Annotated in this window: 67 protein-coding genes and 1 riboswitch; of the genes, 36 read left to right on the top strand and 31 right to left on the bottom strand. The window is 68.9% G+C overall.

Annotated features, from left to right (window positions below):
• Positions 1-78: 78 nt before the first annotated feature.
• Positions 79-3,039, top strand: a complete 2,961-nt coding sequence (locus GZ998_RS11535; RefSeq protein WP_162678419.1) for a leucine--tRNA ligase — start codon at positions 79-81, stop codon at positions 3,037-3,039.
• Between the two features lie 118 nt (positions 3,040-3,157).
• On the opposite strand, the gene GZ998_RS11530 is transcribed toward GZ998_RS11535, so the two are convergent.
• On the bottom strand, positions 3,158-5,152 hold the full coding sequence (locus GZ998_RS11530) for a helicase HerA-like domain-containing protein (protein WP_161924308.1): 1,995 nt from the start codon (positions 5,150-5,152) through the stop codon (positions 3,158-3,160).
• A 229-nt stretch (positions 5,153-5,381) separates the two neighbouring features.
• Here GZ998_RS11530 and GZ998_RS11525 point away from each other — a divergent pair, with 229 nt between their 5' ends.
• From GZ998_RS11525 to holA, 4 genes are all read left to right on the top strand, one after another.
• On the top strand, positions 5,382-6,212 hold the full coding sequence (locus GZ998_RS11525; RefSeq protein WP_162678418.1) for a DegV family protein: 831 nt from the start codon (positions 5,382-5,384) through the stop codon (positions 6,210-6,212).
• A gap of 99 nt (positions 6,213-6,311) precedes the next feature.
• Positions 6,312-7,103: a ComEA family DNA-binding protein gene (locus GZ998_RS11520; protein WP_203233828.1), complete on the top strand. Its 792-nt coding sequence runs from the start codon at positions 6,312-6,314 to the stop codon at positions 7,101-7,103.
• Positions 7,100-8,836, top strand: coding sequence for a ComEC/Rec2 family competence protein (locus tag GZ998_RS11515; protein WP_161924307.1), 1,737 nt, complete (start codon positions 7,100-7,102; stop codon positions 8,834-8,836). Before GZ998_RS11520 ends, GZ998_RS11515 begins: the two co-directional genes overlap by 4 nt.
• A gap of 3 nt (positions 8,837-8,839) precedes the next feature.
• A complete protein-coding gene (gene holA, locus GZ998_RS11510; protein WP_162678417.1) occupies positions 8,840-9,874 on the top strand; it encodes a DNA polymerase III subunit delta in 1,035 nt (344 codons plus the stop codon).
• A 41-nt stretch (positions 9,875-9,915) separates the two neighbouring features.
• Here holA and ribH read toward each other — a convergent pair whose 3' ends face one another.
• The 8 genes from ribH to GZ998_RS11470 all read right to left on the bottom strand — a co-directional run bounded on the left by ribH (position 9,916) and on the right by GZ998_RS11470 (position 17,203).
• Positions 9,916-10,392 carry a 6,7-dimethyl-8-ribityllumazine synthase gene (ribH, locus tag GZ998_RS11505; RefSeq protein ID WP_162678416.1) on the bottom strand — a complete coding sequence of 159 codons (477 nt, stop codon included), beginning with the start codon at positions 10,390-10,392 and terminating at the stop codon, positions 9,916-9,918.
• Entirely contained in the window at positions 10,389-11,645 is a 1,257-nt protein-coding gene (locus GZ998_RS11500) for a bifunctional 3,4-dihydroxy-2-butanone-4-phosphate synthase/GTP cyclohydrolase II (RefSeq protein ID WP_237564389.1), read from the bottom strand. Before GZ998_RS11500 ends, ribH begins: the two co-directional genes overlap by 4 nt.
• 134 nt (positions 11,646-11,779) lie before the next feature.
• Positions 11,780-12,418, bottom strand: coding sequence for a riboflavin synthase (locus GZ998_RS11495; RefSeq protein WP_219109902.1), 639 nt, complete (start codon positions 12,416-12,418; stop codon positions 11,780-11,782).
• Entirely contained in the window at positions 12,418-13,524 is a 1,107-nt protein-coding gene (gene ribD, locus GZ998_RS11490) for a bifunctional diaminohydroxyphosphoribosylaminopyrimidine deaminase/5-amino-6-(5-phosphoribosylamino)uracil reductase RibD (protein WP_161924302.1), read from the bottom strand. Before ribD ends, GZ998_RS11495 begins: the two co-directional genes overlap by 1 nt.
• Before the next feature lie 86 nt (positions 13,525-13,610).
• Positions 13,611-13,739, bottom strand: a riboswitch (FMN riboswitch).
• A 68-nt stretch (positions 13,740-13,807) separates the two neighbouring features.
• A complete protein-coding gene (locus GZ998_RS11485; RefSeq protein ID WP_161924301.1) occupies positions 13,808-15,295 on the bottom strand; it encodes a DUF1846 domain-containing protein in 1,488 nt (495 codons plus the stop codon).
• Positions 15,296-15,542: 247 nt separating this feature from the next.
• Positions 15,543-15,803: a 30S ribosomal protein S20 gene (gene rpsT / locus GZ998_RS11480; protein WP_161924300.1), complete on the bottom strand. Its 261-nt coding sequence runs from the start codon at positions 15,801-15,803 to the stop codon at positions 15,543-15,545.
• A gap of 229 nt (positions 15,804-16,032) precedes the next feature.
• Positions 16,033-16,665: a type II toxin-antitoxin system PemK/MazF family toxin gene (locus tag GZ998_RS11475; RefSeq protein ID WP_219109901.1), complete on the bottom strand. Its 633-nt coding sequence runs from the start codon at positions 16,663-16,665 to the stop codon at positions 16,033-16,035.
• Between the two features lie 127 nt (positions 16,666-16,792).
• Positions 16,793-17,203, bottom strand: a complete 411-nt coding sequence (locus tag GZ998_RS11470; protein ID WP_219109900.1) for an ABC transporter permease — start codon at positions 17,201-17,203, stop codon at positions 16,793-16,795.
• 404 nt (positions 17,204-17,607) lie between these two features.
• Here GZ998_RS11470 and GZ998_RS11465 point away from each other — a divergent pair, with 404 nt between their 5' ends.
• A complete protein-coding gene (locus GZ998_RS11465; protein WP_219109899.1) occupies positions 17,608-18,405 on the top strand; it encodes a hypothetical protein in 798 nt (265 codons plus the stop codon).
• Positions 18,406-18,774: 369 nt separating this feature from the next.
• On the opposite strand, the gene GZ998_RS11460 is transcribed toward GZ998_RS11465, so the two are convergent.
• The 7 genes from GZ998_RS11460 to GZ998_RS11430 all read right to left on the bottom strand — a co-directional run bounded on the left by GZ998_RS11460 (position 18,775) and on the right by GZ998_RS11430 (position 27,197).
• Positions 18,775-19,965, bottom strand: coding sequence for a YeiH family protein (locus GZ998_RS11460; RefSeq protein ID WP_219109898.1), 1,191 nt, complete (start codon positions 19,963-19,965; stop codon positions 18,775-18,777).
• Positions 19,962-20,174, bottom strand: a complete 213-nt coding sequence (locus GZ998_RS11455) for a hypothetical protein (RefSeq protein ID WP_219109897.1) — start codon at positions 20,172-20,174, stop codon at positions 19,962-19,964. Before GZ998_RS11455 ends, GZ998_RS11460 begins: the two co-directional genes overlap by 4 nt.
• 363 nt (positions 20,175-20,537) lie before the next feature.
• Positions 20,538-21,413: a tryptophan synthase subunit alpha gene (gene trpA, locus GZ998_RS11450; protein WP_162678411.1), complete on the bottom strand. Its 876-nt coding sequence runs from the start codon at positions 21,411-21,413 to the stop codon at positions 20,538-20,540.
• Position 21,414: 1 nt separating this feature from the next.
• Positions 21,415-23,697 (bottom strand): tryptophan synthase subunit beta, encoded by a 2,283-nt coding sequence (gene trpB, locus GZ998_RS11445; protein ID WP_161924294.1) that lies wholly within the window; start codon positions 23,695-23,697, stop codon positions 21,415-21,417.
• Positions 23,694-24,821 carry an anthranilate phosphoribosyltransferase gene (gene trpD / locus GZ998_RS11440; RefSeq protein ID WP_162678410.1) on the bottom strand — a complete coding sequence of 376 codons (1,128 nt, stop codon included), beginning with the start codon at positions 24,819-24,821 and terminating at the stop codon, positions 23,694-23,696. Before trpD ends, trpB (GZ998_RS11445) begins: the two co-directional genes overlap by 4 nt.
• A 53-nt stretch (positions 24,822-24,874) precedes the next feature.
• Entirely contained in the window at positions 24,875-25,510 is a 636-nt protein-coding gene (locus GZ998_RS11435) for an aminodeoxychorismate/anthranilate synthase component II (protein ID WP_161924293.1), read from the bottom strand.
• A gap of 1 nt (position 25,511) precedes the next feature.
• Entirely contained in the window at positions 25,512-27,197 is a 1,686-nt protein-coding gene (locus GZ998_RS11430; protein ID WP_219109896.1) for an anthranilate synthase component 1, read from the bottom strand.
• A gap of 422 nt (positions 27,198-27,619) precedes the next feature.
• On the opposite strand from GZ998_RS11430, the gene GZ998_RS11425 reads away from it, so the two are divergent.
• Positions 27,620-30,664: a glycoside hydrolase family 3 protein gene (locus GZ998_RS11425; protein WP_219109895.1), complete on the top strand. Its 3,045-nt coding sequence runs from the start codon at positions 27,620-27,622 to the stop codon at positions 30,662-30,664.
• Positions 30,665-30,704: 40 nt separating this feature from the next.
• On the opposite strand, the gene trpB (GZ998_RS11420) is transcribed toward GZ998_RS11425, so the two are convergent.
• Positions 30,705-32,036 carry a tryptophan synthase subunit beta gene (gene trpB / locus GZ998_RS11420; protein ID WP_162678408.1) on the bottom strand — a complete coding sequence of 444 codons (1,332 nt, stop codon included), beginning with the start codon at positions 32,034-32,036 and terminating at the stop codon, positions 30,705-30,707.
• Between the two features lie 247 nt (positions 32,037-32,283).
• Here trpB (GZ998_RS11420) and GZ998_RS11415 point away from each other — a divergent pair, with 247 nt between their 5' ends.
• The gene (locus GZ998_RS11415; protein WP_219109894.1) at positions 32,284-34,689 is read left to right on the top strand and encodes a glycoside hydrolase family 3 N-terminal domain-containing protein; all 2,406 of its coding nucleotides are present in this window, start codon (positions 32,284-32,286) and stop codon (positions 34,687-34,689) included.
• A 72-nt stretch (positions 34,690-34,761) separates the two neighbouring features.
• Here the strand turns inward: GZ998_RS11415 and GZ998_RS11410 are convergent, their stop codons facing one another.
• The gene (locus GZ998_RS11410) at positions 34,762-35,547 is read right to left on the bottom strand and encodes a hypothetical protein (protein WP_162678406.1); all 786 of its coding nucleotides are present in this window, start codon (positions 35,545-35,547) and stop codon (positions 34,762-34,764) included.
• 234 nt (positions 35,548-35,781) lie between these two features.
• Here GZ998_RS11410 and GZ998_RS11405 point away from each other — a divergent pair, with 234 nt between their 5' ends.
• The 4 genes from GZ998_RS11405 to GZ998_RS11390 all read left to right on the top strand — a co-directional run bounded on the left by GZ998_RS11405 (position 35,782) and on the right by GZ998_RS11390 (position 43,181).
• Entirely contained in the window at positions 35,782-38,706 is a 2,925-nt protein-coding gene (locus tag GZ998_RS11405; RefSeq protein ID WP_308807241.1) for a glycoside hydrolase family 3 C-terminal domain-containing protein, read from the top strand.
• A gap of 126 nt (positions 38,707-38,832) precedes the next feature.
• Positions 38,833-41,250, top strand: coding sequence for a glycoside hydrolase family 3 C-terminal domain-containing protein (locus GZ998_RS11400; RefSeq protein WP_308807240.1), 2,418 nt, complete (start codon positions 38,833-38,835; stop codon positions 41,248-41,250).
• Between the two features lie 78 nt (positions 41,251-41,328).
• Positions 41,329-41,970 (top strand): hypothetical protein, encoded by a 642-nt coding sequence (locus GZ998_RS11395; protein ID WP_161924287.1) that lies wholly within the window; start codon positions 41,329-41,331, stop codon positions 41,968-41,970.
• Positions 41,971-42,092: 122 nt separating this feature from the next.
• A complete protein-coding gene (locus GZ998_RS11390; protein ID WP_161924286.1) occupies positions 42,093-43,181 on the top strand; it encodes a glycosyltransferase family 2 protein in 1,089 nt (362 codons plus the stop codon).
• 560 nt (positions 43,182-43,741) lie between these two features.
• On the opposite strand, the gene GZ998_RS13425 is transcribed toward GZ998_RS11390, so the two are convergent.
• Both GZ998_RS13425 and GZ998_RS11380 read right to left on the bottom strand, forming a co-directional pair.
• Entirely contained in the window at positions 43,742-45,076 is a 1,335-nt protein-coding gene (locus GZ998_RS13425; protein WP_161924285.1) for a GHKL domain-containing protein, read from the bottom strand.
• Positions 45,073-45,813 carry a LytTR family DNA-binding domain-containing protein gene (locus GZ998_RS11380; RefSeq protein ID WP_161924284.1) on the bottom strand — a complete coding sequence of 247 codons (741 nt, stop codon included), beginning with the start codon at positions 45,811-45,813 and terminating at the stop codon, positions 45,073-45,075. The genes GZ998_RS13425 and GZ998_RS11380 overlap by 4 nt, the downstream gene beginning before the upstream one ends.
• A 262-nt stretch (positions 45,814-46,075) precedes the next feature.
• Between GZ998_RS11380 and glf the strand changes: the two genes are divergently transcribed.
• The 6 genes from glf (at position 46,076) to GZ998_RS11350 (ending at position 54,221) form a co-directional block, all read left to right on the top strand.
• Positions 46,076-47,230 (top strand): UDP-galactopyranose mutase, encoded by a 1,155-nt coding sequence (gene glf / locus GZ998_RS11375; protein ID WP_161924283.1) that lies wholly within the window; start codon positions 46,076-46,078, stop codon positions 47,228-47,230.
• A 230-nt stretch (positions 47,231-47,460) separates the two neighbouring features.
• Positions 47,461-49,332, top strand: coding sequence for a translation elongation factor 4 (lepA, locus tag GZ998_RS11370; protein ID WP_161924282.1), 1,872 nt, complete (start codon positions 47,461-47,463; stop codon positions 49,330-49,332).
• A gap of 94 nt (positions 49,333-49,426) precedes the next feature.
• Positions 49,427-50,296 carry an MOSC domain-containing protein gene (locus GZ998_RS11365; protein ID WP_162678403.1) on the top strand — a complete coding sequence of 290 codons (870 nt, stop codon included), beginning with the start codon at positions 49,427-49,429 and terminating at the stop codon, positions 50,294-50,296.
• A gap of 88 nt (positions 50,297-50,384) precedes the next feature.
• On the top strand, positions 50,385-51,293 hold the full coding sequence (gene trmB, locus GZ998_RS11360; protein ID WP_219109893.1) for a tRNA (guanosine(46)-N7)-methyltransferase TrmB: 909 nt from the start codon (positions 50,385-50,387) through the stop codon (positions 51,291-51,293).
• Positions 51,290-52,558 (top strand): radical SAM family heme chaperone HemW, encoded by a 1,269-nt coding sequence (gene hemW / locus GZ998_RS11355; RefSeq protein ID WP_219109892.1) that lies wholly within the window; start codon positions 51,290-51,292, stop codon positions 52,556-52,558. The genes trmB and hemW overlap by 4 nt, the downstream gene beginning before the upstream one ends.
• Positions 52,559-52,817: 259 nt before the next feature.
• A complete protein-coding gene (locus GZ998_RS11350; protein WP_219109891.1) occupies positions 52,818-54,221 on the top strand; it encodes a sodium:proton antiporter in 1,404 nt (467 codons plus the stop codon).
• A gap of 69 nt (positions 54,222-54,290) precedes the next feature.
• Here the strand turns inward: GZ998_RS11350 and GZ998_RS11345 are convergent, their stop codons facing one another.
• Together GZ998_RS11345 and GZ998_RS11340 are read right to left on the bottom strand one after the other, a co-directional pair.
• Complete coding sequence (locus GZ998_RS11345; protein ID WP_219109890.1) at positions 54,291-56,228, bottom strand: subtype A tannase; 1,938 nt, start codon at positions 56,226-56,228, stop codon at positions 54,291-54,293.
• A gap of 194 nt (positions 56,229-56,422) precedes the next feature.
• Entirely contained in the window at positions 56,423-57,529 is a 1,107-nt protein-coding gene (locus GZ998_RS11340) for a DUF3097 domain-containing protein (protein WP_219109889.1), read from the bottom strand.
• Positions 57,530-57,718: 189 nt separating this feature from the next.
• Between GZ998_RS11340 and hrcA the strand changes: the two genes are divergently transcribed.
• Together hrcA and dnaJ are read left to right on the top strand one after the other, a co-directional pair.
• Positions 57,719-58,780, top strand: a complete 1,062-nt coding sequence (gene hrcA, locus GZ998_RS11335; RefSeq protein WP_161924276.1) for a heat-inducible transcriptional repressor HrcA — start codon at positions 57,719-57,721, stop codon at positions 58,778-58,780.
• A gap of 44 nt (positions 58,781-58,824) precedes the next feature.
• Positions 58,825-59,946 carry a molecular chaperone DnaJ gene (gene dnaJ / locus GZ998_RS11330; RefSeq protein ID WP_161924275.1) on the top strand — a complete coding sequence of 374 codons (1,122 nt, stop codon included), beginning with the start codon at positions 58,825-58,827 and terminating at the stop codon, positions 59,944-59,946.
• A gap of 50 nt (positions 59,947-59,996) precedes the next feature.
• Here dnaJ and GZ998_RS11325 read toward each other — a convergent pair whose 3' ends face one another.
• The gene (locus GZ998_RS11325) at positions 59,997-60,845 is read right to left on the bottom strand and encodes a YggS family pyridoxal phosphate-dependent enzyme (RefSeq protein WP_219109888.1); all 849 of its coding nucleotides are present in this window, start codon (positions 60,843-60,845) and stop codon (positions 59,997-59,999) included.
• 55 nt (positions 60,846-60,900) lie between these two features.
• Between GZ998_RS11325 and GZ998_RS11320 the strand changes: the two genes are divergently transcribed.
• From GZ998_RS11320 to GZ998_RS11265, 12 genes are all read left to right on the top strand, one after another.
• A complete protein-coding gene (locus tag GZ998_RS11320; protein ID WP_219109907.1) occupies positions 60,901-61,773 on the top strand; it encodes a 16S rRNA (uracil(1498)-N(3))-methyltransferase in 873 nt (290 codons plus the stop codon).
• Positions 61,774-61,859: 86 nt separating this feature from the next.
• Complete coding sequence (locus tag GZ998_RS13220; RefSeq protein ID WP_257505926.1) at positions 61,860-62,123, top strand: zinc-binding dehydrogenase; 264 nt, start codon at positions 61,860-61,862, stop codon at positions 62,121-62,123.
• 272 nt (positions 62,124-62,395) lie between these two features.
• Positions 62,396-63,049, top strand: a complete 654-nt coding sequence (locus GZ998_RS11310; protein WP_161924271.1) for a TetR family transcriptional regulator — start codon at positions 62,396-62,398, stop codon at positions 63,047-63,049.
• Positions 63,050-63,196: 147 nt separating this feature from the next.
• On the top strand, positions 63,197-63,982 hold the full coding sequence (locus tag GZ998_RS11305) for an ABC transporter ATP-binding protein (RefSeq protein ID WP_257505924.1): 786 nt from the start codon (positions 63,197-63,199) through the stop codon (positions 63,980-63,982).
• The gene (locus GZ998_RS11300) at positions 63,979-64,725 is read left to right on the top strand and encodes an ABC transporter permease (protein WP_219109887.1); all 747 of its coding nucleotides are present in this window, start codon (positions 63,979-63,981) and stop codon (positions 64,723-64,725) included. Before GZ998_RS11305 ends, GZ998_RS11300 begins: the two co-directional genes overlap by 4 nt.
• Before the next feature lie 555 nt (positions 64,726-65,280).
• Positions 65,281-66,441: a PhoH family protein gene (locus GZ998_RS11295; RefSeq protein WP_161924269.1), complete on the top strand. Its 1,161-nt coding sequence runs from the start codon at positions 65,281-65,283 to the stop codon at positions 66,439-66,441.
• Positions 66,438-66,896, top strand: a complete 459-nt coding sequence (gene ybeY / locus GZ998_RS11290) for an rRNA maturation RNase YbeY (protein WP_162678396.1) — start codon at positions 66,438-66,440, stop codon at positions 66,894-66,896. The genes GZ998_RS11295 and ybeY overlap by 4 nt, the downstream gene beginning before the upstream one ends.
• Complete coding sequence (locus GZ998_RS11285) at positions 66,893-68,233, top strand: hemolysin family protein (RefSeq protein ID WP_162678395.1); 1,341 nt, start codon at positions 66,893-66,895, stop codon at positions 68,231-68,233. The genes ybeY and GZ998_RS11285 overlap by 4 nt, the downstream gene beginning before the upstream one ends.
• A 5-nt stretch (positions 68,234-68,238) precedes the next feature.
• On the top strand, positions 68,239-69,255 hold the full coding sequence (gene era, locus GZ998_RS11280; RefSeq protein ID WP_219109886.1) for a GTPase Era: 1,017 nt from the start codon (positions 68,239-68,241) through the stop codon (positions 69,253-69,255).
• A gap of 12 nt (positions 69,256-69,267) precedes the next feature.
• Positions 69,268-71,145, top strand: coding sequence for a S9 family peptidase (locus GZ998_RS11275; protein ID WP_257505920.1), 1,878 nt, complete (start codon positions 69,268-69,270; stop codon positions 71,143-71,145).
• Positions 71,146-71,170: 25 nt separating this feature from the next.
• On the top strand, positions 71,171-72,223 hold the full coding sequence (locus tag GZ998_RS11270) for a hypothetical protein (protein WP_219109885.1): 1,053 nt from the start codon (positions 71,171-71,173) through the stop codon (positions 72,221-72,223).
• Positions 72,216-72,899 (top strand): ABC transporter ATP-binding protein, encoded by a 684-nt coding sequence (locus GZ998_RS11265; RefSeq protein WP_219109884.1) that lies wholly within the window; start codon positions 72,216-72,218, stop codon positions 72,897-72,899. Before GZ998_RS11270 ends, GZ998_RS11265 begins: the two co-directional genes overlap by 8 nt.
• A gap of 36 nt (positions 72,900-72,935) precedes the next feature.
• On the opposite strand, the gene GZ998_RS11260 is transcribed toward GZ998_RS11265, so the two are convergent.
• The 4 genes from GZ998_RS11260 to GZ998_RS11245 form a co-directional block, all read right to left on the bottom strand.
• A complete protein-coding gene (locus tag GZ998_RS11260) occupies positions 72,936-73,283 on the bottom strand; it encodes a type II toxin-antitoxin system PemK/MazF family toxin (protein WP_162678424.1) in 348 nt (115 codons plus the stop codon).
• Positions 73,284-73,569: 286 nt separating this feature from the next.
• Positions 73,570-73,794 carry a helix-turn-helix transcriptional regulator gene (locus GZ998_RS11255; protein ID WP_162678392.1) on the bottom strand — a complete coding sequence of 75 codons (225 nt, stop codon included), beginning with the start codon at positions 73,792-73,794 and terminating at the stop codon, positions 73,570-73,572.
• A 1-nt stretch (position 73,795) separates the two neighbouring features.
• On the bottom strand, positions 73,796-74,647 hold the full coding sequence (locus GZ998_RS11250) for an ABC transporter permease (protein WP_162678391.1): 852 nt from the start codon (positions 74,645-74,647) through the stop codon (positions 73,796-73,798).
• Positions 74,644-75,579 (bottom strand): ABC transporter ATP-binding protein, encoded by a 936-nt coding sequence (locus tag GZ998_RS11245; protein ID WP_219109883.1) that lies wholly within the window; start codon positions 75,577-75,579, stop codon positions 74,644-74,646. The genes GZ998_RS11250 and GZ998_RS11245 overlap by 4 nt, the downstream gene beginning before the upstream one ends.
• A 332-nt stretch (positions 75,580-75,911) precedes the next feature.
• Here GZ998_RS11245 and leuA point away from each other — a divergent pair, with 332 nt between their 5' ends.
• Genes leuA through uppS form a run of 3 tightly spaced genes read left to right on the top strand, consistent with a single transcriptional unit; the run spans position 75,912 to position 79,283 of the window.
• Entirely contained in the window at positions 75,912-77,690 is a 1,779-nt protein-coding gene (leuA, locus tag GZ998_RS11240) for a 2-isopropylmalate synthase (RefSeq protein WP_162678389.1), read from the top strand.
• Positions 77,691-77,701: 11 nt separating this feature from the next.
• Entirely contained in the window at positions 77,702-78,451 is a 750-nt protein-coding gene (recO, locus tag GZ998_RS11235; RefSeq protein ID WP_161924259.1) for a DNA repair protein RecO, read from the top strand.
• A 1-nt stretch (position 78,452) separates the two neighbouring features.
• A complete protein-coding gene (gene uppS, locus GZ998_RS11230) occupies positions 78,453-79,283 on the top strand; it encodes a polyprenyl diphosphate synthase (RefSeq protein WP_219109882.1) in 831 nt (276 codons plus the stop codon).
• Between the two features lie 80 nt (positions 79,284-79,363).
• Here the strand turns inward: uppS and GZ998_RS11225 are convergent, their stop codons facing one another.
• The 4 genes from GZ998_RS11225 to GZ998_RS11210 are packed head-to-tail and all read right to left on the bottom strand — an operon-like array spanning position 79,364 to position 82,662.
• Positions 79,364-79,798, bottom strand: a complete 435-nt coding sequence (locus tag GZ998_RS11225; RefSeq protein WP_161924257.1) for a Fur family transcriptional regulator — start codon at positions 79,796-79,798, stop codon at positions 79,364-79,366.
• Entirely contained in the window at positions 79,795-80,709 is a 915-nt protein-coding gene (locus GZ998_RS11220) for a metal ABC transporter permease (RefSeq protein WP_162678423.1), read from the bottom strand. The genes GZ998_RS11225 and GZ998_RS11220 overlap by 4 nt, the downstream gene beginning before the upstream one ends.
• An 8-nt stretch (positions 80,710-80,717) precedes the next feature.
• Positions 80,718-81,584 (bottom strand): metal ABC transporter ATP-binding protein, encoded by an 867-nt coding sequence (locus GZ998_RS11215; RefSeq protein WP_219109881.1) that lies wholly within the window; start codon positions 81,582-81,584, stop codon positions 80,718-80,720.
• Between the two features lie 31 nt (positions 81,585-81,615).
• A complete protein-coding gene (locus GZ998_RS11210) occupies positions 81,616-82,662 on the bottom strand; it encodes a metal ABC transporter substrate-binding protein (protein ID WP_219109880.1) in 1,047 nt (348 codons plus the stop codon).
• A 133-nt stretch (positions 82,663-82,795) separates the two neighbouring features.
• Here GZ998_RS11210 and GZ998_RS11205 point away from each other — a divergent pair, with 133 nt between their 5' ends.
• A complete protein-coding gene (locus GZ998_RS11205) occupies positions 82,796-84,190 on the top strand; it encodes a glycine--tRNA ligase (RefSeq protein WP_161924254.1) in 1,395 nt (464 codons plus the stop codon).
• Positions 84,191-84,354: the final 164 nt, after the last annotated feature.

Below are 84,354 nucleotides of genomic sequence, written 5' to 3'. Positions count from 1 at the left end.
CGCGCGCCGTTCGGCCTGCTCGCCGACGGCGCAGCGGCCCCGCCCCATCCACACGAGCCTTGAGGGAGCACTCCCGCAATGACGGAGAACAGCCGGTCGCAGCAGACCACCGACAACCCCACGCCGTACCGGTACACGGCCGACCTTGCCGGACGCCTGGAGACCGCCTGGCAGGACCGGTGGGAGCGCGAGGGGACCTTCAACGCCGATAACCCCGTCGGTTCCCTGGCCGGCCCCGACGCCGCCAAGGAGAAGTTCTTCCTGCTGGACATGTTCCCCTACCCGTCCGGCAAGGGGCTGCACGTGGGGCACCCGCTGGGCTACATCGCCACCGACGTCGTGGCCCGCTTCACCCGCATGACCGGCAAGAACGTGCTGTACACCATGGGGTACGACGCCTTCGGCCTGCCGGCCGAGCAGTACGCCGTCGCCACCGGACAGCATCCGCGCATCTCCACCGAGGCCAATATCGCCAACATGCGCCGCCAGCTGCGCCGCCTGGGCCTGTCCCACGACCCGCGCCGTTCTCTGGCCACCATCGACGTGGACTACGTGCGCTGGACCCAGTGGATCTTCCTGCAGGTGTACAACTCCTGGTTCGACCCGGACGCCCCACGCCGCGACGGCCGCGGCACCGGCGCCGCCCGCCCCGTGAGCGAACTGATCGAGAAGCTCGCCTCCGGGCAGGTGCCCACCCCGGACGGGCGCCCGTGGGCGGAGCTGACACCGGGGGAGCAGGCTGACGTCGTCGATTCCCACCGGCTCGCCTACGTCTCCTCCGCCCCAGTCAACTGGTGCCCGGGGCTCGGCACCGTCCTGGCCAACGAGGAGGTCACCAGCGAGGGCCGCTCCGAGCGCGGCAACTACCCGGTGTTCAAGCGGAACCTGCGCCAGTGGATGATGCGCATCACCGCCTACGGCGACCGGCTGGCTGAGGACCTGGACACGGTGGACTGGCCCGAGAAGGTCAAGACCATGCAGCGCAACTGGATCGGCCGTTCCGAGGGCGCCGAGGTCACCTTCGCGCTGCCCGGGGCCGACGCCGTCGGAGCCAGCCAGCACGAGCTGACCGTCTACACCACGCGCCCCGACACCCTGTTCGGAGCCACCTTCATGGTGGTCGCCCCGGAGCACCCGCTGCTGGGTGGCCTGTCCGGCGCCAGCCCGGAGCACGACGCCGCCGCCCTGACCGTGCCGCAGGCCTGGCCCGAGGGCACCCGCGACGCCTGGACCGGCGGCTACACCACCCCGGCCGAGGCGGTGGCCGCCTACCGGGCCCGCGCCGCCCAGGCCACCGAGGCCGAGCGCACCGATGAGGACCGCACCAAGACCGGCGTCTTCACCGGCCTGTTCGGCACCAACCCCGTCAACGGGGCACAGGTTCCCGTATTCGTCGCCGACTACGTGCTCATGGGCTACGGCACCGGCGCGATCATGGCGGTGCCCTCCGGCGACCAGCGCGACTGGGACTTCGCCCGCGCCTACGACCTCGACGTCATCGCCACCATTGCCCCGCCGGAGGGATTCTCCCTGGACGAGGCCGCCTGGACCGGCGACGGGCAGATCATCAACTCCGCCAACGCCGAGATCAACCTAAACGGCATGGGCAAGGACGAGGCCAAGGCGGCTATGACCGCCTGGCTGGAGTCCAAGGGCTACGGCCACGGCGCCGTCACCTACCGGCTGCGCGACTGGCTGTTCTCCCGCCAGCGCTACTGGGGCGAGCCCTTCCCGATCGTGTGGGATGAGGACGGCCGCCCCCACGCCCTGCCGGAGTCCATGCTCCCCGTGGAGCTGCCCGAGGTCAGCGACTACTCTCCGCGCACCTTCGACCCCGACGACGCCACTTCCTCCCCGGAGGCGCCGCTGGGCAAGGCGAGTGAGTGGGTGGAGGTCGAGCTCGACCTTGGCGACGGGCTCAAGACCTACCGCCGCGAGACCAACACCATGCCTCAGTGGGCCGGCTCCTGCTGGTACGAGTTGCGCTACATAGACCCGACCGACGCCGAGCACCTGGTCGATCCGGCCAATGAGGCCTACTGGATGGGTCCCCGCCCCGAGGGCGGCAACGTCTCCGGCGGTACCGACCTGTACGTCGGCGGCGTTGAGCACGCCGTCCTGCACCTGCTCTACTCCCGCTTCTGGCACAAGGTGCTGTTCGACCTGGGGGTCGTGTCCTCCTCCGAGCCCTACCACAAGCTGTTCAACCAGGGCTACGTGCAGGCCTACGCCTACACCGACGCCCGCGGCCAGTACGTGCCCGCCGACGAGGTCGAGGAGACCCAGGACGAGGACGGCAAGCCCGTATTCACCTGGCAGGGGCAACCCGTCAGCCGCGAGTACGGCAAGATGGGCAAGTCCCTGAAGAACATCGTCACCCCCGACGACATGTACGACGCCTACGGCGCCGACACCTTCCGCGTCTACGAGATGAGCATGGGCCCGCTCGACCAGGACCGTCCCTGGGACACCCGCGCCGTCGCCGGCGCCCAGCGCTTCCTGCAGCGGCTGTGGCGCAACGTCGTCGACGAGACCACCGGCGAGGTGACCGTCTCCGATGCCCCGGCCGATGAGGCGACCCGCCGCCTGGTCGCCCGCACCACCGTGGGCGTGCGCGAGGACTATGAGGGCATGCGCCTGAACACGGCGATCGCGAAGTTGATCGTGCTCAACAACCACCTCACGGGGCTCAAGACGGTTCCGCGCGAGGCCGTGGAGGCCCTGGTACTCATGGCCGCGCCCGTCGCCCCGCACATCTGCGAGGAGATCTGGCAGCGCCTCGGGCACAGCCGCTCCCTCGCCCACGAGTCCTTCCCGACCGTCGCCGATGAGGCGCTCCTGGCGGCCGAGAAGGTCACCTGCGTGGTGCAGGTCAAGGGCAAGGTCCGTGACCGCCTGGAGGTCGACCCCGACATCGACGCCGCCGAGCTGGAGAAGCTGGCCCTGGCCGCCCCCGGTGTGGTCCGCGCTCTGGACGGCCGCGGCGTGCGCAAGGTGATCGTGCGCGCCCCCAAGCTGGTGTCCGTCGTCCCCGAGTGAGGGGGCGGCGCCCCGCCGGGCGCGTGTCCGGTCACACCAGGATGCACACGCCGATGACGATTACCAGGTCGATAGTCGGCGTGTGAGACGCCGGGCGCCGACGTGCTGCGGGCCAGGCTCAGCGGCCGCGCAGGATGTTTCCCAGTATGGAGCGGGTGATCTGGCGGCCGGCGGAGCCGATCAGCTTCTCCACCTCACGCTGGCGCCGTTCTGCCGCCCGCTCCCGGGCCCGCTGCTCGCGCTCGGCCGCCTTCTCCGCCTCCCGCTGCAGCCGCTCGGCGGTGCGCTGGGCCTCCCGGGCGGCCGCGGCGTCCGCCTTCGCCTGCGCCTTGGCCGCCTCCTGCGCAGCCTTCTGGGCGGCCGCCTGCGCCTCGGCCTCCGCGCGCGCGGCCTCGGCCCGGACGGCCTCCTCCTCGGCGCGCTTGGTCAGCAACTCGTAGGCGGACTCGTTGTCAACCGCTTCTGCGTATTTGTGGCGCAGCGGCGAGGACGCCAGCACCGACTGGATCGTGGCCGGCTGTGCCGGACCCATCACCGCAGCCGGGGTATTCACGACGACGGGCGCCACCGGCGCGGGTCGGCCCTTCTCATCCAACACCGATACGACCGCCTGCCCGGTTCCCAGGCCGGTCAGCACCCGCGTCAGATCCAATGGCGAGACCGGGAAGGTGGACACGGCCTGCTTCAGCTTGGCGGCGTCGGCCGGCGTGTGCGCCCGCAGCGCGTGCTGGATACGGCTGCCGAGCTGGGCCAGCACCGCCTCGGGCACGTCCGTGGGGGACTGGGTGATGAACACGACGCCGACCCCCTTGGAGCGAATCAGCCTCACCGTGCGGGTAACCGCCTCCAGGAAGGCCTTGCCAGCGCCGTCGAAGAGCAGGTGAGCCTCGTCGAAGAAGAACACCAGCGACGGTTTATCCGGGTCCCCGACCTCGGGCAGCACCTCGAACAGCTCGCCCAGCAGCCACATCAGGAAGGTGGACAGCAGCCTCCCCTGGGACTGAATGTCCGCCAGCTCCAGGGAGGAGATGACGCCGCGACCGTCGGCGGCGGTCCGCAGCAGGTCGCGTACGTCCAGGGCCGGCTCCCCGAAGAAGACCGCGCCGCCGGCGGCCTCCAGGGCGGAGACCTGCCGCAGGATCACTCCGGCGGTCGCACTGGACACACCGCCGATGCCGCGCAGCTCCTGTTTGCCCTGCTCGGTGCCGGTCAGGTAGTCGACCACGCTACGCAGGTCCTTCAGATCAATCAGTGCCAGCCCCTGCGCATCCGCCCAGTGGAACACGAGCTCCAGCGCGGAGGTCTGGGTATCGTTCAGACCCAGCACGCGGGCCAGCAGCACCGGGCCGAAGGCCGTCACCGTGGTGCGGATGGGAGTCCCGGCTAAGGCGCCCGCGGCCGAGGCCGGCTGCGCCGCTGTCCCCTCCGGGCCGCCGAGCGTGAACAGCTCCAGTGGGAAGTCCCGCCCCTGCCACGCCTGCCCCGTGGCGGCGTTGCGCGCCACGAGCTTGTCTGAGGCGGTGCCGGCCTCCGCCAGGCCCGTTAGGTCACCCTTTATGTCGGACAGGAACACCGGCACGCCCACGGCTGACAGGCCCTCCGCAAGCAGTTGCAGCGTGCGGGTCTTGCCGGTGCCGGTGGCGCCGGCGACCAGGGCGTGACGGTTGAGCAGACCGAGCGGGATTCCCACATTCACGCCGGGCACCGGGGCGGGTTCTGCGGCCGGTTCCTGGGCCGGTTCCTCCTGCGTGGGGTAAGCCAGGTAGGTGCCCACCGGCAACACGGGGCCGGCAAAGGCGTAGCCGTCTCGCACGCGGGCGGCGTAGCCGGACGGTGCTTCCGACCCCTCGGCCGGGGCGTCCTTGGGTGCCGATGAAGCGGAGGGCGTCGGTTCCGCGGCCGCTGGGTCCCCGTCTCCAGGTGCCTGCGGCTGAGCCGGCGCGTCGATGGCTTGGGACGAGGACTCGGCGGTGGACTCGGTTTGGGCGGCCAGCGCCGCCTCTAGTGCCGCCTGCGCCGCAGCAGCCTTGGCGGCGGCTGCGTCGGCGGCCGCCTGTGCCGCCGCGGCCTTGAGGCGGGCGATCTCGGCTGGGTCCGGTGTGCTGCTCGTCATGCCCGCATCGTATGCGGACGTAACCGCCTGCGTCTTGTCGGCCGTTATCTCCGGGGCGGCCGATCCGTGCCTCCTGCTAGCCGGGGAGGGAGTCCGGCGCGAACCGGACGAGTGCACCGGCGTCTGGTACCTCCCTGTGGCTGCGATCACCGCGCCGTTGGTCTGACACGCCCGTGACAAGCAGCCGCCGTTCACCCGGCTGCCCGGGCCGGGGGCATACGCTTTTAGCATGGCGCTCACGGTGGTCACCGACTCGGCAGCCTGCCTGCCCCCCGCGCTCGCAGATGCGCGGGGGATTGTCGTTATCCCCCTGCACACCACGGAGGACGACGCCGGTACTGCGACGACGGCGCGCCCGGCTGTCGCTGAACTCGCTGAGGCATACCGCAAAGCGGCTGCCGGAGGAAACGAGGTGCTGGCCCTGCACCTCGCCTCCGCACTGTCCGGCACCGTGGACAACGCCCGCATAGCCGCACGCGAACTGGCCGCAGAAGGGGTGGCGGTGACGACCTTGGACTCCGGTGCCTCCGGCGGCGCGCTGGGGCTGGCCGCAGTGGCAGCGGCGGAGGCCGATGACGCCCGCCGTGGGGCCGCGCGTGCGCGCGAGTCCGTAGCCCGCTCCCGCCTGTTCTTCCTGGTCCAGGACCTGTCATACCTGCGCCGCGGCGGCAGGATTGACCGTGCCACCGCATTCGCCGGGGGCACCCTGGGGATCCGGCCCATCCTGACCACCGGGCCGCAGGGGATCAGCGTTGTGGAGATGGTCCGGGGCACCGCCCGCGCCCGCCGACACCTGATCGCGCAGGCGGTGCGCGCGGCCGGCGGAACATCGCTGACTGGTCCGCGCCCCCCGGCCGCACCCGTGCGACTCGCCGTTCACTTCTGCGACGACCCCGCCGCCGGACGCGCCCTGGAGAACGACCTGGCCGACGCGATGGTTGAGGCAGGAGCGGTCGTCGAGTCCATCATGCGCTCACCCGCCGACCCGGCCAGCCGAGTCCACCTGGGACCGGGCGCCCTGGGGATCGTGGTTGCACCGCACCTGGATCAGCCACGGTAAGGACGCCCCGTCGTCCACAGGCTCCTGTCGCCACAGGCCCGGCAGGCAGTACCCACAGCCTTCGAGACGGACCGTGCCCGATACCTCTACCGTCGGCCTATGAGCGGCAAGCGGGTGGCGGATCGTGTGGGCAGGCGCTCCCTGGACGAATTCGTGCGTATCGCCTGCTCTACCGACCCCGCGGAGCCCGTGCGCCGTCCCCGTCGCCTCGCCCTCGCCCCCAGGGCGGCAATCGGCCTCGGCATGGCCCTGGTGGTGGTCGCACTCGCCCTGGCACTCAGGACAGTCCTGATGGCGCCGCCGTCGACGCCCCAAGCCGACTCACGGGCGCCCGCTCCCGAAACTACCCCTGCCACCGCAACGGCTCCGGGTCCCGAGGCCCCGGAGAGCACCGCTGTGAGCACGGGCATGGCCGGCGAATTGGTGGTGCACGTGGCCGGAGCCGTGAGCAGTCCCGGCGTGGTCGTGCTCCCGGCGGGCGCGCGGGTCGTGGATGCCATCGACGCCGCCGGCGGAGCGCTGCCCGACGCGGATACCGACCAGCTCAACCTCGCCCGCACCCTGAGCGACGGCGAACAGGTGCGCGTACCACACGTGGGGGAGGACGCCTCTGCCTGGAACACCGGCGGCGGCATAGGTGAGCAGGCCGGATCCGACTCCGGCGCCACCGGCAGTGAGGGCTCGGGCACGACCGTCGGCGGGCGCGTCAACATCAACACCGCTGACGCCGCCGAGCTCGAGGCGCTGCCCGGTATCGGTCCGGCCTTGGCCCAGCGCATCGTCGACTACCGAAATGAGCACGGCCCCTTCGCCTCTGTAGACGAGCTGACGAGTGTCTCCGGCATCGGTGCGGCCAAGCTCGAGGCCCTACGGGACCGGGCGGCGGTATGAGTCGAACGAGCCGGTTCCTACAACGACGCCCCGCGGGCCGCAACGCGCCCCGCGCGGACGTCGCGCCCTGGGACGAGCCCAGTACGCTGCGACGCCTGTCCCCGCGCCCTCGCACTCGTCATGCCACCAGGGACCGCGCCCCGGAACCGTTGGACCTGCGGCTGGCGCCAGCCGCCGCAGCGGCCTGGGCGTCCGCCTTCTGGGCTGTGGGTCTGGGTGGGCCCCGCCCCTGGTCCCCAGCTCTGCTGGGGGCACTGGTCGCCGTGGCCGCGGCGATGCCACTCGGCGCGGCGGCGGCACGGTTCCGCCCTCCTCGTCACCGGCACGATCCCAGGCCCGGGGCGGGCTACCTTGAGGACTCGGCCGTAGGCTCACTGGCGGCCTCCCTGCTTGCCCTGGCCCTGACCATCACGGCAGTGCTGACCGTGACAGCAGCCGACTCCTGGTCCCGCGCTCGCGACCCGCTCACAATCGCCGCACAGGAGGAGCGCACCGTCACCTTGACTGGCACGCTCACCCGTACTCCGCGTGCCACCGCTACATCCAGGCGCACGACCGTACTCTCCGCGCTGTCCGTGGACGCCGTCGACGGTGCCCCCTCACACTTGACTGCCACTGTCCTGGGAGACGCCGACTGGTTGGCGGTCCCCCTGGGGGCGCCGGTGCGGGTGCGGGCGCGGCTGCGCCCCGCTGCCCCCGGTAAGAGCGAGGCGGCCATCATCGGCGCCAACGCGACCGTGAGCGTGACCGGCCCGGCCACGGGCCTCCTGAGCATCGTGGCGCGGCTAAGGGACGGGCTCGGCGACGCCGTGGGACCAGAGCCGACCGCGCCTGCCGCGGACCCCTCGCGGACCGGAGTGGACTGGCCTGCCGGTACCCGCGCCCTGGTGCCCGGCGTCGCCCTCGGCGACGACCACGCCCTGCCTACGCCGGTGCGGGAGGACATGCGGGCTGTCTCTATGACGCATTTGACCGCAGTGTCCGGCCAGCACGTCGCCATCGTCCTGGGGCTGGTGCTGGCCGCCCTGGGGGCTGCGCCCCGATGGGCGCGCGCCGCCGTGGGGGCACTGGTTCTGGCCGGGCTGGTGGTGCTTGTGCGGCCGGATGGATCCGTGCTGCGGGCGGCGGCTATGGGCGCGGTGATGCTGCTGGGCGTGGGTGCGGGACGGCGCTCCGCCTCCCTGCCCGCCCTCAGCGCGGGCGTGATCGTCCTGCTGCTGCTTGATCCCTGGCAGGCCCGCGACTACGGCTTCGCACTGTCGGTGCTTGCCACGGCCGGCATCCTCCTCGGTTCTGCGCCGCTGACCGCCGTGCTGTCCCGGCGCCTGCCACGTCCACTGGCCGCCGGGGTGGCGCTCCCGCTGGTTGCGCAGCTCGCCTGCGCCCCGGTGCTGGTGCTGCTGCGCCCGACCGTAGGGATCTGGTCGGTGCCGGCAAATGTGCTCGCCGCCCCACCGGTGCCGGTGGCAACCGTGTGCGGCATCCTCGCGGCCCTGGTGTCACCGCTGAGCCCGCGGGCCGCGGTCCTCATAGCCTGGCCGGCGACGGCGTCATGCGCCTGGCTGGTACTAGTGGCCCGCGCCTTCGCCCGCCTGCCCGGGGCATCGGTCAACTGGCCGGGGCACATTACCGGGGCGCTACTGCTGGCGGGTATTGAAGCCGCAGTGATCGCCGCCGCCTACTGGCGGGGGCGGCGTCGCACGCTTCGTCGGCGCAGGCGTGGCAGGCTATGAGCCATGGCAACCTCACGACCCTCCCGCGGCGCGCGTCGTACCCCCGACGGACCCGCCTGGGACGAGGTGCGCCTCGCGCCCATCGTGCTGATAAGAGCGGGAGAGGAGCTGCTGGCCGACCGGGCCGTCGCCCGGCTCCTGGCCCAGGCACGTCAGCAGGACCCGGCCACGGAGGTCAGCACCGTGGAGGCCGCCACCTACGAGTCCCACCAGCTGGACACGCTGGTATCACCGTCCCTGTTCGGTGAGCCCAAGCTAGTGCTCATCCCCTCCCTTGAGCAGATGACTGACGCGCTGCTGACCGACCTACTCGCCTATGTGCCGGCACCCGCCCCAGACGTCGTCGTCGTACTGCGGCACAATGGCGGCCAGCGCGGCAAGAAGCTGTTGGAGGCGCTGGCCAAGTCCCCCTACCCGGTAGTGACTATCCAGGCGGTGAAGTCCCCCAAGGACAAGGCCGCCCTGGTGGGTGCGGATGTGCGGCGCGCCGGACGGCGCATTGATCCCGAGGCCGTCGGCGCACTGGTGGACGCCCTCGGCAACGACTTGCGGGAACTGTGCGCCGCAGCCGAGCAGCTGGTTAGCGACACCCAGGGAACGATCACCGTAGAGGCAGTCAACACCTACTACGCCGGCCGCTTCGAGGCCACCGGCTTCACTGTTGCCGACGCAGCCGCGGCCGGGAACGTCGTCAAGGCCGTCACCGCCCTGCGGCACGCCCTGGCTACCGGCACCGATCCCGTGCCCATCGTCGCCGCCCTGGCCATGAAGATACGTCAGCTCGCCCGGGTTGCCGCCATGGGCGGTCGCCGGGGAGTGACGGCCCGCGACCTGGGCATGGCGCCGTGGCAGGCCGATCGCGCCCGCCGTGAACTGGCCGGCTGGTCCGATGACGCCCTCGCCGTTGCGATCCAGGCGGTGGCCCGCGCCGACGCCGAGGTCAAGGGCGCCTCCCGCGACCCTGTTTACGCGGTCGAACGCGCGGTGCTCACGATCTGTGACGCCCGCCGTGGCCGGCTTCCCCGGCGCGCCTCCTAGGACCGCGCCCGCCTCGGGCGACGGGCGCGGGCCCCCACTGCTCAGCCGTCCGCGAGGCGGGCCAGCGTGAGCGCTGTGCTCATCGCCGCGCACGCCGCCTCGTAGCCCTTGTCCTCATCGGATCCCGGAGCGCCGCAACGGGCCAGCGCCTGGGCCTCGGTATCGCAGGTGAGCAGGCCGAACCCCACCGGCACCCCGGTGTCCAGGGCAACTCGGCTCAGCCCATCGGTGGCGGCCCGGCACACGTAGTCGAAGTGCGGGGTGCCGCCGCGGATGACGACTCCCAGCGCAACCACGGCCTCGGCCCCGCCCCGCGCGGCAGCGGCAGCGAGGATCGGCAGCTCGAAGGAACCGACCGCCCGCACGACGCTTGCCTGCGCCCCCGCGTCCTCAACGGCTCGCAGTGCCCCCGCGAGCAGGCCGTCCATGACCTGCTCATGCCATTGCGCGGCGACAACCGTCACCCGCATGCCTGGCGCGCGCGGCGCGCTCTGCTCCGGTGCCCCGGTTCCACTCATCGTGCTGCTCCTTCTGCTCTGGTACTGGTGTGTGCGGGTCGAACGCTGGCGGCGGGATCAGCGGACTGCGGTACGACTGCGGGCGATGCATCACCGAGCTCAGGGCCGGCGAGCAGATGGCCCATGCGATCGCGCTTGGTACGCAGATAAGCGAGGTTCTCCCCATTGGTGAAGGTCGGGGTCGCCCGCCGGGCGGAAACGCGCACCCCGTAACGCTCCAGGCCCGTAACCTTGTCCGGATTATTCGTCATGAGCTCCACCGAGCGCACTCCCAGGAAACGCAGCACCTGGGCGGCCGTGGCATAACTGCGCGCATCAACCGGCAGCCCCAGGGCGACGTTGGCATCCAGGGTGTCCATGCCCGCCTCCTGAAGCGCATAGGCCCGCAGCTTGTCGATCAGGCCGATGCCGCGCCCCTCGTGGTCGGAGGCGTAGACAAGCACACCGCGTCCGCGAGCGCTGATCTCCTCCATCGCGGCGCGTAGCTGCGGACCGCAATCACAGCGCAGGGAGGACAGCACGTCGCCGGTCAGGCAGGCGGAGTGCACTCGGGTGAGGACATCCTCACCGTCCGCGATACTGCCGCACACGAGTGCCAGGTACTCGGCGCCGTCTACCCTGGAGCGCAGGGCGTGCGCGGTGAACTCCCCGTGCGCAGTGGGCAGATGCGCGGTGACGACCTTCTCGACGAGCTCCTCGTGCAGCCACCGGAAGCGCTCCAGGTCCTCGACCGAGATCATGGGCAGTGAGTGCGCGTCGGCGAACTCCCGTAGTTGGTGGCGGCGCGCCATGGTTCCGTCGTCGTTGACGATCTCGACTAGGACCCCGACCGGCCGGTGTCCCGATAGGCGCATGAGATCGACGGCGGCCTCCGTGTGCCCACGGCGCGCCAGGATTCCGCCCTCGCGTGCACGCAGGGGGAACACGTGGCCGGGGTGGACGAGGTCGGCCGGCGCCGACCCGGGGTCGGCTATGACGCGAATGGTGCGTGCCCGGTCATCCGCGCTCACGCCGGTGGTTATCCCAAGGCTGGCGTCGGCGCTCAGCGTGAAGGCCGTCCGCTTGGGATCGGTGTTGTGCTCGGTCATCATGGGGATGTCCAGGCGGTCTAGTTCACCGGCCGTCGTCGGAACACAGATGATGCCCGTTGAGTGGCGGATCGCGAATGCCAGCTGCTGGGGCGTGGCCGTGTCCGCCGCGAAGACGAGGTCTCCCTCGTTCTCCCGGCCCTCGTCGTCGACCACGATGACCATGCGGCCCTGCCGGAGCGCGTCAAGGGCCTGCTCGACGGTGTCAAGGCGAGTGCCGTCATGACCGCCGGGGCGGTGGCCCGGCTGGGTGCCCGCGGGCCCACGCTGCGCCGTGGGAGGGCAGCTGGAGGGCATGCTCACTCCTCCTCCAGGTGGGAGTCTGCGGCCAGGAGCCGCTCGACGTACTTCGCCATGACATCTACCTCCAGATTCACCCGGTCGCCCGGCATCCTGATACCGAGTGTCGTACGGCGCAGAGTCTCGGGAATGAGACTGACGCTGAAGAACGGCTCGTCCCGGTCAGGCCCCCTGCCGCCGCCGGCGCTGACGCCGACCACGGTCAGGGATACCCCGTCGACGGCGACCGAGCCCTTGGCGGCGACGGCCCGGGCAAGATCCTGAGGCAGGCCGACTCGCAGGAGGTCCCAGTTCTCCCCGTGCCGGCGCTCAAGGACCTCGGTTGCGGCGTCGACATGGCCCTGGACCACGTGGCCGCCGAGCCGGTCACCCATGCGCAGCGCCCGCTCGAGGTTGACGCGGTCCCCGGGAGCAAGCATCCCCAGGGCCGTGCGCGTGAGCGTCTCCGCCATCAGGTCTGCGGTGAAGGCGCCGTCGTGCAGCTCGGCGACGGTAAGGCAACAGCCGTTGACGCAGACGGAGTCGCCCTCCCGGGCGTCCGCGGTGACGGTGGGTGCGGCTACCGTGAGCCGGGCGGACTCTGCGCGGGTGTCGAGCCGGATGACCCGCCCGAGCTCCTCGATAATTCCCGTGAACATTAGTGAATCTCCTCGGTATTCATGCCGGTGAGCGGGGTGGTTGATGAGACGGCGCGGTGCCGGCCGCCGGGTTCGCCGGCCACCCGGACCACAAGATCCTCGCCTGCGCCCAGGACCTCAGCCTTGACGTGCTCGAGCCGCAGGATGTCAGCGATTGTTGACACTCCGAAGTCTGCGACGGCGGCGGGCCCCGCACCTAGCAGCGCGGGCGCAATGTAGGCGACCACTTCATCGATCAGGCCTGCGCGCAGGAAGGCGGCCGCAAGGGTCGGGCCGCCCTCCAGGAGGACGTGGCGGACCTGCCTGGATGCCAAGGTGGCCAGAACGGCGTGCGGATCGTGCTGCGGCAGCAGCAGGTGGTTGGCGTCGGCGAGTACCTGTGCGGTGGGCGGGATCGGCCGCGAGCCGGCAACCACCCGCAGCGGCTGCAGTCGGTCAGGTGCCGGCCGCCCCGACTGGTCGCGGATGGTCAGGGCCGGGTCGTCGGCCAGGACGGTGCCGGTACCCACCATGATGGCGTCACAGTCCCGGCGCAGCCGGTGGGCGTCATGCCGGGCCGTAGCGGAGGTGATCCACCGGCTTGTCGCGTCGGCGGCGGCGATGCGGCCGTCGAGGGTCGCCGCGAGCTTCCACGTCACCATGGGACGGCCCGTGGTGACGGCGAAGATCCACGGGCGAATGAGCTCAGCGGCCTGCTCGGCGTAAATACCCCGCTTGACGCTGACCCCGGCGGCTGCGAGCGCCTCCGCGCCACCCCGAGCCTGCGCAGTGGGATCCGCCAGCGCGTAGACGACCGTGGCGACCCCGGCGTCCAGGAGCGCCTGGGTGCAAGGACCGGTACGGCCTTGATGGTTGCAGGGCTCAAGTGTGACGACGGCGGTGGTGCCGCGCGCGCTGATGCCCTTTGCTGCCAGACTAGTCAGGGCGTCGACCTCGGCGTGGGCAGTGCCTGCGCCACGGTGATGCCCCTCGGCCAGGACGTCGCCGGCGGGGGAGACAATGACGCAACCGACGCGGGGATTAGGGCCGGCGGGGGCGTCCGGCGAGGCGGCGATGGCGATGGCGCGCAGCATCGCGGCCCGCTCCGCCAATGAGAATGCGGTCATGTGATCCTCTCTCCCGGGCGCGCTGGGGGAGAGGACACGCGGGTGTAGCGGACGGCAGGAAGATAGCGCGCCGCAGCACCGAGTGCCCGTGTGCACTTCCCATCCGGACTATCACCGTCGGTCCAGGAGTCTCACCTGGTCAGCCGCCCGCAGCTGCGGGCGGGTCGCGGACTGTCACCGCCGGCTCGGACTTACACCGACCCCAGAGCACACGAGAATGTCTCGTCGCGGTGAATATACCGAGTTACGGTCACTGGCACCAGCGGTTCGCGCCAAGGCGTCACTACTTCTTGCGATAGAGGGACTTCGTGGCGAATACCGGCTCATTGGTCACCTGGATCCCCAGGGACCGGAAGATGCCCTCATCCACCGGCCCCAGGATGGTTGAGGTGTGCACGTCGCAGCCGCGCAGGCTGCCCAGCTGGTCCAGTGCGCGGGCCGCGTTGGCGTCCCCGTTGGCGGACACCGCCAGCGCGATCAGCACCTCATCGGTGTGCAGGCGCGGGTTGCGGCTGCCCAGGTGGCGGGTCTTGAGGGTCTGGATCGGCTCGATCGACTCCTTGGCCAGCAGGTCCACCTCCGGGTCGATACCGGCCAGGCGCTTGAGGGCGTTGAGCAGCATGGCGGAGGAGCAGCCCAGCAGCGGGGAGGTCTTGCCCAGCTCGATCGTTCCGTCCGGCAGCTCAATGGCCGCCGCAGGGGCGTCGGTCGCAGCGGCCAGTTCCAGCGTCGGCCGGACCACGGGACGGTCCTCCTTGGCTATGCCGAGCTTGCTCATAAGCAGGGCGATGCGCCCTGACTGGACCGGCTCGAGCATGTCCCGCTTCTCCACCACCAGCGCCTTGTAGTAGCGGCGGATCACCTCTTGCTTGGAGGCCTCCCGGCACACGGCGTCGTCACTGATGCAGTAGCCGACCATATTCACCCCCATGTCGGTGGGAGAGGCGTAGGGGGAGGCGCCCATGATCTGCTCGAACAGGCGGGACAGTACCGGGAACACCTCGACGTCGCGGTTGTAGTTGACCGTCTGTACGCCGTGGGCGGCCAGGTGGTAGGGGTCGATCATGTTCACGTCGTCGAGGTCGGCGGTGGCGGCCTCGTAGGCGATGTTGACGGGGTGGTCAAGTGGGAGGTTCCAGATGGGGAAGGTCTCGAACTTGGCGTAGCCGGAGGAGATGCCGCGCATGTGGTCGTGGTAGATCTGCGACAGGCAGGTGGCCATCTTGCCCGAGCCCGGCCCCGGCGCGGTGACGACGATCAGATCGCGGGACGTCTCGATGTACTCGTTGCGCCCGTACCCCTGGTCGGAGACGATGCGGGCCACGTCGTTGGGATATCCCGGGATCGGGAAGTGGCGGTAGACGTTGATTCCGAGCTTGTTCAGCTTGCGCTTGAACTCGGCGGCCTGCTGGTTGTCATCCGTCCACTGGGTGATCACCACGCTGCCCACGTACAGCCCGTAGTCGCGGAAGGCGTCTACGTGGCGCAGCACCTCGTCCTCGTAGGAGGTGCCGTGGTCGGCGCGGATCTTGTTCCGGGAGAAGTCCTTGGCGTTGACGGCGACGATGATCTCGACGTCGTCGGCCAGCTCGGCGAGCATCACGATCTTGTTGTCGGGAGTGAAACCGGGCAGGACACGGGAGGCGTGCATGTCATCGATGAGCTTGCCGCCGAACTCCAGGTAAAGCTTGCCGCCGAACTGGGCGCGCCGCTGGGCGATGCGCTCGGACTGCATCTTGAGGTACTTGTCCCGATCGAACCCGATACGCATGCCTTCTCCTCGCGGTCGCTTCAATGGTGCGGCCTGGCGGTAGGACGCCGGCCTGAGGAATCGTAACGCCATCGGCGCATGCCGATAGAACCGCGCCAATGGATGGAAGTCTCACGTGCCTTCCGGGACGGGGCCGGACCGCCAGGGGAGTCTGGTGTATTGCGCAGCAGGGATGAGGGAAGAAATGCGGAGGGGGCGTCCCTCCTGTGAGAGACGCCCCCTCGTGGCGCAGTTGGATGCGCAACGATCACATGGCGTTGACGCGCTTGGCCAGCTTGGACTTGCGGTTGCGGGCCTGGTTGCGGTGAATGACGCCCTTGGAGACGGCCTTGTCCAGCTTGCGGGAGGCCTTGCGCAGATGCTCCTCGGCGGCCTGCTTGTCGCCGGCCTCGACGGCCTCGCGCGTGCGGCGCACGTAGGTCTTGAGCTCGGACTTGATGGACTTGTTGCGCAGGCGGGCCTTCTCATTGGTCTTGATGCGCTTGATCTGAGACTTGATGTTCGCCACTGTGAGTGAAGCTTTCTGGTGTCTGAATGGTCAATGGCCGGAGAGAGGGTTGGCGCTACGGGCGGACTTGAGGTGGTGGAAGCACCCGGCAGGCCCGATCGCCGGACCCCGAAGCCGGCCAGGCCAGAGGTCCAAAGGGCACTCTAGCACCAGGCGCAGGCACTAATCCCGGCCGGATGAGCCCCGCTGACGTGAGGTGCGTCGCGCTACTTCCGACCGCCTCGTGTGCTCAGGCCCAGTGGGCGCGCAGGGCAGTAACGACGCCGTTGAAGGTGGACCGGTTCATGGTGGCACCCTCGCGGCGCACCACATCGGGTTCCACGAGCAGCAGCCGGTCCAGGCGCACCTCGCTGGGGCGGCCCTTGGAATCCCACGGCCCGGTGCCGACATCGTGCCAGTAGCGGCCCCAGCGGGCCTCCTGGGCGGCGTCGAGATCGTGGTCCTTGCTGGTCAGCTGCGCGACGACGAGTCGCTTGCCGTGCCGCGCCAGGACGAGTACGGGCCGGTCCTTGCCCTGGGTGGGGTCCTCCTCGAAGGGCACCCAGGTCCATACCACCTCGCCAGGATCGGCGTCGCCGTCGGGGTCGGGGGAGTAGGTGAAGTCCGGCAGGCCCAGGGAGGCGACGTCGTAGCCGGCGACGCCGTCGTGCGCGCCTGCGCGGGAGCTGCGGGCACCCGGCAGGGAGGTAGTGCGGGAGACGCCTTGGCCTGCGCTTCCCGGCCGCCTTGGCCCGGAGTCGGCTACGGCGCGTTTGCGCGACTTCTCACCTCCGGCCAGCTCCTTGTCAATCGCGTCAGCCACCGCATCCTTGGCGGTGGAGGCGAAGATTCTGGCGATCCGCTTGAGCAGTGGGGAGGACATGGAGCAGACCCTATCGTCGAAGGTACGACCTGCTGCCACACACACGACTTCCAGCCACACGCACGCGTGGAGCCGCCCCGAACGCGCGACCGGTTGGGGCACGGGCCCGGGCGCGAGAGGCACTCGGCTAGGCCCGAGGTATTGGCGGATCCGCCATACGTGCCAGCAGTGCCCAGAAGACCGCGCCGCCCACCGCGGCCCAGGCCAGGACGGGGCCGACGCTGCTCCATTCCAGGCCGCCGGCGTCGGTCAGGGCGCTCGGTCCAAGCGTCAGCGCCCGCGTCACCAGCGAGTAAGGCCACATCCCTGCCAGGGACCGCGACTGGTAGGTGACGGCAATGCCGATGACCGCTCCCGCCAGCCCCAGGGCCACGGGTGCAGCGAAGGACCGCAGCCGCATCGACAGGGCCGACTGCAAGCCCACCAGCGGCACTGCCGCCACCACCGCCAGCAGTGCGCAGACCGTGAAGCCGATGGGCAGGCCCCCATCCAGGTGCAGGAGCACCAGACCTGACAGACAGGTGAGTGCGATCAGCATCGGAGCAGTGTGAAGCGGCGGCATTCTCATAGCTAGTGCAGCGTCAGCGTCTCACGTCCTGCGGCGAGGATAGCTAGTGCTTTGATTAAACGGTCGTCCTGTCAGTCACTTTCTGTTACACTCGGCACATGCCCAAGACGAATTTCCCTGAAATCCCGTACGAAGTTGTCGGATGCCCTAAAGACTCCTTGCGCGTAAAGAATCCAGTAGGTAACGTGTCTGCGCCCCTGCGAGAACTGCAACGACACGCTGGTGCTGTAGGTGATCCAGGTCAGATAAATAAGTGGCCAAGGCGCCCGCTTCTTGAACTCATATGGCGCTGCTATATGGTCGCTTCGAGCTTGGAGGAAACTAAGGTCGACGGAGGCGGGAGGCGGTGGCGCCGGAGTGGTGCGTACGATCGGATGGATCCTTCGGAAAAGGTAGCGATTAGCTATTTTCTCGGCATGGTTCAATGCGGGCTTGTTGCTGAAAGGGTGTTTGGTGTGTATCCGTTGGTGCACGTGGACCGTGTGCTCGCGCTGTCTGGAAAGGTGCTGCGGGGCAGTAGGCCGGACCTTGTCGGCTACAGGAGGCGTGTGTCGAGTTCAGGGGTTGTCTTTGATGGTAGCGCACTATTTGAGGCGAAAGGTAGGACAAATAGAGGAACTAAAGCGGTGGTCGCTAGTGCGGTCAAGCAGGTCAATAACCCTCCGAGGGAAGTCAGGTCCCTTGTGGGGGCAAACGCTATACACGTCGCCTCTGTTGCTCATTTTTCGGACGCGGCGATCGGCGCCAAAAGTACTAAGCAGGGTAGCGTTTGGCGCAGCCATTTGGTTGACCCTGAAGCGGGTGGCGACGATCGGTGTGACCTTGAGCGCTTGCGCATCCTTGTCGATGTCGCACATTATCTTCCTGTCGTGAGAGCATTTCGAGAAATTGAGGATGAATCTCGGAATGGTGATGTGCGCAGTGAATATATAAGCGGAAGTGAGTTTGTTGTTGCGAATCTTTTGGGGGGTGACCTCGAAATAGCTATTCCTGGTAAGGTGTATTCGGCGTTGGCGGGTATTGAGGGAGGCAGGGCGAACCTGGGCGACAAAAAACTAGAGGCTCTTGGCGATACTGTGACAGTGGAACTTTCGGAGTCATTTTCGGAAGTTGATTCGGTATTTCCGGCTGAACTCAATGATGTGCAGGTGAGGTGGTTACGCGATAGTTGATATGCTGCGCAGCCCGAAGTGTTCGTTGGGATTAGTGGGAACTTTGGGGCGCTGGGTGCAGTTTGTGTGCGGATGTTCCGGCTGCTAGGCGGTGTGCGGTATATGTGCTTGGCATATGCTTGGCGGGTGCGTCTGCTGTGAGCTTGCCTGTGTTGGCAATCTCATGCTAGGCCTAGTAACATGGGGCGCCTTTCTGTTTAGGTTGGTGAATGACTTGTGTTTATCTGTGGCGGGTTCTCTAATGCTGCCGGTCGTGTGTACCGAGCCCGCGCCATAGCCAACCGGAACCGTCCGGATCGGGACGCGGCCTGGTCCCGGTCGGCGTCGGCGGTGCGGGGGAAGGTACACCGCCTACCCCGACCGGAACCGCTAGAACAGTCCGCCGAAGACCCAGCCGAACAGGGCCTGGGCGTAGAGCAGGCCTGCCACCAGGTTGCAGAGCGTGCCGGCGAGGAACACCAGCACGGGCTTCCAGCCGGCCTCCCGCAGGGCGCCAGCACGGAACTCCAGGCCGATTGATACGAAGGCCAGGGTGAAGAACAGGGTTTGGAGCGCCTTGGCGGAGGCCAGGCCAGTGCTCAACCAACTGGTATCGTCCGCGACCAGGCCGGGCGCAGCGGCGGCGATGGCGGAGACCAGCACCGACGCGGCGATGAAGCCGAGGACGAACTTCGGGAAGCGCTGCCAGACCTCGTGCCAACCGGGACGGGACGCGGCGGTGCCGTCGGTGCCGCGGTCCACGCGCAGGGTGAACCAGAGGGACAGGCCCACGGCTACGAAGCCGATCAAGGCGTTCTGCGTCATCTTCACAATCGCGGCGAACTCGAGCACGTCCTCACCCGCGACGGCACCGGCGGCGGTCACGGCCGCGGTGGTGTCGATGTTTCCGCCGATCCAGGCGCCCGCAACCGGCGCAGACAGCCCCATCAGGGCGGCGAGCCAGGGCAGCAGGAAGATGCTCGGCAGGGCGAAGACCACAACCAGTCCGGCCGTGTAGGCGAGCTGCTCCCGCTTGGCGTTGACGGCTCCCGCCGCCGCCACGGCGGCCGAGACCCCGCAGACCGACAGGGCGGTGGCGAGCAGCGCCTTCAGGTGCGGCTCCACGCGCAGCAGGCCGGCCATCCACCAGGTGAACAGGAAGACCGTCGAGATCATGAGCAGGGCCTGAATGATCGCCGGCGCCGCCGCCGAGGCGATCACGTTGATATTGACGGTGGACCCCAGGAGTACCAGGCCTGTCTTGATGAAGAACTCGGTGCGGAACGCCGCCGAGAGACGGTCGATGACGCCGAGCGTCGACAGAAGGGCATTGGCGGCGAAGCCCAGGGCGATGGCGTATACGGGAAACTCGATCGTTCCGGCGATCGCGCCGAACCAGGTGCCCTCGCTCCAGACGGGGACGTGGCTGTCCAGGTAGTCGACGGCGGCGGCCAGGCCGACGACGATGACGAGTCCGAGCAGGGTCCAGCCCGGGGCGGCGGTCTCCTGGCGAGTGCTGGGGCTGCGCTCGGCGTCGGGGACGGTGTTGGCGGGAGTGCTGATGCGGCCGGCAGCAGTCATCCCAACCACCCCGAGATGTCCGGAATGATGCCGAGCAGGGCCAGGCCGAGCAGGGCGAGTCCGGTGATCGTGGCGAGCCAGTCCTCGCTCAGGGAGAACTTTCCGTCGCCGTCGGGCGGGATGACCTCGGTGGGTGGGACGTCCACGTGGTCGTCCACGTGGTCGTCCACAGCCTTGGTATGACGGCCCGTGTTACTGGTAGGGGGCATGGGCAGACCTTTCGGGTACTGCTGCGTACACGCCAGGGCCTGCCCCGACAAATGGGGCCCGTAAGAGGGACAAACACATCAGGAGTCGTCGGCAGGCACCTGCCGACGCAGCTCGTGTCAAGGGAAGGGCGTGTCAGTCGGCAGCGGTGATGCGGATACCGCGACACATACACATCTCGGCCGCGCCGAAGCGGTCGACGGCGGTGCCGACGACCGAACGGAACGGGAGAGGACTGAACACGCTTTGGACAATAGGGCAGGGCGGAGGGGACTATCCAGACCTGTCCGCATGGCGAACTACGGTGATTCTCGGCACGTAACAAGTGCCGGTCTCGGTATGTAACGAGTGCCGGTTTCGGCGTGTTACTGGTGCCGGTCTCGGTGGGTGGCGGCCTTCATGGTGGCGACGAAGTCGCGCAGCTCGGCCTGCAGGGCCGCAACTGCGGCGGCGTACTCGGGCGAGTCCTCACCAGCGGTGCGCGCAGCCGCCGCCAGGGCCGGGGTATGCGCCTCCACGAGCTTGACCACGGCCGAGCCGGAGATCGCCCCGTCCGCGCCCGCGGCGATCGCCTCGGCCACCTGCTCGGGGCCGGAGATGCCGAAGCCCAGCATCACCGGCGCGGCCGCATCCTGGCGCAGCCGCGCCACCGACTGCGCCAGTCCCACGGTTGAGGAGGCGCGTTCGGTGCCGGTCACTCCGGCCCGGGAGACCGCGTACACATAGCCGCGGGAGGCCCTGGCCACCGCGTCGAGGGTCTGGGCAGTTGCCGACGGCGGGGCGATGTAGACGGCGTCGATCCCGGCGGCCGCCGCGGCGGCGGAGAACTCCGCGGACTCGCGCACGGGCACGTCCGGCAGCAGCACCGAGTCGACCCCGGCGGCGGCGCAGCGGGCGTAGAACTCCTCCAGGCCGACCGCGAAGGGCACATTGCCGTAGATGAGCATGCCGATAGGCAGCTGAGGGTGGCGCGCGCGCACCCGCGCCACCACCTCCAGGCAGTCGGCCAGACCTGCCCCGGCCTCCAGTGCCCGCAGGTGCGCGCGCTGGATCGTCGGCCCGTCGGCCACCGGGTCGGAGAAGGGCGTGCCCAGCTCCAGGGCGTCCGCACCGCCGGCGATGAGCGCCTCGATAATGGCCTCGGACGCGGCCGGGGTGGGGTCGCCGACCATGACGAAGGGCACGAAGGCGCCCGCGTCGGCGTCTGCTAGGCGGGAGAACATGGCGGGGTAGCGGCTCATCTCAGGCCTCCTCTTGCGCGTGGCCCGGCACGGACGAGGCGGCCGCCCCGGCGCGCGCCAGCGACAGGTACTCGGTGCGCTTGCCCATTTCCTCGACCATGGCGGCGGCCCGGGCCACGGCGGAGTCCTCGGAGAAGGTGCCGCCCAGGCGCATGCGCACCTGCTCCAAGTCCTTGTCCCCGCGGCCGGACAGGCACACCAGCAGGTGCGGCGTGGGGGCGTCGGCGGGCGTCTCGCGGGCGATCTTCAGCGCCTGGGCGAGCGCGTGGGCGGACTCCAGGGCCGGGACGATGCCCTCCCAGCGGCTCAGCAGGCGGAAGGCCTCCACCGCTTCGTCGTCGGTGACCGCCACGTACCGGGCGCGCCCGGAGTCGGCCAGCCAAGCGTGCTCGGGACCGACGCCGGGGTAGTCCAGCCCCGCCGACACGGAGAAGGACTCCTCCACCTGGCCCTCTGGCGTGCGCATCAGGTAGCTGCGGGCGCCGTGCAGAATGCCGGTGGTGCCATTGTTGATGGGGGCGCCGTTGCGGGGCGTGTCCAGCCCCTCGCCGGCGGGCTCCACCCCGACCAGGCCGACGCCGACGTCGTCGATGAACTCGGAGAACATGCCGATCGCGTTCGAGCCGCCGCCCACGCAGGCGATCACCTGATCGGGCAGCCGCCCGGTCAGGGCCAGGATCTGGGCGCGTGCCTCAAGGGAGATGCAGCGGTGGTACTCGTGCACGATCGTGGGGAAGGGATGTGCCCCGGCGGCCGTGCCCAGCAGGTAGTGGGTGGTGGCGAAGGAGGCGGTCCAGTCGCGCAGGGCCTCGTTGACGGCGTCCTTCAGGGTGCCGGCGCCACTGGCCACGGGCACCACCCGCGCCCCCATCAGCTCCATGCGCTCCACATTGGCTGCCTGCCGCACCACGTCGGTGGCACCCATGTAGATGGTGCAGTCCAGGCCGAGCAGTGCGCACACCATGGCGGTGGCGGTGCCGTGCTGGCCGGCGCCCGTCTCGGCGATGATGCGGGTCTTGCCCATGCGCTTGGCCAGCAGTGCCTGCCCCAGCACCTGGTTGCCCTTGTGGGCGCCGCCGTGCACCAGGTCCTCCCGCTTGAGGAAGATACGGGCGTTGCCCTCCCGGGGCAGGTTGCGCAGCTCCGTGACCGGGGTGGGGCGCCCCAGGTAGCGGCGCATGAGCTCGTCCAGTTCGGCGGCGAAGGACGGGTCCGACTGGGCGTCGATGAAGGCGTCCTCGAGCTGGTCCAGGGCGGGGATCAGCAGCTCGGGCACGTACTGGCCGCCATAGGGGCCGAAGTAGGCACTCAACCGCGGGTGCGTGTGGTCGGCGTGCTCCCGGCGCGCCGGGACCGCGTCTGTTGCGCCGACACTGGGCTCGGCGGCGTCGGCGGCAGCGGGGCGCGCAGCACCCCTCGCAGGCATGGGCACGGCGGTGGCCAGCACCTCGGCCACCACGCCCGGGTCGGGGGCTGCGGACAGGGTCGAGCCGATCAGCAGGGCATCTACCTGCCCGGCCAGGCGCCGCACGTCGTCGGCGGTCTCCACCCCGGACTCGCCCACCAGCACCACGCCCGACGGCGCCAGCGGCGCCATCTGCTCGGTGCGGGAGATGTCGGTGGCCAGCGTGCGCAGGTCGCGGTTGTTGATACCGATCACCCGCGCACCCAGGGTGGCGGCCCGGTGCATCTCCTCCGGGGTGGACACCTCCGTGAGCACCTCCATGCCCAGCGAGTGCGCGAGCTGTGCCAGCTCGGCGTAGACGTCGTCGGGCACCACCGAGAGCATCAGCAGGATCGCGTCCGCCCCCAGGCTGCGGGCGGCCAGCACCTGGACCGGATCGACGATGAAGTCCTTGCACAGAACCGGCACATCCACCACCGCGCGCACGGCGGCCAGGTCCTCGAAGGAGCCGTTGAACCGGTCCGGCTCGGTCAGCACGGACACCGCCGCCGCCCACGGCGCGTAGGCGCGGGCCAGCGCGGCCGGGTCATAGCTGGAGCGGATGGTGCCGCGCGAGGGTGAGGCGGACTTGCACTCCATGACCAGCGCGGGCCGCGGGCTCGCGTGCCCGCCGGTGCGGGTGCGCAGCGCATCTGCGAAGGAGCGCCGGGAGGGCTCCAGCTGCTCGGCGCGCAGGTGCCCGAAGCGGGCGCGCAGCTCGGGCAGGCGCTCACGCCGGGCGGCCACGATCGTATCCAGGACGGTGCCGGTGGCGATCAGACGCTCATCCACCGGACGGCGCTCCGGCCGGGCACCACCGGGGGTGGAGACGCCGCTCATCGGGCCTCATCCTCCGCGGCGGCCTTGGTCATGGAGTCCAGGTGCTCGGCAACTCGGCCACTGGCCAGCTGCTCCAGAGCCATGCGCGTGCCATCGGCCAGGTTGTCGGCGGGTCCGGCGAGGTACAGCAGCGCCCCGGCGTTGACGGCGATCGCGTCGCGGTGGGCCGGCTCGCCCCGGCCGGCGAACACCTCCCGCAGGAGGGCCGCGTTCTCCGTCGGCTCGCCGCCCAGCACATCCTCCAGGGCGTAGGTGCGCACTCCCAGCTCCTCGGGCGTGACCTCGTAGGCCTTCACCCCGCGCGGGGTGGCCTCCCGCACCTGGGTGATGCCGTGCACAGCGATCTCATCGGTGCCGGCCCCGTGCACGATCAGGGCCCGCTTGCGACCCAGCTTGACCATGGTCTGGGCGATCATGTCGAGGATGTCAGGGTTCGCAACACCCATCAGCTGGTAGGTCAGGTGGGCGGGGTTGAGCAGGGGGCCCAGCACGTTGAAGATCGTGGGCGTGGCCAGGGCCTTGCGGATCGGGGCGACGTGCCGCATGGCCGGGTGGTAGGCCTGGGCGAACAGGAAGGTGAAGTGGTCACGGGCCAGGATCTCCACCGCCTGCTCCGGGGTGACGTCCAGGGGCAGGCCCAGGGCGGCTACGACGTCGGCGGCCCCGGTCTTGGAGGACACCGCCCGGTTGCCGTGCTTGGCCACGGAGATCCCCATGGATGCCGCCACGATGCCGGCGCCGGTGGAGATGTTGATGGTGCCCACGCCGTCGCCACCGGTGCCGACTACGTCAACCAGCGGGAAAGTGACCTCGGGGAAGGCACGTGCGGCGTCCCGGAAGGCGCTCGCGGCGCCGGCCACCTCATCGGCGGTCTCACCACGGGCGTGCAGCGCAGCCAGCAGGGCGGCGGTCTCGGCCTCGGAAAGGTCGCCGGCACCGAGTGCGGCGAAGACGATTCCGGTCTCGTCCTGGGTCAGGCGCTTGCCCTGAATTACCTCACGTAGCAAGCGGTGGGCGTCCTCGGCATGAGCGATGGCGGGCGCGGAGTCTGCGGCGTCGGCATTACTCACGGCTTCATTCACGGCGGTATTCATCGCGTTGTTCTCGGTGGGTGCGGGGTTCATGAGCTGCTCCTTGAAGACGGGGTTGATGTGCGCAGTACGAGGATGTGGTGGGTTCAGGCAGTGGCCGCCCGGGCGAGGTCGGTCGTGAGCGCGTGCAGTATTCCAGGACCCTGCGGCGTCAGCACGGACTCGGGATGGAACTGCAGCCCGACGATGGGCCGGGCGCGGTGCCGGGCCGCCATTACTACGCCGGGGCCGACCGGGTCGCCGGCACCGGTCACCGCCAGCGGTTCCAGCGCCGGCGGCAGTGCGCGGGTTCCCAGTGAGTGGTAGCGGGCAACGTCCAGACGGCCGTCGGGCAGGGCCCGGAAGGCCGGGTCGGTGCGTCCCGCCTCGGTCACCTCCACGCGCACGCTGCGCCCGTGCACGGGGCCGACTCGCCCGATGTCACCGCCGCAGGCCTCAACAATCGCTTGGAACCCGAGGCAGATTCCGAGCGTGGGGATACCGCGGTCCAGGGCGGAGCCGATCAGCTCCATCAGGTTGCCCGAGGTGCGCGGGTGGCCCGGGCCGGGGGACAGGCAGAGCACCGGACGCGGCGACTCGCCGTCGGCGGGCGCGAGCGCCTCCAGCACCGTGGGCGTCGGCGCGGTGTTGCGGTAGACCTCGATGCTCGCCCCCAAGGAGGCGAACTGGTCCACCAGGTTGTAGACGAAGGAGTCGCGGTTGTCGAGCAGGACCACGTGCATATCAGTGCCTCGCTTCCGGTGCTGTGGCCGCAGGGACCGGAGCGTCGGCCGCGCCGGTGTCGATGACGAGCTCGGCTCCCTGGGAGGCGGCGACTGCCGCCAGCACCGCGCTGGCCTTGTGCACGGTCTCGGCCGCCTCGGCGGCGGGAACCGAGTCCGCTACCACGCCCGCCCCGGCCTGCACCAGCGCGGTGCCCTCGCGTACGAAGGCGGAGCGGATGACGATGCAGGTGTCCAGCTCGCCGTCGCCCCGGAAGTAGCCGACCGAGCCGCCGTAGCTGCCCCGCCGTACCCCCTCGGCGTCCCGGATCAGCTCGGCCGCCCGCAGCTTGGGGGCGCCGGTGAGTGTGCCCATGGTCATGGAGGCGCGGAAGGCGTCCAGTGCGTCCAGGTCCGGGGCCAGCTGCCCGGACACCTCCGAGACCAGGTGCATGACCCGGCTGTAGCGGTCCACGCGCAGGAGGTCCTCGACTCTGCGGGTGCCGGGGACAGACACCCGGGCGACGTCGTTGCGGGCCAGGTCCACCAGCATCACGTGCTCGGCTACCTCCTTGGCGTCAGTGCGCAGCTCCAGCTCCAGGCGCGTATCCAGCTCGTGGTTGACGGCGCCGTCGGGAGCCAGGCCCCGCGGGCGGGTGCCGGCGATCGGCCGAATGGCGACCTGCCCGGTCTTGGCCGAGTGCAGCAGCGCAGACTCCGGGGAGGCCCCCAGCAGCTCGAAGTCCGGGGCGCCGACGTAGAACATGTACGGGCTCGGGTTGGACTGCCGCAGCGCATGGTAGGCGGCCAGCGCATCCGGGCAGGGCAGGGTGAAGCCGCGGGCCGGCACCACCTGGTAGACATCCCCGGCGGCGATGGACTCCTTCATGGTCTCCACCGCGGCGGCGTAGTCGGAGTCGGACTGGGTGGGTACGGCGTGCAAGGGCGGACGCTGCTCGGCAGCGGCGGCCCGCCCCGCGGGCGTGGGGTCCGCGGCGTCGGCGGCGGGCACCTGATCCGCGAAGGCGTCTGCCGCGGCGGCCAGCGCATCCAGGCGGGCGGCCAGGTCGGCGGCGTCCACCGAGGCACCAACCAGTGTCGCGGTGCGGGTGGGGTGGTCGATCACCAGGATGATGCGGGCGTCGTAGAAGAGGTAGTCGGGGCAGGTGTTCGCGCCCATCGCCACCTCGGGCAGCGCCTCGAAGGTGGCCAGATAGTCGAAGGCGAATACACCCGCCTCCAGCGGCAGGTGCGGGTGGTCCACAGCGGTCGCCGCCAGCACGCGCAGCGGCTCGATGGTAGAGGTGGCCTTGAGCCGTTCACGTTCCTCCACCGCGTCGGGGGCGGCAGGGAAGGCCAGGGTGAGGGCAGCGCCGGTGTCGGCGGTGACATACGCGGGGAGGGCGGCGCGCAGCCGGTCCAGGGCGGCGGTGCCGTCGGCGCTTGCCTGGGGGAGTGCCTCGGCGACGACGGTGTGGCCCTGGCAGGTCAGGCGGGCGGATGCCTCCAGGACGGCGATCGTGGTGCGGGAGACCTTGGTGGCAATATCGACCGATTCCAGCAGGACGGCGTCGAGGGGGCGTGGGTTCTCGGAGACGTCCACTGTGGTGGAGATCAGACTCCGGCGCGCCAGGTGCTCCAGCAGGGTGCCGCCATCGTGCTGGTAGCGCACCGACCGCGTCAGCACGGCGGGTGGGGGAAGTGTCATGGGGTACCTTCCTGTAGGTGCCACCGGTGGGATCCGCCCCGTATGCGAAGAGCCCGCCTGGTGGCGAGCTCTTGTAATCCGGCGCCTACTATGCGGCGCGAGTGGCTCGCCCACTGGGGAGCCACCACCACTGGCTGGTGCGGAACGCGGTCATAGGTGAACAGTAGAGCGTCGTGCTGAGCCCGCCAAATCGGTGACGCGTGGTGAGACGGGCCGGGGCGGTGGCGGCACGGGCGAGCACCATGATCATGGGGGATCACGGGACAGGATATGCGGCCCGGTGAGCAGATTGTGCGCAGCCCGCCCCTGCGAGTGACGGGTGTCATAAAGTAGTGCATGCCAATGATGGCCCGGGCGGCGCCGTGCTCGCGCCGCCCAAACGACCCCGCCCACCTGTTCCTAACGGCTCATAGGAGAGCAACGTGCTCGAACTCATCATCGACTTCCTGACGCCGATCCTTGGCGGCATGGGAGTCTCGTCTGCCGACGTCGAAACATACGTGCACAACTGTGCGGGCTACATCTACGCCCTCGTCGCGATCATTGTTGTGGCCGTCGCCGTGGCGATTGGCGCCCACTGGTTCGCCAGGCGGGGCGACCGGCACCTGTGGCGCTGGGGAGCTGGACTGGCCACGGTCCTGTCCGTGGTCCTCATCGGCAACCTGGTGGTATTTGGTCCGCTCCACTCGACCGTATCCATCCTCGTGAACGGTCAGGGCAGTGTCTCGCAGGCCTCGCGTGACGCCTCTGAGGAGGTCATTGGACGCGTCGGTGACGAGGGCTTCGTGCTGGCCGAGAACGATGACAACCTGCTGCCACTACCCGCCGAGACGACCAGCCTCAACGTATTCGGCTGGGCCTCTACCATCCCGATCTACGGCGGCACCGGCTCCGGAGCGGCCGACATGTCAAGCGCCACCGGCGTCCTGGACTCCCTGCATGATGCTGGCTACACCACCAACGACACGTTGACCGAGATGTACACCGCCTACCGGGACACTCGTGAGTCCCTGGGCACCACCGGCACGATCGGCTTCACTGACTGGAGCCTGCCTGAGCCCACCGCAGACGCCTATACCGACGAGGTGCTCAGCGAGGCCAAGGAGTTCTCGGACACTGCCGTGGTTGTCCTGGCCCGTTCCGGCGGCGAGGGGCAGGATCTGCCCACCGACATGAAGGCGGTCATCGACGGCGACTATGCCGAGATGTCAAACACCGTGGCGGGAGGTAACGAGCGCTACCGCTACTTTGACTCCGAGTACACCAATAACGGCGACTACGACGACTTTGAGTCCGGCGAGCACTACCTTCAGCTCTCGCGCACCGAGAAGGACATGCTGCAGATCGTCAACGACAACTTCCCCCAAGTGATCGTCCTGATCAACTCCAATAACACCATGGAGCTGGACTGGCTGGACGACTACCCCTCCATCAAGTCCGTGCTGCTCGCGCCTGGTACCGGGCAGAACGCCATGGGGGCGCTGGGGCGGATCCTGTCCGGCCAGGTCAACCCCTCCGGTCGCACCGTGGACATGTTCATCAACGACCTGACCTCCACGCCCGCCTACAACAACTTCGGCAACTTCACCTACACGGGCGTCGATGACCTGGTGGAGCAGTACACGGCAGCCGACCCCGGCTTCCAGGGCGTGCTCGGCCGCGTGAGCTACAACGAGGGCATCTACGTCGGCTACCGCTACTACGAGACCGCTTACGACGACGCCGTGGAGGGCTTCGACTACGACGCCGCCGTGCGCTACCCCTTCGGCTACGGGCTGTCATTCACCGACTTCAACCACGAGATCACCGCCTTTAACGCCGACGGGGACGAGGTACAGGTGACGGTCACCGTCACTAACAGCGGCGACGTGGCCGGCAAGGATGTCGTTCAGCTCTACTCCACGCCGCCGTACACCAACGGCGGGATCGAAAAGGCCTCCGTCAACCTGGTTGACTTCGCCAAGACCGACCTGCTGGAACCCGGTGCCACCCAGGCGGTCGACTTCGTGATCCCCAAGGAGGAGCTGGCCTCCTACGACTCCTCCGGCTTTAAGGCCGAGGGGGGCGGGTACGTGCTGGAGGCCGGCGAGTACGTCATCTCAGCGCGTTCTGACTCGCACACCGTGCTGGACTCGGAGACCTTCACGGTGGAGGCGGACATTGACTACTCCACCGATGGGCGTGCCTCTGACGGTGAGACGGCCACCAACCGCTTCGAGGACTACTCCGCGGGCGATGCCACCTACCTGTCCCGCGCGGACGGCTTCGCCAATTACGACGAGGCCACGGCCGCGCCGAGTGCCGAGAACCTGACCATGACCGAGGAGGAGAAGGCCTTCATCGACTCCTACTCGGTGGCCAATTACAACCCGGCCGACCACGAGGACCCGGACGCGGTTATGCCGACCACCGGCGCCAGCGGCGACCTGACCCTACGGGACATGACCGGCCTGGCCTATGACGACGAGCAGTGGGAGCGGCTGCTGGATCAGCTCACCGTGGAGGAGATGTCCGAGCTGGTTGCCGTCGGCGGATTCCAGACGGTGGCCATCGGCTCCATCGACAAGCGGGCTACCCTCGACTCAGATGGACCCGCCGGCCTGAACGACTGGGTCATCGGCGTCATGGGAACCCCCTACCCGGCCGAGGTGCTCATTGCCCAGACCTGGAACACTGAGCTCGCCTCTGAGGTTGGTGCAGGCATCGCCCAGGAGTTCGTCGATGCGCACATCTACGGCTGGTACGGCCCCGCCATGAACATGCACCGGACAGCCTTCGGCGGCCGCAACTTCGAGTACTACTCCGAGGACGGCGTGCTGGCCGGGAGGATCGCCTCGGCCACCTCGAACGCCTCTGCGGCTAAGGGCGTGTACCCCTACATCAAGCACTTCGCGATGAACGACCAGGAGATCAACCGCTGCACCTTCCTGCAGACCTTCGCCACCGAGCAGACGGTGCGGGAGATCTACCTGAGGCCCTTCGAGATCGTGGTGAAGAACCGGGCGGAGGGGCCCTACGCGGTGATGTCCGCCTTCAACTTCATCGGCAACCGGTACGCAGGAGCCAATGCAGATCTGCTCAACGGCGTCCTGCGCGACGAGTGGGGATTTGAGGGCATGGTGCTGACCGACTGGTACGGCTCCTATGGATACCAGATCACCATGGACTCGGTGCTAAACGGCAACGACATCATGCTGGGGATGGGTTCACAGGCGCGTTCCCAGATCGAGAATCCCGACTCGCCGACCATGGTGACGGCGTTGCGGCAGGCCTCGAAGAACGTGCTCTACACGGTGGCCAACTCCGGCAACTACACCGTGGAGACCGATGACGGCGGACTGGACCGGCTGACCACCAGGGCGATCCTCATCGACGTAGTGGCCTGCCTGGTCTGCGTCGGCGCGATGACGGCCGTCGTGCTGCGGTGGCGCTCAAAGCGGGCCAGGTCCCGGGCGGCTGACCAGTGAGCCGCTGAAGACGAGTCCAGGCCGGAGGCGGGGGCCACCGTCAGGACAAGTGCTCGCGCACCTCGTCCATGTCCTTGTCGCCACGACCGGACAGATTCACCAGCAGCAGCGGGACGGCGTCGGGCTCGCCCGGCGCCGTCCGCTCGGCGTGGCCGCGGGCGATCTTCAGCGCCTGGGCGACGGCGTGCGCGGACTCCATGGCCGGGATGATGCCCTCGTGGCGGCTGAGCAGCCGGAAGGCCTCCAGCGCCTCGGCGTCGGTGACGGCCACGTACTCGGCGCGTCCGGCGTCAGCCAGGTAGGCGTGCTCCGGGCCCACCGACGGGTAGTCGAGCCCGGCGGAGACCGAGTGGGAGGGCAGGACCGTGCCGTCGTCGTCGAGCATGACGAAGGAGCGCATGCCGTGCAGCACTCCGGTGCGCCCGGCACTGATGGGGGCGCCGTGCTCGCCGGTGGCCAGGCCGCGCCCGGCCGGCTCCACGCCGATCAGCCGCACTGACGGGTCATCCAGGTAGGCGGCGAAGGCTCCGATCGCGTTGGAGCCGCCCCCAACAGCGGCGATCACCGCGTCGGGCAGGGTGCCGTAGCGCGCAAGCACCTGGCGGCGGGACTCGCTGGATATCACTTCCTGGAAGTGCCGCACGATAGTGGGGAAGGGGTGCGGCCCGGTGGCTGAGCCCATCAGGTAGAAGGTGTCCTCCAACCGGGTGCACCACTCGGAAAGGGCGGCGTCGATCGCATCCTTCAGGCCCGCCTGCCCGGCGGTTACCGGTACCACGGTGGCCCCCATCAGCTCCATGCGCTCCACATTGGGGCGCTGCCGCTCCACATCGTGCGCGCCCATGTAGATGGTGCACTCCATGCCCATCAGCGCCGCCACCATGGCGGTGGCGGTGCCGTGCTGGCCGGCGCCGGTCTCCGCGATCAGGCGGCGCTTGCCCATGCGCTTGGCTAGTAGCGCCTGGCCGAGCGCGTTGTTGCCCTTGTGCGCGCCACCGTGGGCGAGATCCTCCCGCTTGAGCACAATGCGGGCGCTCCCGGAAAGCGGTAGGTGCCGGCACTCGAAGATGGGCGTCTCCCGACCCAGGTAGTCGACCCGCAGGCCTGCTAGTTCCGTCTCGAAGGCGGGGTCGGCCACCGCCTCTACGAAGGCGGCCTCGAGCTCGTCAAGTGCGGGCAGCAGCTCCGCCGGCACCTCCTGGCCGCCGAAGCGCCCGAAGTAGGCGGGCAGGATCGTCTCGCGCGGAGTGTCTGCACCTGGCGGGGGAGGGGTGTAGCCGGGTGCGTCGGGGCCGAGTGGCCCGGTGGGCACGCGGTTGGCGGTGGGTGCTGCCCCGGGCAGGGCTGCGTCTGGTCCGGCGGGGGTGCGCATGAGTGCCTCCTTGCTGTCTCCACCGCCCGACGGCGGTCGCGTTCGCGAGGCTAGAGGCGCTGTCGGCGGCGAGCAAAAGCGCACCTCGGCGTCTCGCATACCGGGACTGCGGCGGCGCAGGTACGAACTCAGCGGCGGTGACGCAGGTTATGCGCAGCAAGCGACAGATCACGCTTGACACTCCCGGGTGTGGCCTGCGTCTCATATGATGGTGGTGAACCCTGCGAGACCCTGCAAGGAGAGATCAATGAGGATCACCTATGGAAGGAGCCTGGCCGCCGTTGGCGTGGCTGTGGCTCTGGTATTGACGGGATGCACCTCCGGCGGTTCCACCGCCGATGCGACCGCGTCCTCGACCCTGGAGAACAACGGCAACACCTACATCACGCAAGAACTGGATGACGGACAGACCCTCTTCACCCGGGTCATCAACCCGAACGGCGGCCAGGTGCTGAGCTACTCGGCCGAAGGCGGCATGGCCATCGTTGAGCAGGTCGATGGCGAGTTCACTTACGCCTTCAAGGACCTCAACGGCAATGGAGAGCTTGACCCCGCCGAGGACTGGCGACTGGAGGGGAGCGAGCGGGCCGCCGACTACGCCACCGGCCTGTCCAAGGAGCAGATGGCTGGTCTGATGCTCTTCTCCGCTCATGAACGTGCGCCCGAGGACGGACTGACGCCCGAGCAGCAGGAGTACCTGTCCGACTCCTACTTGCGGGCAGTGCTGAACGCGGGCGGCTCTGACGTGACCGCCAACGTGCAGTGGGTCAACCAGATGCAGGCCTACGTGGAGACCCTGGCCTCCGCGGACACCCCCTACATCCCCGTCAACTTCTCCTCCGACCCGCGTTCGGACGCCTCGGGCGACGGGGCCTTCACAGACGTCGGGGAGATCTCCAGCTGGCCCGGGTCGCTGGGTCTAGCCGCCACCTTCGATCCCGAAACGGTGCTCCAGTTCGGGCAGATGGCCTCCCAGGAGTACCGGAGCCTAGGCATCGGCACGGCCCTGTCCCCGCAGATCGACCTGGCCACAGAGCCCCGGTGGCTGCGCGTCTCGGGCACCTTCGGCGAGGACTCCGAGATGGCCGGCGCCATGGCCGCCAACTATGTAGCGGGTTTCCAGGGCACCTACGCAGAGGATGGTGGTGACGCCGGCTGGGGCACGGACTCGGTGGCCACCATGATCAAGCACTGGCCCGGCGACGGCGCCGGCGAGGGCGGGCGCGAGTCGCACACGAACGCGGGCAAGTACGAGGTCATGGTGGGCGGCAACTCGGCCGAGCACCGGTCGGTGTTCCAGCAGGCGCTGGACTCAGCCGCTGTGATGACGTCCTACTCGGTCACCCTGAACGCCGACGGCGAGCCCGAGTACTCCCAGCGGATGGGCTCCTCCTACGACGACGGCAAGCTCTCCGAACTGCGTGAGGCCAATTCCTACGAGGGCGTCGTCGTCACCGACTGGGGCGTCACCCGCGCCACCACCGATCCTGACAACCCGGTGATCGCCACCGGCTGGGGCGCGGAGGACCTGAGCGTGGAGGAGCGCCACTTCGAGATCATCAAGAACGGAACCGACATGTTCGGCGGCAACAACGACGCCGCCCCGGTACTGGCCGCCTACGACTTGTGGCAGGAGGCCTACGAGGCCGGGGAACTGGACGTGGACGCCCGCACCCGCTGGCAGCAGTCCGCCGCCCGTATCCTGACCATGTCCTTCAACATTGGCGCCTTCGACGACCCCTTCCTGGACCTGGCCACCTCCCAGGCTCAGGTGGGTTCTCAGGACAAGGTCGCCGCCGGCCAGGAGGCGCAGTTGAACTCGATCGTCACCCTCAAGAACGACGGCGCCATCAACCTGGATCCGGAGGCGGACTTCTCCGACAAGACCGTGTACATTCCGCAGACCTACGACACGGGATTCAACAGTGCCTTCAGCGAGGCCGAGTACACCGAGGGGCCCTCCCTCGACGTGGAGGTTGCGGGCAAGTACTTCGGCAAGGTTGTTACCGATGAGGTCGAATACGATGCCGACGGCCACGTGACCGGCTACACCGCCCCCGACCTGACCGATGTGGACCTGGTGCTGGTGGGCATGCGCTCGCCGATTAACGGCACCAGCTTCTCCAAGGCAGGCTGGAACGAGGAGGCGGGCACCTGGTACCCGCTCTCGCTGCAGTACAGCACGTACACGGCCGACGGCGAGAATGTGCGCCGCACCTCCGTCTCTGGGGACGTACTCGCCGACGGCAGCCGGGAGAACCGCTCCTACTACGGGGCCGAATCGGCGATCTCGAACGGCGCCGACCTGGACGCCTTCAACCGCGCCGCCGACGCGGTGGCCGCATCGGGCCGGGACATTCCCGTCGTCGTGGCGCTCAAGGCCACGAACCCGGTGATTCCCGCGGAGTTCGAGGCGCGCGCCGACGCCATCGTCGTCGGCTTCGGCGTCGCGGACGAAGCCCTCATCCAGGTCGCCCTCGGCCTGCACGAGTCCAACGGGCGCCTGCCCATCCAGTTCCCCGCAGGCATGGACACCGTGGAGGCCAACCAGGAGGACGTCCCGAAGGACCTGACGCCCTACACGGACTCCGCCGGAAACACCTATGACTACGGCTTCGGCCTGCACCTGGACGGCTCGGTTATCAAGGACTGAGCAAACAGGGCTCCGGTGGTTATGCGGGCGGGTGCAGGCGGTGGGCTGCCGCATCCGCCCGCAGTCCCGGCGTTAGCTCCAAAAAGTGGTGTTGACCGCGGCGACCCAGGCGTCATACTCAGGTCCGGTCCAGCCGGTGCCCTCCGGCGCGGTGGGGTTGCGGCGGAACGCCGTCGGATTGGCTGCCGGCCCCTGGAGCAGGACCTGCCGCAAGGGCTGGGCGCACTGGAAGTTGAGGGCGGACTGCACGCGATTTAGGCCCCGGCCGACTTCCCGCGGATCGCCCGGACGCTTGCCGGGGAAGCGCCCCTCAGCGGTGGACCGCAGCAGGTACAGGGCGAGGTTCGGTGCGGAGAACCAGTTCATATTCAGCTTCAGGTTCCGCCCGTGCTGATCGCGCACGACGGATGAGCGCTGACCGGTGGCCGAGAACGAGGCGATCTCCTGGTGGGGGATCTGCACGGCGCGGCCACGCCAGTCGGTGCCGGCGATCAGTGTTGGGGCGTCGACGAGGCTGGCGTTGCGATACGTCGCCAGGCTGTAGCAGCAGTAGCCGACGCACAGGAGAGCCAGCGCAGCGATGATCCCAGCGGCCTTCAGGTCATCAACTACCGGCAGGGCTAGCAGGACGAGGAGAACGCCGCCACAGCCGAACATAATGACCAGGCCGATCAGGAGCCGGGCATCGGGGCGCTGGACGGGGTACTCGTAGGTGGTTGTACCCGCGCCGGGGACGGGCTCGGTTATGCGGGCCCTGTCCGCACGCTCCCCGACCCGCAGCAGGGGGATCGTGAGCACCGCCATGATAATAGCAAGTGCGTAGGTGGCGATGACGATGAGTATGTGTGGGGTCTCCATGAAGCCTCCCGGGTGGCTGCATGATCGTGTACCGGCAACCGACAGGTTATGCGTCCGAACCGACAGATCGAGCGGTCAAGACATTATCGCTAACCGACATCGACCGAGAATAGGCCTGCATGCCAATTGTCGGCGGGGTCCGGTCCCGTAGGCCTGATGCGAGGGCGGTTCGGGACCCGCCCGCCAGTGAGCATCCCCATCCCCCTTGCGTCCCCGCGCAAGGAGCACAGAGAGGTGTCTGCGACAGTGTTGTCAATCAACTGGAACGACGTCTGGAACGTGGTGGTGAGCCTGCGACCGCAGCTCATTGCCATCGGCGTGGCGCTGCTGGTGGCGCTCATCATCACCATCGCCGCGCGTCGGCTCAGCAAGCCGACCCGGAAGCTGGTGCGCTCCACTACCTGGGTTGCCGCGGTGGTCGCCGTCGCGGTTGCCGTAACCGGCATGATGTATGGCGGCCTGAAGACCATCCTGGACCTGTCCTCCGGATCCGGCACGCTCACCGACCAGACCAAGGCGACCGTGGAGGAACTCGGTAACACGATTTCTGACGAGGGCATGGTCCTGCTGAAGAACGAGGGAGCAGCCCTCCCGCTCGAGGACGGCGCCGCCATCAACGTTCTCGGCTGGGCCTCCACCAACCCCGTCTACGGCGGTACCGGCTCCGGCTCGCTGTCCCCTGACAACCCCACGACCTCCCTGCTGGATGGCCTGCACAACGCTGGCTTCCAGACCAACACGGAGCTGAGCGACTTCTACGCCGGCTACCGTGCCGAGCGGCCGGAGGTCGGCATGTTCGCAGCCGACTGGACGCTGCCCGAGCCCACCTCCGATGACTACACCGACGCCCTTGTCAGCTCCATCCAGGACTTCTCTGACACCTCGGTGGTGACCATTGCCCGGTCCGGTGGTGAGGGATTCGATCTGCCGCTGGACGTCAACGCGGAGGTGGCTGCTAACGGCGCCTTCTCCTACACGGACAACTCCGCTACCCAGACCGACTTCGCCGACGGCCAGGGCTACCTGGAACTCACGGCTCCCGAGCGCGACCTGATCCAGCTAGCTAAGGACAACTCCGAGACGGTGGTAGTCGTCTACAACGGTGCCAACGCCTTCGACCTGTCTGACCTGGCCGCCGACCCGGACATTGACGCCATCATCTGGGCGATTCCCGGAGGCCAGGTCGGCTTCAACGCCCTGGGCCGCATCCTCGACGGCGAGGTCAACCCCTCCGCCAAGACCCCGGACACCTTCGTCACGGACCTGAAGGCATCCCCGGTCGCCAACAACTTCGGCGACTTCACCTACACCAACATGAAGGAGTACGGGCAGTCCTCGCCCTTCACTGAAGACACCACCTACCCCGGGTTCGTGAACTACGTGGAGGGCATTTACGTCGGCTACCGCTGGTACGAGACCGCCGCCGTCGAGGGTGTAATCGACTACGAAGAGGCCGTCACCTACCCGTTCGGCTACGGCCTGTCCTACACCACCTTCAGCCAGGACATGGGTGAGCTCGCCCGCGACGCCGACGGCGCCATTAGCCTCGACGTGACCGTCACCAACACCGGGGACGTGGCCGGCAAGGACGTTGTGCAGGTCTACTACACCGCCCCCTACACCAACGGCGGCATTGAGAAGTCCGCCGTGAACCTGGTTGCCTACGGCAAGACCGGCCTGCTTGAGCCCGGAGCATCCGAGACCGTCACGCTTACCTTCGCCGAGGATGACATGGCCTCCTACGACTACCAGGATGCCAAGGCCTACGTGCTGGAGGAGGGTGAGTACACGGTCTCCGTGCGCGCGGACTCCCACACGGTGATCGCCGAGCAGACCCTCACGGTTGACGCGACCATCACCTACGACTCCGAGGACAACACCCACGCCGGCGATGTTGCGGTCGCGACGAACCAGTTCGACTCTGCCGCAGGCGACGTCACCTACCTATCCCGGGCGGACTCCTTCGCCAACTACGAGGAGGCCACGGCCGCCCCGGCTAGCCTGGAGATGTCGGAGGAGCACCAGCAGGCCTTCATCGCCAACTCCAACTACGACTCCGCCGCCTTTGACGACGATGCCGACGAGATGCCCACCACCGGCGCCAAGAACGGCCTGGTCCTGGGTGACATGTACGGCCTGGACTACGACGACGCCAAGTGGGACCAGCTGCTGGACCAGCTGTCGGTTGCCGAGATGAACAGCCTGATCGCCAACGGCGGGTACGGCTCGGTGGCGGTGGACTCCGTGGGCAAGGTGCGCGTCTCGGACGTGGACGGACCCGCCTCGCTGAACAACAACTTCACCGGCGTGGGCTCTATCGGCCTGCCTTCTGCCGTGTCCGTCGCCGCCACCTGGAACCAGGAGCTGGCGCACGAATTCGGCACCGCGATCGGCACCATGGCCCACGACATGGACGTGGCCGGCTGGTACGCCCCGGCCACCAACACCCACAGGTACGCGTACGCCGGACGCAACTTCGAGTACTTCTCCGAGGACCCGGTCCTGGCCGGCACGCAGGTGGCACAGGAGATCCAGGGTGCCAGGGAACTGGGCGTGTACGCCTTCATCAAGCACTTCGCCATGAATGACCAGGAGACCAACCGCACCAACATGCTGGCCACCTGGTCCAATGAGCAGGCGATTCGCGAGATCTACCTGAAGTCCTTCGAGATCGGCATCAAGGACGGCGGTGCCGGCGCGGTCATGACCGCCTTCAACTACATCGGCACCACCTACGCCGGCGCACTGCCCGAGCTGCAGCAGACCGTGCTGCGCGACGAATGGGGCTTCCGCGGCATGACGCTGACGGACTACTTCGCCGGCTACGGGTACCAGAATGCCGACCAGCTCACCCGTAACGGCGGTGACATGATGCTCGCCACCACTGACATCACCGTCAACTCGGTGCAGAACACCTCCGCGACCGGAGTGATCGCCATGCGGGAGGCGTCGCACAACATCCTGTACACCGTGGCCAACTCCTGGATCTACGACAGCGGGCAGCCCGCGGTGGAGCGCGCCTCCTGGGAGTACGTGACCTGGGGCGTCCTGGCAGCCCTGGGTGCGTGCCTGCTCGCCCTGGAGATCATCGCCATCCGCCGCTACCGCAAGCGTCAGGCTGAGGCCTCCGCCGTCGTCGAGAGCTCCGAGACGGAGTAGGCACTGGGCGTTTGACGCCCCGGTGGGCGGGGCGGATCTTCTGCCCCGCCCACCGGCCGCCCTCCTGCGCTTTACACACCAGGACCCCGCCGCATCCCGACCAACCCTCAAGGGAAGGAACACGCTGTGACCGTCACCGCCTCCGACCTCACGCTCCTGGAGGCCGCCGCCCTGCTATCGGGCTCCTCCGAATGGGACTCGCGCCCCCTGCCCGAGCGCGGTATCCCGTCCTTCGTCCTGTCCGACGGGCCGCACGGGGTGCGCCGTCAGCTCGGCAGCGGCGACCACCTCGGTATAGCCGCCTCCGAGCCAGCCACCTGCTACCCGACGGCGGCTACCGTCGCCAACTCCTGGGACCCCGTCCTGGCTGAGCAGATGGGGCAGGCGCTGGGGCGGGAGGCGCTCGCCCTCGGGGTGGACGTGCTGCTGGGCCCGGGACTGAACATCAAGCGTTCCCCGCTGTGCGGACGCAACTTCGAGTACTACTCCGAGGACCCCATCCTCGCCGGGCGCATGGCCGCCGGCCTGGTCCGCGGCATCCAGTCTCAGGGCGTGGCGGCTACCCCGAAGCACTTTGCCGTCAACGGCCAGGAGCTGCGGCGCATGGCCTCCGACTCCGTGGTCGACGAGGCCACCATGCGGGAGATCTACCTGACCGCCTTCGAGATCGTGGTGCGCGAGGCGCATCCCCGCGCACTGATGAGCTCCTACAACCGGGTCAACGGCACCTACGCCAACGAGCACCCGCAGCTGCTCACCGAGATCCTGCGGCAGGAATGGGGCTTCACGGGGATGGTCGTCTCCGACTGGGGCGGCTCCAATGACGCCGCGGCGGCCGCCGCGGCCGGCTCCTCCCTGGAAATGCCCGCGCCTGGTCTGCACTCCGCAAGGGAGGTAGTAGCCGCAGTAGAGGCGGGGCGCATCAGCCGCGAGGCGGTCTACGCGCGCGCCGCCGAGGTCATCACGATGGCCGCTTCCGCGCCCTCGGCCCGCACGCCCGAGGCGGATCGCCCCGGTTTCGACGTCGACGCCCACCACGCGCTGGCGCGGAGAATCGCCGAAGAGTCGATTGTGCTGCTGCGCAACCAGGACGGCATGCTCCCCCTGGCCGCGGGCACGCGCGTGGCGGTGATCGGCGATATGGCCGCTACCCCGCGATACCAGGGCTCCGGATCATCCCAGATTAACCCCACCCGCCTTGAGAGCCTCCTGGAAGAGCTGGCCTCGACCGAGCTTGAGCTCGTGGGCTACGCCCAGGGATACGACCGGCAGGGCAGGCCCAACCAGTCCCTGGTCGATGAGGCAGTGACGCTGGCCGGCAGGGCCGATGTCGTGCTCGCTTGCATCGGGCTTGATGAGCTGTCCGAGTCCGAGGGCCTGGACCGCTCCCACATGCGCCTGCCGCAGGTGCAGACCCGGCTGCTGGAGGCCGTCGCCCGCGCCAACCCCAATGTGGTTGCCGTCCTCTCCGCCGGGTCCGCAGTGGAGACCGCCTGGGAGGAGCACACCAGGGCCGTGGTTCACACCAGCCTGTCTGGACAGGCAGGTGCCAGCGCTGCACTGCGGGTGCTCACCGGCGCGGTCAACCCCTCCGGCCGCCTGGCGGAGACCTACCCGGTGCGCTACGAGGACAACCCCACCTCCGCCTGGTTCCCGGCCACGGGGGAACTCGCCCTGTACCAGGACGGCCCCTACGTCGGCTACCGCTACTACACCACCACCAGCACGCCGGTGGCGCACCCCTTTGGCTTCGGCCTGTCGTACTCCAGCTTCGAGTACTCCGGGCTGAGCCTGGACGAGGCTGGGGCACACCTGACGGTCACCAACACCTCCGCCACCGACGGCGCCGAAGTGGTGCAGATGTACGTCACGGCGCCCGCGGGCGTGTGGGGGCCAACCCGGGAGCTGAAGGGCTTCGTCAAGGTGTCCGTGTCTGCGGGGAAGTCGGTGGCCGTGACCGTCCCCTTCGACGACTACACCTTCCGCCGGTACTCGGTGACCGAAGGGCGTTGGATCCGCCCCGCGGGCACCTGGACGGTGCGGGTGGGGCGCAACGCCGAGGACCTTCCGCTCGAGGAGACCTGGGAGGTGGAGGGCGACCCGGTTGCCCCCGCCGACCCGGCTCTGGGGCACTATCTTGACGGCAGGGTCACGCAGGTCGGTGACAGTGAGTTCGCTGCGCTGCTGGGAAGGGCGGTGCCGCGTTCGGACCTGTCCGGCCGGATCGTTCCCAACAGCCCGATTGCCGACCTGGCGCACGGGCGGAGCCGCATCGGCAAGGTCGCCGTCAAGGTGCTGGAACGCCAGAAGAAGAAGGCCGATGCCTCCGGCAAGCCCGACCTGAATATCCTGTTCATGCTCAACATGCCGTTGCGTGCCATGGGCAAGATGACCGGCGGCATGGTGTCTGCTGAAATGGTCGACGGCATCGTCGACTTCGTGGATGGCCACGGCCTGCGCGGGCTGCGCACCATCGTGGGCGGATTCTTCCGTAACCGGCGCCAGGACAAGGCCACCCAGAAACGACTCGACGCGGCGCACTGAATCGGTGCTGATCGCTTACGCGCCAGGGCAAAGGCCCGCGTAGACTCCTGTCATAGCAACTAGAAATCGAGACCAAACATGAACCCAATGACCGCCTGGTGGCACCGCTTCGAAGAGCGTCACGAGACCATCGCCCAGTTCATCGTGTTCTTCATCCTGTCCAACGGTGTGACTTTGCTGCAGCTGATCCTGATGCCAGCGTTCAGGTGGATCTTCGGATTCACCTCGCTGCAGGGCACCACTTTCCAGTTCCTCCCGGTGGGCTCCTCCGGAGGCAGCCCCGTCTACCTGTTTGACTACGTGGCCGGCCCCATCCAGGCCGACGGCTCCGGTGGTGGGCTGGCCTACTTCCTGGCCGTGGAGATCACCCTGCTGATCGCCCAGGTAATCAATTTCTTCGCCCAACGCTCCATCACCTTCAAATCGAACTCCTCGATCTGGAAGGCGGCGTTCTGGTACGCGCTGGCATACGTGGTGATCACGATCGTCGCCGCCGCCTTGCAGGTGCTGTACAAGGAGCCCATCTACTCCTGGTGCAAGGGCACGCTCGGCGCATCCACGGGTGAGACCGTGGCGGACGTCGTGACGATGATCATCAACGCCGCAATCTCCTTCTGGGTGTTCTTCCCGATCTTCAAGGTCATCTTCAAGCGGGTGCCCGAGGATGCCGATACGCAGCCGGACGGGTCCGGGCAGACCGAGGTGCTGTCGGCGCACTGATCCGGGTTCCTTCCGGTAGTGTCATCCGCACCAGTAACCAGGAGCGCCTCGGGCGCGGCGCGGGCAGGTGCCCGCATTCCGCGAAACGCCGGCTGACTCCGTCGAGCAAGGAGACCCGCACGGTGCCAGCCAGCCCGCTAATAACGGTCGTAGTACCGGCATACAACGCCGAGGACTGCCTGGGGCGCTGCCTGTCCAGCCTCGTGGCGGCGGACGGCGGCCGTGATGAGCTGGAGGTGATCGTCGTCGACGACGGCGCCACGGACTCAACCGGCGCTCTTGCTGATGCCTACGCCCGGGCACACACGGCGATTGAAGTAATCCACCAGGAGAACAAGGGGCACGGCGGCGCCATTAATACCGGGGTCGCTGCGGCCCGCGGCACTTGGCTGAAGGTGTGCGACGCCGACGACGCCATCGACCCCGGGACACTGCGTGCCCTGCTCGCCTCCCTACGCTCTTGGCGTGAGGCGGGCACTGAGCCTGACCTCGTGGTGACGAACTTCGTGTACGTACGCGAGGGCACACCCGCTTGGTACCGCCTCAGCCACGGACCTGCCCGGCGGGGCCCCCGGGGTGTACGGCCCGGCCGCCATGTAGTGCGTTTCCGGGGCATCCTCCCGGCCGGGCGTATTGGCAGCTGGCGGGACGTGCGGAGTTTTCGCCCCGACCAGTACCTCATGATGCACTCGCTCGCCTATCGTCGTGAGGTATTGGAGCATTCCGGCATGCGGCTGCCGGAGCACTGCTTCTACGTGGACAACCTGTTCGCATTCGAGCCGTTGCGGCACGTGCGCACGCTGACCTACCTGGATCTGGACCTGTATTACTACACGGTGGGCAGGGCGGGGCAGTCCGTGGCCGATGACGTGATCGTGGCACGTCTGGACCAGCATGACCGTGTCAACGCGCTCATGCTGGAGGCGATGCCCCGCGAGGGCGAGGTACCTGTGTCCCTGCTGCACTACTTGGTACACATCTACACCTTGAGCGCGGTGGTGATTACCACCATGGCGCTGCGGTCGGGTACTCCGCAGAACCTGGCCATCAAGCAGCGGCTGTGGGAGCGTCTGGACGCTACTCGACCGGACGTGGCGCGGTGGGTGCGCGGTTCTGTAATGGGCCGGCTGATGACGTTGCCGGGACGGACCGGGCGCTGGGTGACGGTGGCCGGATACCAGGTGGTCCGCCGGGTACTTGCCCTGAACTGAGAGCGGGACCAGCGTGGGCCCGCCATGCAGCCCAGGCGGTAACGTTGCGGCTTTTCGCGTTTGTGGGCCTGGAGGACTGGCATGCATGTGGTGTGTCAGGTCGGTTTCTCGGCTCCTCCGGTTTGCGGGTGCGTGCGGGTGGGGTAGGCGGGTGTGGGTGGGGTCGGTTGGGTGGTCTTGGGTGTGGCGCACGCTCAGTTGGTTTGGCGCTCTGGCCGGTTGGCGGGTTTTGCCTGGTATTTCGGTGTTTTTGGTTTTTGGCTGGTGGGGGTTGGTTGGCTCCAGCGTGCGGCGCGGGGGTTGCCGCACGCTGGAGCTGGTTGGGCTGTTTTTCGGGTGGTGTGCTTTCCGCGTGATTACGCCGTTTCTGTGGAAGCGTGCCGGGACTGAGCGTGCGGCGCGCGCTGGCGCCGGGTCGGATCTGTCCTTGCTGCGCGAGCAGAACACCGCCGGACCCGCCCGCCGACGCGTGCTCGTGCCGAGTCCGAGGGCTCCGTTGCGGCCTACACCTGGGAATGGCTCAGCTACCTCCACCGCACTCCCTAACCGGAGGAGCCGTATTACTGATTACGTCCTCGGTGAGGGAGCTCGGCGGGGATCGGCAGCAGTACGCGCAGCGTGAAGGTGCCGCGTGGGCTCTCAGTAGTGGTTAGCTGCCCGCCGTAGGCCTCGGCGGCCGAGCGCATGGCACCGTAACCAAAGCCGTATGCGCTACCGTCGGTAACAGCACGTATTGGGCCGGTGCGACCCGGGGCCGAGCGTGCTGGTGCCACCGGATTCTCGACCTCGATCAGCACGAATCCACGGCGAGTACGCACATCAAGACGAATCCACCGGTCGGCGTCGCCGGTGCCGGAGACAGCCTCCAAGGCGTTGTCCAGGGCAGTGCCGACCAGTGTGGCCAGATCGGCGGTGGACATGAAGCCGAGCGCGGCGCCCTCGACGATGGCAGTCATGGTGATGCCGGCCTCCAGGCACACCTGCTCCCGGTCGGTGAGAATTACATCCAGTACGGGGTTGCCGGTGCGTACAAACACCTCATACGGCCGCACTGAGGACTCCAGCTCAGCGAGCCGGTCCAGGCGCACCGCGGGATCCGGCTCGGCCCGCACCGAGGCGATCATGTGGCGCAAGTCGTGGTACTTACGGTTGACGATGTCGATGGCGCGCTTGGAGGTCAGGTACTGCTCGTACTGCGAACGCAGCAGCGCCTCGGAGCTGGCCAGCTCGAAGGAAGCACGGTTTTGCAGGTCAACTTCCCGCTGCGCGTACAGAATGATGAACCCGCATAGATCCACGAGCGTGCGGATATAGAAGACCTCTGCCCCCAGTCGGCCGGAGAAGGGAGTGGCGGTGCTTAGGAAGCTGAGATTTGACATGGCGAAGGTGATGGCGGCGATCGCCGCCGCCCCGGCCACGGTGGCAGCTGTGGGCACCACTTCGGCGCGGAACCGGGGACGCTCCAGCAGATAGACCGCACCCAGTACGGTGCCGTCGACGGCTATCGCCAATGCCGCACCCCAGAAGGCGCCCGCCCGGTCTCCCAGGAGGAACACCTCCAACTGCCACTCGAGCGAGGCCGCCAGCTCGGCGGCCACGAAGGCGCGCACTACCAGGTAGGTGGACCGGCGCAGGGAACCGCTCAGCGCCAGGTGCAGGATGCCCCACATGGCGATCACCGCTCCGAGCATCCCTGCCAGCCACAGCGAGATCGGCAGGCGGGCCGCAAGTGTCTGGTAGATGCTCAGCGCCGGAAGCGCTGCTGCCATCACTACCAGTGCGCGGCGCCTGGAGTCCTGTGGCCGCCACGTGGCCAGTACGTACGCCAGGCATGCGCCCCACTCGGCCAGCGCGGTCCACAACCGGGGGATGTCCGGCAGAGCCTCCTGGATCACGCGGTTGTCCCGGACACGTGCTCGGCCAGGGCCCGCATGAACTCCTTCTTCCGGGGGCGGGAGATCCTCAGGGACTGCCCGGTGCTCATCACGGAGTCCTGCTCGCGCACCGCCACCACGTGCCGCAGGTTGACGATGTAGCAGGAGTTGGAGCGGAAGAAGCCATGGGGTGCCAGTTTCGGCTCCATCTGCTTGAGCGATCCGGTCAGGGTGATGGCGCCGTCGGTCAGGTGCACGTCCAGGCGGTGACCAGAGGACTCCAGGTAGACGATGTCGCGCACGGGCACGCGCCGCAGCCCCTGCCCGTCCTTCAGGACGATGCCGGCGTTGTCCCGTCGGCCGAGTACCTCCAGGGCGCGGCTCAGCTCTCGGGCCAGGGAGGAGTAGGGGAAGGGCTTTACCAGGTAACCGAGGGCGGACACCTCGTAGCCGTTGATCGCGTACTGCTGCGCGGCAGTAATGAAGATGATGATGACATCAGGGTCGATACGACGCACTAACCGGGCGAGGGATAGGCCGTCGGTGCCCTCCATGCGTATATCCAGCATGAGGATGTCGTAAATGGGGCGGAAGCCGTCCAGGATGTCGCCGCCGGCCTCAAAAACGGACACTTGCAGATCCAGGCCTCGCTCACGGCCGAAGCGGTCGAGGTACTCGGAAAGAACGTTGCGGTGGCGGGCGTCGTCGTCGACGACGCCAATACGGAGTGTGGCGGAGGGGCTCGTATTCACTTTCATCGGCGGCTGTTGGTTACGGCGCGGGCATGGTGGTGGCGGACGCGCGGGGAAGGCGCGACAGCCGGGGAAGCGTTCGCTACGAACGCGGCCATGGGCACCGAAAGTAACGGTTACAAGCATGTTAGTGTACCGGCGCCGGGGGTCGGCCGCGGCCGTGGAGACGGGCACGCGCGCGGCCACGATCAGTCAGCGATCAGCTCAGCACTGATCCGGTGCCAGCCGTTGGCGCGATCACGCTGAGAGACGACGGAGGGCATTAGCGATGCGAGCGGATCTGGTAGTGGTCGGTTCGGGGCTCTTCGGTGCCACGGTCGCCCAGCGCGCCGCCGAGGAGCTGGGCGTGCACGTGGTGGTGGCTGAGCGTCGCAACCACGTGGGTGGAAACGCCTACTCGTACCCGGATCCGGACACCGGCATCGAGGTGCACCGCTACGGCTCCCACATCTTCCACACCTCCAACGAGCAGGTCTGGGCCTACGCCAACCGGTTCACCGCCTTCAACGACTACCGGCACCACGTCTACGCCAACCATGCCGGGGAGATCTACCCGCTGCCCATCAGCCTGGGCACCATCAACCAGTTCTTCCACGCCGCCCTCGGCCCGGAGCAGGCGCGGGCGCTCATCGCCGAGCACGCCGCCGAGATCACCGGCGAGCCCGCCAACCTGGAGGAGAAGGCCGTCAGCCTGATCGGCCGCCCCCTGTACGAGGCCTTCATCCGCGGCTACACCGCCAAGCAGTGGCAGACCGACCCCACCGACCTGGGCGCCGGCATCATCACCCGGCTGCCGGTACGCCTGAACTACAACAGCCGCTACTTCTCCGACCCTTACGAGGGCATCCCGGTGGACGGCTACGGAACCTGGGTCGAGCGGATGCTGGACCACCCGCGCATAGAGGTACGCCTGGGGACGGATTTTCTGGCGGCCGACGGCGTACTGACCCGTGACGCCTGCGTGGACCGGGTGCCGGTGGTCTACACCGGCGCCGTGGACCGCTTCTTCGATTACCGGCTCGGTGCCCTGACGTGGCGCACCCTGGACTTCGAGACACGCGTACTGCCCACAGGGGACTACCAGGGCACCGCGGTCATCAACTACTCCGATGCCGATGTCCCGTACACCCGGGTGCACGAGTTCCGCCACTACCACCCCGAGCGCGCCTACCCCGACGATGCCACCGTGATCATGCGGGAGTACTCGCGCATGGCGGGCCCCGACGACGAGCCCTGCTACCCGGTGGGCACGCCCGCAGACCGCGAGCGGCTGGCCCGCTACCAGCAGCTGGCGGCAGAGCTGGAGCCGCAGCGAGTCGTCTTCGGCGGGCGCCTGGGCGCCTACCAGTATCTGGACATGGACCGGACGATCGCCTCCGCCCTGCATAGCTTCGAGCAGCGGGTGCGGCCGTGGTTCGGGTGAGCCGCTCCGCCGTGTAACGCCGTTCTGCGCCGCACCCGCGGGCGGCACGCCGCTGAGCGAAGCACTGCGAGCCGTGGCCGGTCCGCACCTCACAGCGCCCTGACGCGGGGCCCGCGGGCAGTCCATGGGAGACTAGACCGCGTTCAAGCCGGCGGCGCCAGCCGACCGCACGTCCACACTGATCCACACTGATCCACACTGACCGCAGGAAGAGCCAGGAACCGATTCACGTGCCACCGATCCCCACGTCCGAGCAGGCTGCAACCGTCGCCCCCGCAGCCACCGAGCAGGCCCAGATCCGAAACTTCTCGATCATCGCGCACATCGACCACGGCAAATCCACGCTGGCGGACCGGATGCTCCAGGCCACCGGCGTAGTCGCCCCGCGCGACATGCGCGCCCAGTACCTGGACCGCATGGACATCGAGCGCGAGCGCGGCATCACCATCAAGTCCCAGGCCGTGCGCATGCCCTGGGCGGTGACCGGGGAGGACGGCGTCACGCGCGCCCACGCGCTGAACATGATCGACACCCCCGGGCACGTGGACTTCTCCTACGAGGTCAACCGGTCGCTGGCGGCCTGTGAGGGCGCGGTGCTGCTGGTCGACGCCGCCCAGGGCATCCAGGCGCAGACCCTCGCCAACCTGTACATGGCCATGGAGGGCGACCTGACGATCATCCCGGTGCTGAACAAGATCGACCTGCCCTCGGCGGAGCCGGATCAGCACGCGGCGGAGATCGCCTCCCTGATCGGCTGCGAGCCCGAGGAGGTACTGCGTGTATCGGGCAAGACCGGGGCGGGCGTGCCCGAGCTGCTGGACCGGATCGTCGAGGCGGTCCCGCCGCCGTCCGGTGATCCCGACTCCGCCGCCCGCGCCATGATCTTCGACTCCGTGTACGACGTCTACCGGGGCGTGGTCACCTACGTGCGTGTTGTCGACGGCGCCCTGAAGTCGCGCGAGCGCATCAAGATGGTGTCCACCGGAGCAGTCCACGACCTGCTGGAGATCGGCGTCATCAGTCCTGAGCCGGCCCCCACCCAGGGGTTGCGTGCCGGTGAGGTCGGCTACCTGATCACCGGCGTGAAGGACGTGCGCCAGTCCAAGGTCGGCGATACCGTCACCTCCGCCGCCGCCCCGGCCACTGTGCCGCTGTCCGGCTACCAGGACCCTAAGCCCATGGTGTTCTCCGGGCTGTTCCCCGTGGACGGCTCCGACTTCCCGGCGCTGCGTGACGCCCTGGACAAGCTCAAGCTCAATGATGCCGCCCTGACTTACGAGCCGGAGACATCGGTGGCGCTGGGCTTCGGCTTCCGCTGCGGCTACCTCGGCCTGCTGCACCTGGAGATTATTCGTGAGCGCCTGGAGCGCGAGTTCAACCTGGACATCATCTCTACTGCGCCGTCCGTGGTCTACGAGGTCACCATGGAGGACCGCAGCGTCCACACGGTCACCAATCCGAGTGAGTTCCCCGAGGGCAAGGTCCGCGACGTGCAGGAGCCGGTGGTACGTGCCACCATCCTGACGCCCAGCGAGTACATCGGCGCGATCATGGAGCTGTGCCAGTCCCGCCGCGGCACCATGCTGGGCATGGACTACCTGTCCGAGACCCGCGTGGAGATGCGCTACCGGCTGCCGCTGGCGGAGATCGTCTTCGACTTCTTCGACGCCCTGAAGTCACGCACTCGCGGTTACGCCTCCCTGGACTACGAGCCCGACGGCACCCAGAGCGCGGACCTGACCAAGGTGGACATTCTGCTTAACGGGGAGAAGGTGGACGCGTTCAGCGCCATCGTTCACAAGGACTCGGCCCAGTCCTACGGGCAGAAGATGACCCGGCGGCTCAAGGAGCTGATTCCCCGCCAGCAGTTCGAGGTGCCGGTGCAGGCGGCCGTGGGCAGCCGCATCATCGCCCGCGAGACGATCCGGGCCCTGCGCAAGGACATGCTCGCCAAGTGCTACGGCGGTGACATCACCCGTAAGCGCAAGCTGCTGGAGAAGCAGAAGGAGGGTAAGAAACGCATGAAGGCGGTTGGTCGCGTGGAGGTCCCACAGGAGGCCTTCATCGCCGTGCTCGGAGCGGATCAGCCCACCGGAAAGTAACCCGGACGGATAACGCCTCGGCGGGGCGGGTGGCCCGCAGTAGGGTGGGCCGGACGTCGGCGCGGCGTTAGCCGTGGTAGCGAGGAGCGGACATATGAGCAAAACCGGCTCTGTGGAGCGGGACCCGGAGCGGATCGACGGCGTCCCGGTCACCTCGGGCACGGTGCAGGCCGCCCTGGCCGATGACGGTTCCGGGCTGGAGCTGACCGCCACCCTGGCGCGGCGCCTGGGCGTGCCCCATGCGGGAGCCGACGGGCGTCATGCCGACGAGCCCGCGCCCTTCCGCGACGGCGACCCGGTGGGCACCGTCGGCGCCGTCTGCGCCCTGGCGCGGGTGCGTCCCGACGCCGGGGAGGCGGGCCTGTCCGCCATCCACAAGGCGCCCCTGGAGGGGCCCTCGGCGGTGAACCGGCTCGGCGTCGTCGGTGACCAGCAGGGCGATCACGCCCACCACGGCGGCCGGGATAAGGCACTGTACGTCCTGGACGCTGCCGAGCAGCGTCACTGGGCGGCGGTGCTCGGCGGTATCGAGCCCGGGTCCCTGGGGGAGAACCTGACGATTGAGCCGGGTCCGGCCGGCGGCATCGACGACGTCGAGATCGGTGCGGTTCTGTCTATCGGGGATCCGCGGGGCGAGGGGCTGCGCGTGCGGGTGACCGGCGTGCGCAATCCCTGTGCGACCTTCGCCCGCGGAGTCGGACGCGGCGACTGGGTGGAGGTCTTCTCCTCCCGCAACCGGGTGGGCGTCTACCTGGCTGTCCTCAAGGAGGGCACGGTGCGCGCAGGTGATGAGGTGCGGGTGGTCAGCGCGCCCGGGCACCGGGTCACCTGCACCCGCTGGTTCGCCCACCACGACCCGCGCGACGCCCAGAGGATGCTGGACTCGGAGATCTTCGGCAACTGCGTGATCGCCCCCTTCACCAAGAAGTACGTGCAGGCCGCCGCCCACGAGCAGGTCGGCTGAGCGGGACGCGCTGGGGCAGTTGCCGCAGGGGAAATCGGCTCAGCCGGCCGTATAAGCCGTTCGAACACAACCAGGAGGAACCGGTCCAGTGCCACAGCAGCACCCGCCCCGCTCTCACGCCATCCGCGCTCGCGTGCGCTCCTACTCGCGGGCCGGCGGCCGCCTGACCGAGGCGCAGGAACGGGCCCTGGAGCGTTACAGGGACAGGTACGTGATCGACGTGCCCCGCGCCGATGCGATCCGCACCGTCGCCCCCTCCTTCCGGCTGGACCCGGCAACGGCCTTCGGGCACGCAGGCCAGTTGCGTCCGCTCATCGTGGAGGTCGGCTCGGGCGCGGGGGAGGCGATACTGGCCCACGCCGCCGCCCACCCGGGGGTGGACCACCTGGCTGTTGAGGCCTGGGAGACGGCGATCGCCCGGATCGTGGCCGGTGCCGGCAGGGCGGGCCTGCGCAATATCAGGGTGGTGCCCGCAGATGCCGCCCAGCTGCTGGCCACCGCCCTGCCGGTCGGCCGCGCCAGCGAGGTGTGGGTGTTCTTCCCGGACCCGTGGCGCAAGCCTCGGCACCGCAAGCGTCGGCTGGTCAATGCCGCCTTCGCCGACTCGGTGGCCCGGGTGCTGCGCCCCGGCGGGGTGTGGCGGCTGGCTACCGACTGGGCGGACTATGCCTGGCAGATGCGCGACGTGCTGGAGGCCGCCTCCGCGCTGCCCGAGGGACTGGAGGCGGACTGCACCGGCCCGTACTTCCGCTACCCCGACGCCGGGGCGCGCCCGGACCTGGGCGTCGGGACTGCCGAGGAGGGCAGCCTGGGTAATGGCCGCGACCCCGGCTCGCCGGCCGGCGTGCTAGGCGGCTGGTCGCAGCGCTATGAGGGGCGGGTACTGACCCGCTTTGAGGAGAAGGGCATTCGTGCCGGCCGTACTATCCGCGACCTGACCGCGGTGCGCACCGGCGAGATGTGGGTGCCGCCCCGGCGTGAGGCGGTTGCCCTATGAGTCCGCAGCAGCCGGCGGGGGAGCCCCTGCCCGGAGCGGGGGAGCTGCCCGAGCAGGTGCGCGCTGCGGCGTCGTCGGGCGGGCAGCGGCCATTTGCGGTGTACCTGCACGTGCCCTACTGCCGGGTGCGCTGCGGCTACTGCGACTTCAACACCTACACGAACCTGGCCATGGGCGGCGGAGCCTCGGCGGGGGACTACGTGGACACGCTCGCCGGCGAGCTGCGCCTGGCCCGGGCGGCCATGGAACAGGTCGGCCTGCCGCAGCGGGCGGCGCAAACCGTGTTCGTGGGCGGGGGCACCCCCACCATGCTGCCGGCTGGGGACCTGGCCCGCATGCTGCAGCTGGTGCGCGAGACCTGGGGCCTGGACGAAGGGGCGGAGGTGACCACGGAGGCCAACCCGGAGACCGTGGACGAGCGCTACCTGGCGGCCCTGGCACAGGCCGGGTTCACCCGGGTGTCCTTCGGCATGCAGTCGGCGGTGCCGCAGGTGCTGCGCACGCTGGACCGCACCCACACCCCCGAGTGGGTGCCGCAGGTGGTGTCCTGGGCACGCCGGGCCGGGCTGGCCACGAGCCTGGACCTGATCTACGGCACGCCGGGGGAGTCCCTGGACGACTGGCGGCGTTCCCTGGAGGCGGCGGTGGAGATCGGCCCGGATCACTTGAGCGCCTACGCCCTGGTGATCGAGGAGGGCACGCGGATGTGGACGCAGGTGCGCCGCGGGGAGCTGCCCCTGCCCACGGACGACGACGAGGCCGCCAAGTATGAGCTGGCCGACGCGTTGCTGGGCGGGGCCGGCTACGAGTGGTACGAGATCTCCAACTGGGCGCGGCCCGGGCATGAGTGCGTGCACAACCAGGCCTACTGGCGCGACTGTGACTGGTGGGGCGCCGGCCCGGGGGCGCACAGCCACCTGGGGGACGTGCGCATGTGGAACACCAAGCACCCGGTGGCCTGGGCCGGGCAGGCGGCGGCCGGGCGGCTGCCCGTGGCCGGGCACGAGGTCGTCGATGCCGAATCACGAGAACTGGAGCGGGTCATGCTCGGCATTCGCATGCGCGAGGGTCTGGACCTGCGGAGTCTGACGCGGCCGGGGGAGGCGGCGACGGCGTCGGGCACCCCACGGCGGCTCGTGCCGGTGGTGGGAGGCCTCGTGGCGCAGGGCCTGCTCGACGGTGCTGCCGCCCTGGCGGGCCGCGCCGTGCTCACACTGCGCGGAAGGCTTATGGCGGACACGGTCACGTATCGGCTCACCCAGTGACGCGTGCTAGCGCCTGTGCACGGCGCCGAGTGCAGGGAACCGCACGGTAAACGGGGAAAGAGGCCCCGCGCGGGGGCCCGTGATGCGTAGGGCTCTGTGCGCCTGCTGCCGGGTGAAGCAGGCGTGCTTCAGATCACCGTGTGCCAGGAAGCACGCCTGCGTCTCGCGATCCGGACCGATTCTCGTCATAGGGTGAGGCAAGCGTCGCTGCATCATTGATGGGCGACGAGCACACCGACCCCGAACTGAGGAGTCTCACGTGGAGTTGCAGTGGTGGTCCATACTGCCATTCGTCGTCATGCTCGCCTCGATCGCGGTTTTCCCGCTGATCCCGGCGACGTCCCACTGGTGGGAGAAGAACTCCAGCCAGCTGACGGTCGCCCTGGTGCTGGGGGTGCCCGTGGCGATCTGGATGTGGTTCGCCCTGGGCTGGGAGCCCGTCTTCGCTGCCGTGGTGGAGTACATACAGTTCATCTCGCTGCTGCTGGCGCTGTTCGTCGTCTCCGGCGGCATCTTCCTCAAGGGTGATATTCAGGCCACCCCGCGCAATAACACCATCTTCCTGGCGATTGGCGCACTGCTGGCGAGCTTCGTGGGCACCACCGGTGCCGCCATGCTGTTGATCCGGCCCCTGCTGAACACCAATCGCGAGCGCGAGTACCGCGTACACACCGTCCTGTTCACCATCTTCATGGTGGCCAACTGCGGCGGCCTGCTCACGCCCCTCGGTGACCCGCCCCTGTTCCTCGGCTTCCTGCGCGGCGTGCCCTTCACCTGGACCTTCAGCCTCGTCTTCGAATGGCTGTTCGTGAACGCCATGCTGCTGCTGAGCTACTTCGCGCTGGACACCTGGTACTACTCACAGGAGCCCGCCGCAGACATTCTTGCCGACAAGACGGAGATCGAGCCCCTGGGCCTGCGGGGCGCCTCCAACCTGATCTGGTTCGTCGTCATCATCGCCGCCGTTGCCTTCGCACCCTCGATCGACGCAGAGGCCATTGAGGAGGGGCACGCCGTACTGACCGACTGGATCCCGCTGCGGGAGATCATCATGCTCGCCGCCGCCGGAGCCTCCTACACGCTGGGCGACAAGCGAGCCCGCTTCGAGGACAACCAGTTCGAGTGGGGGCCGATCGCCGAGGTCGCCGCCCTGTTCATCGGCATCTTCCTGACCATGATCCCGGCGCTGCGCTACTTGGACGAGATCGCCGGCAGCCTCCCGCTGAACGAGATCACGTTCTTCGTGTTCACCGGCGGGCTGTCATCCATGCTGGACAACGCCCCCACCTACGCCACCTTCTTCGAGTTGGCCGGTCAGGTGGCGCACCCGGGCGGCGCGACAGTCGCGGGCGTGCCCGAGCTGTACCTGCGCTCGATATCGCTCGGCGCCGTGCTGTGTGGCGCACTGACCTACATCGGCAACGGCCCGAACTTCATGGTCAAGTCCGTTGCCGAGGCACGCAACGTGGAGATGCCATCCTTCGGTGGCTATATCGCCCGCGCGTACCTGTACCTGGGGCCGATCCTGGTGGCCATGGTCCTGTTGTTCATCGCCGGCTCGCTGTGGGCCAAGCTCAGCGGAGTGGTGCTAGTGCTGCTGCTGCTGGCCAACAATATCCGGCTGCTGCGCTCCAGCCGCCGCCTGGCACTGGCCGACGCCTGACGCCGCCGCTATTCAACGGTCTACGGGGCCCGGGCACCACTGGTGCCCGGGCCCCATACACCTGCTGCGTCAGGATGCTGCCCGTTCACTGACCCAGGAGATGAAGTTCTCCTCGCCCGTGCCGGTCAGCTCGGCCATCGTGTGCCCCTGCCCCCAGATGGTCGCGAAGTCCACCGAGCTACCGGCCGCCTGCAAGGCGAGCGCGAGGTTCACCTCCACCGTGCTGGCGGTGTCGCCCTGCATGATGCCGGTGCGGATGCGCCAGCTGGGCGCAACCGTCGAGGTTCCGGCGCCCTCGTAGGCGCTGGACAGGAAGTACATGGGGTCGTACATGTGCTCGCGGGTGAGCACGTCGACGCCAAGCTCGTCGGTCTGCGCAAAGTCCGAGTCGTACTCGGACGATCCGTACTCGTCGGACCAGTTGGTCAGGGCGGCGTAGGTGTCCTGGTTGGCGGCGATCACGTCGCGGGAGAGCCCGGAGAAGTGCATCGCCGTCGCCCCGGCCCCAAGGACGGTGTTCTCCGTCTGGCCGCGGTCGACACCGTCCAGGGCGCCCACGTCTTTCGTCGCCGCTTTCTGGCTGGTGATGAAGCCCTCCAGACCGGTGATCGTGGCCGTGTTGGTCGAGGAGTCGTAGGCGACCCAATCCACGTCCTGATTCAGGGCCGCGATGTAGTCCGCGACGGTCGCGTAGGTGACCGACTCGGAGGAAACCGCCGAGGAGTCCTCCCCGGGGCGGCCCGCACCAGCGGTGGCACCGTCGCCGTCCGGGCCGCCGTCGGCGGGGGTACCCTGCGTGCCCTCGCCGGTGGGTGCGCCGTCGGGGGCCTGGCCGTCACCGGGGGCGCCGGAGGCGACGCTGTCGTCGGACCTGCCCGGACCGCCTGCGGGCGCGCCGGAGCTGCTCTGGGCCTCCATGCCGGCCATCTCGGTGGAGCTGGGCGTGTAGGGGAACTCGGTCGCGGCCAGGAAGTCGTTCAGCGACTGCTCGACTACGGCGACCATGTGCTCGTAGTAGGAGCCGGCCAGGTACTGCCCGTCCGCGGACTCCTCCAGGGCCAGGGTGTTGCCGTCGGAGTCGACCAGTCCCAGGCCGTTGAGGTGCTCGGCGTAGGCGGCGGCCAGGTTCTTGGAGTAGGCCTCCGTCCAGGTGCCCTCCGCGCGGGTGCCAGTGGTGGCGAACTGGCCCATGTTCCACTCATAAGCGGCGTTGGCAGCATCCAGGCTGGTGATCGGGCACCAGCACATTGCCCCCGCGATCGCGTCGGAAAGGACGGCTCCATCGGTGCCGGTGGTGGCTGCGCCGAGTGCTTCCAGGTAGGGGGTGTAGAGCGCGCAGTCGCCGGAGGCACCCATCACCGCGGACTGGGCGCCGCCGCCGGAGTGGCCGAAGACGTACATCTGCTCGGAGTTGCCGGGAAGGGCGGCGGCGTTGTAACGCAGGTAGCGCACGGCCGCCTTCAGGTCGGTCACGCCCCAGGGCGCGTTGCCGGGGGCCGCGTCGGTGGTGGAGTCCTTGCCGCGCAGGCCCGCCTGTACGTAGATGAAGCCGGCCTCCATATAGGCCGCGACGGTGTCGTAGGAGTACTCGGTGGGCGGCTGCTGGGCGGCGTAGCCCGGGGTGTTGACCGGCAGCACGATCGGCGCCGTCGACGCCGTCCAGTCGCCCACCGCGCCGTCGAAGGCGACCTCGGCGGTGAAGGTGCCGTTACCGTTGTCGGTGGAGGACATGTAGGCGCCGGGCACGAAGACGCCCAGGGTCTCGTAGCTGGTGTCCTGCGGGGAGGCGACGTAGGACAGGCCCAGCTGGTAGTAGACGTCGCCGTCAGCGTCATAGCTCCAGGCCGCCGGGTTGAGCGCCAGATCGGTGCTGGTGGTGGGGGCGGCGGTGGACCCCGAGGTATTGGTCGAGCCGCCGGAGTCGGTGGAGCAGGCGGCCAGGCCCGCGACGCCGAGCAGCGTCGCCACCGGCACCGCGCGCATTACGGTGCGTCGTGAGAAGATCATCGTCGGATTCCTTCCAGTCGACGTCAGGGTGACAGGCAGGATGCAACCGGTGTCTTCTGAGCGGCACCCGGGGATTTTGCTGTGAGTCGCTTATGAGGCTGCATGGCTCGTGGGGATGCGGCCATGCCCAGTGGTAGGTGCTACTTCTACCGATCTCGGCATTTGGGTGCGGGAGCAGGGAGGAGGGCGCGTTATCAGTGGGTGCCGGGGGCGGTGACGAAGTCGATCAGCTCCTCCATGCGACCCAGCAGGCTCGGCTCCAGGTCCTTATACGAGCGCACCGTGGCCAGGATCCGCTGCCAGCCGCGCGCGATATCGGCCTGGTCGGCATGCGGCCACCCGAGAGCCTCCAGGGTTCCGTGCTTGATGTCCGTGCCGCGAGGAATCTCCGGCCAGGCCCGCAGCCCCAGCCGGTCAGGCCGCACCGCCTGCCACACATCCACATACGGGTGGCCGAGGATCAGCACGTTCTCCCCGCCCGGCATAGACCGTACCTGCTCGGCGATGCGTGACTCCTTAGAACCTGGCACCAGGTGGTCCACGAGCACACCTGCCCGCCGCTGCGGCGCCGGCCCGAACTGGGCCATTGCCTCCTCGAGGTTGTCGACCCCCTCAAGCATGAGCACCACCACGCCCTCATGGCGCAGGTCATCGCCCCACACCTTCTCCACCAGCTCGGCGTCGTGCCTGCCCTCCACCCAGATCCGCGAGGCTCGCGCCACCCGGGCCCGCTCGCCCTCAACGGCGTAGGAGCCCGAGGCGGTCAGCCTGCGCCCGCCGGCACTGACCGGACCGGCGGGTGGACGCTTGCGCGGGGCGGGCGGATCCAGGATTACGGGCCGCCCCTCCAGCCAGAAGCCCGGACCGAGCGGGAAGGCGCGCCGTACGCCCCGCCGGTCCTCCAGGACCACCAGGTGCTTGCCCCCGGACTTCTCCACGGCTACAGCCGCTCCCACGAATCCGGTCTGGCGGTCCTCCAGCACCATGCCGCGCTTGAGGTGCATATGCACCGACTCTGGTCGCACCGCCGTCGGGCCCACGCGGTGCGGGTCCACCGACAGCACGTCCCCGCCATACCGGTTGCCCGCCGAGGGACGCGCGGGCGAGGCAGTGGCATCGGCCCGGCCACCGCGTCCCGCCGTGGACCTCCTGGAGGCCGTGGCGGCACCGCCCGCGCCAGCCGGACCGTCTTTGCGCTGTGAAGCGGCCTGCTGGCGGGCGGCCTGCTCACGCAGGGCCTGACGGCGGGCGGCGGTGGACCCGGGGACGGGGCCCGGTCGGCGGGACGGTGTCGTGTTCACTCAGGGCACGGTAGGGGAAGGTCACGCGATTGGCCCTGCTGACTCGCCGCGCCGCGGCGTAGGATGGCACTCAAGCGCTAGGAGTGCTAACCATACCGGCCAGTGCTGCGGCCGAGCGCGTCGGCAGGGACGCCCGGTCAGGGCGGCGCCCGCGCCAAGGCCGCACCGCAGACGAGGAAGGAGAGCCCCATGTCGGACGATCGCCGTCTGAAGGTGCTGTCCGCCATCGTCACCGACTATGTACGCACCCGCGAGCCGGTCGGCTCCCGCGCCCTGGTGGAGCGCTACCAGCTGGGCGTGTCTCCGGCCACCATCCGCAACGACATGGCCACCCTGGAGGATGAGGGCTATATCCACCAGCCGCACACCAGTGCCGGCCGCGTCCCCACCGAGAAGGGCTACCGCCGCTTCGTCGACGAGGTCGCGCGCATCAAGCCCCTGTCCGCTCCCGAGCGGGCCGCCATCAACGCCCTGCTCTCCGGGGCCGTGGACCTGGAGCAGGTGGTCGCCCGCACCGTGCGCGCGCTGGCGCAGCTGACCGGGCAGCTCGCCGTCGTCGAGTACCCCAGCCTGCGCCGCACCACCCTGCGCCACCTGGAGCTGGTGGCCCTGGGACCCACCCGCCTACTGCTGATCATCATCACCGACACCGGCCGGGTGGAGCAGCGCACCGTCGGCCTGTCCGGACGCGGCCCCGACGGGCTGGTCGACCCCGCAGTGCTGGAGCGGCTGCGCCTGCGACTGAATACCGCCCTGGTAGGTCGCCGTGCAGCCGAGGTCGTTCCGGTGCTCGCGGCGCTTGCCGAGCAGGCTCCCGACGACGAGCGGGCCGTACTGGCGGCCGTCACCGATGAGCTGATCGCCGCGCTGCGCCCCGACGCCGAGGAGCGCATCGTGGTTGCAGGCACCGCTAACCTCGCCCGCTCCCTGGACTTCACCGCCATCGGCGCACTCCTGGACGCGGTCGAGGAGCAGGTGGTGCTGCTGCGGCTGTTCAGCTCCGCCGACGCCGCCCGCATCGGTGAGGAGGATGACACCGGTACCACCGTGCGGATCGGCTCGGAGACGCACGAGGATGCCCTGGCAGAGGCCTCCGTGGTCTCCGCCGCCTACGGACCGGGAGACGCAGTCGCCCACCTGGGCGTCATCGGCCCAACCCGTATGGACTACCCGGCCACCATGGCGGCTGTCCGCGCCGTCGCCCGCTACCTGTCCAGATTCCTTACCGACTCTGAAACCGCCGCGGGCTGAGCCGGCCACCCACACAACCCCACCACGAAGGAACACCAGCAAGCGTGAGCGACTACTACGACGTCCTCGGCGTAACCCGTCAGGCCACGGCCGAGGAGATCAAGAAGGCCTACCGCAAGAAGGCCCGCCAGCTGCATCCCGACGTCGCCGGACCGGGGCACGAGGACGAGTTCAAGAAGGTATCCACCGCCTACGAGGTCCTCTCGGACTCAGAGAAGCGCAAGATGTACGACCTGGGCGGTGAGGACGCCCTGCACGGCAACAACGGCTTCGGCGGCGGCTTCACCGGGGACTTCGGCAGCTTCTCAGACCTGTTCCAGCAGGCCTTCTTCGGGGGCGCCGCCTCCCGCGGGCCGGCCTCCCGCACCCGCCGCGGCCAGGACTCACTGCTGGCCGTGGATGTGGACCTGGCCGACGTCGTCTTCGGCACCACCAAGACCGTCACCATGGACACCTACGTCACGTGCGATACCTGCAACGGCTCCTGCTGTGCCCCGGGCACCTCCCCGGTCACCTGCGCCGAATGCAATGGGCAGGGCTCCGTCCAGCGCATGCAACGGTCCCTGCTGGGCAATGTGGTTACCTCCAGCCCCTGCCCGCGCTGCCAGGGCTACGGCACCGTGATCGCCTCCCCCTGCAAGGAGTGCGACGGCGAGGGCCGCAAGCACGTGCGCACCCCCATCGACATCAACATCCCCGCCGGGGTGTCCACCGGCACCCGCATCCGTATGGGCGGGCGCGGCGAGGCCGGACCCGCCGGCGGCCCCAACGGCGACCTGTACGTGGAGATCCACGAGAGGGAGCACGAGTCCTTCACCCGCGAGGGCGACGACCTCTACACCGAGTTGCGCGTACCCATGACCGCTGCCGCGCTCGGCGCCACCTTCCCGCTGGAGACCTTCGACGGCGACCGCAGCGTCTCCGTGCGCGCCGGCACCCAGGGAGGGGACGAGATCGTCCTGTCTGGCCTGGGCGTGGGGCGGCTGCGCCGGCCCGGCCGCGGCGACCTGCGCGTACAGATCGTGGTGGAGACCCCCACCCGCCTGAACGACCGGCAGCGTGCCCTGCTGACCGAGCTGGCCTCACTGCGCGGGGAGGACGGCTACGAGGCGCCCAAGGACGAGTCAGTCATGGGCAAGCTCAAGGAGAAGCTCTCCGGCCGCTGACCGGCCGCGCGCGGCGGCGGCCTGGCCGCTGCCGGACCGCCCGCGGGCGCCTAACGGGCACTGCTTGCAGGCCGCTGCGGCGAATCCGTGGCGGGGCGCGCCCCGAAGATCGCCTGGCCCACGCGCACGCACGTCGAGCCGCCGGCGATCGCCAGCTCGAAGTCGCCGCTCATGCCCATGGACAGCTGCCCGTCGCCTACGGTGCCCGCCTGCAGGCCGGCGTCCCGCAGGGAGCGCATGATCCGGAAGCACTCACGGATGCGGTCGGCGTCGTCGGTATGTGCGGCCAGCGTCATCAGGCCGCGCACCCGCAGGGAGGAGTAGGCCGGCAGGGCCGCCAGGAAATCCGCCACGGCGTCCGGCTCCAGGCCGAACTTGGAGGGCTCCCCGGAGGAGTTGACCTGCACGTACACGTCCAGGCCGCGGCCGGCCGCCTGCAGCCGCCGGTCGAGGGCCTCGGCCACGCGCAGCGAGTCCAGCGCCTGGAACTCGTCGGCGAAGGCGGCCGCATCCCTGGCCTTATTGGTCTGCAGGTGGCCGATCAGCGCCCAGTGGATGCCCAGGTCGGCCAGATTCGTAGCCTTCCGCTTGGCCTCCTGCACCTTGTTCTCGCCCATCTGGGTGATGCCGGCGGCGTGGGCGGCCCGCAGCCGCTCCTCCGGCACCGTTTTGGACACCGGCAGCAGCCGGATCCCGGCTGGATCCCGGCCGGCCGCGCGGGCGGCGGCGTCGATGCGGGCGCGCACGGCGGCAAGGTTGCGGCGGAAGTCTTCGATGGTGGTGGCACTCGGTGCCGCCGACTCAGTCAGTGGGCCCGCGGCTTCGTGATCAGTGGGCGGGAGTGCGGATGACGGCGCGGCGGGCTTCGGGGAGGGCGCTACGGGCGCAGGATCGGTCATGTTCCGTGACGCTAGCACTGCGGTGTGGGCGCGTCGGCCAACGTACCCTGAGGAGGTGACCGCGCCTGTATTCGTTTTCACTCCCGAAACCGTCGAGCCCGCCGGGGCGGCCGACACGGCGGGTCCGGGGAGCCTGCTCACGCTGGTTGGCCCTGAGGCGCACCATGCGGTGTCCGTGCGGCGGCTGCGACCGGGAGAACGGGTGGACCTGGTCGACGGCGCCGGCCTACGACTGGTATGTGAGGTGACCGACGCCGTCGCAGAAGGGGGGCGCCGAGAGCGGTTGGCCGTACGCGTGGCTGAACGACTGGTGGAACCCCAGGCGGTGCCACGCCTAGCGCTCGTGCAGGCGCTGGCCAAGGGCGGGCGTGACGAGCAGGCGGTGGAGACCTCCACCGAAGTCGGTGCGGACCTGATCGTGCCCTGGTCGGCTGAGCGCTGCGTGGCGGTGTGGCGGGGTGTGAAGGCTGCCCGTGGGCGTCAGCGCTGGCAGGCAGCCGCCCGCGAGGCCGCCAAGCAGGCGAGGCGGGCGCGCGTGCCCGAGATCGCGGAGCTGCTCACCACCGCCGAGCTGACCGACTGGGTGCGTCAGGTGTGCGAGGCCGGCGGGACGGTGCTGATCCTGCACGAGGAGGCGACCAGGCCGGTCGGCGACGTGGCGCTGCCGGAGATGCGCGTGGGAGCGGCGGCATCGGAAGCGGCTGGCACAACCGAGGGCGACCATCAGGGGGGTGCTGGCGGTGCGGGAGAGGTGCCGGTGCTCGCCGTCGTCGTCGGGCCCGAGGGCGGGATCAGCCCCGCAGAGGTGGCGGCGCTGGAGAATGCCGGGGCGACCACGGTGCGTCTGGGGCCGCATGTGCTGCGTACGGCTTCGGCCGGACCGGTGGCGCTCGCGGTCCTCGCGCAGCGCGCCGGCCTGTGGGGCTGAGGCGGGTCTCTAGCAGGGGGACGAGTGGCCGAAACGCTTGTGCGCGGCCTGTTTCGAGACACCGAGGGCCGCGCCTATTACGGTCCATGACTCACCGGCCGCACGAGCGTCGGCGACGGCGCGAAACTGGGTGCGCTCGCCCTCACCGGCGGCCCGGCCTTTATGACGGGCGGCCCGACCTGGCCGCCATGCTTGCCGAGCTGCTGGAGCTCGTCGCTGGCGGGAGGCTTAACACCTGCGTGGCTGAGACTATGCCGCTGGACGAGGTGCCCGCCGCCTACGCCCGACTCGCCCGGGGCCACCAGATCGGCAAGCTCGTCTGCGACGTGGCCGGATCGGTCGGTGCGTGAGCTCGGGTGGGGTGTGTTCGGCGTAAAAGTGTCCATCCGTCGCCACTTTGACGGTGCGGTGCCCATTCGTTCGCCGGAGGAACCACAGATGTGCCTGCTATAGAGCCGTTGTTGTTGCGGGATCCGCTGAGTCGATATCTGAAAGTGGCGAGAGATGGACACTTTTGGGTGCGGACGCCGTGTCGGTGGGTGGCGGTTATCTGCTGAAGCTCGGCAGCAGGGCGACACCGAACGTATCCTTCGACCTATCAATAGTCGCGCAGGAGGGTGAGATGGGCACGCGGGGTCGTAGGCGGGCCGGGAGCCCGGATGCCCGGCGGGCGATTCTGGAGGCGGCCCGCGCCGCCTTCGCCCGCGACGGCTACAACACCTCGCTGCGCGGCATTGCACGCGAGGCGGGCGTGGACCCGGCGCTGGTGCACCACTACTTCCCGGAGCGCTCCGACCTGTTCGTGAAGGCGGTCTATGACGGGCCAGACGGGCCGCCGATGGACCCGAGTGCGCTTGACGAAGTCCGACGCCTGCCCGCCTGTCAGCAGGGAGGGGCACTGGTGCGCGTGTTCATCACTCAGTGGGATCGCATGGGCCAGGACCGCTTCTCTGCGCTGCTGCGCGCGGCACTGACCAACGAGGGCATGGTGGGGCGAGTGCGTGAACTCGTGGTCGGCGCTCTGATAACCCCGCTGGTCGCGAAAGTAGCCCCAGACCGAGTCCGCCTGCGCTCCCAACTGGTTGCGGGCCACCTGGTGGGACTGGGTATGACGCGCTGGGTCGCCCGCCTCGACGCCGTATCCGCCGCGAGCCCGGAGGAACTTGCGGCCGCCGTCGGGCCGGTGATCCAGCACTACCTGACCGGCGAGCTCGGCGGACAAGACGGCGTCGCCAGTGGGCAACTCGACGCTACCGACTCCGACTCCCGGGCCTAGGGAGCCGCAGGCTGAGTCGCCGGGAGTTTGCGTGCACAAGGCGGAGCGGCCTTGCCGTACAGGGATGGCACACGATGCTCGGCAAGTGCGCGGAGACGCAGGCAGGAGGGCCTTGCCTTGCAGGTATGGCACCCCTATATTCATCGCATGATGAAAAACGGGTGGAGTACCCGCCGCGGTGGCCGCGCGCCTACCGGAGCGGTCGCGTCCCCGAGCGCTGTTCGCGTTCGTGGGCTGCGGGTGCGTCGCGGCGGCAACGAGATCCTGCACGGCCTGGATCTGGAGCTGCGCCCCGGCTCCATCATCGGCCTGCTCGGCCCCTCGGGCTGCGGCAAGACCACCCTGATGCGCGTACTCGTCGGCGTACAGCACTACGAAGGCACGATTGAAGTGCTGGGGAAGCGGCCGGGTGCTCCCGCCGTACGCGACCGGGTCGGCTATGTGACGCAGGCGGCGGCCGTGTACAAGGACCTGACCGCCCGCCAGAACCTGCGCTACTTCGCCGCACTGGCCGGCCGGCGCGCCCGCGACATCGACGAGGTGCTGGACACGGTGGGCCTGACCGACCTCGCCGACCGGCGCGTGAGTACCTTCTCCGGCGGCGAGACCGGTCGGGTCTCGCTCGCCTGCGCCCTGGTGGCCGGACCGGAACTGCTGATACTCGACGAACCGACGGTCGGCCTGGACCCACTGACCCGGGAGGGGCTGTGGGCGACCTTCCGTGATCTGGCCGATGCGGGCGCCACCCTGCTGATCTCCAGCCACGTCATGGACGAGGCCCTGCGCTGCGATCGCGTGCTGCTCATGCGCGCCGGCCGCTTCCTGGCCTCCACGACCGCGAGCGAGCTGCTGGAGCGCACGGGTGCAGACACGCTCGACGCGGCCTTCCTCGACGTCGTCCGGCGGGCGGAGCGCGGGGAGGGGGAGCGGTGAACCCACGTACCTTCGCCGCCACCGTCCGCCGCGTCCTGGCGCAGCTGGTGGCCGACCGCCGCACCCTCGGGCTGATCATGGTGGTGCCCGCCGCGCTGCTGACCCTGCTCTACTTCGTCTACTACGACTACCCGCACGGAGAGCAGCTGTTCAACCGGATCGCCGTGGCCATGATGGCGATCCTGCCGATGCTGGTTATGTTCCTGGTCACCAGCGTGACCATGCTGCGCGAGCGCGGCTCCGGCACGCTGGAGCGGCTGTGGACCACACCCCTGCACCGCGCCGACCTGCTGCTCGGCTACGCCGCCGCCTTCACCGCCACGGCGGTGGGGCAGTCGCTGGTGCTGTGCGCCGTGGCCGCGTGGTGCCTGGGGGTGCAGATCGCCGCCTCCTGGGCGTGGGTGATTCTCACCGCGCTGGTCGACGGCTTCCTCGGCGTGGCACTGGGCCTGTTCGTCTCCGCCTTCGCCCGCACCGAGTTCCAGGCCGTGCAGTTCTTCCCCGTGATCATCGGCCCGCAGATCTTCCTGTGCGGCCTGCTGGTCGCGCGCGATCAGTTGCCGCGCGTGCTGGAGCTGTGCAGCAACGTGCTGCCCATGAGCTGGGCCGTCGACGCCGTCGGCGAGCTGAGCGCGAACACCGTACCGACCGCCGCCTTCGGCGCTGACCTGGGGCTGGTGGCCGGGGCAGGCGTGGCGATCCTCGCGGTGGCCGCCCTGACCGTGCCGCGGCGGGTGCGGTGAGGGCGGTGTGGCGGGCGGTGTGTTCGCTGTACCGACTTGGTGTCTTAGTGCCTCATCTTGGTGCCTTCGTGCACCGACTTAGTGGCTCGACTTAGTGACTCGACCGGCACGCTTGGGGTACCGTCACACTCGGCTGACTCGCGCGCTTGTTCACCGACCTTGGCCGAGTTGTTGCCGGAAAGGTAGTCCGCGCGCACCCGGTCCTCCACATCGATGACGGGCTCAGGTGTGCAGGCTTCGGCCGCCTGCTCGAATACGCGCCGGACGCCGGTGCCCCCAGGAAGCGGGTGGGGCGGGGCAGGCGGCAAGGATCGTCGTCTCTCCCAGCGTCACACGTCGATGGCTGGAGCGAGCTGGGGTGAGATCCTGTCATCAATGCGGCTGGCATTGCGCGCCTATTCGGCGAGCGGGAGCGGGACTTCGACGCCCAGCACCAGACACAGCCCTTCGGCACGTTACTTCGACCGACTTCGACACGTAACGTCTACGGACCTCGGCGGTTATATCGGCCGACCTCGGCGGTTGCTTCGGTTGGCCGGTAGCATGGAGGACAAGATGACGAGTTCGCCCATCACACCAGCAGCCGCGACCGCGGCGACCACCTCTCCGGCCTCCGCCGGATCCACTTCCACCGCAGGTTCTGCCGGTGCGTCCGCAACCGCCGGACCGGCGGACGTCACCCGCACCCTGACCCTGCCCGATGACCTCGCCCCCGTCGCCCTGCTCGGCGCCCGCGACGAGGTGCTGCGCGCAGTCGAGCGCGGCTTCCCCGACGTGTCCGTGCACGTGCGTGGCACCACCGTCACTGTCACGGGCGCTGCCGCCCGCGTGGACGTGGTGGTCGTGCTGCTGTCTGAACTGATCGACGTCGCCCGCGCCGGCACGCCCCTGACCGCCGACGCCGTCGACCGCGCCATTAGCCTGCTGGACGCCTCCGCCCGCCCCGCCGACATCCTCACCGACGAGGTCCTGACCACCCACGGGCGCTCCATCCGCCCCAAGTCCCTCGGCCAGAAGGCCTATACCGACGCGATTGAGAACTCCACCATCACCTTCGGCATCGGCCCCGCAGGAACCGGCAAGACCTACCTGGCCATGGCCAAGGCCGTCGACGCCCTGGCCCGCAAGCAGGTCTCCCGTATCATCCTCACCCGCCCGGCCGTGGAGGCGGGGGAGAACCTCGGCTTCCTGCCCGGAACCCTCACCGACAAGATCGACCCCTACCTGCGGCCCCTGTACGACGCCCTGCACGACATGCTCGACGCCGAGGCCCTGCCGCAGCTGATCGCCGCCGGCACCATCGAAGTGGCCCCGCTGGCCTACATGCGCGGACGCACCCTGAACGACGCCTTCATCATCCTGGACGAGGCCCAGAACACCAGCCCCGAGCAGATGAAGATGTTCCTCACCCGCCTCGGCTTCGGCTCCAAGATGGTGATCACCGGGGACGTCTCCCAGATCGACCTGCCCGGCGGGCGCCCCTCCGGGCTGCGGGTGGTGCGCCGCATCCTCGACGGCCTGGAGGACATCAGCTTCTGCGAACTGACCGCCGCCGACGTAGTACGCCATCGGCTGGTCGGCCAGATCGTCGACGCCTACGCCCGCTATGACGCCGAGCACGCCGAACCGGCCGGTCGCCCCGGTCCGGCCCCGTACCGCCGTGAAGGCTCCCACCGCCGCACCCCCTCCGAGTACCGAGACAGGAACCGCCCATGACCACCGAGGTCATTAACGAGACCACCACCACCATTGACGCCGCCGAGTTCGCCGCCCTGGCGGACCACGTGCTGTCCGCCATGCACGTCAGTCCCATGGCGGAGCTCAACATCCTGTTCATCGACCCCGAGCCCATGGCCGAGCTGCACGTGCGCTGGCTCGACCTGGAGGGCCCCACGGACGTGATGAGCTTCCCCATGGATGAGCTGCGGCCCGGTACTGCCGAGAACGAGACACCGCCGGGCACTCTGGGCGATGTGGTGCTGTGCCCGCAGGTGGCTGCCAAGCAGGCGCTTGAGGCCGGGCACAGCGCCGTGGAGGAGATGCTGCTGCTGACCGTGCACGGCATCCTGCACCTGCTCGGCTATGACCACGCCGAGCCGGAGGAGAAGAAGGAGATGTTCGACCTCCAGCGCCAGCTCCTGCTGACCTTCCTGGCGGAGCGCGGCAAGTGACCGCCGCTCCCTCCGTGCTACTGCTGCTCGCCGCGGTGGTAGCGCTCGGCTTCGGGATGGCGCTGTCAGCGGGGGAGGGGGCGCTTACCCGCATGACCCGGGCCGCCGCCGAGGATCTCGCGGAGGCAGGGCGGCGCGGCGCCGAGAGGGTCGTGGCCCTGACCTCCCGCCGCGAGCAGGTCCTCGGCACGCTCGTCGGCCTGCGCGCAGGCGTGGACATGCTGGTGGCGGTCCTGGTCACCCTGGGCGTTGCCGGGCACTTCGAGAAGTGGTGGCAGGTCCTCCTCGTGGCAATCGGCCTGAACCTGGTGCTGCTGGGCCTGCTCGTAGGGGTCTCTCCGCGCTCGGCCGGCCGCCGCAACCCCGCCGGTACCCTTCTGGCGCTGGCGGGCCTGCTGGAGCGGGTCGATGCTCTCGGCGCACCCTGGCGCTGGCTGCAGGCCCGGTTCGGGCACGCCGCCGCACTCACTGATGCCGAGCTGCGCGCCGAGGTCACCGAGGACCTGCGCGAGATGATCGACGAGATCGGCGACTCCGAGACCATTGAGGACGAGGACCGCGAGATGATGCGCAGCGTGGTCGAGCTCGGGCAAACCCTCGTGCGCGAGGTCATGGTGCCCCGCACGGACATGGTCACCATCGATGAGGACAAGCCCACCTCTGCCGGCATGCGCCTGTTCATCCGCTCCGGCTTCTCACGCGTACCCGTGATCGGGGAGGACGCCGACGACGTGCACGGCATCCTCTACCTCAAGGACGTGCTGCGGCGCCTGTCGGACCACCCTGAGTACTGGGAGCGGCCGGTATCCGACTTCACGCGTGAGGCCGTGTACGTGCCCGAGACCAAGCTCGCCGATGACCTGCTGCGCGAGATGCAGCTGGGGCACTTTCACATTGCCCTGGCCGTGGACGAGTACGGCGGTATCGCCGGCCTGGTTACCCTGGAGGACCTGCTGGAGGAGGTCGTGGGAGAGCTAACCGACGAGCACGACCCCGCCGAGCCGGTGGCTGAGGACCTTGGTGATGGCACGTTCCGCGTGCCCGTGCGCCTGGGCCTGGACGCCCTCGGTGAGCTGTTCGACCTGGAGATCGAGGACGACGACGTCGACACTGCCGGCGGGCTGCTCACAAAGGCCATCGGCAGGGTGCCGCTGCCCGGCGCCAGCGGTGACGTGCAGGGCATCCACCTGGTGGCTGAGGAGGCCACCGGGCGACGGCGGCAGGTTGCCACCCTGCTGGCCTCCCGCAGCGCCTCCGCCCAGTCGCGGCCCCGGAACGCCGCCGCTGCCGGCAGTACGGCGGGCGCGAGAACCGACCATGATCGGAAGGAAGAGTGACACCGATGACCAATGCCACCGACGCCGACGGCTTCCCCATCCTGCCGGACGAACCGGACGCGGATGACCCCACCCGCGCACCCATCGCCGTCCCCGAACACCCTGAGGACTTCCGCGCCGGCTTCGTCTGCCTGCTCGGCCGCCCCAACACCGGCAAGTCCACACTCACCAACGCGCTGGTGGGCCAAAAGATCGCCATCACCTCCGGCCGCCCAGAAACCACCCGCCACAACGTGCGCGGCGTCGTCAGCAGACCGGACAGCCAGTTGGTGCTGGTGGATACCCCCGGCTTCCACCGCCCCCGCACCCTGCTCGGCCAGCGCCTGAACGACCTGGTGCGTGAAACGCTCACGGGCGTGGACGTAGTCGCCTTCTGCATCCCCGCCGGCGACAAGATCGGCCCCGGCGACCGACTCATCGCCCGGGAACTGGCCGACCTGGGCAAGCCGGTCGTCGCCGTCGTCACCAAGACCGACTCCGTCTCCCGCGCCAAGCTGGCCGAGCAGCTGCTTGCCGTCGACGCACTCGGCGACTGGGCGGATATCGTGCCCGTCTCCGCGCTCAAGGGGGACCAGGTCGACGTGCTGGAGGAGGTCCTCACCTCCCACCTGCCACCCTCCCCGCCGCTGTACCCCACCGACTCCGTCACCGATGAGCCCCAGGCCGTCATGGTCGGCGAGCTCGTCCGAGAGGCCGCCCTGGAGCGCCTGCGGGATGAGCTGCCGCACTCGCTGGCCGTCGTCGTCGACGAGATCGTGGACCCGGACGCGGAGGCGGAGAATGCGGGCCGTGTAAAGGGCACCGGAAACCGGCTGCAGGTGCGCGTGAGCCTGCTGGTGGAGCGCGACTCGCAGAAGGCCATTGTGATTGGCCGGGCAGGCGCCAACCTCAAGGCCATCGGCTCCGAGGCACGGCGCGGCATCCAGGAACTGCTGGGCCGCAAGGTCTACCTCGACCTGCATGTGCGCACCGTCAAGGACTGGCAGTCCGACCCCAAGGCACTGACCAAACTAGGATTCTAAGACTCCTCGCCCATGCACCCATTCCCCGACTCCCACCGCCGTCCCAAGCGCCGGACCCGTCGCGGCCGCCCCATGACCATCCTGGCTCGCAGGATCGGCCCCAAGCGGCAACCCGCACGCATTACCGCAGCCGAGCTGCGTTCCGGCTGGGCCTGGATGCGCGAGTTCCCGCACCGCGCCTGGACGCTGTTGTCCGGGCTGTGGCGCACTGAGCGCCGTCGCACCCTGATCGTGCTGGCCGCGGCGATCGGCGTGGCCATCCTTATGGGGCTGCTCGGGACTGGGGGGCGGGAGATCTGGGAGATCCTGCTGACCATAGGGCTGGGCGCCCTCGTACTTGCGGTCTCCACCGACCACCGCACCATTGGCGGGGTGGCGGTTACCGTGCTGGGGCTCAGCCTCGTCGGCACGCTCGCCGGGCCGCGCTGGAACCCTCAGCCCCTGACGGACTCCCTGGCCCCGACCACCACTGACACCAGCATCGGCGGGGCCGTGACCACCGCCCCCGTCGGCACGTACGCGGTGGACACCAGCACTGTCATGGTCACTCAGGCCGACGGTGAGGAGGTACCCGCCCTGCTGCGTCGCCCCATCGGGGTGGATGCAGACACCCCCGGCGTCGTCTTCATGCACGGCGCCGGCACTCACAGCATCTGGGGCTTCTCCGAGCAGGCCGAGTCGCTGGCCTCGGCCGGAGTAACCACCCTGGTTCCCTCCAAACCCATGGAGGACTACTCCACAACCGAGCGCAACTACCTGTCCATGGCCGCCGACTATCAGTGCAGTCTTGACTATCTGATTGCGTTGGACGGCGTGAACGCCGACGACGTCGGCGTCTACGGCGAGTCAGAGGGCGCCATTCCCGGCGTGGTGCTGACTGCCCAGGACGAGCGCGTTGCCTTCCTGATCCTGGCCAGTGCCCCCGTGGTGCGGCTGCGGGAGCAGGCCGCGCTGGCGGTGGACAGCTACATGCGCAACGTGGGTGTGCCGGATGCGATGCTCGACCTGATCCCGCGGGTGCTCGGCAGCACCCAGATTCCCGGAGGCGGATTCGAGTACGCCGATTTCGACTCCGTGGCCTACCTAGAGACGATCAGCGTCCCTGTGCTCATGGTCTACGGCACCGCCGACGCCTCAATGCCCCTGGTGCAGGGACCCGGCACCGTGTGGGAGGCCCTGCAGGACGCGGGCAACGACCAGCTCACCGTCCGCTACTACGACGGCGCAAACCACGGCCTCAAGCTCGGTATCACCACCGACGGGTCCCTGGCCCCGGGGGTAACCCGTGACCTTTCACGGTGGGTGACAGGACTGCCGGAGACCGCGGCCGCCGAGCCCCACGTCGCCGGCGCCACCCCCACCCAGGCCTACTGGGCGCAGACGCCCGACCCCACCCGCTGGTACGCCTCCGGAGACCTGATGCTCGCCACCCTCGTGATCGGCTTCGGCCTGATGGTGATGGCGGGCATCGGCTGGCTCCTGGGGCAGGCGCCCCGGCTGCGTGGACGGCGTGGCCTGCACCTGCCCGACCCCATCGGGCGCTGGTCCGTGTCCCTGTGCATGAGTGTGACTGCGGCCTGGCTGCTGTACGTGGTCTACATTCTGGGGGTGGCCTCCCTGGCCACTAGCTACCGCACCAATCACCTGTTCTCCTACGGTGGCTGGGTAGTAGTCCAGCTGGTGGCGGTTATCGCCGTCGTCATGCTCGTCAAGCTCGTCTACCGCGCCCGCCTCATGCGGGCGGCGGCGCATGATGCCAACCGGGAGCGCGGCGAGAAGGGACGCTGGCTCACCGTCCCTGCGGCGGCGGTGCTCTCTGCGGCCGTGATCGGGGCTGCGACGCTACTGGTTGCCATCGCCTACTGGGGCCTGTTCCCCATGCTGGTATGAGTGGTAGTGAGCGGGCAGGCAGGCCGTGAGAGCCCTGAAGCTGGTCGCCTGGGCGTGCAGCCTGCGTAGCCCCGGGTTGGTATTCGCCCCGTCGGTACGCTCGTGCGCGCTAGCGCTGATGCTCGTACTCATCTGGGCCGCCACCCAGGGCGAGGTGATCATCACCGGCGGTCTCGCCCGGTCGCTGACGGTTGCGGGCCTCGGGGCACTGGTCGCGGTGGCGAACGCCTCGGCACTACTGCGCGATCTCGACTCCGCTCGACGCGGGGCGCTGCGCTACTACGGATTCCGGCCGGCGGACTTCCTCGCGCTGTACGCAGTCATGTCCCTGCCGCTGACGGCGTTGGAGGCTGTGTGTGGAACGTTAGTACTGGACTTTCCGGGCTGGTCCGAACCGGGCCGCTTCGGGCTGCTGTTGGCGGCGTGGACGGTGACGACGGCGCTGGGGGCGGTTGCCGCGGACTGGCTTGGACACGTCGGCATTGCACCCGGGCTCCCAATGACGCGGCTAAAGCTGCGGATTGGTGCCAGGTTGCGGACCCGGGTCTCTTCGCTGTGCGTGGTCTACCTGTGCTCGGCCTCCTGGTTGCCGACGATTCTGGTGGCAGCTGTGGGCGTGGTGAGCGCATACGCGCTGGGACGCTTCGGTCAGTCGGTCTTCGTTGGCGTGTTCGTCGCGGGTGCCTACCTGGCTGCGACGGTGATCGGCGTTCTCGCCGAGGTCGATGACACGCCTTCAGCCCGCTATGCCAGGAGCCGTTACGCCATCGCCGACGCGGAGCTGCGGCGCGCCAAGCTCGCGCTGGCGCTGCCGCTACTGGTTGCCGAATGCCTGACGGCTAGCACGCTCGGCATGGTCGCCGGGGCCCGCATCGATGCCGTCCACCTGCTGGTGTGCCTGGTATACCTGCCGCTACTGGCGATGGCGCTGGCCGACGCGGCCACCGCCTACACCCGGCGGCATCGCATGCTGCCCGCCGCGGAGCTGGGCGGGGCACTGCTTGCCCTGGTTCCGGGGCTGCCCCTGGCGGTGCTCCCGGTCGCCGCCCACCTACTGCGCAGGAGCAAACATGCTTGAAGTCATTGACGTACAGCGTCGGTACCGCGGCGGGCGCGGCACCGGGCCGCTGACCCTGGAGGTGGCAGCGGGGGAGGTGCTCGGCGTCGTCGGCCCCAACGGGGCGGGCAAGACCACGCTCTTCGGCGCCCTGTGCGGGGTGAACGACTTCCAGTCCGGCACCGTCCGCCTGGACGAACGCGAGCTGGGGCGGCGCCTGCCCGCCGAGGCCTGTGGCTTCCTGCCCGAGCAAAGTCGGCTGTTCCCACAGCTCACCGCCCGTCAGGCGTGCCGCTTCGAGGCCTCCATGCGGCACCTGGAGGTGGACGAGGACGCGCTGGAGGGGCAGCTGGACCGCTTCGGCTGCGCCGACTTCCGCGACACCGAGGTAAGGCACCTGTCCCAGGGAATGACCCGCCGCCTGGGGATCGCCTGCGCCTTCCTCGGTGCCCCTCGGGTGGTGGTGCTGGACGAGCCGCTGAACGGGCTCGATGTGGAGGGCGTGCTGCTGTTCCGACGCGCCCTGGCCGACTACCTTGACGGCGGCGGCATCGCCCTGATGTCCAGCCACATCCTCAGCGTGCTCGACGAGGTCTGTCAGCGGGTGGTGCTGCTCAAGGACGGGCTGGTGGCCGCTACCGTGGACGTGCGCAACGGCGGCGCCGAGCGGGCCTACCTCGAGGTCTTTGGGCAGTGAGTGGGCACGCATTGACGTAACACTCTGGATGGTGACCTACAGTGCTAAGTGAAGTCGTAATGCGGCATCAACCTTGGCCATGAGCTCTGCCGGCAAGTGTCCTACCACCTGACCGAGGCGTTGAACCGCCACGGAACGCACCTGTTCCGCCTGTGCCTTGGAGTCCAATGACAGCCCGGTTAACTCCGCAGGGAGAAGGACTTGGAACGGGAGAACACGCTCAGTTGAGCTCGTGACTGGTACCACCGTTACAACACCTCGGTCGAGAACCGCGGCCGCCGTATTGGCGTCGTCGTTGCTTACCACGACGGCAGGTCTGCGCGTGTTTGCCTCGCTGCCGATCACGGGATCGAGGTTCACAATCCGTATCTCACCGCGCAGCATCATCGTCCCCGTCGGCGACTGTCATGTCCCATTCGGATGAGTCTGGGGAATCCGCCCAGTCCCTCCAGGCTTCCATGTAGGCATCGCGCAAATTCTCCCGGTGAAGACGACGTATAGCCGTTTGGACTCCCGCGGATCTTGAAGGAAGACCTTCCTGGCTCACGTACTCGTCTAGGAGTGCTAGATCCGCCTCACTCAGGCTCACACTGACTTTCATACCCAACAACTACCGCTAGTCGCTAAACGGTGGCAGTCTGGTGGCAGAACCGGTGTGCCGGTGTTGTGTTCAGGCCAGGGGCGGGAACTCCTCCAGGGAGAACACCGACTCCACGGGCACGTCGAAGTAGCGGGCGATGCGCAGCGCCAGGTAAAGCGACGGGGCGTACTCGCCGCGCTCCAGATAGCCGACCGTCTGGTAGTGCACGCCGAGCGCCTCCGCCAGCTGCCGGCGGCTGACCCTGCGGTCCGCGCGCAGCACGGCGATGCGGTTGTGAACGACCTCTCCGGACATCTCACAGCCCAGTCTGCGAGCGGATCGTCGACTGGGTGCGATTCAGCCCGCCGATTGTCTCCTTGCGGAAGCTGCGGCGAATGACCGGCGGCACCAGCCCGAAGCCGACGACGATCCAGGTCAGCAGCACCCCGACGGCCAGCGCCGGGTGGAAGCTGCCGCCGATCTCCCAGGACGGATCGCCCACGAGCGCCCAGCGGGTCAGGTGCCCGGACCAGTAGGTCGGCAGCACCATCTGAATGCCCTGCACCCAGCCCGGCAGCGCGGAGGTCGGGTAGCAGCAACCGGCCAGGAACAGCACCAGGCAGATCACCATGTTCACCATGTAACTGTAAACGCCGCGGATGAACACGCTGAGGAAGAACCCGAGCGGCGCGCACGCCAACGAGGCCAGCGCGGCAATAAGCAGACAGAGCAGCGTCGTTCCGGTGGAGGGCATCGTGACAGCAATGAACAGGACAGTCCCTAGAAGGATCATCGCCTGCATGAGGAACACCAGCACCACGGTGGACAGCGTCTTGCCGATCGCCCAGGTGAGCGGTCCGTGCGGGAGGATGCGCACCCGCAGCAGTGCGCCCCCGATGCGATCGGTATAGGTCTCCGCTCCAATCTGTGCCATGACGAGACTGGCGAAGCCGCCGACGGCGCCGGCCGCGAGCATGGTGCCGAAGGCACTGGTGGAGTCGAGTCCGCTGAGTGGGCCGTCGCTTATCCGGGAGACGACCAATATGGCGGCCACTGTAAACAGGATGGACGTCGCTCCGGCTCCCACGATGCTCGGGCGCAGGTCGCCGTAGGCCTGACGCGCCGCTGCGCGTAGTACGGACAGGGGCAAAGATCGAGTGGAGGTCATGGCCTGGGCTCCTTGGCGCTAGGGGTGGTTGCCGAATCACTCCGGATGGCCAAGTGATCCGTGCTGCTTTGTCCGGCGTCCGCGGGCTGGGAGACCAGGGCGAGGTAGGCCTCTTCCAGAGTGGGGCGAGTGACCGTCAACTTGCTGATCGCGTCCAGGTCCAGCTGTTGCAGGAAGCGCTCCGGAGCTGCGGTGGCATGCACATGGCGCTCGCCATCCTGCATCCAGGTCACCTCGGCCTCCCGGCCGATGCGCTCACGCAACTCGGTGACGGTGCCTTCGGCGATGATCCGGCCCGCCGCCATGATGACGACCCGCGAGGCCAGGCGCTCCGCCTCGGAGAGGTCATGTGTGGTCATCAGTACGGTGGCCGCGTCGTCCACCCGCTCCATGATCAGGTCGTGCAGACGCGCCTTGGAGACGGGGTCAAGCCCCGTCGTCGGCTCGTCGAGAATCAGCAGCTCGGGGTGACCCAACAGCGCCGCCGCGAAGTCCAGCGTGCGGCGTTGCCCTCCCGAAAGCCGGGAGAGGCGGGAATCGGCCTTGTCCGCCAGCCCCACGGCGTCGAGCACCTCAGCCACCGTGGCCACCCGCGTCGTCGCTGTCAGCAGCATGGAGCGAATCCATTCCAGCTGGTCCTTCACCCGCCACTTGGCGTGATCGGTCCAGTTCTGCTGCACCAGCCCGATCCGCGCCCAGAAGGCTGCATCCGTGCGGCGCGGATCCGCACCGAAGACGCGGACGCTGCCCGCGTGCGGGCGCAGTGAGCCGAGCAGGTTCTCCACGAGCGTGGTCTTGCCGACGCCGTTGGGGCCGAGCAGGCAGACCACCTCGCCGGGCTGGACCGTGAGGCTGACGTCGTGCAACACGGGGTGCTTGCCATAGGCGAATCCGACACCCTGGGCGCTAATCACGGGTGGGGCAGGGGACATGTCCGCTCCTTCCTGGTAGGTGCGCTACTGAATGTAGCAGACCTACTACATATTGCGTGTGATGATGACGGGTGCTGTGGCCGTGAGTTGCGAGAGCTGCTCGTCGTCGCGCCGTCCACACTGTGACCTGGCGTGGCGGAGCGGCGGATTCGCGGTACGGTGTCCCCGTGCGCGCGACCTTGGTCCGGGAGCGGAACCTCCTGCTTAGTCGCCGCGGCGGGGCCTGAACAGGCCGGCACCCCGACCGCGGCTAACTTCGCGTAGCCAGCCACCCCGGCGCGCCGGGCTCCGGCGCCGGCAACCAGCACATCTGCTCAGGAGAACCCAGACCCATGCGTACCGCCCGCCCCGCCCCACAGCAGCCCTCCGGCATGCCCTTCACCAAGTACCGGCCCTTCCTCGACACGGTTGACGTCTCCCTGCCGGACCGCACCTGGCCGAACAACCGCATCACCCACGCTCCCCGCTGGCTGAGCACCGATCTGCGCGACGGCAACCAGTCCCTCATCGAGCCCATGGGGCCCGCCGCCAAGCGCGCGATCTTCGACCTGCTGGTGCGCATGGGCTTCAAGGAGATCGAGGTCGGCTTCCCCGCCGCCTCCCAGACCGACTACGACTTCGTGCGCTCCCTGGTGGAGGACGACGCCATCCCCGAGGACGTGACCATCTCGGTGCTGACCCAGTCCCGCGAGGACCTGATTGACCGCACCCTGGACGCCTGCGTCGGCGCGCCGCGCGCCACCGTCCACCTGTACAACGCCCTGTCCCCGCTGTTCCGCGAGGTCGTCTTCCGCATGGGCAAGGACGACATCCGCGAACTCGCCGTCGAAGGCACCCGCCAGGTAATGGCACGTGCCGAGAAGGTGCTCACCGATGACACCATCTTCGGCTACGAGTACTCCCCGGAGATCTTCGTGGACACCGAGCGCGAGTACTCCCTGGAGGTGTGCGAGGCCGTCATGGGCGTGTGGCAGCCCGAGGGCGACCGCGAGATCATCCTCAACCTGCCCGCCACCGTCGAGCGCGCCACCCCCAATGTCTACGCCGACCAGATCGAGTGGATGAGCCGCAACCTCTCCCACCGCGACGCCGTGTGCCTGTCCATCCACAACCACAACGACCGCGGTTCCGGCATCGCTGCCGCCGAACTCGGCGTGCTCGCCGGGGCCGACCGCGTGGAGGGCTGCCTGTTCGGCCACGGCGAGCGCACCGGCAACGTCGACCTGGTCACCCTCGCCCTGAACCTGTTCAGCCAGGGCATCGACCCCATGCTCGACCTGTCCGACATCGACGAGGTGCGCCGCGTCGTCGAGCACTCCACCCAGATGGACGTGCCCCCGCGCACCCCCTACGCCGGCGAGCTCGTCTACACCTCCTTCTCCGGCTCCCACCAGGACGCCATCAAGAAGGGCTTCGCCGCACGCGCCGAGAAGGTCGCCGCCAAGACCGCCGAGGGACTGACCGAGGCCGAGGTGGACGTGGCCGTGCCCTGGTCCATGCCTTACCTGCCCATCGACCCGCACGATGTGGGCCGCTCCTACGAGGCCGTGGTGCGGGTGAACTCCCAGTCCGGCAAGGGCGGGGTGTCCTACCTGCTGCGCACCACCCACAACCTGGATCTGCCGCGCCGCCTGCAGATTGAGTTCTCCAACATCGTCCAGCGCCACACCGACACCTTCGGCGGCGAGGTCGACGCCAACGAGCTGTGGTCGATCTTCGCCGACGAGTACCTGCCGGCCTCGGCGGCACCCGGCGCCGACCTGCCCACCTGGGGCCGCTACAGCCTCAAGGGCGCCACACTCACCGCGGTTGGCGACGACGAGTCCATCCTTACCGTCACCATCTCCGACGGCGACGAGCGCAAGCTGCTGACCGCATCCGGCTCCGGCCCGCTGGATGCCTTCGTCACCGCCCTGGAGCAGACCGGTGTACAGGTGCGCATCCTCGACTACGCCGAGCACGCCCTAAGCGAGGGCCGCGACGCCCGCGCCGCCTGCTACGTCGAGTGCGAGGTCGGTGGTCAGGTCCTGTGGGGCGTGGGCATCGACCCCTCCATCACCACTGCCTCCTTCAAGGCCGTTATCTCCGCCGTCAACCGCGCCATGCGCTGACAGGGGCGCCGTTGGGGGAGAGGCTCTACCGGGACGAGGCCATCGTCCTGCGCACCTACAAGCTGGGCGAGGCGGACCGCATCGTCGTCATGCTCACCCGCGCCCACGGGCAGGTGCGCGCCGTCGCCAAGGGAGTGCGCCGCACCACCTCGCGCTTCGGTGCGCGCCTGGAGCCCTTCTCCATGATTGACGTGCAGCTGCACGCCGGGCGCAGCCTGGACGTGGTTACCCAGGTGGAGACCATAGATCCGTTCGGCCGTAACATCGCCGCCGACTACGCCATGTTCACCTGCGCCGAGACCATGGCGGAGACCGCCGAGCGCCTCACGCAGGACGACGGCGACCTGGGCACCACCGACTCCCCCCAGCAGTTCTTGCTGCTGTACGGGGCGTTGTCCGCGTTGGCGCGACGCCGTCACGCGCCCGGTCTGGTGCTGGACTCCTACCTGCTGCGGGCCCTGGCCCTGGCCGGCTGGGCGCCCTCCTGCTACGACTGCGCCCGCTGCGGCGCCCCAGGCCCCCACACCGCCTTCCACGTACAGGCGGGCGGTGCCGTCTGCTCCGCCTGCCGACCCGCCGGCTCCGTCGACGTCGAGCCGGGTGCCATGGCGCTGCTCGGCGCCCTGCTCTCGGGGAACTGGGAGCTGGCCGATGCCTCCAGCCCGCGCGAGCGCGCCGAGGCATCCGGATGCGTGTCCGCCTACCTGACCTGGCACCTGGAACGGCGCCTGCGTTCACTCTCCCTCGTAGAAAGGGCCTGACATGCCTGACACGACGGACTCCGCCCCCGGCGGGGGCGCCGCCCCGGATCCGCGCCCGCTCGACGTCGTCCCCCTGCACCGCCAGGGCCTCACCCCGCCGGCGCTGGACCCTGCGTCCGTGCCCGCGCACATCGCCTGCGTCATGGACGGCAACGGCCGCTGGGCCAATGCGCGCGGCCTGCCCCGCACCGAGGGGCACCGGGTGGGGGAGTCGACCATGATGGACGTGATCGCCGGAGCCGTCGAGCTGGGCGTCAAGGAGTTGAGCGTCTACGCCTTCTCCACGGAGAACTGGAAGCGCTCACCGGCGGAGGTCCGCTTCCTCATGGGTTTCACCCGCACGGTGCTGCGCGCCCAGACCGACGACCTGCTGGCCTGGGGCGTGCGAGTGAACTGGGTGGGGCGCGAGCCGAAGCTGTGGAAGTCGGTGCTCAAGGAGGTACGTCGCTCCGAGCGCATCACCGCCGGGAACGACACCATGGTGCTGAACATGTGCCTGAACTACGGCGGCCGCGCCGAGCTCGCCGACGCCGCGCGCGCCATGGCCCGCGACGTGGAGGCCGGGCGGCTGCGGGCGGCGTCGATCAACGAGAAGACCGTGCAGCGCTACCTGTACTCCCCGCACATGCGGGACGTGGACCTGCTGATCCGTACCGGCGGGGAGCAGCGCACCAGCAACTTCCTGATGTGGTCCTCGGCCTACGCGGAGCTGTACTTCTCCGACCTGCCCTGGCCCGAGTTCGACCGCACCGAGCTGTGGCGCGCCTGCGAGGCCTACGCGCACCGCGAGCGCCGCTTCGGCGGCGCCGTCGAGCGGGTCGCCGGCGCCTAAGCACCGCGGCGCTACTTCTACCGAACTCGGTACGTAACAAGTGCCGGTCTCGGTACGTAACAAGTGCCGGTCTGGGTGTGTTACTGGTGCCGGTCTCGGGAGCAGGCGGGGCACAGGCCGAAGAACTCCACGGTGTGCTGCATGTCCGTGAAGCCCTGCTCGGCGGAGACTCGGCGGATCCACTCCTCCAGCTCGTCCCCGGCGACCTCCACCGTGCGACCGCAGGAGCGGCACACGATGTGGTGGTGGTGCCCGGGGCGCTCGCACTCCCGGTACAGCGCCTCACCGTCGGTGCCGCGGATCTGGTCCACCTGGCCTGCCTCCGCCAGGGCGGTCAGGTTGCGATAGACGGTCGCCAGCCCCACCTTGGTGCCCTCCGCCTGCAGGGCGGCGTGAATCTGCTGGGCGGAGCGGAACTCGTTGGTGCGGGACAGGATGTCGGCCACTGCAGCCCGCTGCCAGGTAGCGCGGTGATGCGGTGGATTTCCATTACCCCTGGTGGCGTTGACACTCATGCGGGCACCTCCTGCTGTCCGTGATCAATTCGCATGCCGCCTCCCTGGCGGCGACCGTGGCGGGAGCGGGTGGCACGCACCACCCCGCCGACAAGCGCTACAACGGCGTATGTGCACACCAGTAGCACAACGATCATGGCACCCGGGGAGGCCGCCAGGAAATACGTGATGGTCAGCCCGGCTACGCAGGCGACCACGCCGATCACCATGGCCAGGTGCATGGTGCGTCCGAAGGAGTATGACACCAGCTGGGCGATCGCCACGGGAACGATCATCACTGCGGAGACCAGCAGCGCGCCCACCACCCGCATGGACACGGATACGGTCAGTGCCGCCACCACGGCCACAGTCACGTTCAGCGCGGCCGTGGGCAGGCCGATCGAGCGGGCGAACTCCTCGTCGTGGCACAGCGCGAACAGTGGCCCACGCAAGCCGATTCCCACCGCCAGCACCACGGCAGCGAGCACCACCGTGAACCAAGTGTCAGAGGTTGACACGGTCGCGATCGAGCCGAACAGGTAGCTGGTGAGATTCGTCGTCGTCCCGCCTGCCAGCTTGATCAGGATCACGCCGCCGGCGATGCCCCCGTAGAACAGGATCGCCAGGGCCACGTCGCCGCGGGTGCGCCCGCGGGCGCGAATGACCTCAATCAGCACCGCGCCGAGCACGGAGGCGATGATCGCCCCCGGAATGGCCCAGGCGTCGTGGGGGGTGACGTTCGCGGCCGCGCCGGCGATCCAGCCGAGCGCCACGCCGGTCAGGGCGATGTGCCCAATGCCGTCGCCCAGCAGTGCCAGGCCCCGCTGCACCAGGTAGGTGCCCACCACCGGGGCGGACAGCCCTACCAGCACGGCCACGATATAAGCACGCTGCATGAGCGGGCTTGCCAGCATCTGGCCAAGAGCGGTCATAAAGTCATTCACTGGAGGCCTCCTGCCTGCCGCACGGAGGTGGTCAGTACCGGGGCGTGGTGGGCCGTCGGCTCGGTGGCGCCGTGTTCATGCTCGTGCTCGCAGTTGTCCAGGCGGTCGTGGCCGAGCTCGTCATGGCGGGCGTGATCGTGGGCCAGCGCCTCCCGCGGCCCGTCGAATACCACCCGCCCCTCTGACAGCACCACCGCCCGTTCAACAACATCCGCCAGCTCGCCCATCTCGTGCAGGACGGTCAGCAGCGTCAGTCCCTGCGCGCGCAAGTCGTCCAGGGTGGCCGCTAGCGCCGCACGCGAGGCGCGGTCAATGCCGGCCAGGGGCTCGTCCAGTAGCAGCAGCTCGGGAGAGCGCACCAGGGCGCGGGCGATCAGCACGCGCTGGGACTGTCCGCCGGAGAACACCTGCACGTGGTCCTGCGCGCGGTCGGCCAGGCCTACGGCGTCCAGAGCATCCAGGGCGCGCCGACGGGCCGCACGGCCGCGGTCGGCGAAGGGGCGCCCGGGAGACAGCAGGCCCGAGCGGACCACCTCCAGCGCCGTCGCCGGCACGCCGGAGGAGGCCCCCACCCGCTGTGGCACATAACCGACTCGCTGCCACGGCACCGCGCGGCGCTCGCGAACGTCGTGGCCGAACAGGCGCACCGATCCGGAGCAGGTCGGCACCAGGCCGAGGATCGCCTTTACCAGGGTCGACTTGCCCGAGCCATTCGCGCCCAGCAGCGCGAGCGACTGACCTGCGCCTACCGTCAGGTCGACCCCGTCCAGAATGAGGCTGGATCCCAGTACCACGCTGGTTTCAGCCACTTCAATGGGCGCGGTGCCCGAGCTCGTGGAGGTGGAAAGCGACTTGAGTGTCATGAAGTCCTTCTGCCGATGATGGGAACCGTGATCACTGGCAGGATAGCGCGGTGCGCAGCTCTTGCAGATTGGCTGACATGGCATCGGCGTAGTCACCGGAGGACGGGGCGGACTCAAGCGGGTTCAGCACGGCGGTGGTGGCGCCGGTCTCCGCGGCAAGGGCCTCGGCCGTCTTGGAGGAGACAAGGTCCTCGGTGAAGATCGTCGTCGTGCCGGTCTCCTGCACAATCTTCTTCACGGCGGCCAGCTCGGCCGGGCTGGGCTCGGACTCGGGATCGACCCCGGACACGGAGGCCTGGGTCAGTCCATAGCGATCCGCCAGGTAGCCGAAGGCGGCGTGCGAGGTGACGAAGGTGGTGCGCTCGCACTGGGCCAGACCGGTGGAGTAGTCGGCGTCGAGGTCTGCGAGGGTCTCGGTGAGGCTGGAGAGATTGGCCTGGTAGTCATCCGCGTGATTCGGATCGGCCTGGGACAGGGCGGTCTCGATGGCCTGCGCGGCGGACTGCATGCGCACCGGGTCGAGCCAGAAGTGGGGGTCCGCTGCGTCGGCGTCATGCTCCTCAGCGTGGTCAGCGTCGGCCTCATCCGCATGGTCGCCGTGCGCATCGACGTCACCGTCATGGTTATGGGAATCGTCATGGGAATCGTCGTGAGCATCTTCACGAGCATCGTCATGGTCGTGCTCTACGCCGTCGTGGTGAGTGAGCTCGACCGCGTCGGTGAGATCGAGAACGTCTGGGCCGGAGACCTCGCTCAGCGCGTCGTCCAAGGAGGGCTGGAAGCCGGGGACATATACCACCAGGTCGGTTCCGGACAGTGCGGTGACGTCCTTGGGGGCGAGCTCGTAGTCGTGCGGCTCGACATTCGTGGGAGTAACGGAGGTGACGTTCACGTGCTCCCCGCCGACGGCCTGCGCCAAGTACTGGATCGGGTAGAAGGACGCGGCGACGGACAGCGCCTGGCCGGAGTCGCTACCGCCGGCGTCGGAGGAGCAGGCGGCCAGCGGCAGGCAGGCGATTCCGAGCGCGGCCGCAGCGGTGACAGCGAGTGCTCGACGGGGGCGGAAAGGAACGTTCATGGGAACCATTCTCATCTCCTCGTGGGTGAGTCGTCAAATCCGCTGTTCAGGACCCGTAGACTGGCCCCGCTCGTCCCACCGACCGCGTGCGGACTGTAGACGGCATCAGTATTTGGACCTACGGAGAAACACAGTGGCAGCAACTCCCTCAACGCTCGACCGTGTCATCAACCTTGCCAAGCGGCGCGGATTCGTCTTCCCCTGCGGCGAGATCTACGGCGGCACCCGCTCGGCCTGGGACTACGGACCGCTCGGCGTGGAGCTGAAGGAGAACATCAAGCGCCAGTGGTGGCAGTACATGGTCCGCTCGCGCGACGACGTCGTCGGCCTGGACTCCTCGGTGATCCTGCCGCGCGAGACCTGGGTGGCTTCCGGCCACGTGGCGGCCTTCACCGACCCGCTGATCGAGTGCACCTCCTGCCACAAGCGGCTGCGCGAGGACGAGTTGCAGGAGGCCTACGCCGCCAAGCACGGCATCGACAACCCCGACACCGTCACCCTGGACCAGCTCGTGTGCCCCAACTGCGGTACTCGTGGCGCCTTCACCGAGCCCAAGGCGTTCTCCGGCCTGCTTAAGACCTTCCTCGGGCCGGTTGACGACGAGGCCGGCCTGCACTACCTGCGCCCCGAGACCGCCCAGGGGATCTTCATCAATTTCACCAACGTGATGAGCGCCGCGCGCAAGAAGCCGCCCTTCGGCATCGGCCAGGTAGGCAAGTCCTTCCGCAACGAGATCACCCCCGGCAACTTCATCTTCCGCACCCGCGAGTTCGAGCAGATGGAGCTGGAGTTCTTCGTGGAGCCCGGCACCGATGAGGAGTGGCACCAGTACTGGATCGACTACCGCAAGGCCTGGTACACCGACCTGGGCATCAGCGAGGACAACCTGCGGCTGTACGAGCACCCCAAGGAGAAGCTGTCCCACTACTCCAAGCGCACCGTTGACCTGGAGTACCGCTTCGGCTTCGCCGGCGGGGAGTGGGGCGAGCTGGAGGGTATTGCCAACCGCACGGACTTCGACCTGTCTACCCACGCCGAGCACTCCGGCAAGGACCTGTCCTACTTCGACCAGGGCAAGAACGAGCGCTGGACCCCCTACGTGATCGAGCCCTCGGCCGGACTGACGCGATCCCTGATGGCCTTCCTGGTGGAGGCCTACACGGAGGATGAGGCTCCCAACACCAAGGGCGGCGTCGACAAGCGTGTGCTGCTGCGGCTGGACCCGCGCCTGGCTCCGGTCAAGGCGGCGGTGCTGCCGCTGAGCCGCAAGGAGGAGCTGACCGGCCCTGCCCGCGAGCTTGCCGCCCGGCTGCGCCGCACCTGGAACGTCGAGTATGACGACGCCGGCGCGGTGGGCCGCCGCTACCGCCGCCAGGACGAGGTCGGCACCCCCTTCTGCATCACCTACGACTTCGAGTCGCCGCAGGACGGCGCGGTCACCGTGCGTGAGCGCGACACCATGGCCCAGGAGCGCATCCCGCTTGAGGGCGTGGAGCGCTACCTGGCCGAGCGCCTGATCGGCTGCTGAACAGTCGGCTGCCCGCCGGTCAGATGCCGGCTGCCCGGCCAGACGCCTGAGTGGCGTCTGGCCGGTGCGTGCGACCGTTCCACGGCCTCGGTGACGTTGCACGACCTTGGTGTGTGTTCCACGACCCCCGGGTGGTCGTGCAACAGGCACCAAGGTCGTGCAAC

Source organism: Actinomyces sp. 594, assembly GCF_019325145.1.
Classification (GTDB): Bacteria; Actinomycetota; Actinomycetes; order Actinomycetales; family Actinomycetaceae; genus Actinomyces.
Note: the sequence above shows the minus strand (reverse complement) of the source record. Positions and strands in the feature narration are given on the sequence as shown.

What these genes read in the sequence shown, in the direction of transcription:
- GZ998_RS11535 (WP_162678419.1), top strand. Translation starts at nt 79, where the DNA reads ATGACGGAGAACAGCCGGTCGCAGCAGACCACCGACAACCCCACGCCG.
- GZ998_RS11530 (WP_161924308.1), bottom strand. Translation starts at nt 5,152, where the DNA reads ATGACGAGCAGCACACCGGACCCAGCCGAGATCGCCCGCCTCAAGGCC.
- GZ998_RS11525 (WP_162678418.1), top strand. Translation starts at nt 5,382, where the DNA reads ATGGCGCTCACGGTGGTCACCGACTCGGCAGCCTGCCTGCCCCCCGCG.
- GZ998_RS11520 (WP_203233828.1), top strand. Translation starts at nt 6,312, where the DNA reads ATGAGCGGCAAGCGGGTGGCGGATCGTGTGGGCAGGCGCTCCCTGGAC.
- GZ998_RS11515 (WP_161924307.1), top strand. Translation starts at nt 7,100, where the DNA reads ATGAGTCGAACGAGCCGGTTCCTACAACGACGCCCCGCGGGCCGCAAC.
- holA (WP_162678417.1), top strand. Translation starts at nt 8,840, where the DNA reads ATGGCAACCTCACGACCCTCCCGCGGCGCGCGTCGTACCCCCGACGGA.
- ribH (WP_162678416.1), bottom strand. Translation starts at nt 10,392, where the DNA reads ATGAGTGGAACCGGGGCACCGGAGCAGAGCGCGCCGCGCGCGCCAGGC.
- GZ998_RS11500 (WP_237564389.1), bottom strand. Translation starts at nt 11,645, where the DNA reads ATGGTCATCGTGGTCGACGACGAGGGCCGGGAGAACGAGGGAGACCTC.
- GZ998_RS11495 (WP_219109902.1), bottom strand. Translation starts at nt 12,418, where the DNA reads ATGTTCACGGGAATTATCGAGGAGCTCGGGCGGGTCATCCGGCTCGAC.
- ribD (WP_161924302.1), bottom strand. Translation starts at nt 13,524, where the DNA reads ATGACCGCATTCTCATTGGCGGAGCGGGCCGCGATGCTGCGCGCCATC.
- GZ998_RS11485 (WP_161924301.1), bottom strand. Translation starts at nt 15,295, where the DNA reads ATGCGTATCGGGTTCGATCGGGACAAGTACCTCAAGATGCAGTCCGAG.
- GZ998_RS11475 (WP_219109901.1), bottom strand. Translation starts at nt 16,665, where the DNA reads ATGTCCTCCCCACTGCTCAAGCGGATCGCCAGAATCTTCGCCTCCACC.
- GZ998_RS11470 (WP_219109900.1), bottom strand. Translation starts at nt 17,203, where the DNA reads ATGCTGATCGCACTCACCTGTCTGTCAGGTCTGGTGCTCCTGCACCTG.
- GZ998_RS11465 (WP_219109899.1), top strand. Translation starts at nt 17,608, where the DNA reads ATGGATCCTTCGGAAAAGGTAGCGATTAGCTATTTTCTCGGCATGGTT.
- GZ998_RS11460 (WP_219109898.1), bottom strand. Translation starts at nt 19,965, where the DNA reads ATGACTGCTGCCGGCCGCATCAGCACTCCCGCCAACACCGTCCCCGAC.
- GZ998_RS11455 (WP_219109897.1), bottom strand. Translation starts at nt 20,174, where the DNA reads ATGCCCCCTACCAGTAACACGGGCCGTCATACCAAGGCTGTGGACGAC.
- trpA (WP_162678411.1), bottom strand. Translation starts at nt 21,413, where the DNA reads ATGAGCCGCTACCCCGCCATGTTCTCCCGCCTAGCAGACGCCGACGCG.
- trpB (WP_161924294.1), bottom strand. Translation starts at nt 23,697, where the DNA reads ATGAGCGGCGTCTCCACCCCCGGTGGTGCCCGGCCGGAGCGCCGTCCG.
- trpD (WP_162678410.1), bottom strand. Translation starts at nt 24,821, where the DNA reads ATGAACCCCGCACCCACCGAGAACAACGCGATGAATACCGCCGTGAAT.
- GZ998_RS11435 (WP_161924293.1), bottom strand. Translation starts at nt 25,510, where the DNA reads ATGCACGTGGTCCTGCTCGACAACCGCGACTCCTTCGTCTACAACCTG.
- GZ998_RS11430 (WP_219109896.1), bottom strand. Translation starts at nt 27,197, where the DNA reads ATGACACTTCCCCCACCCGCCGTGCTGACGCGGTCGGTGCGCTACCAG.
- trpB (WP_162678408.1), bottom strand. Translation starts at nt 32,036, where the DNA reads ATGCGCACCCCCGCCGGACCAGACGCAGCCCTGCCCGGGGCAGCACCC.
- GZ998_RS11415 (WP_219109894.1), top strand. Translation starts at nt 32,284, where the DNA reads ATGAGGATCACCTATGGAAGGAGCCTGGCCGCCGTTGGCGTGGCTGTG.
- GZ998_RS11410 (WP_162678406.1), bottom strand. Translation starts at nt 35,547, where the DNA reads ATGGAGACCCCACACATACTCATCGTCATCGCCACCTACGCACTTGCT.
- GZ998_RS11395 (WP_161924287.1), top strand. Translation starts at nt 41,329, where the DNA reads ATGAACCCAATGACCGCCTGGTGGCACCGCTTCGAAGAGCGTCACGAG.
- GZ998_RS11380 (WP_161924284.1), bottom strand. Translation starts at nt 45,813, where the DNA reads ATGAAAGTGAATACGAGCCCCTCCGCCACACTCCGTATTGGCGTCGTC.
- glf (WP_161924283.1), top strand. Translation starts at nt 46,076, where the DNA reads ATGCGAGCGGATCTGGTAGTGGTCGGTTCGGGGCTCTTCGGTGCCACG.
- GZ998_RS11365 (WP_162678403.1), top strand. Translation starts at nt 49,427, where the DNA reads ATGAGCAAAACCGGCTCTGTGGAGCGGGACCCGGAGCGGATCGACGGC.
- hemW (WP_219109892.1), top strand. Translation starts at nt 51,290, where the DNA reads ATGAGTCCGCAGCAGCCGGCGGGGGAGCCCCTGCCCGGAGCGGGGGAG.
- GZ998_RS11345 (WP_219109890.1), bottom strand. Translation starts at nt 56,228, where the DNA reads ATGATCTTCTCACGACGCACCGTAATGCGCGCGGTGCCGGTGGCGACG.
- hrcA (WP_161924276.1), top strand. Translation starts at nt 57,719, where the DNA reads ATGTCGGACGATCGCCGTCTGAAGGTGCTGTCCGCCATCGTCACCGAC.
- GZ998_RS11325 (WP_219109888.1), bottom strand. Translation starts at nt 60,845, where the DNA reads ATGACCGATCCTGCGCCCGTAGCGCCCTCCCCGAAGCCCGCCGCGCCG.
- GZ998_RS13220 (WP_257505926.1), top strand. Translation starts at nt 61,860, where the DNA reads ATGACTCACCGGCCGCACGAGCGTCGGCGACGGCGCGAAACTGGGTGC.
- GZ998_RS11310 (WP_161924271.1), top strand. Translation starts at nt 62,396, where the DNA reads ATGGGCACGCGGGGTCGTAGGCGGGCCGGGAGCCCGGATGCCCGGCGG.
- GZ998_RS11305 (WP_257505924.1), top strand. Translation starts at nt 63,197, where the DNA reads ATGATGAAAAACGGGTGGAGTACCCGCCGCGGTGGCCGCGCGCCTACC.
- GZ998_RS11295 (WP_161924269.1), top strand. Translation starts at nt 65,281, where the DNA reads ATGACGAGTTCGCCCATCACACCAGCAGCCGCGACCGCGGCGACCACC.
- ybeY (WP_162678396.1), top strand. Translation starts at nt 66,438, where the DNA reads ATGACCACCGAGGTCATTAACGAGACCACCACCACCATTGACGCCGCC.
- era (WP_219109886.1), top strand. Translation starts at nt 68,239, where the DNA reads ATGACCAATGCCACCGACGCCGACGGCTTCCCCATCCTGCCGGACGAA.
- GZ998_RS11275 (WP_257505920.1), top strand. Translation starts at nt 69,268, where the DNA reads ATGCACCCATTCCCCGACTCCCACCGCCGTCCCAAGCGCCGGACCCGT.
- GZ998_RS11265 (WP_219109884.1), top strand. Translation starts at nt 72,216, where the DNA reads ATGCTTGAAGTCATTGACGTACAGCGTCGGTACCGCGGCGGGCGCGGC.
- GZ998_RS11260 (WP_162678424.1), bottom strand. Translation starts at nt 73,283, where the DNA reads ATGCTGCGCGGTGAGATACGGATTGTGAACCTCGATCCCGTGATCGGC.
- GZ998_RS11255 (WP_162678392.1), bottom strand. Translation starts at nt 73,794, where the DNA reads ATGTCCGGAGAGGTCGTTCACAACCGCATCGCCGTGCTGCGCGCGGAC.
- GZ998_RS11250 (WP_162678391.1), bottom strand. Translation starts at nt 74,647, where the DNA reads ATGACCTCCACTCGATCTTTGCCCCTGTCCGTACTACGCGCAGCGGCG.
- GZ998_RS11245 (WP_219109883.1), bottom strand. Translation starts at nt 75,579, where the DNA reads ATGTCCCCTGCCCCACCCGTGATTAGCGCCCAGGGTGTCGGATTCGCC.
- leuA (WP_162678389.1), top strand. Translation starts at nt 75,912, where the DNA reads ATGCGTACCGCCCGCCCCGCCCCACAGCAGCCCTCCGGCATGCCCTTC.
- uppS (WP_219109882.1), top strand. Translation starts at nt 78,453, where the DNA reads ATGCCTGACACGACGGACTCCGCCCCCGGCGGGGGCGCCGCCCCGGAT.
- GZ998_RS11225 (WP_161924257.1), bottom strand. Translation starts at nt 79,798, where the DNA reads ATGAGTGTCAACGCCACCAGGGGTAATGGAAATCCACCGCATCACCGC.
- GZ998_RS11220 (WP_162678423.1), bottom strand. Translation starts at nt 80,709, where the DNA reads ATGACCGCTCTTGGCCAGATGCTGGCAAGCCCGCTCATGCAGCGTGCT.
- GZ998_RS11215 (WP_219109881.1), bottom strand. Translation starts at nt 81,584, where the DNA reads ATGACACTCAAGTCGCTTTCCACCTCCACGAGCTCGGGCACCGCGCCC.
- GZ998_RS11210 (WP_219109880.1), bottom strand. Translation starts at nt 82,662, where the DNA reads ATGAACGTTCCTTTCCGCCCCCGTCGAGCACTCGCTGTCACCGCTGCG.